We start from the raw sequence: 115,343 nt of genomic DNA, 5'->3' as shown, positions 1-115,343 counted from the left end.
CACCTTTAAAAAAGATTACTCCCCATAAACTACGCAGTACCTATGGAACCTCTCTTTATAAAGAAACCGGTGATATCTATTTAGTGGCAGATGTTTTGGGACATTCTGATGTAAATACTACAAAAAAACATTATGCGGCATTGGAAGACGAACGTCGACGCAGTGCCAGAAATAAAGTAAAACTGCGGGAAGATTAATATTCACTCTTCTGCCGCTGCACCTTCTGGTATCTTAATGCGTCCCATTACCAAATTGCTGCAAAAGCAAAGGCCGAATTTGCTGTGCAAGATAAAGCGAGCCACAAACACAAATGGGGTCAGACGGCATAGTTATCTCTGTGGCAAAATCAAGTGCTTGCTGCATCTCATCAAAATTGTGTACATTACTGCAATAAGTCCTAGCCGTCTTAGCAAGGCTTTGAGATGACAGCGCTCTTGGATTATCTGGTGTTACAGCTATAAAATGATGAGCAAGTCTGGCAATTTCTTTAACCATAACATTATAATCTTTATCAGCTAATACTCCCATTATCACCGTTATTCGTTGACTGGGTAGCTTATATAGACTATCCTTGAGTGCCTTTGCTCCTTCCGGGTTATGACAGCCGTCCAATAATACAAGAGGCGAGGTTCGAATTATCTCCTGGCGTGCAGGTATATTAGCGTTTTTTACCCCCTCGGTTATAGCCCTCTGTTGAATGGAAAAACCCATTTCTGCAAGAGTAAAGGCCGCAGTAATTGCAGTAATACAATTATAAATCTGAAATCTGCCAGTCATGGACTTTATGTATTGCTGCCCCTTATAGAGAAAGCTGTTCCCTGGGAAGGTGTCCTCCATCACATTAAGATGTTGCAGAGAAGGCACGATCAGTTTGCTGTGTTCTTCGTCACATTTATGTTTAATTATGTTCAAAGCATCGGGCTGCATCAGTGGATAGCATATCGTGATCCCCCCTTTTATAATCCCAGCTTTATGCATCGCTATCTCTTCCAGCGTATTTCCCAAAATCCCCATATGGTCCAAACTTACCGAGGTGATAATTTGCAAAAGAGCGGGAGGAATGATATTTGTGGAATCCTCTTTTCCGCCAAGGCCACATTCCAGACAAACAAAATCACAGCCGCTGCGATAAAACCATTCAAAGGCTATGGCTGTAATTACCTCAAATTGAGTAGGATACTCTCCTTCAACACAGGAATTTTCCCAGCTGGAAAAAACATATTGCCCACAACTTTCCAGCTGACTATGAGTGATAGGCAGATGATTGATCTGCATGGTTTCATTAAAATTCAATACATAAGGACTGATAAAAAGCCCTGTCTTGTAACCACTCTCTTTTAAAATATAGGATAGTATAGTACAGGTGGATCCTTTGCCGTTTGTTCCCGCAACATGTATAAATTTTAACTTTTTCTGAGGATTCCCCATGTTGTTTAACAATTTCTCAATACGCTCAAGTCCTAAATTTATACCGTATTTTGCAAGAGAATTCAGCTTGTCCATCACAGACATATTTACCATATTAGTCAAAAAAACACGCCCCCTTTCTGTTTGTGCAACAATTCAGCTATATGCTACCCTAAGGAATCACATTAATTTTAGAATAATTATGAAAGGTCTTCAAGCAATCTTTTGACGCTCATTTTGCGTATTGGGTGTATCAAATGAGGGTCGATTTCGCACAAAGGTACAAGAACAAAATCTCTTATATCCATCTCCGGATGAGGTACAATCAAATCTTCCGTATAAATGATTTTATCTCCGTACATTAGAATGTCTATATCCAAGGTACGTTCGCCCCAATGGCGCAGTCGAACTCTGCCCGCAGCTTGCTCCAGGCTTTGGCAAAACTGCAGCAGCTGATTGGGGGTATAAATAGTTCTCATCTTGATTACTGCATTCAAAAAAGAAGGTTGATCAGTTACCCCATAGGGAGGAGTTTCAATATAATTTGAAACTGCCATAAACTGACAGCTTTTATCCTGTACGATTGCCGCTTTTACAGTGTCCAGATATGCCTTTTTATCTCCTAAATTGGAACCGATTGCCAGGTAGCAGATTTCCCGTTTCCTGGTTACGCAAAGTGAAACATCAGAAAATTTTGTAGCAATAGGTGCATGCGGCTTGTGTACAGTCAAAGATATCTCCTCAACTAAAGGGTACTCATACATTAAATAAGACACCAGATTGTTAGCAAGGCTTTCAAGGAGATCATATCGATTGCTGCAGGCAAAGCTTTTTATCTTGAGTGCTACATCTCCGTAATTTACTGTTTTTTTAATCTCATCATTGCAAAAGGATGTGTCTAAGACCAATTCGCAATCAACTGCAAACATTTGGCCCAGTTGCTTTTCACTCTCCAATACTCCATGATAAGCAAAAAATTCTACACCATTCAGTGTTATTTTATCCATTTATCTTCCCTTATTATTGATTTTACCATTTTTATAGTGTCGAGATTTTGTTCAATGTCATGTACCCTTACAAAACTTGCACCCTTCATAACACCAACGGCAGTTGTGGCAAGTGTACCATAAAGTCGTTGATCGACAGGTTTTTCAAGGGTTAGTCCAATTACTGATTTGCGTGAGGTGGCTAACATGACAGGATATCCCAGACTGCACAGGCGGTCGGTGTTATTAATTACATGCAGGTTTTGGCTGTAATCCTTGGCGAAGCCCACACCTCCATCCAAAATGATTTTTTCTTTTTCTATACCTGCTTTTTCTGCCTTTTCAAGGCTGTCATTGATGTCTGATAAATATTCTTCCGAGAAATTTTTATATTGATTGCTGTGGCGGTTGTGCATCAGGCAATAGGCCAGACCGGATTTTGCAACCACTTGAGCCATCTTATCATCATATTGCAGGCCCCAAATATCATTTACCATATCAATTTTGCTGCTCAGGGCCTGGACAACCTGCCATTTATAGCTGTCCAATGAAATTGTAATGTCAAAGTTTTCCTTCAGCTTTTCAATCACAGGAGCAACCCTATTAATCTCCTGTTCTGTAGATACTGTTGTATGCCCAGGACGTGTTGACTCTCCGCCAACGTCAATAACATCTATACCCTGACAGATCATTTCCTGTGCTTTCCTCAGGGCATCATCTAAGGCATTATACTGACCTCCGTCAGAGAAGGAATCTGGTGTAACGTTTAATATTCCTACAATATATACATTGTTATGCGTGTCAAATACTTTATTGCCTATAATCAAAGGCTGACCTCCATATTTCTATCCTGTGGTTTCCAGTTGCACTGTGCCTGGGCGTTGCATAAAAAGCAATTACGGCTTTTTTTATCTGCAAACTGCAAAAGCTGTGAAAGTGTATGGGAAGTGTCTTTCACGTTGTGATTTGCGATTGCAAGGGTAATTTCATCTACTTCATGGCGGCAAAATCCCGCACCTTCCAGCAGCTCTTTTGCAATTACTGCTCCTTCCCGGGCGTGATCCGCCCCTGCGCTGTATTCTATACTCCTGCCAATGTCGTGCAGCAACGCTGCCGAATACACTAGTTCCTGAGAAAAATCATACCCTTTGGTCAAAGTTTCCAGATACATAATTCTGGCCACATCCAGAAAATGGGAAAAGCTATGTCCGCAAAAAATTCTGTTTTTCTCAGCTTGATTAATTTTAGATAACCAATTAATATATTCCGGACTATTAATAATTTTATTTATTCTTTCCATCACTTTATAAAATCCTGTATGCTTTTCTGCAGTGCAAGATCTCCTTTCAGAATACCTCTGGTTGCAACCGTTACCGTTTTAGTGCCAATTTTTTTAACCCCTCGCATGGTCATGCAGGTGTGAGTGGCTTCTACAATTACCATTACCCCTAATGGGTCAAGGCTTGTGTATATGCTGTCAGCAATCTGGTTTGTCATCTGTTCCTGTATCTGCAGGCGCCGGGCAAATACTTCAGTTACTCTGGCAAGCTTGCTTAATCCCACTACTTTGCCGTTTGGAATGTAGGCAATATGCACCTTACCAAAAAAAGGAGCAAGGTGATGCTCGCACAGGGAATGAAATTCAATATCCTTTTCCAATACCACGTCATTGTTATCTGAATGAAACATAACTGATAAAAGTTTTGTAGCGTTCATATCGTACCCCTGAGTAAGCTCCTCATACATTTTTGCCACACGCGCAGGTGTGTCTGCAAGCCCCTCCCTCATCGGATCCTCTCCTATTGCCTCCAGTAAAAGGGCGATGGCCTGTTCTGCTTTCTGTAAATTCATCATAATTTTATTCCTTTCTATTTTTACAAATAGAATAGCGCAACCAGAGAAGCCTAGCCTATATAAAAAACAGGACAGGCAATAAGCCTATCCCGCAAATATACAAACTTAAATAACAGCGGGATGCAAAATTTATACCGCAGGGCTTACCCTTTCGTTCTCCTGACAACTCCCCGTTCAGGAAACACTTTACGCATAAATTTCTACTCTGTAAAAGAAACGGTGATACCGTATCTAAACTTGCAAATAAGTATACCACTTGCTTTTTAAATTTACAATATAAATTATTTGGGATCGGAACAGCCGTGTACTGACTCTGAGGAATATCAAATGAAAATAAAACTTTCTGGTATAAAGGCAGCTATGCAAAACAGACGTTCCAAAAAAACCTTTAGGCAGGCTACTTATCCTGATTCTGAACGAAATAGGCTACGGTCAGATGCTGTCCGGAATGTATGGTATCTTCCCTTAATCTGTTCATATTCTTTAATTCCTGTACGTACTGAGCAGTAGACATACCGCTGTTCTCAACATACTGATCAGCAATGCTCCAAAGGCTGTCTCCGTTCCTGATCTCAATACTGGTATAATACTTCTCTATTAGTGGTGTCCCCACTTCACCGGCCAATGCATTCATCAGGGACTGCCCGCAAAAATGAGCTCCCAGCAGAACTGCCAGGGTTAACATGATTAACTGTTTCATAATATGCATACCTCCTCAAATATAAGAACATATGTTCATCTTGCTGGATTTATCATAACACCAAGAACATATGTTTGTCAACCCGTTTTGCATTTTTTCGAACAAAGGTTTGCATTTTTCCCGAACATATGTTACTATAGTTTTAATGAATAGGAATGAGGAGGCTGTGTTATGGCGCAAGAGAAAATTACACCCAAACAGCAGGAAATTTTAGAATATATAAAAGAGACTATTTTAAAGAAGGGATATCCGCCTGCAGTCAGAGAGATCTGTGAAGCGGTTAATCTTAAATCCACATCTTCGGTACACTCTCATTTGGAAACTCTTGAAGAAAAAGGATATATAAGAAGAGATCCCACCAAACCCCGTACGATTGAGATTATTGATGACTGCTTTAACCTTACCCGCCGGGAAGTTGTGAACGTTCCCATACTGGGAACGGTTGCTGCCGGGCAGCCTTTATATGCGGAAGAGAATATTGAAAATTATTATCCCATTCCTTCCGATCTTCTGCCTAACGCAGAGACGTTCATGTTGAAGGTCAGGGGTAATTCCATGATTAATGCAGGAATATTGGAAGGGGATCAGATTATTGTGGAACACTGTTCTACTGCTCAGAATGGGGAGATTGTTGTAGCTCTTGTAGATGATTCCGCTACAGTAAAGAGATTTTTTAAAGAAAACGGACATTATCGTCTGCAGCCTGAGAATGATTCTATGGATCCTATTATTGTAGATGATGTTCAGATTCTTGGAAAAGTGATTGGTTTGTTCCGCTTGGGCATTCATTAAAAAAGATTTAGCTTAAAGTTAACATAAAAAAATTATGTTAACTTTAAGCTAAAAAAATTATGTTAACTTTAAGCTAAAAAAACGGCTCACAATAATTGTTAAGCCGTTCATCTGCAATCTCAATATATTTTAAATCTATTTTGTATCTAAATCTTCTACTGCGATTGTTTTTCCATCTCTCCAGATTCTTTCCAGATCATAGAAAAGCCGGTTTTCTTTGTCAAAGACATGCACGATAATATCGCCATAATCCATAAGAATCCAATTGGCTGTCTGATAGCCTTCTACCTGCCTGCACACATACCCCTTTTTACCCAGTTCCTCTTCAACATTGTCTACCATCGCCTGTACCTGGTTGGAATTCGTACCGCTGGCTATAATAAAGTAATCTGCGAGAACGGAAACGTTTCGAATATCTATGATGCTGACATCCTCGCCTTTTTTATCAGATAAAGCTGCATAAGCAGTTTTTACCATATCCATGGATTGATTCATTTTGTTTCTCCCTTCTTTTCGTTGTGAACCTGTTTATAATAAGCATATGCCTGGTTAGAAACAGAATCCACAAAACTTCCTTTGCTTTCCAGATATTCAAGAGTATTCTTAAGAATCTGATAAATACATTCATCTAAATCCGTAAATGCAAGAGAACGAATATTAAGCAGATCCGGCGCTCTCTCCCGTCTTGGTTCAATATAATCTGCCGTAAATACGATTTTTTCAAGCAGGGACATATTCGGTCTTCCTGTTGTATGCCACCGCACGGCATTTAAGACCTCCTGGTCAGTCACATTATATTTATGCTCCGCCAGCCATGCCCCGTATTTGGCATGCAGCACGACTGGGGCTTTAAGTTCATCATCAGTTAATAGAATATTCTGTTTCCGGCACTTTTTTATAATCTCTTCGTTTCCGTAATGCTTTGCACAATCGTGCAGCAGACCTGCAAGCTCTGCCTGATCTAAATTACAACCGTAACGCATAGCCAATGCGGTACAGATAAAAGAAACACTTAAGGTGTGTTCATATCTTAAAGGGTTCAGTTTTTCCTTTAAATCATTTCTCATTTCCATTATAACATCTATCATGCTTTATCCTTCTGCTGATATAAGCCTTGATCGTTAATATATAACAATACCTCCTGGGGTACATATTCCGAAACAGAGAGACCTTTTGCAATTCGCTCCCGCAGCATGGCGGAAGAAATATCCATCTCTTCACAATGAAGAATACGAATATCTGCGTTGTATTTGTTATAGAGGTAGGCAATCTGCTGCTCCATGGAAGGATGCGCATCTTCATATTCCCGCCGTGCAGCTAAAAATACAGCCTGAGACAGAACCTGATCCGGTTCATACCAGTTCTCAATTTCATAAAGTGAATCAGCTCCTATGATAAAAAAGAATTGATGCTGCGGATATGCTTTACGCAGCAGTCTCAGGGTCTGAGCGGTATAGGTACTTCCGTTTCGTCTCACTTCAAAATCAGAACAGACCAGTCCTGATTTCCCGTGAATGGCAAGTTTCGTCATCGCAAGGCGGATTTCAGGATCAGTTATATTCCGGTCATTTTTGTGAGGCGGATGTCCGGATGGCATAAACCATACCTCATCCAGCTGATATTCCTGATATGCCTGCTTTCCCAGCATCAGATGACCATTGTGGATCGGATCGAATGTTCCGCCCATAATCCCTATATTACCCATAATTATCGACTCCCTGGCCTAACAATTAGGCGGCTTTATTTAGGAAGAACAATTTTTCTTTTTGTTTCGTCTTTTGCCTGCTTATAAAGGACAATTTTTCTTCCAATTACCTGAACTACTTCAGAATGGGTCCGTTCAGACAGGATCGAAGCGACGCTGGTTCCATCATCTGCACAATTTTTTAAAATGGTTATTTTGATTAATTCCCTGGCTTCTAACGCCTCTGCGATCGCATTTGTGATCTCAGGAGTCAAGCTGGATTTGCCGATCTGAAAGATCGGATCTATATTCATCGCCAGTCCCTTTAAATAGGATCTCTGCTTACTTGTCATATTATTCTCCTTGTTACTTGTAATAGTCAAATTCAAGACCATACATGCGGACCGTATCGCCTTCTTCAATGCCGGCATTTTCCAGTTCTTCCAGTATACCGTTGTCTTTTAAGAACTTCTGGAAGAAGCTGAAGCCCTTTTCTGATTCCAGATTCGTATAACCAAGCATTTTTTCAATGCGAGGCCCTTCTACTACATAGACTCCGTCTTCTGTTACTTCCACTGAATAAGGCAGCAATACTCCCGACAAACTCTTTAAGTCAAATTCCTTTTCAAAGACCAAAGGACTTAAATTAACTGTTTTAAGCAGATCATACACTGCATACAGCAGTTCCTTAACTCCCTGGCCGCTGACAGCAGAGATCGGATAAACCTTGATACCCTGGGGTTCAAATTCAGCTTTCAGTTTATCAATCGGACTCTCACCGTCTTCATAAATGGCATCAATTTTGTTAGCAGCTATAATCTGGGGACGCTTTATTAAATCCGGATTATAGGCTTCCAGCTCTTTATTAATGGCTTTGATGTCAGTAATCGGGTCACGGCCTTCCGTTGATGCGGCATCAACAACATGAACCAGTACTCTTGTCCGCTCAATATGGCGAAGAAAATCATGTCCAAGCCCTATGCCTTCAGAAGCTCCCTCAATCAGTCCGGGAATATCTGCCATGACAAATCCTTTTCCTCCATCTATATCAACAACGCCCAAGTGCGGGTTTAATGTAGTGAAGTGATAATTGGCAATTTTAGGTCTTGCATTGCTGACTCTTGATAAAAGGGTTGATTTTCCTACATTGGGAAATCCCACCAGGCCCACATCGGCGATTACTTTTAATTCCATCTGAACCCAGAGTTCCTGAGAGGGTTGTCCTGGCTGTGCGTATTTCGGAGCCTGCATGGTAGGGGTTGCAAAATTCATGTTGCCCTGTCCGCCTCTGCCGCCTTTTAAAATAACTTCACGGCGATTCTCTCCGGACATATCGGCAATGACTTTTCCGGATTCAAAATCTTTTAAAACAGTTCCTTCCGGAACCTTTATGATTAAGTCGCTGCCATCTTTTCCATGGCATCTGCGCTTCCCGCCGGGTTCTCCATCCTGCGCTGTATACTTATGAATGTGTCTGAAGTCACTTAAGGTATTAAGTCCTTCATCCACTTCAAAAATAATATTACCGCCTCTGCCGCCGTCGCCGCCGTCAGGACCGCCGCAGGGAACATAAAGTTCTCTCCGGAAGCTGACATGACCGTCGCCGCCCTTTCCGGATCTTATATATATTTTTGCTCTATCGGCAAACATTCATTCACCTGTTTCCTTTCTTATGATAAAAAAACGGAATCCCATTACTCGCTATTCAGACTAATGGGCGTATCGTAAAAAACGGCTCCATACGTCAAGGTATGAAGCCGGTCCAATTATTCGTTAATTGCTTTTGGATAAACAGAAACCTGCTTTTTGTCTCTGCCTTTTCTCTCAAATTTCACAACGCCATCCACTAAAGCGAATAATGTATCATCACCGCCGCGGCCTACGTTGATGCCTGGATGAATGTGAGTTCCACGCTGTCTGTAAAGAATATTACCAGCTAATACGAACTGACCATCAGCTCTTTTAGCACCTAATCTCTTAGACTCGGAATCTCTGCCGTTCTTTGTAGAACCAACACCCTTTTTATGAGCGAAAAATTGAAGGTTCATCTTTAACATCACTTACACCTCCTTAAATCGGATTTTAATATATGGTTCTCCATATTCTTCCTCAATATCCTGTAATCCGAATACCAGAGAATTCATAAGGAGCTGCGACCCGGAACTTATGTCAGAGGTAAACCGAAACTGAAAAGATCCTGTCTTTTCTTCCTGATTCACTTCAAAAGAATCCTCTGTGAATTGCTCCACACTGTTGGCCATATTAAAAGTCAGAGCTGAAACAGCTGAACAGACCAGTTCCTGTCCATCCTGATGATCATCAGCTAATCCTGCATGTCCTAACATATCAATTCCTGTATAACGTTGTTCTGAATCAACAAATACGGTTACTCTTATCATGATTAAGCATTGATCTTTTCGATCTTAACCTGAGTATAAGACTGTCTGTGACCATTCTTCTTATGGTATCCAGATTTTCTCTTATACTTGTAAACAATAACTTTCTTAGCTTTGCCTTCCTTCACAACTGTACCTGTTACGGTAGCACCTGCTACAGTCGGGCAACCTACTGCTAATTCACCATTGTTTACAACAAGTACCTGGTCAAATGTGACAGCTTCACCAGCGTCAACACCAAGCTTTTCAACTTTAATGATATCGCCTTCCGCTACTTTGTACTGCTTACCACCTGTTGCAATAATCGCGTACATATGGCACCTCCTATTATCATTACTCGCCAACTGCGGTGTTCTGTAATACAGAAACTTTCTAACCTCATTGTGCGGCATACTGTATAAATATAGCATTCCTTAACTGTTATGTCAATATTTTTTTCTGGAAAATAATCAGAAAAAACAGCGTTTTAAAGACTTATCCTTGTATTTTTTCATATCTCTTAGTATAATGGTCAATGTTTGATCATAAAAGGGGGTAATACCAATGAAATCTGATCCAAGAAATTCAATTTTTATCCGCTGCTGCTACGGATATGCGGTCAGCGGTATGGCTGTTTTAGTGATAGGAGCCATACTTCCATCCATTATAAAGGAGGCAGGAATCAGCTTTCTTGCAGCCGGAGGACTTTTATCAGTTATGGCTATCGGTAATCTTTCTTCCAGCTTCATTTTTCCGGTTATGGTTCCGCTTATGGGAAAAAAGAGAGCCATTATCCTGGTCACTCTTTTTGTTCCATCATCCCTGCTGGTTTTAAGCCTTTTACCTCCTCTTCCCGCTATCTACGCAGTTATGCTGCTTTATGGCTTTACAAGAGGATGCATTACAATTTTAAATAATGCGGCAGTCAATGATATTTATGGTGACACCGCAACCGGAAAGCTGAATATTCTTCACTGCTCCTTTGCAATCGGGGCATTTCTTGCTCCCCTGCTTACAGCGATGATGATGAAACTGGGATTTGGCTGGAGAGTGACGCTCTACATGATCGTTGTTCTTACTATTATATCCGCAATCTCATACGGAACCATGAATTATGATTTAATCAATGAAGCCCAGAAAGCAATTGAAAAACGGAAAAGCAGCTTAAACAGTACTGCAGCCGGAAATAAGGGATTTCTTCGTTCCTTTGCATTTTACTGCATTGCCTTCATTTTGTTTTTTTACCTTGGAGTTGAAAACTGTATTAACGGCTGGTTTGTCACTTATCTTCAGAATACAGGTGTTATGAGCGCTGAATTCGCTACCACCCTCGTTTCTCTTACCTGGCTGGTTATAATGGGAGGCCGTTTAATCTGTGCTGCCATGTCAAAGAAAATACATAGAAGTACGATTTTACTGATTAATTCTATTGGAAGTGCTGTCTGCTTTTTTATTTTAATAAAAGTAAACAGCTTACCTCTGGTAACAGCCTCTCTACTGGGACTTGGTTTTTTCCTGTCGGGAATTTATCCTACCTGTATTGCGAACGCAGGACCTTTGATCCAGGGCTCTACCTTTGGAATGTCTCTTCTCACTGCAATATCTGCCATGGGTGGTATTATCACCCCACAGATCGTAGGCGGTGTGGCTGACCGTGTGGGAATTGTTGCAGCAATCAGTATTCTGGTATTTAACGTGGTATTTGTTATTATACTTTCAGCTGTCAATTTCAAAGTCTGGCATCAGAAAAAAGCAGCCTGATTATCCGCTGTGGCAGGAAGTATAGAAATCCCCCGGAATGTTTTCTCTCGTTTTTACAGTAGAGAAACATTCCGGGGGATTTTTTATATACTTAACTTTTCTTCTCCTTCATCTGTAACGCCTGCTCGTAAAGGGGCTTTCTGATTTTTTTCCTTGTTATTTCAACGAGATTTAATTTAGTTATTTCAACCACTGTGGTTTTAACCGGATCTCTTGAAACAATTTCTTCCAGGCGCTTTACAAGAAGCTTTTTATCCTCCTCTTTTTCCATGTCAATAAAATCAATAATTATGATACCGGATAAATTCCTAAGCCTGATCTGATGTCCGATTTCTTCGGCAGCTTCCAGATTAATTTTCATGATCGTTTCCCGAAGCGCCTTTTTGCCCGAATATTTGCCGGTGTTTACATCAATTACCACCAGGGCTTCGGTAGGTTCAATGACCAGATAACCTCCGGATTTCATCCATACTTTTTTCCCAAGGGCCTCATTCATGGTTTTCTCAATCCGGTACAGATTTTTTAGCGGAAGCAGAGGATCTTCATAATAAGCCAGCAGATGCAGGTCTTCTTTCTGATGTTCATTTAAATATTCTTTTACTGCGTCATAAATATCTGGTTCATCGGTAATAACTGATTCCAGTGAAGACTGAAAACTGTCACGCAGACCGTTTAAATAGGAAGGCGTGGAACTGTATAACAGACTATAACAGGTCCTGTGGCCGGCATGAGTAAGGATGTCGGTCAGCCGTTCCTTTAACTGATATAATTCCTCTCTTAGCGATTCCACAGGCGCGCTGTAAGCGTTTGTTCTGACAATGATTCCCCAGTTTCCTTTTATTCCCTCCAGATACTCCTTCATTTGCTGTTTCCATCCGGAGTCCTGAATTTTACCTGAAAAACCGATCTGCTTCTTTCCGGAAGTGAGAACGAAATATCTGCCTGTTATATTTAAGTTCCCTGTAAGAACAGGTGCTTTTGTCTTTACCGCATCCCGCTCCACCTGAACGAGAACTTCATCCCCCTGGCGGAGCTTCCCGTCAAAAGGCCGGCCATCGGCGAAATGGACGGATGAATCCGTGAGACTTAAATACCCCATTTGTCCATTTCCAATATCTACAAATGCAGCATTAATATTTTTTACGATATTATTTACTTTGCCAATATAGATGTTTCCTAAGAAAGAATGGTTTTCTTCCGGCTCAATGTCAATCTGCAGGGTTTCCCTGCCGGACTGCAGGAGCGTAAGAACGCACCCATTCCATCTGGTTATGATCAATTTATTCAACGGATTCTCCTATGAGTCCCAGAGGGACAAGAACAGGATTTACCTCATCACCCGTATTCCCGTAGACTTCTTCTCTCTGGATACAAAATGCAAATTCAGGACTGGCTTCCCCTCTCCACTGGTCATAGGCTTCCATTACCAGTTCGGGTTTTAAATTATCCGCACTTCCTGCTGATATTTTCATAAAAATTTTATTGTCACACACGGAAAGCTGGTAGATGTAATTCTTTAAATCTACTTCTCTCTCTCCTTTTTTTGACTTTTTGATGATCAGAATATGTTCCTGATCTTTAAATGTAAGAAGGCCTTCAAAAAATCCCTTACTATCATCAGGCTCCTTCCCTTCCCGGAAGGTTACTGTGTAGTCTGCGGCAGCAACCAGAGACATGGCATTCTTCGCATTATCATTCAGACGATGGCACTCGGTAATTGTTATTCCCTCTGCCATGACGTCATTTAACTGATTCATCAGGGTACTGCAGTCTGCCATGGAGTTGACTTCAATATCCATATATTCCCCGTTGCTGGTAAGACCAACTCCAAGAGGAGCTGCAAAGGACATAACCTGATGAGGGCTGAAACCTTCGCTGTATTTAATATCTACGTCCGCTCTTCTCATGGCCTTCTGAAAATAGCGCATCACATCAAGATGACCAATAAACTTAACAGGTCCCTGTTTGGTAAATTTAATTCTGACCTTCATAGCAGACACCTCCTTTAAAACTCTTGGCACCACAGCCAATACACTGCATGCGGCAGTTGGGGGTGACTTTCTCTCCAATGGCATTCTGCCATTCTCTCTTTAAAAATTCCTTTGATACCCCTGCATTGATAAAATCCCACGGGAATATCTCATCTAAGCTTCTTTCCCTGACTGTATAGAAATCAGGATCCAGTCCGCAGGTTTCAAAGGCTTTCATCCACACATCATTTTTAAAATGCTCAGACCATGAATCATAGAGAGCCCCATTTTTGTATACTTCTTCGATCAGAGCCGAGATTTTTCTGTCGCCTCTTGCAAGAACACCTTCCAGTACTGTTAAATCTGCCTCATGATAATTATATTTTAAGCTTTTCTGATTGAGCATCGTGCGGAACTTATCTTTCACAAGATAAGCCCTCTGTAAAAATTCATCCTTTGTACACATTCTTGCCCACTGAAACGGAGTGAATGGCTTAGGTACAAAAAATGAAGAGCTGGCAATGACCTGAACCTTTCCGTTCCTCTGGTCCTTGGGAATCTCATAGTATACTTCCGCCACTTTTTCCGAAAGCTCTGCAATTCCTTCCATATCTTCTACTGTTTCCGTAGGAAGACCCAGCATGAAATAAAGTTTAACCCGGTTCCAGCCTCCCTGGAAGGCTTCGCCTGCGCCTTTTAAAATGATTTCTTCCGTCAGCCCTTTGTTGATTACATCCCGAAGTCTCTGGGATCCTGCCTCAGGTGCGAATGTCAGACTGCTCTTACGGATATCCTGGACTTTGCTCATAACATCTAAGGAAAACGCGTCAATTCTAAGAGACGGAAGGGAAACGTTGACTCCTTTTCCTTTAAATTCGTCTATAAGAAAATTAACGATGCCTTCCAGTTCACTGTAATCACTGGAGCTTAAGGAACTTAATGAGATTTCCTCATGTCCGGTATTCTTTAACAGCTTATAGGCATAATCTTTTAAATACTGAAGGCTGTGTTCCCGCATGGGCCGGTAGACATTGCCTGCCTGGCAGAAACGGCAGCCACGGATGCAGCCTCTCTGGATTTCCAGAACAACACGATCCTGGGTTGCTTTTATAAAGGGAACCACTGGTTTTTCAATGTAGGTGGCGTCATCCATATTAACAACCAGCTGTTTCGTAATGGTTGCTTTTGCATGGGAATTGTTGGGAGTCATGCTTTTGATGGTGCCATCCTCATGATAGAATACATCATAAAAAGAAGGAACATAGATTCCTTCAATCTCAGCGGCCATCTGAAGAAATTCTCTGCGGCTGCCGCCATTTTTCTTATTCTCCTTATAGCGGTCCATCAGTTCAAAATAAACGGTTTCTCCCTCGCCGATATAGAACATATCGAAAAATTCTGCAAGAGGCTCAGGATTATAAGCACAGGGACCTCCTCCGATGATGATCGGGTCGCTCTCCTGTCTCTCACAGGCATGAAGGGGAATCTGACCCAGGTCAAGGATCTGCAGAATATTCGTATAACACATTTCATATTGAAGTGTGATACCGATAAAATCAAATTCCTTTATGGGATCCTGGGATTCCAATGCAAAAAGAGGGATCTTCTTCTCTCTCATGATTTTGTCTAAATCGGTCCACGGAGAAAAAATACGTTCACAGTAGATATCCTCTCTTCTGTTAAACATATCATATAAAATCTGCATTCCAAGATGAGACATTCCAATTTCGTAAACATCCGGAAAACACATACCAAAACGGATATCTACCAGATCAGGATCCTTCCTTGCCATGTTTACTTCATTCCCAATATATCGGGCAGGCTTTTCGATACTTAAAAGTATTTCATCTGATAAAGCTAATTTTTTCATATTTATTCCTTTTTATATTGTGCCAGATGCACATTATTATAGAGTCTGTGTTATTGGAAAAGTTACTGTAAAATCATAATTATACCAACAATCATCACAAAGTTTAATTATAAAATACTTTACAGGATTAAGCAACACTATTTGCTAAAACTGCAGAATTTGGAATAAAAACTTCCTTCAGACTCCGGAAACGTCATAAAGAAGGCATTGATCTGTAAAAATGGATCAACGCCTTAGAAACACTACTCCAGATTGAGTTTTTTCTTAAATATATAATCAGTGATCCCGAAAAGGATTAACTGAGTAATAACAGCAAACAGGATCGTAAACGGAAAAAAGAAATTTGTAAAAAAGGCCATAAGGGAATTTGCTGTATCGCTGACCATGTCACCATAAAAACCGAGGGGAACCATTGCAATGACTCCAATGATCTGGGAAACGATCTGGATGATGAAATATCCGGCAATTGAACCTAATATTTTATTTTTACTGATCACCTGACCGATGGCTATGGAAGCATAATAAATCAAAGGTGCCGTAAATACGCCCAGTAATAACAAAAAAGCAATCTCAAATATAAACAGGACCAGCATGGAGCTGTTTACCGTAGTATTAAACTGGTACCAGACATAGGATAGTTTATCGGTTAAAGTTGAAAAACGTTCCTGTGTAAAAAACATACCACATATAGATACCATAATTACCAGCCAGCTGCTGATGGTCCATATACTGGCGACTGTCAGCTTTGAGAATATATGGCTCTCTGTGGAAACCGGAAGGGTATGCATTAAATAACCCTCTTCAGTTACCATACTCCTGTAAAAACGGTATATAATCAGTAAGATACTTGCACTGGCAACGACGATCAATGAGGCTACGTAGATAAAAACAATAACCGTAGGGATAAATTGCAAAATTGGAGGGTAGTTTCCTATCCAAAGGGTAAATCTGGTGATTGGTGTGAGCACAATTGCAATTAAAAACAGTGGTAAAAAATAGCGTGCAGTCGCCTTTAGTTCATGTTTCATTAATTTTCCTAACATTTGAATACCTCCCTGAAATAAGAATCAACCGATTTTCCTTCTTTCACACGGATATCATCCACGGAGGATTGAAGTATAATGCGGCCATTCTGTATGAAAATCACTTCGTCCAGTACATTTTCAATATCTGCAATCAGGTGTGTGGAAATCAGGACAGTGGAATTTTCATTGTAATTGCTGATAATGGTATCCAGAATATAATCCCTGGAAGCAGGATCTACACCTCCGATTGGCTCATCCAGTACATAAAGGTCAGCATTACGGCTCATAACAAGAATAAGCTGTACTTTTTCCTTTGTGCCTTTTGACATTGTCTTTAAATGATCATTTGGATTAATATGAAGCTTCTCCAACATATCATAGGCCCGTTTTTTATCGAAATTATCATAAAAATCTTCAAAAAAATCCAACAGATTTTTCACTTTCATCCAATTGTTTAAGTAGGTCTTATCCGGAAGATAGGATACTGTTTTCTTTGTTTCTGTACCAGGTGCTGTTCCATTGATCAAAAGCTGGCCTTTTGTTGGAACCAGCAATCCGTTGATGAGCTTGATTAATGTGGTTTTTCCGCTTCCATTGGGGCCAAGAAGACCTATAATTTTACCTCTTTCCAATGTTAAATTGATGTCAGACAGAGCAGTTACACTGCCATAACGTTTGCTTAATGCATTACATTCAAGTAATGGATTCATACTAATTACCTCCCATATATGAATTATGGTTTACCGGACTGATTCGAGGATAAACGTTTTCACCTCTTCGTCACTGAAACCAAGTTTTTTTAATTGTTCTAAAAAGTTTTCCAGTTGCTCTTTCGCTAAATCCAGCTTCATTTTTTGTATCATTGATTGATCCTCCGTAATAAAACGGCCACTGGTTCGATTTGTGACCAGCAAACCGCTGTGTTCCAGTTCAGAGAGTGCTTTCTGCATCGTATTGGGGTTAACGGAAGCTTCTGCGGCTAAATCCCTGACACTTGGCAGCTTGGAACCGGATACATACTCTCCGGATATTATCCGGAAATGAATTTGTTCAATTAATTGAATATAGATAGGGCGGTCATTCTTTAGCTCCCATGACATTTTTTATTCCTCCTCCACATCATATTGTATTACTGTACTAATGACTTAATACAATAATACAGCGGTATTATATTTTTGTCAATCATTTTTTACATAAAAATAGAGCTGCTGCTCCAGTAAATTAATTATTCACTGGAACAGCGGCCCTATTCATATAGAATCTATAAAATTAAGCCTGTTCGATATAATCGTCAACCATTTCAAAAAGCGCCTGCTCTTTCTCACTCTTTTCCTTACTGGAATCTTCACTGGATATTGACGAATTAATATAAGGACCAAAAATCTTTTTTAAACTACCTGCTTTCTGTGCCTCGTACATAGATCCACCTCCTTTCATCAGTACATAACTTAGAACATTCTCTGGTATCAGACTCCTGACCGCCTCATAATTGCCAGCCTTTATGTAATCTCTCACGCATGAGGCACTGATGGCGGTCCCTGCTGCCTGTTTTCTCTCAATCTCTATCACATCAATCCCAAAATCAGGAAGCAGCGTTTTCATGGATTCATTATAGACAGCGGTTACTTTACAGGTGGGTTCAGTCCCCACAAACCGCTTTCTGATTAAAAGTGGGGGAGCAATGAGACGCCCGAATAATTCCAAATCCAGCTCACAGTTTGCCTTCCGGGCCGCACTCTTTTCTTTCATAAAATAAGTAGGGAAGGTGGCTGCAGATACAATATAATCCGACGTCTTATGGAGAATTACCCTGGGTAAATCCAAGACACCTGCTTTTACCATCTCATACCTTAAGTCAGGAGGATAAAAGCTCCTTTTGTCAGAGAGAACAAATAAATGCAGATAATCACACTGCTTTAAGCTCTCTTCGATCAGATACCGGTGTCCCAGTGTGAAGGGATTGCAATTAGCCACAATGCAGCCGATGTCAGCTTTGGAATTCAATGCGCAAGCCGGTGTTTCTTCTGTCAGGCTTTTCTGCCAGGAAGAAAAGCCCCGTACCCTGTTTTCCATAAACAATACAGTGGAGGTTTTAATAATGGTATAAAATCCCAGATCTGAAAACATGACTTCATTAAGCGGCTTCGTATACAGGAGGATGTGAGTGCGCCCATGTTCATACTGATACTGAATAAGCTCAGACACCAGTGTTCCTGCAAGTCCCTGCCCCTGATAGTCCGGATGAATTGCAATGCATTTTAGTACATTCTGGTCCACGGAGCCGGTAGCGATAATTTCAGAATCATCATTGTAAAGGCACACACTGTGTTCAATACCTTCGTCATAGTTAAGACCTATGAATTCCAGAAAAATTTTCAGTTGTTCCAGTTCTTTGCCGTTGAATAACTTTCCTTCCTGCATTGGAATTCCTCCTTATCTTTAAATGTTTCAATCAGACTGTTTATGAAAATAGTGGCTGCCAGCAGATCAGCACATCCACCGCTGCTGTAATTTTTTACTGTAAAATAAAGATCCAGTAACTGAAGCTTCTTTTCCGCTCCAGGGACATAGGCACCTCCGTTTTTTAAAAAAGTGCGGGCGATTGTCTGAACCTCTTTTAATCCTTCCAGGCCAGTCCGGGCCAGGATATTACCATCCTCCACGCTGCACATAAGAGTCATAAGAACCTGGAGCTTAACCACATTCCACTCCTGCCCGGAGTTAATTCCCTCTCTTAAGACAGGAAGTCCGTAATTTTTTATAGATGGATATCCTTTAGCAGCTTCTCCTCTGATTCCTTTGGAGCCGTATTGAAAAAAATTGCGTTCTCCGCTGCTTTTCGGAGCGTGGCTCTTTAGCTGTTCCAGCTCGGAATGAAGTATTGTTTTGACCATTCTCTGCTCTGTTTCCAATAACGCATCTGATGTAATACAGCACAGCTTCCGGCAGCAGACTCCGGCAGCCGCACTGAAAATCCCTAATGTAAAGATTGCACCTTTATGGGTATTGACCCCGCCTGTTGCCTGATACATCGCCTGTTCCGCTTCCAGTCCGATCCGGCGGATAACAGGAAAGAGATTTTCCGGTTCCCCGTACATGAAAATCCCCTGGAGAGCCATTTGGGAAAAATAGGGTGTTATGGCTTTAATGCTGTCCCTGAATGTATGGAGATTCATATCTTTGTGTGCACCCGTGGAATAAGGATCCACAAGCCCTGGCTTTGGGGCAGTAAATACCTCTTCCAGTAAAGCCTTTGCTGCCAGCTGCCCGATTAAAATTTCAGATTTATTCACTGAATTCAAAGGGTTTCACCTGACGGACAACATCCATAATCGTTCCATCCCGGCTTTCAATGACTCCTACCACCCTGTCACCAAACGAAACCTTCTGGGGTTCACCGGCTATGGAATAAGCAATATCCCGTAATTGTTCAATTGTTTTAAACGGCAGATCCACACCCTTCATGCATGCAATAAGATCTTTTCTCTGGGGATTAATGGCAATCCCGTAATCAGTTACAACTACATCAATGCTTTCACCTGGGGTTGTTACAGTCGTTACTTCGCTGCACACAGCCGGAGTCCTGCCCTGAAGAAGAGGAACGATAACGATGCTGCATTTCGCGCCTGCTGCCGTATCAGGATGTCCGCCCTGCGCACCGGTAATCATGCCGTTTGAGTCCACCACCACATTACAGTTAAAATTAACATCTACCTCAAGGGCTGCTAAAATAACAAAATCCAGTTTATTTACAACAGCGCCTTTATTAAACGGGTTTGCATATTCTCCTGCAGAGATCCGAAAATGCTTTAAATCCTTTACCGATTCAACCGCCGCAAGATCAAAATCCTGTGTATCCAGCAGACAGTCCACCTGACCATTGACCAGCAGATCACACATGGGTTTTGTAAGTCCTCCGACACCGAAGCGCATTCGGATATTTTTCTCCTTCATAATTTTTGCAAGGGATATGGTAGATGCGATAGAAGCACCCCCAACCCCCGTCTGATAGGAGAACCCATCTTTAAAATAAGGTGCATGGGTAACAAATTGGGTACAATATTCCGCCATCATCAGCTTTCTCATATCGGTTGTTGGCTTTGCTGCTCCAGTTGCTATTTTTTTAGAATCACCGATTTCATCCACAACTACAACGTAATCCACCTTTGTCATGCTGATGTGTGCGGGGAAATTGGGAAATGGCACCAGACAGTCTGTAATCGCAACAACCTTATCTGCATAATCCGCATCCACAACTGCATAAGAAAGAACACCGCAGTCATTTTTTCCGCCGATGCCGCGGCAGTTGCCGTAATCATCACAGGTGGGGGTTCCGATAAAAGCAATATCGATTTTGGTTTCTCCGGATTCGATGGCTCTTACACGCCCCCCATGGGAACGCATGATGGCAAGGCCCTTTAATTTTCCTGCTGATATTGCTTCTCCGATTTTCCCGCGCACGCCAGAGGACTGAATCTCTGTAATTACTCCCTCCTCAATATAAGGAACGATAGGATCGTGTGCTTTTCCCAGGGAGCTGGCACAAATCGTGATGTCTTTAATCCCCATCTTATAGACTTCTTCCATAACCATGTTAATAATATAGTCACCTTCGCGGAAATGATGATGGAAGCTCAGTGTCATTCCATCCCTGATCCCGCACTTAACCAGAACCTCCCGTATATTCTCTACGAGCTTGCTTTCGGAGTTATTAATCACACATTTGGTTTCAGGACCGTTTTTTTTGTATGTATAGCCATCCCGGTAATGGTTTCCTTTAAACACTTCTTTTCCGGTTATATTTAAAATTTCTTCCGGTATATTTCTTCCAACCGCGTTTATCATTTTTATAAATCCCCCTTATAAACTCCGGATGCTTTTGCAAGTGAAATCGTGCGCTTTGCGCCATCGTAGAATGCGATGTCAATCATCTTGCCGTCAACAGTAAATACACCAATTCCCTTTTCCTTCTTATCATCGATTTCCTTTACAACCTTTTCCGCAAAAATAATATCTTTTTCAGATGGGGTGAAAATATCATGTACAATCTGGATCTGCCTTGGATTTATAATGGATTTCCCATCAAAGCCCATGAGATGAATGGTTTCTACATCCTTACGGAAGCCTTCCATGTCATCAAGGTTGGTGTAAACCGTATCAAAACACTGTACTTTTGCAGCTCTTGCCGCAATCAGCATATTCTGTCTGGCACCCATTAACTCCACTCCGGTGCCGGTAATATGTGTCTGAAGATCTTTTGTATAATCTCCTCCTGACAGGGCAACCCCTAATAATCGTTCGGAGGATTCGCATATATCCAGCGCTTTCATGATGCCCCTTGCAGACTCCAGTGCCGCCATAATCAGAACGGATCCGATGGGACGGTCAAATCTGGTTTCTGCCTGTTCAATCACTTCTTCCACCAGTCTGACATCTTCCGGGCGTTCTGTCTTTGGTATCCGGATTGCATCACAGCCGCCTGCGACTGCGGCCATAATGTCTTCTTTCCAGAAATTTGTATCCAGACCATTGATGCGGACGACGCGTTCTACTCCATGGTAATCAATTTCCCGCAGCGCATGGAATAAAGAAAAACGGGCTGCATCCTTTTGGTTTTCTGCTACAGCATCTTCCAGGTCAAGAATCATGGAATCCGGTTTATAGATATAGGGATCCTTAATCAGTCCGGGCTTCTGGCAGTTTAAGAACATCATGCTTCTTCTCAATCTCTTTTTTTCAGGATGGATCATCTAATTGCACCTCCCCATGGAAGATCTTCGTATACATCGGCAGCTCTGAAAACAGCCCCTTCCACTCTCGCTTTTATTGTACAGTCAAGTGCACCCTTATCAACGACTGAAATCTTCACATCATGAATATCTAAGTTGTTAAGCGTCTTATAAACAACCTTTTTAATCTGGTTTCCATACTGGTTGATGACAGAACTTTGTAAATGGAATTCAATGACTCCGTCTCCAGGCTCGACCGTTACCTGGGCATCACTGGATTCCAGTGTTCCAGCCATAGCCGGTTTTAAAATCTGCATGACAGTTCCTCCTGATTTATCTTTTGTTTCTGTTTTTATTAAAATTGATCAGACATCCGGCTTTCACGATTTCACGTTCATCCTTTGTCATATCTGCGATGGTAAGTGTCATTGGGGATACATTTTCTCCGTTAATTTTGTATGCCTGAATATTAGTTAAATCGCCATCCAGAATGTTTCTGATTCCTGGTACAAAAATATAATCTCCCACTTCAAAATCCGGTTCTTCCTTCATCTGGAACGGTATCATTCCCCAGTTCATTACATTGGAGCGGTATCTCTTGGTTGCATACTCTTTCGTTATATTTGCTAATCCGCCAATCACTCTCTGACAGCTGGCGGCCTGCTCTCTGGCTGAGCCGTCACCTGGTTTTACTGCATAAATCATGCTTCCGATTTCTGTCTCTTGCGGATTAACGGTTAAATCCTTAAAGGAAGAACGGATTACCTTAAATACGTGCTCCAGCTCTGGTTCAGCAGAAAATACATTCTCTCCATTGATTCTTGCTTTTTCCAGACGGGCCACTTCTTTGGTTCTCTCCACATACATGGGATCTCTTCTTGATAATGTAAATTCTGCAAGGCCAAGGGGATTGGAACGGTAAGAGGAGGTTTCCCCCGATGGAATCAGTTCGTCTGTTGTTGTCACCTCATCCATTATCTTTGAGCAGACCTTTAAGAGGATGTTGTCAGTAAGTGCGCTCATTTCCGGCCAATCCTTGATGTTCGGACCATATGCCAGTTCTTGTGTGCTTTCCCCTTTTTCATAACCGTAATATACCCGCTTGTCATAAACGGCTTTATCAAAGTGATAATCCGGAATCTGATTCCAGCAGTCGAATTCTGCTGCAGAGGTCAGAATCCCCCCGTTTGCCGCTGTGGCAGCAATGGAACGGGCATCCATTAATGCAACTGCTGACATCTGTCCGTTGCCGGGCTTTGAGCCTTCTCTGTTGGGGAAGTTTCTGGTGGTATGTCTGATGCTGAGACCATTGTTGCATGGGGTATCTCCCGCTCCGAAACAGGGACCGCAGAATGCTGTACGAATGACCGCTCCTGCTTCCATCAGTGTTTCTACCATACCTTTTCTTACCAGATCAATAAACACCGGCTGGGAGGAGGGATAAACAGCAAGAGAAAATTCTCCGTTTCCGCAGGTTTTTCCTTTTAATACATTTGCCGCTTCCACAACATTTGTGTAATTACCGCCTGCACAGCCGGCAATCACACCCTGCTGAACCATAAGCTTTCCATTCACAATTTTATCCGTTAATGAGAAGGAAGCGCGTCCGTCACTGATTCTTAAAGCTTCCTTTTCTACTTCCCTCAGGATATCAGAAAGATTATCATTCAGTTCATCTATTTCGTAGGTATTACTTGGATGGAACGGAAGTGCGATCATTGGTTTCACTGTACTTAAATCTACATATACGCAGCCGTCATAATATGCCGCATCTGCCGGACTTAGTTCTTCATATGCCTCCTCTCTTCCGTGGAGAGCAAGGAACTGTCTGGTATCTTCATCTGTTTTCCATATAGAGGTTAAGCAGGTGGTTTCTGTTGTCATTACATCAATGCCGTTTCTGAAATCCGTACTCATGGATGCAATTCCAGGTCCCACAAACTCCATAACTTTATTTTTAACATATCCTTTTTTAAATACAGCACCGATGATTGCAAGGGCAATATCCTGGGGGCCTACACCAGGCTGGGGTTTACCGGTAAGATAAATGGCCACAACTCCCGGATAGGCAACATCGTAAGTATCACATAAAAGCTGTTTTACCAGTTCTCCTCCGCCTTCTCCGATTGCCATGGTTCCAAGAGCTCCATAGCGGGTGTGGGAATCGGATCCTAATATCATGCTTTTGCAGCCGGCATGCATCTCTCTCATGTACTGGTGAATGACTGCAATATGAGGCGGTACATAGATTCCGCCGTATTTTTTTGCGGCAGAAAGTCCGAACATGTGATCATCCTCATTAATCGTACCGCCAACTGCGCACAAAGAATTGTGGCAGTTCGTCAGTACGTAGGGAATCGGGAATTTTTCCATTCCGGATGCCTTCGCTGTCTGTACAATACCCACAAATGTGATATCGTGAGATGCCATGGCGTCAAATTTCAACTTTAAATGGGACATATCACCAGAGGTGTTATGTGCTTCTAATATAGAATAGGCAATGGTACCTTTTTTGGCCTCCTCTTTATTTACTGTCTTATTCGTGACAGAAACTGTCTTTTCAATCTCTGCCTCCGGAACAATCTCCGTACCATTAATAAGATAAACTCCGCCTTCGTATAACGTTACCATGTAAAACCCTCCTGAATTATGAAAGTAATTATGCTTTTACTATATAACTGTTCCGCTATATAGGCAAATACCATGTACCTTATAACTCTTATAGGTTTTATCTATTTAAAACTTTTCTTTTCCAGGATATTGCATTATACTGTTAGTACAAGCACTTACTGTAAGAAGGAGTAACCATGACCAGCCGAGAACTTTTATATGTAAAGACAGTAGCCGATGAAAAAAGCATTTCCCAGGCGGCCAAGAAGCTATTTATTGCCCAGCCATCACTCAGTCAGTCACTTCAGAGAATTGAAGACTCTCTGGCTACCAGGCTTTTTAACAGAACTTCCGCAGGACTTACTTTAACTTATGCGGGAGAACGGTATTATCAGGTGGCGTGCAAAATTTTAAAAATTTATGATGACTTTGAAACGGAAGTCAGTGACATTAATAATTTGAAAACTGGACGGATTCAGATGGGAATCACCAATCATTTAAGCACAATTATTCTTCCGGCTGTGCTTCCCGAATTCAAAAAAAACTGTCCGCAAATTGAACTTTCCATCTGTGAAGAAATTACAGCTAATTTAGAATCCAGGCTTTTGGCAGGGGAGCTGGATTTCGCTATTCTACATGCGCCAAAGGAACTGACCAATCCCCAGCTCTATAATGAGATTCTGTCAAGGGATCCTTTTATAATCGCGCTTGAAAGCTCTCATCCCCTTGTAAAAAAAGCCATAAAAAAAGAAGGCTATCCTTATCCGGTCCTGGATTTAAAATTGCTTAAGAATGAGCCTTTTATTATGGTGCATAAGCAGCAGAGAATCCGCCAGGTAACAGATACGATTTTAAGTAAGGCCGGAATCACCCAGCCCAATATTCTCCTCACACTGAAAAATTACGAAACCGCTTTTGGGCTGGCAGGCCAGGGGCTTGGAGTAACTCTTCTTCCGGATGACTATGCAAGAATCACACAGCTGAAGAATCCCCCCACTCTGCTGTCCATTGATGAAAAATACAGTCCTAACTGGGATTTGTGTATTACCTCTTTAAACGGCGGATTTTTATCCCGGGCTGACCAGTATTTGATTTCACTGGTTAGAAAAAACTTCTGCAATGAAGTTGTATATTTATAAATCGAAACATATCATGTCCCGGATCCTTCCAGACATGATATGTTCCATCTATCGATATTTTTCCATGAATACATCTAACTGCCTCTGTTTCTCAGCGATTACCCTGTCAATTCCGGCCGATTCCAGTTCCTGATTAAAAGATTCAATTCCGTTTTTTGGCCATAGTTCACCACAGAGAAGAGTATTCTCATATTTGTCAATAATATATTGGCAGGCATCAACCTCCACCCTTACTGCAGATACGTCAAACAAAAAACCGAGAGCCGGAGAATCCTTTACTGGTTCATCCCAGAACACCACATGATCCAACAACCCATCTTCTTCCTGCCATTGTTCAATTTCAACTCCCACCGGCCAGCTCCACACCTTGGAAGTCCATTGCTCAGCAGGTGAATAATCCGGGTTATCTGCTGGTTTTACATATCCGGCACCGGCAAATTCATAATCGATGCCTTCCTGGCCGTATGCCAGTAAACGGGATATTTCCACGTCTGTATACATCAGATTCAGCACCTTCATCGCCAGTTCCGGATTTTTACTGTCACGGCTGATACACCAGATCATATTACAGCTGTCTGAGTCAGCTATCCTGGGAGCCAGCTGAACAGCAGCCATGGGATATTGTACATAACGGGCTATGTTAAAAATGGAAATCTCTGAAAGATTTAGAAAACTGCCAAAAGAATCTCCCTGAGCCAGATAACTCTGTCTGTCTTCCTTTCCCATATAGGCTTTTTCCATAAAAAGCCCCTGCTGGTTCCATTCCCGCATGTGAAGACACAGGTTATAAAAATATTCCGACTTATAAAAGTTTTCAACCACACTGCTGTCTTTCCCTTTATCCACCAGGACGCCAATGTTATTACCCAGCCGGTCCTGGATCATACGCGGGATAATTCTGCCGCCATGCGGTACAATTATATTCATATCCGGATAATGTTCCTTTACTGACAGCAGCATTTCATGAAGCTGGTCCATCGTTTTAATGGAACGCCAGTCAATCCCCAGTGCCTCAGCTATATCACGGCGAAATACAAACCCCATACATTTACTGTCAGAAGTACAGGATGGAATCCCATAGATTTCATCATTTAAATATGCGATCAGCCATTCTTTGTCACGGATATAGGAACTAAGATTGTCTTTATAAGGTTTCAGCAGATTTTCAATCCCGATTACGGCTCCCATACTGATCCACCGTTCATAAGAATCTAATTCAAAAGCTGCAAATACATCCGGCAATTGTCCTGAATGATACAACACCGACAATTCATCCTCATAGTCATTCATCTTATAGCCGATAATCTTAACATTACAACCCGCTTTCTCTCTGGTTATCCGGCTGATTTCTTCTGATATCCGCTGATTTGCCTCAGCAGATGCCGTATGAACAGAACAGACTGTGATGGTTGGATATTCTCTGGCCTCCTTTCCTTTTTGACCCCGGCAGGCCGCCAGACCTGTAAGACTTAGTAAAACAACCGCTGCCATTACTCCTGCCTTTTTCCCCATTACTCCTCCTCGGCTTCTCCCCGCCGTTTTTCCTGTGGTGTTATCCCCATAACTTTCTTATAGCTATAAGAAAAATGAGAAAAATTGGTGTATCCCACCTTAGCCGCAATCAGACTGATTGGCAGCCGTGTTGATTCAATTAACATCTGTGCTTCTTTCATTTTAGTCTTAATAATAAATTCTTTTAAGGTCATATTCGTTTCCCTTTTAAAAATCCGGGTCAGATAATCAGGATTTAAATGAATATGGTGGGCAATATCATCCCGCATAATCTGCTCTTCCATATGGTCAGTAATATAATTCACTACTTTTTCAATCAGATCCTCTGGTACCGTCTCTTCCAGATTTCCGTCAAAGCGTCTGACTACATATTCAATCAGGGCTTTCATCTGCTCCACACTTCTCATTCCGTCCAGATAAAGCTGAAATTCCTCCTGTGTAGAAAACAGTTTCTTAAAAAACCCCTCGCCATTCTGGGAGGCATAATAAACAGCCTGTAAAAAATCCTGATAAAATTCACGAAGTGTATTACGGTTCATAACTCCGCTTTCAACCAGACGATCCAGACACTTACCGGCATCCTCTGCAACAGCCCGGGCATGTCCTTCTTTCAATAACCCTGACCATCTGCGTACCTCAGGAATCCGGCTGGAAATTCCTTTATCGTTTTTTCGCGTACCAGTATAAACACCATTGGATAAAGAAACATTGTCATCACGATAGTTAACCAGGTTATGCCAGGTTTTTTCCAGATCCTGAAACGGCGATGGTGCTGCCATATAAATAGCAGTTTCACATTTGAAAAATTGCTGGTAAAAGCTGTTGATAAATTGCAGCCGGCAATCCATCGTATCTTCATCCGGCAATTCATCTCCCCATATCACCATCCCGAAACATGGATAATCTGAAACAAAAGAGATTACCTGCAGGTGATTCTGCTCAAATGTCTCAGCTGCAATGTTTTCCATTGTATCTGACAGCAGCCTTGGCTGCCATACTTCTGTACTGTTCCAGCGGATAATCTGTATCATTAATAAGTATACGGTCTGCTCCATTGCGGGAACTTTCCCCTTTTCCTGAAGCTTTAAAAACTGACTTTTGCTTACTACCCCGGTCAGATAATTTCTTATACTGTTTCGAATCAGATTTTTTTCCTGCTTTTTATATTCATCTCCCATTTGTTCCAATTCTTTTTTCTTAGCTGTTGCACATAAATCCTGAACTGCGCGCCGGACACTTTCTTCAATCACCGGATAGGAAGCCGGTTGTAAAATATAATCTGCACAGGCTAATTTCAATGCTTCCTGAGCATAAGCAAAGTCAGCATGAGCAGTCAGCACAATACAGGAGATATGCGGGTAATGCCTCTTCACCCAGCGGATCAGTTCAATTCCATTTTCTCCAGGCATTTCAATATCACAAAGTATGATTTTAATCTCTTCCTGCCCAATGATATCCTTAGCCTGATATGCACTAAGAGCAGTATAAACCTGGTTAACACCAATATTTTGCCAGTTAATTCCCCATTGCAGCCCCTCTGCTACACGGTATTGATCATCCACAATCAATAATTTCATAATTCTTCCCCTTCCGTATATGGAAAAAACAGTTCAACCAGCGCCCCTTCCCGGTTGCGGAATGCAGCTGCAAAATCGTCTCCGTAGCGCAGCCGGAAACGCTTCAGCACATTATAAATACCAACATGTTTTTTTCCTTTTCCATCAACCATTATTTCTTCTTTATCGATGCTGTTTATAACGGATTGCTCAAATCCAGGACCATTGTCCGCAACCGTTATGTGTATCAGAACCCTTTCAGCTGTAACAATCCGGCTTATTTTAAGCACCAGCTTCAGCTTTTGGCCAGAAACAAAACCATAATGAATGCTGTTTTCTATAAAGGTTAACAGACTGACTGGGGGAATTGGTATATTGGTAAGCACAGCATCATAAGTAATGGAAAATTCAATACTCTGATGCTGGTTTAACGAAAATAAGTCAGTGTAATTCTTGCACACTTCCAATTCTTTTTGCAGTGGAACACAATCTTTTGTGATTGTAAAAATATAACGCAGATAACTTGACAAATGTAAAATGGTCTGCTGGATCTCCTTGTTTTTTCCGGACTCTGCCATACCGTATATATTCTTTAAACAGTTAAGATAGAAATGAGGACGGATCTGGGATTGCAGCAATTGATATTCTGTGTTCTGCTTTTCAAGCTCTTTTTCATAAGAAGCGATTTTCAATTCTGAAATCTCATCAATCATCTGATTAAACATATCATTGACCTGACAAAATTCCTCCACTGCATACGTATCCACATGAGCAGATAAATCGCCGTTTCGGATTGCTTCAATGGTTTTGGTAAGGTGGGAAATGGGATTGACCACCAGTTCCCACAGCCAGATTGAAACAAAAGGAACTGATACAACCGCCATTACGGCACAGATAATAACAATAACATGAAACAGGTTCATCTCATTTAAAATACCATCATAAGGCCTTGCATAGATCAGTGTAATATATCCCGCCTGATCAGAAACAACCAGATATTTTTTGGAAGTCCCTGTGATCAGATAACTGTCACCAGCTATCTCAATTTCATCAGGTGAAAGCCCAAGTTCCAGATCCGGATAAATCATCGTTTCCCCATCACCAAATATTAAAGTTCCATTCATCCGGTAGTCCGAAACTGCAATGGTATTCAGACGCTCTAAATCGATTACAGCAATACAGTAAACAGTACGGTAGTTCATTCCCCGCAGAAGATAATCTCTCCCTCCGATCGAATGGAAAAACCACTTGGATAAATCAAAATCCCCCTGATTAATCAGCCTCTTAATCTCCGTTTCCAGATTTTTCTGAGCCTGGATACGCTGGGTAGCCGTAATCTCATAATAAGCATTGTATTCGCCGGTATACCAGCTATTTACCGGACTGTAAACAGCCATTGTATACAGATTCTGGTTGGCGGTCAGATTTGACTTTAAAATCTCTTGTATATTATAAGACCGGTTGTACATTTCATTGAGCATCAGCTCAATAGAAAAGCTTTGAAACTGGGCATTTCCTGATACCATCCCGGACATTACCCGCTCCGTTGCCTTCATCGTACTTTCCAGATGACTTTTAAATATCTCCAACTGGCTTCTGGAAGACTGACTGGAAGTGACCTCCACGCTGCGGGCAATATAACTGGAATAAATGACCAATATCATTGCTAATGGAATCATAATACCCAAAAATAATCCCGGAATCAGATTTTTCAGTGATACCCGGCGCCCCCTCTTCCCATTGCGCTTCTCTGGCAGCTTTCGAATGCCATAAACATTCATACACGTTCCGTCCTCACTTTGCATCAGATGTTAATTACATTACAAAAAGGGACAAACGATAAATCAATCCAGTTTGCCCTCTTTCTATAAACAGTTTCTATACCAACTTAAATCTGGTTCAGATCCGGCATGGCTTTCCGATATTGCAATACAATCTCATCCTTGGTGTTTTCCATGTATCTTAACATTTTCCGACGATAGTGATTCACGGTTTCCTGATATTGTGGTTTGTCAATTAAATTCTCCAAGGCATCCGGATCTCTCCTTAAATCATATAATTCTTCTTTTTTCCGATAATCATACATCTGGACACGGGCGGCAACGGTTTCATCGTTTTTTGCTTCGTTCACCATTGCCTGATAGGTCCGCCCCATTTTCGATTCATTCATGAACTGATAACTGCCATCTGACCAGTCATTGAATATGTAAGCATACCCGGCATCCTGAATTGCCCGCATGGGATATAAATCATGCCTGGCTGTTGAGGTTATCTGAGTATAAACATCTTCCCATCCAGACTCCTTTTGTCCCTTCAATATTCCTGCGTAAGAACGGCCATCCATATCTTCCGGAATGGGCAGTTCCAGCAGCTCCAGCATTGTTGGCATAAAATCTATTCCTGAAACGTAGTGAGCCGTATCTCGTTCCCCTGCTTTTGTTACACCAGGCGCCCTGACAATCATAGGAGTACGGTTGCTGTTTAAATAACAGTTTGTTTTAGCAAAAGGAAATGCCATCCCGTTATCACTTAAAAATACAATAATAGTATCGTCATACATCCCTGATTCCTTTAATGCTTTTAGTACCATTCCCATAGTTTCATCGCAGCGATGCACACTGGAAAAATATTCAGCTGCCTCTTTTCTGATCTCGGGAATATCAGGAAGGAAACCAGGTACGGCTGCTTCCTCCGGTGTATAATAGCGGGAAGCATAGGTATGATACCCGTATTTCTTTAATTCCTGGTCGCTGCCGGCAAAGGGGCGGTGCGGATCGTGGGAATTGGCCATAAAGAAGAACGGCGCATTTTCTGTTTTTGATTTTTCAAAAAACTCTTTTGCCTTTTGATAATAAATATAAGGTGCTCTGCCATAAAGATGTTTCGCATTAAATACATCTCCCATATAATCCCACTCAAATTTTTCAATCGGCTTACAGTGCTCTTCTTTCCCGCAAATCCCATTCATGTAGCCATATTTATGAAGATATTCCGTTAAGGTAGTCACATCTGCAGCAATGGGATCAAATCCTGGAGCACCGTTACGATGAGGATATTTCCCTGTTAAAAGACACTCTCGCGATGGCATGCAGATTGCGGCGGTTACATGAGCCCGTTCCATTAACAGCCCCTCTGCTGCCAGTCTGTCCAGATTAGGACTGATGTCCTCCACCGGGCAGCCAAAAGCACCAAGAGAATTATAATTCATATCATCCGCCACTAAAAATAAAATATTTTTTCTATTCATAAATACTAAGCTCCTATCTGACTTCCGGTAAATCTCTGGCAGTAGCCGGATTTTTACTCCAGCGTTCTCCGTCATTCATACCAGTCTCTTTTTCCCATGCCATCATCCATTTATGCATTTGCCAATGCTCCATGAAGGACCTTTCTTGCTGCTTTGGATCTGCAAACGTCAGGGCAATATTTCTTAGTTCACTGGATAATTCAGGCATCCTATGATTTAAATTGGTCTTTTCATTGGAATCTCGGGCAAGATCAAACAGCATATCTTCATTTTCATAGCCATGATAGGTAATATACTTAAATTGGTCCTTTCTTACCATGATCCCGTAGGATCTTTCATTCAAATCACCTGCCATAAACTGACTGATAATCGACCGTTTATAGTCCGGCTCTTCATCACCTGTCAATACTTTCGCAAGACTGATCCCATCAGTTTCAACGGGAAAATCTACTCCGGCCAGTTCACACATCGTTGGTCCTAAATCCATAATGCTGACGGGAGCATCCACGCTTCGTGCGGAACCAATGCCATCTCCGGCAAACAGGAACGGAATTTTCGCCGACTTTTCAAAAAATGTCTGCTTTCCATAGAAACGATTTTCTCCAACCTGATCGCCATGATCTGACAGGTAGCAGAATATGGAAGTCTGATTGGAACATTTGGAATAATCGTTAAAAGCGGCCCTTATCCTGCCGATCTGTCCATCCATATGCTCAATCATCCCGCAATAAGCCGCAATTGCCTGCCTGGCACCTTCCGCATCAAAGGAACGATCCTTTTTCTTTTTTTCCAGCAGCCGGTTCATTGGCATATCCGTTTCAAAGCTGTCAGGTACGGTTACACGTTTTAAATATTTCAAATACAATTCTTTTGGCGCCACATACGGGTAATGGGGACCATAGGTTCCAACTACAATTAATTGAGGCTTTTCATGCTCCTGAGACAAATACTCAAGAGCTGTCTCCACCACTGTCTCATCATAATGAAGCACCGGTGATTCTCCGCCCCCAATTACATCCGTACAGCAGGTATCCATAAAGCAGTCCTTAAACACTCCGCGCTCCCTGGCTAATGCCTCACCTGGCCGGTTCCATGTGACTGGTGTGATGTCTCCCACCAGACGTTTGGTAAAACCATGCCTTTGATCCTGACCAATGAAATGCATTCGTCCGATTAACACCGTCTCATACCCTGCGGCTACAAAGGGATGAAGGAATGTGGGAGTCGTATCCGCCAGGGTGTCAAAATTAGAATAGACACCTGTTCTGGAAGGCAGCTTTGCTGACAGCATTGACATTCTTGCTGGTACACACAGCGGACAGGAGGTGTAACTCTCTGTAAAATTAGTCCCGTCTTCCCTTAGTCTGTCTAAATTTGGCGTTTCAACCGGCACAGCACCCCATCCGGAAAAGATGGGGCTGTGCTGATCGCTCAAATATATTAATATATCGGGTTTTTTCATGATTTTCTCCTATTGCTCTGCCATTTTTGCTCTGATTCTTTTTGCCTCGGCTATTCTTAGTTTTTTCTTTTTCCATGCCTTGATCTCGCTTTCATTCATACGGTAGATCATCAGGATCAGGAAGAGAAAATAGATGACTAAGGTCTGTACGCTGTTGTCTAAAGCCAGTTTGGAGAGACCCAGAGTTAAAATCTTAATTGACAATACAGCCATCAAAATACCGACTACAGAATTGCTGAAGCGTGCCATAGTCATTCCAAGCATAACCGCAAACATATTACCCATAACCGTAGCGCGGGAATCCATACCTAAAACCGGTGCCAGATTACCTTTAAAAACGGTGTCGAAGATTCCGGCGATGGCGACCAGACCGCCTGCTATGGTATAACAGATTATACAATTAGAGAAAATATTAATTCCTGAGTTCATGGCAATCCTCTGATTTCCCTGAATTGCCTTGCGGTTATAACCAAATGGTGACATCAGGAATAAATATCCCATTACCAAAGTTACCAGCAGCACTACAATGGATATAAAAGTTACGTTCGATAAAACTGCCAGTTTACTGTTTCCGAATGTCTGCAGTCCTTTTGATCCAAATGCTGAGAATGAAATACATTCATAGATCAGGGCCATTCCCATACCAAGAATCATGGGAATAATTCTGGTTTTTACAAATGCCACACCAACTAAGAAACCGGCAATCACACCAAATATGATACTGATAACCAATGTCCCGATTCCTCCCATTCCCAGGCTTAGAGCAATATTACCTCCAAATATCACCGCGAGAATCATCTGGGAGCCAAGTGAAAAATCCATTCTTCCAGCTGGCAGATTGCAGCTGAGAGCCAGTGCAATACAAAACAAAGAGGCGAAGGTTCGAGCCAGATTCTTCAAATCTGCCATATTATTAATAACTCCTGCTCCAGTAACCACCCGGGAGATAATTTCCATAATCAGATATATCCCTGCCGGTACACAAAAGGAACAGATGGCATTTTTAATATTCAATCTAAGTGCGCTCTTATTCATGGCAGTCTCCTTTATTGGGTAAGCCCCAACATCTTTAAGCAATTATACAGCGTTAAATCACCTAACGTGTTGTGCATTTCCTCATTGGTAAGATTGGGGTTCGTCTTTTTAATCATCTTATCAATCATCGCAGAATTAAAAACATAAGTGGATTCATCCTGATCCAGCTGTTCAATCTCTGCTAATTGCTGCGGGCCGTCACATCCCCAGTTTAATGCCTGGAATTTCATTGCTTTGCCATCTGGTTTGAGAACGTCAGAATCGCCCAACAGACCATTCATCAAAATTGCAAAACCTTCGCCGGCAATTACCGTTGTTGACTTTACTACAGCAAAATCCAATGCCTTATTACCAGTACAGTCATCTGTATTCATTGCGGTATGTAATGATTCAGATAATTCACCAACAGATGCCACCTTAATATTTTTGTTAAATGACCGCTCAGCTTCATCAATAATCTGTGACAACTGTGTATATGTATTGCCGGCACCCATTACTACATCATATTTTCCAGTTAATAACGCTGCCGAAATACCTGTGATTACATCTTCGTTTTTCATCTCTCCCGGATACAGATAAACATCAATTCCTTTATCGTTTTCTGCCATTGTAGGTTCACCGGCAACTACCAGTTCATCAATTGGCTTTGTGAATTTTAAACCATACGCTTCCTCAACTGCTTCCATAATCGCGGTTGCGTTGAGACGATGAGCCTCATTATTTTTACAAGCCAGCAGAGTTGGAATCAGAATGCCGTGTTTTTCGCCGCCGCCAAGGAAGTTTTCAGCCGCAATTTTCATCTGGGCCGCCGTTGATGACTGCTGAGAACCAAAACCACCACAGAAATATTCTAATCCGTCAATGCTTGAGGTATTAGCTGTTCTTTGTACTGCATAATAGATACCCAGTTCCTGGCATTTATTTCCGGCCTGCTCCCAGTAAGTAGGTGCGAAACTGAGGATACCCCTGGCTCCGGAAATTTGCGCATTTTCAATAAAATTGAGTTCTGCCTCGGCTGAATCCAGTGCCTCCGAAACAATAAATTCTACATTGTATTTTGGAGCCACATAATTTTTAAGGTAATCAATCCGTTCCAGGTTTTCATTGGACATATCTGCGAAAGCAAGCCCGATTTTAAACGTTTCGTGGTCAGCAGCATGATCGTAGTTTGCAGCCTGAGTTGTGTTAGCGGCCGTACTTTCTCCCGCTGCTGTGCTGCCTGCCGCTGTAGTGGTCGGATCAGCCACAGCCTCTTCCGATGCGCTTTTGCATCCTGCCAGACCTGCAGCCATCATGGTAAATGCCATTGCTATTGCCAATACTCTTCTTTTCATTCTTCATTCCTCCTAAAATTGTTTTCTGGTTGGTAATACATCTGGTCTTTCGCTGTTTAAATACACTAACAAAAGGAATAAAATTCCCCGGATGCCCTGTACGAGTGAGTTATCCACTCCCATCATCAGAAGCCCCTTGTTTAACACTACTACCGTAATTGCTCCCAACACACCTGCATAGCATTTGGAACGGTCACCGCCAAAGATTGACATTCCCCCCAGCACGGTTGCCAGCATTACATCCATACCCATACTTCCGGCTGTAGATGTAGTAATCGTTCCTACACGGATAATCGTGTAAACGGCTGACAAGCCTACTCCGACTCCTGCAATCAGGAAACTTAAGCGGATATAAGTTGACTTTCTTAAGCCGCTCTGGGTGGCACAGTTTTCATTTCCCCCAATAAAGCGGATTGCTCTGCCAAAGGGGGTGAAATTGTAAATCACAATTGCCAGAACCAGATATAACATAAGAGTCACCATCCGGAATGCGCTCTTTTCCAATGCCGAGCATATGGCAAAAGGTACAGCTAAATCTACAGCACCTACCAGAGACTCCTGTATTGCCTTATAAATCTGCATCATAACAATTGCAGCAGTGGTTGTTTTAATATGTAAGCTGACTGACAAAGTGGAATTCCATGCCATCAGTGCCAGACAGATCAGGAGTGTTACCAGAATCATAATTACTACATTTTCTGTTGCCAGATATATTTTTCCGCCTATCGTTGCCGCCAGGGCAATAACCGCCCCGATCGAGATATCCAGATTGCCGGTGGTATAGATAAATGCAATACCGATGGTGGCTGTTGCGGTTATGAGTGCCTGATTAAAAATCCCGGTTATATTTGCTTTTGCAAAGAAGCGTCCCCCTGTGCCTAACCCAAACACAAGCAAAAGAAGAAATAAAATGGCAAAAGGAAACACTTCCAGGAAATAACGGTTTTCCTTTATTTTTGTTAATTGTTTCACTTGAATTTCCTCCCTTAAATCATGTAATTAATCAGGTCATGCTCATTTAAACCATCTTTGCGGTAAAATTCACCGCTGACTGCACCATCCCGCATAATCAGAAGCCGGTCACTCATGCCAATCAGTTCCGGTAATTCTTCACTGATCATAATAATTGCTTTTCCCTGTTTTTTCATTTCATACATCAACTGATACATGGCTGCCTTCACTCCAACATCAACACCTCTGGTAGGGCAGTCAAGAATCAATATGCTGGAATCAGCGGCAATCCACTTTCCAAATACCACTTTCTGCTTATTGCCGCCTGATAGAAAACGGACCGGCTGATTTATATTGCGGCATTTTATTGACAGATTTTCCACTTGATCTGTTACATACTTTTTCTCTTTCTTAAAATCGATCAGAGGTTTTTTCCAGATGTTCTTCCAATAGCCGGTGCTCTGAATGTTTTCTTTCACCGGTGCCATAAGTTCCAGGGACTCCGAATCCCGGTTTTTGGAAACATAGCCCATACCATGCTGAAAAGCAATAATACTGTCCTTTACAACCGTGTTAGTTTTTGTGAGAATTACTTCACCGTCAATTACCTCGTCCAGGCCATAGAGGGCTCGTCCTAAAGCATGCATGCCGCAGTCTGACAAACCGCCGATACCAAGAATCTCACCTTTATGTAACTCCAGATTAAAACACATCAGATCATTCAGGGTGGTAATATAGTTTGCTTTTAAGACGATTTCATCGCTCCAGGTATCGTTGTCATTCCGGTAATAATTACCCTGAATATCACGTCCTACCATCAGTTTTTTGATTTTACTGTCCTCAAAATCTTCTTTTTCCAGATTATCAATAATCTCACCGTCACGTAAAATTGTGAGAACGTCACAATGGGTCATCATTTCTTCCATATCATGAGAAATAATCAATACCGACTTACCCGCATCTGCCAGCCGGTGCATAATTTTATACAAGATATCTCTGCCGCGCTGGGACAGGGCTGTCGTGGTTTCATCTACGATCAATATCTCAGGGTCCAAAGACATTACCTTTGCAATCTCAATCAGTTTACGCTTTTGCATATCCAGCAGTCTGGTGGGATAGGACGCATTGATATAATCAATTCCGCAATCTGTCAATGCTTTCTCTGCAGCCTTTGTCATTACCTTTCTGTTGACAAATGGTCCCTTTAAAAAATCAGCCGCATTCCCCAGAAATATATTCTCGGCTACTGTTATATTTTCGATTGTTCCGGCTTCCTGAACAATCATACCGATTCCCGCCTTTGCCGCTTCTAGCATTGTCTTTGGTTTCCATGGCTTTCCATGGTAAAACATCTCTCCATCAGTAGCTGGCTGCATTCCTGCAATAATGGAAGAAACGGTTGATTTCCCGCTCCCATTTTCCCCTATTAACCCTCGTATTTCTCCTTTCCTGATTTGAAAATCTACATGGTTAAGGGCTATGGTTGATCCGAAGTTCTTACACATATTCCTGACTTCTAATACAACTTCACCTTTCTCTCTCATTGTTCTGACCTCTCTCCATTTGATATAAACACATTGTAATTGATTTTTAATTACACTTCTCTCAAATAAACGAACATTATTTTAGAATTTCAGATCAGAAATAAAAAAGTTATAATTCCTTATCGAAATTACAACTTTTTATTTTGCTCTTTTCGAACAATGATAGGCTTAGCCTTTTATATTATTTTGAAGTACCTCTTTTAAAGCTCCTAAATATTGTTTGCATTCCGGCAGTATGACCTGTGTTTTGGTGCTGTAGGAATCCGGCGTGCTGGCAATAGCTCCTGACGGAAGGCAAACGGTTCCGGTTTCTGCTAAAGGATCCCCGGTTTTAAGCTGCCATTCCAGTAATCGATTCTGCATTTCATTTTTCTGCTTTTGATATTCCGGACATTTAGCAAGATTATTCCGTTCCTGTGGATCACCCACTAAATCGTATAATTCTTCCATTGGAAGCTTCTGTTCAAAAATACCGGCCTGATGAAAGATTTCTTTCGGTTCGCTGTCATCAATGTGGCATGGGATCTGATATGGATATTCAGCCAGATAATGACGTATGTACTTATAACGGCTGGTCCTCACTGCCCGGACCGGTTCACAGGCAATATGATAATTAATTTCGCCGTATATTTCATTGCGGACTTCTGATGCGGTCTGGTTTAGAACAGGTAAAAAGGATACGCCCTGAAGCCATACAGGCTGCGGCAGGGACAGCAGCTCGCAAAGAGTCGGATACAAGTCAATCTGGGACAGCAAAGCATCTGAACTCTGGCATGCTCTGGTTACTCCGGGTGCTTTGATTATCATTGCAACACCGGTGCCATCATCATACAATGTGCACTTTGCCTTGGGGATTGGCAGACCATGGTCGGTAGTAAATACAATCACCGTATTCTCATATTCTCCTACGGCCTTTAATGTCTCAATAATTTTTCCGCAATATCGATCCATACGTTCCAGGGCTATTTTTAATCTGGCCATATCCTGCCTCGTTCCCGCCTGATCCGGCACTCCCTTAGGCGGCATAATATAGCTGCAGTTATATTCCCGGGGCAGATCAGGATATTCCCTATGGGTACAGCCATAACCCACGGCTAAATAAAATGGCCGGTCTGTCGTTTTTCTTGACTGAAGGTAATCAACAGCAGCTTCTGTTGCCATCTCATCCTGCATAGTCAGAAATTCTTCCTGGCGAATTCCTTTTTGATAATAGGCTTCTGAATTCAGTACCTTTTCATAGCCGAGCTCTGACTCTGACCTTGTTCTGATCTCATGCTGCACCCCTGCCAGAACAGTTTCGTACCCCTGCTGATTTAAAAATGCTGCTAAGTGTGTCTTTTTGTCTGTAATATCAAATCCTCTGTGAGCCAGACCAATTAATCCGTTATTGTGTGGATATTGTCCTGTCAGCAGTACCCCCCTGCTTGGCGAACAGGTGGGACTGGCACAATGCATGTTGCGAAGCAGCATCCCCTCTTTTGCCAGCTGGTTTAGATTGGGAGTTTCCACATCATATCCGTAGATATTTAAGTATCTGCCTATATCGTGAGTGTTTAAATATAATAGATTCAAAACCATCCTCCTTTTTCATTACCAATTATTTGTTGTATACGTAGTATTTGCATTGCTTATGTAAGTGTAACTCTAACATATTGCATATATAATTTCAACTTGAAATTATATAATATTAATTATACTTCAATGATGTAATTAAAAAGAGCGGAATATGTATGTTATACACACTCCACTCCATTTCACAAAAATATCATGATTGTCCAATTCTTTTCGCTTATACCAACACCCATTCCAAAGCTAATTTTGCAATGCTTCGCTCCACCTGTACCTGATGTTCTTTCCTGATGATCCATTTAATCTGGTAAAGCTTCTCATCAAAGACCAGCTTATCAATTTCTTTTTTCAATGCATCGATGACTCCCTGATAATATTCGAATAACTCGCCATACAAAACCAAGGTCCCTGGATTGATATTCACTAGTATCTGAGAAATGGCAAAAGCTAATTTTCTTAATGCTTCATCAATAATTATGTTCGCCTCTGGCTCTCCCTGACTGGCTGCAAAACAGATTTCCTTAACGGAACTACAGGACGGCTGGGTTTGCTGTCTATATGCTTCGATCAGCAAACTATTGGTAACGTATGCTTCCAAATGCCCTCTTTTACCACAGCTGCACAGTTTTCCATCTGGAATAACGGTCAGATGTCCAAATCTGGCAGCCATATTGCTCTGACCATCGATAATCTTACCATCATAAATAATACTGCCGCCGATCCCCTCGTCCATATACAGATAAACCATGGCGTTCTCAATTACACTATCCTGCATATATTGGGCTTTTAAGTCAGCCGCCACATTGTTTTCCAGATAGACCGGGCAGTCAAATATCTGATTTAAATGCTCCCTGACCGGAATCCATTCTTTTGTTTCCATGGCATAAAGAATACTTCCCGTCTCTTTATTAATCAGCCCTCTGGCAGCGATGCCAATGGTTAAAATCTGTTCAGGGGAAATACTGCACGTTAAAAGCAAGTGGCTAATGCCGCGTTCCAGTGTTGATAATAATTCTTCACTTCTACTGATGGCAATGGTACTCCATTGTACTTTTTCAATCATCTCTCCCAGAACATTCATCAACCCAAATGCAATTCGTTTCTTTGTTATACTTATTCCGATTACATAATATGCATCTTCTCTGATATAAAGCATAATCGGCTTTCTTCCGATCGCTTTTGGTTCGGTTCCGGATTCTTTGATAATTCCAGCTTTCAGTAATTGTTCCACAATTCTTGAAACCGTTGACGGAGATAAGGAAAGAACTGTTTCCAATTGAGTTCTGGAAATAGGCTGCTGTCTTAATATTTCGCTGAATATACGAACCCGATTCTGGGATTTTATCTGAGCCAACCCCTTTTTCTCTACTTCTAAAAACCGCACCGTTAATAACCTCCGCCATATAATAATCTGTATTTTAACATCTCCTACCATTATATTTAACTGTACTTTTTATTACAAGCTGTTTATTTCTGCTGCTGCAAATATTTACTGACTGTCCGCTGAAAGATCTTCATGCTGCTGTCCACATTTTTATTTTCCTGCAGAATTTTGGACACTTCTCCATCTGCCAGATTCATAACCTGCTGATACTGGAGGAGCTTAGGTTCTATGATCCCGTTTTCAATGACATGGCACAAAAGTGTGCTGCTTATGACCTGCTCTCCTTCGTCCATGTCCTCCTGAAGGCAATCCACCCCTTCCTGGGAAGAGGCCACCGCCCTTAGTGCAGGCACCCCCTGGGAATAACGGTAAACATCCATCTGCATTTCTCTGGTATAGGTCAGCTGTTTTAGAAACTCCCAGGCAAGGGTTTCATGCCTGGTTTTGCTGCCGATTCCGATTAACAGTGCATCTACCTTGGATATATTACCGCCTTCTTTATCTGCCGGAAATGTGATGCAGTCCCATTGGAATTTGGTGTATTTTTTAATCCGGTACGGATAGGTTTTGTAGGTGCGGTACTCTGCAAACGTAAGAGGCATAAATGCCACTTTTCCCGCATTGAAATCTTCCTGTGTCACACTCTGCCCCCGGTTGATATCATTCAGGCGTTTGATGTATTTGACCGCATTTAAAACCCGGCTGTCGGTAAAGGATATCTGTGCCTGATTATTCCCGAATAGTTTGCCTCCGCAGGTATATAAGGCATCCCGCCAGCTGTAATTATAAGTTCCGAACTGATCTAAAAGACCATCCTGGTCAGTATCCTTTGTAACTTTCTGACAGATCTCATCCATATCTTCCCAGGTCCAGTCTTCTCTTGGCATCGTTATCCCCTCTTTTGCAAGAAGAGATTTATTTACAAACATCAGAGTCGGCACCACTTCATAGGGGAGTGCATACTGATGCTCTCCGTTTCGTCCGGTGTCCAAAGCGGTTTCGAAGAAGTCATCCTTGTGAAAGCTGCTGTCAGAGGACATTAAATCATCCAGGTTCTTCATAACTCCAAGAGACGTAAATTTGTCAAAATCAGAATCCAGCACCATGAATACATCGGGTGTCTTTCCTTCCAGAAGCTTTCTGGCGCACCATTCAGAGTAATCCTCCTTTGCAATTCCGCTGTAATAGTGAATCTTCACATTTGGATGTGTTTTTTCAAAATCTTCAATGGCCCGGTCCATTATTTTAAAGCTGTTGGCACTTGCCACATCCCAGTTGCTGCCGGTAAACATACCAAATTCCAGTATAACCGGACGGCTGCTTTTGTGGCAGACAAAGCAGAAGGCACACAGCAAAAGCAAACATAACAGCCCGCTGAGAATGAATTTCTTTTTTTTCATAATGCTCCCTCTGTTTCCTCGATCCGTCCTTCCACCTTATTCCTCACATTGTTCTGTACTGCCCAGATTGCAAGCTGGGTCCTGTCTCTTAAATTCAGTTTATTTAAAATGGTGCTCAGATAATTTCGTACGGTTCCTTCCGATAAGCTTAAGGCCGCGGCGATTTCCCGGTTGCTTGCTCCTTTTTCTACCTGTGCTATGATCTTCCATTCGGTTTTCGTAAGTTCATCCATGTTTTTTTCTTTTACCGTAATGGAATAGTCTGCTTTTGCCATCTGGGAAAACAGTCTTAAAACCTTTGCTGTTATATCCGGATTAATCATAGCCCAGCCATTGTAAACGGTTGTAATCGCATTTGCCAGCTCTTCCATGGAGACTCCTTTCAGTAAATATCCACTGGCACCATATTTTAAAGCATTGTATACATATTCATCATCATCAAATGTAGTCAGTATAATGATCTTAATCTGAGGGTGGCTTTCTTTAATAAGCTTTGTGCACTGCACCCCATCCATTTTGGGCATACGCACATCCATTAGGATTACGTCCGGCTTATTTTTCCGGATGCACCGCATCACCTCCTGACCGTCTGCCGCCACATCGGTAACGGTCATGTCTTTTCTGCTGTTTAAGACAATCTGCAGGCTCTGGCGTATCAGTTCCTGATCATCGGCAATCAATACTTTAATCATAGGTTTCTCCCCTCCGGATCGGTATTCTTGCATTTACGATAAAACCATCGCTCCCGTCAAACGTCACGGCTCCGTTTAACATACGAATCCGCTCTTTCATATGTTTGGTACCGAAACCGCTTTTCATTTCTTTGCATCCAATTCCATTATCTTTAATCTGAATCAGAATATCTTCCTTTTCCATTTTCACGGTCACCCATATTTCTTTCGCCTGTCCGTGGCGTATGGCGTTGGTAATTCCTTCCTGCACCACGCGGTAAATTGCATTTTCTTCATCTTCACCGAATTTCAAATTACTTACCCTGCAGTCGAAATAAACCCTTGTATCCGATACGGCGTTGATGTCAGTTACCATCTTGTTAATGGCAAATTCCAGACTGAACCGGTCTAAGGCATCCGGCCTTAATTCACTGACGGAGCGGCGGATGTCTTTAATTCCGTCTCTGGTAACTTTGGAGATCAGTTCCAGCTGCTTTTTTGTCTGTTCCGGTGAAGTGCCGATGATCGCAATACATGCATCGATTCCGGCTGAAATCCCTGTGAGTGTATGTCCCAGTGTATCATGAATTTCCCTTGCCAGACGGTTGCGTTCTCTGGTTTCTGCCATTTTCTCCGCCATAAGAGAATACTTTTGCAGCTGTTCGTTCACATCATGCAGCTTTTCGTTTAACCCGTGTATTTCTTCGATGTTTCCCTGCTGCTCGTTTATGATATTGACACAGTAAGCGACAAATAAAATTACATTTAAGGATATAAAAATGTTATAAATACTCAGAAAATACTGCTGTTTTGTGGCGCTGTAAAAAGCAATATAATCCTGGATGGAATACAGTCTGTACGAAATGGACAACAGTTCATAATCGGCCAGAATGAAGCTTCCAATGGCAACAGCCGCCAGGATGTATCTGGATTTTCCATTTTTTACATACAGAATAACGTTGGAAAATACCAGCAGAAGAATTCCGTTGTAGTTGAAATTCAGTTCAATGATAATTGCAAAGCATACAATAAAATCTGCAACAAGACTGGTTAAAATAACCTTGCTGTTATTGGGAAACAGCCGGTCTCTGATCACCATGCTTAAGGTGAGAAACCCTAACAGCAGGGCGCAGAGCCATATTTTGGCATAAGGATACCAGACGATGGCCTGAATTTCATTTAAGAATTCTCTTGCACCGTATGTTCTGCGGATTTTTTCAATTGTACCATATATAAAAATGCTGATTCCCATAACGGATATGATATTGAGGATGAGGATTCCGGTCTGTAGAATCCTGATCCTGCTGTTCGATTTATTCTCTTCCATTTCTCACCCTACTGCCAGCCATCGATTTCGTAGTCTGCCAGATTGTCCTTTGTGATCAGGGTACTGGACAGACTGATATATGGGTCAACCGGTTCTCCGCTTAAATACCGGTAAGCGGTTTCCGCTGCGACTCTTCCTATGGATTTGGGGCTTTGGGCACTGGTTCCGGTCACGTACCCCATATCCAGTATTGCCTTGAAGTCAGGAGATCCGTCTATGCCGTAGATAAGAACTCCTTCCTCCTTTCTTGCCTGCTGAAGTGCTGCCAAAGCACCAAGCGCCGTAGGATCATTGCCTCCAAGAACCACATCAAACTTTTTATTCTGGTTTAAAAACTCCTCCATTACTTTGGAAGAAACCTCAATTTCCCCCGCTGCCGCATGCCGGTATACCACCCGGTAATTGGGATTGCCTGCAATGGCATCGGTAAACCCCTGTGCCCGGTAGGTGATCGACATCTGAATCGGATTATCCAGTATTACAATATCCGCAGACTTCTTTCGCTTCATCATATCCAGGGCGCAGAGCTGGCCTGCCTGGTAGTTGTCAGTTTCAATCACGGATATTACCAGATCCCGGTCCTTTACCACGGTATCTACATTAATAACCGCAACACCTGCCTTCTTACAGGCAATTAACGCCGGGCGGACCGCTTCCCAGTCAACCGGATTTAAGAAAAGCATACTGATTCCTTCATCAATGAGTTCCTGAATCTGTTCATTCTGCTTCTCCTGATCCTGCAAAGGATCTCTTGTCAGAAGAATGTCTCCATTGGCTTCCACCACTTCTTCGATCCCCTGTCCCAGTACATTGAAATAGGGATTATTCCGTGTCATATAAGTGGCTCCGAATATAAGAGCCTCATGAGGAGGTGCTTCGTCCTTCCTCCTGCTGCAGCCAGCTGACAAAGCTGCAATCAGTGCAATTAAGAGAATTACCCCCGACTTTCTCTTCATGTTTAAAACACCCCCGCGTTTTTTATTTATTATACCACAAAAAGCGTTTCTCTGTTAAGGAAACGCTCCCTGCCTGTGGAGATTTTTAACCTTTTTTCTTGTTTCTTAAGTAGTCCACAAATACTGCCAGAAGAATCACAATGCCTTTTACCACATACTGCCAGAATGAATTCACATTCAGAAGATTCAGACCGTTGTTTAATACGCCGATAATCAGACCTCCGATTATGGTGCCTCCGATTTTACCGGAACCGCCCGCCATGGAGGTTCCTCCAACAACTACCGCTGCAATGGCATCCATTTCTGCTCCGTCTCCTGCGGTAGGCTGGCCGGAATACATGCGGGAAGCCAGGACAACGCCTGCAAGACCTGCCATAATTCCGGAATAGGTATGTACCAGTAATTTCACTCTTGCTGTGCTGATTCCGGAAAACCTGGCAGCCTGTGAATTTCCCCCCACTGCATAGATGTGGCGTCCCAGCTTTGTCTTATTCATAATAATTGCGGTAATGATTAACACAAAAACCAGGATAATGACAGGGGTGGGGACTCCTCCGATGTAGCCGGCACCGAGAAACTGCCATTTCTTTGTGACAACTCTCACGGGAGAACCGCCGGTATAAACATATGCCAGGCCTTTTGCCACATTCATGGTGGCTAGTGTGACGATAAACGGAGGAATAGTGGTTTTGGAAATTACCACACCGTTTGCCATACCAACTGCCATACCGATGAGAATGCCAATTAAAACCGCTGCAAATATGGGAAGATTATAACGTGCCACACAGCCGGCAGCCACACAGCCGGAAAGAGCAATGATGGAACCGACGGAAAGGTCAATTCCGCCTAAAATAATTACCATGGTCATTCCGCATGCAAGGAATAAGTTTGAAGAAATCTGCCTCAGTACATTAAATATATTTTTATGTGTCAGAAATACACCGCTGGTCTTTGGAAATATGGATAAGAAAATACACAGAATCAGCAGTGCACCGATAATTCCGATGTTATCTTTTAAATATTGTTTCATATTTTTTTGAAGTCTAGTTGTCATCTGATCTCTCCCTCTTTCCTACTTGGCTGCCAGCTTCATAATCTGTTCCTGGGTAATGTTTTCGCTATGGTGGAAACAGCCGGTGGTTTTTCCGTCGCACATGACATATACCCGGTCGCTCATATTTAGAATTTCCGGCAGTTCGGAAGAAATCATGATAATTGACATTCCCTCTTTGACCAGTTCATTCATGGTTGCATAAATTTCTGATTTTGCCCCTACATCCACGCCTCTGGTAGGTTCATCAAGGATCAGGATGTCAGGAGAAGTGGCAAGCCATCTTCCGATCATAACCTTCTGCTGGTTTCCGCCGGATAAGTTACCGATCAGCTGTTCCTGGGATGGAGTCTTTGTATCCATCATTTCGATATATTTACCGGTTATTTCTTCTTCTTTTTTCTGATTGACTAAAATTCCTTTGATAAAGGATTTAAGGACTTCAATTGTGGAGTTAAAGCGGACACTCTGCACCGGATAAAGGCCTTCCTGTTTCCGGTCCTCCGGCACCAGGGCAATTTTATATTTCATGGCATCTAAGGGGGATTTGATTCTTGCCGGTTTCCCATTTACAGATATTTCCCCGGACAGACACGGCGTCAGACCGAAAATACATTTCATGGTTTCACTTCTGCCTGCTCCCACCAGCCCGGCAAAGCCGATGATCTCTCCCTGGCGCAGTTCAAAACTTGCTCCTTTTACCATCTTTCCGTCTGCTATATTTTCACATTTTAATACAACATCACCGGGGTCATTATAATCCCTGGTATAATATTTTGTCAGTTCCCGCCCCACCATCATGGAGATTAGCTGATCTCTTGATGTGTCCTTAACAACTTTTGTTCCTACGTATGTTCCATCTCTTAAAACGGTCACTCTGTCACAGATCTGCTCCAGCTCATCCATTTTGTGGGAAATATAAATAATTCCCACCCCCTTTTTGATCAGCATCCGCATGGTCTGAAAAAGGAACTCCACCTCTTTGTCCGATATGGAGGAGGTTGGTTCATCCATGACCAGAATCTTAGACCGGTAGGAAATGGCTTTGACGATCTCCACCATCTGCTGCTGGGCAATGGTTAAGTCTTTGACAAAAGCTCCCGGAGAAATGCTCATCTGATAATCATCTAAGAGCTTCCCTGCTTCCCGTTCCATTGTCTCATGGTCAATGAAACCGCCTCTTCCAGGTTCCCGTCCCAGGAAAATGTTTTCTGCCACGGTCATATGGGGGACCAGTACCAGTTCCTGATGGATGATGGAAATTCCATTGGCATGAGAAGCATTTACTCCGTCAATGACCACCTTCTGTCCTTCAATGAAAATCTCTCCCTCTTCTGCAATATAAATTCCGCCTAATACCTTGATGAGCGTGGACTTTCCAGCCCCGTTTTCGCCGAGAAGCGCGTGAACTTCTCCAGGGAACAGCTCAAAATCCACCCCCTGCAGTGCGTTGACACCCGGGAAGGATTTGTGGATATTTTTCATCTGAAGCAGAATTTTCTCACTCATATATTCACCTGCCTGTTCTTACACTGCGTTATCCATTTATGAGGCCAGTCTGGGAAAAAAGGTTCCGCCTCCCGGTGCATGCAAACACGCCTGTTCCAGGAGGCAAGGTTCCTCTTATCTTTATTTACTGCCAGCCGTCTGTGCCATAATCCTTTACGTTGTCAGATGTAATGAGAAATGTTTCAACCGGATACCGGTCAGCGACTTCTTCCCCATTTAAGTAAGAATACATGATATTGACTGCAGACTGTGCGATTTTAACCGGTGACTGGGCGCCGCTTCCTTCGATCAGGGAAGTGCCGGACGCCATTTCTGCCTTGATATCCGGAGAACCGTCTACGCCGTAGATTTTGCAGTCTTTGATTCCGGCTGCATTTGCAGCTGCCAGTGCTCCTAAAGCTGTGGGATCATTTCCGCCGAATATGGCAACTACATCACCGTGAGCCTGAAGTAAATCTTCTGCGATTCCCATGGAGACCTCTAAATTTCCTTTTGCATCCTGCTGGGCAACGATGTTGAAGTTGTGATTTTTAATGGCATCCAAAAATCCGTTGGTTCTGTCAGTTACAGAATTCATGGTAGGGGAATCCAGAACAATGATATCTCCGCCATTTGGACATTTCTTAACTAAATCTTCCCCGCATACGAATCCTGCATTGTAGTTATCAGATCCGGTATAAGAGATCAGATAGGACATGTCAGCCACTTCCGTATCAAATCCTACCGTAGGTATCTTTGCTTCTTTTAACTGGTCCAGTGCCGGAAGGATTCCTTCTGCTTCCGCAGGATTCATAAACATGGCATCGATTTTCTGGGAAACCAGATCCTCAACTTGGGTGATCTGAAGTGTTACATCATTAGCCGGATCCACAGAAACCAGTTCATCTCCCTGGGCTTCAATCATTTCCCGCATGGTCTTTTCAATAGTAACAAAGAATGGGTTTGTACCGTCCATACAGGTATACCCGAATTTATAATGCTTGCTTGGATCTTTCTTTTTTACATTTGCATCTGCCATGTTTACAGCAGAGTCGGATTTTACGGCAGCCGTTGTTTCTGTTTTCGCTTCAGCCTTCGTTTCCGCTTTTGTCTCTGCTTTTGTTTCCTCAGCGGCTTTTGTTGTCTCCGGCGCCTTTGTTTCTGGTTCCCCATTGCTGCAGCCTGCCACAGATATTCCGGCAAGCGCTGCACACATCAGAATCGCGGCGAGCTTTTTTGTGCTTTTTTTCATGATAAATCCTCCTTATACATTATATAATTGTGTTATATGCTACATAAATATCATACCATGCTGTTTATTTTAAAACATGTGCACAATGTAATGAGTTTTCAATTACATTTGTCATATTTAATATGCTGTATTTGAAGAATCAGGATTGTCCACGCCTGAATTTTCATCACTATGCACAATTACTCAGCCTCCGGGTATTCGTTGCAAAGGAGGCGGTATGGGGGCTCGTCTTCTTCGATTTTGGGGAAACGGCCAATTGGCTGATAAAAGCGGTTGTCTTCCTTATCGTCGTTGCACATGGAAACTTCACCAAGCAGTACAGGTCCGGTATGGGGCTCCACTTTAAAATCATGGTAGAGATAAGGATAGATGGTAATACTCTCTCCTGGATGCAGCGTCACAACTGCCCCTGCAGGCACTCTATAACTTCTTCCATCACTGCTTACCGTCACTTCCGAATCAGAAAAGCTCCCATCTGCTGTGGATTCATAAACACGGATCAGGACGTTGCCGCCCCCTCTGTTTATAATATCCTCCATCTTGTTCCAGTGAAAATGCATGGCAGCTGACTGCCCTTCTTTTAAGTAAAGCAGCTTTTCCGCATAGGTTTTTGTATATTTTTTTTGCTTTACATTTCCGTTTCGCAGAGTAATGAGAGAAAAACCGGTCCGGTCAAAATCTCCTAGTCCGAAATCTGTGATATCCCACCCAAGCATATTGTCACGGATTTCATCGTACTCATGTCCTTTTTCCCTCCATTCCTCAGGAGTAAAGCGGCAGAATGGAGGAAGGGAAAATCCGCAGGCCTTTACCATCTGCTCCATATCCTTTAAAGCTTTGTTGATTTCAGAACGTTTCATAGTTTTCAGCCCTCTTACTGTTCCACGCCGGAGAATACCTTAATTGTATGAAGCACGTCTTTTTTCATTGCTTCCACTCCCCACATTGTCACATCATGATAAAACACGATATCTTCTGCTTTTGTGGCTTTTTCCTTCACATACATGCCGCCTGCCTTTGCCAGGTAGGTATAGTAATTGATCTTACGGACTCCCCGTTTGATGCACTGACGGAAATCTTCGTCGCTGATTCCGGAACCTCCGTGCATGACAATGGGAAGATCCACCTTTTCCCGAATCCGGCTGATTCGCTCCAGGTCCAGATTGGGCTTTTTCAGATAAAGACCATGTACGGTACCAAAGGAACAGGCTAAGGCGTCAATTCCTGTGGCTGCAGCAAAGGTTTCCGCCTGATCCGGGTCTGTGTAGCAGCTTTCGGCTGCTTCATTTCCTTCTCCTTCTCCCACGCTTAAAAATTCCTCTCTTCCCATAGCTCCGATTTCTCCTTCAACGGAAGCGCCATATACACCTGCAAGCTCCACAGCAATTTTAGTGCCTGCCGCATTTTCCTCAAAAGGAAGGGCGGAACCATCGTACATAACTGAGGTAAATCCCATGTCTAAAGCCTGCTTTAATACTTTAAAATCATCTCCGTGATCTAAGTGGACAGCTACGGGAACAGCCGCATTTTCCGCCATCATAACCATGATGGGGCCAATAACCTTCAGAGGAATAATTGTTTCATGAACTGGAGCAAACTGAAGAATAACAGGCTGCCCGGCTTCTTCTGCGGCCCCCAGTACTGCCTGGATTCCCTCCAGAGAGGTGATATTAAAAGCACCTGCGGCAATTTTTCTGGCCTCCGCCAGTTTGAGAATTGATTTCATAGTGATCAGCATATGTAATTCCTCCTTCTGTTTATGGCAGGATCCGCTTTTGCTCTTCCCACCCATTTTTCATTTTTTCTTCTAACTTTTCAAATGGCAGCAGGCCGCTTACTGTATCATAGGCAGTTACACAGGAGGCGCCTGTTGCAGCAGCAAGCTTTACACATTCTACAGGCCTGCGCCCTTCCAGCATAGCCTTGATAAAAGCAGCGATACTGGTATCTCCCGCTCCAGTTGCAGACAGAATCCGCTCAGGGAGAAAGCTGTTCTGGAAGTAAGAAATCTCTCCCCACCCCTTTAAAAAATCCGGTCCATCTGCAAACACCTGTTTTGAAGCTGTTTTTAAGAACATCCCGGCTGCTCCGCATTTTAAAAGCACAGCCTTTGCTCCCAGCTGCAGAGCATGATTTGCAATGGTTTCCACGTCTCTCTTTAAAGAGAGAACCGAGGTAATATCATCACCGTCAGCAATCTCCTGCCATTTCTCATAGAGGGGACGGTTCAGCAAAAACCCAAGTTCTTCGATACTTGGAACAAAAAAGTCCACATAGGGAAGCACAGAGCCAAGAATCCGGTCCCAGCGGCAGTTTGCAGCTTCAGAGTCCGGGTCCACCGCCGCCAGATCCAGAGAAGTGGTAAGCCCAAGCTTTTTGATTCGGCAGAAAAGTTCTTTTAATTCCATTCCGTCATTCTGGTAAAACCGCTTCATCAGTGTAGGATAACCGAAGTGAAAATGGTCTGCTTTTTCTGTTTTTTTCAAATCCACATGCTCAAAGCCAAAAGTGTTATTACATCCGGGATTATGAAGAAATAAACGGTCGACACCTTTTGGCGCCAGGACAATTGTGTAGGAGGTGTCCTCTCCCGGCAAAACGGTGATACAGCTTTCACACCCTCTTTCCTGTATCTTTCCTTTCAGTATCCGTCCGAAATCATCATCCCCTGTGTTTGCCATTAAAAGGACATCTGCACCCAGCGCATGCAGCCCCAGCCCCGTGTTAAAAACAGCTCCGCCTCCGGATACGTTGGCTTTTCCTGTTTCCAGAAGCTTTCCGGGCTGGAAGGATTTAAGAACTTTCTTTCCGTCACTGCTATTAAAAACCGGTGTAATATCCAGGGAAATGTGTCCGGCAACAATTATTTTTCTATTTCCCTTCTCATCTGGCATATAAATTCCCCCTTTCTGCCTTCATCATAGCAACCGTGTGGGGAAAGTCAATGTTATTTATGCATATATCACTATTGGTGTTTGCTATATGACAATTGTCATGTACAAATTGCACAATGCATTTTATCCTGTTCCGGGAGCATATCTGATGACAGAATTATCTTTTTCATTTTACTGTTGACAAATGCAATCAAAGTCCTTATATTAATTGTTAATATATTAACTTCATACGAGATCACAAAGACGAAGACGTTTCCTGTTGGAAATTCCCTTCGTCTTTTTTATTTGCTCTTTCGTTTTTGAAGGTGCCGGAAGGAGGTATATGGTTGTACAGCATCGGCGTGGATATAGGAACCAGTACAACGGAGATTATTATCAGCAATATTAAAATCTCCACCAGGCTTGGGCCTTCTCTGCTGCCCACCACTGAAATTGATGAGACTGAAGTTGTCTATCGCAGTCCGGTGATCTTCACACCGTTTATTTCTAAGGATATTATCGATTTTGAGCAGATAAGGGAGCGGGTAAAAGAGGCCTTTAAAGAGAGCGGAATCGGAAAGGAAAAAATAGAAACCGGTGCAGTCATCATAACAGGAGAAACAGCGAGAAAAGATAATGCCAGACAGGTAAACATCTGGTTATCAGAATACCTGGGTGATTTTGTTGTTGCTACTGCAGGTCCCAAGCTGGAATCGGTTTTAGCCGGAAAGGGAGCCGGAATCAGCAGGGAATCAAAAAAACGGAGTAAAAAAATCATCAACCTGGATATTGGCGGGGGAACGTTAAATGCCGCGGTATTTGACAGCGGTAACTGTACGGGTTCATTTGCAATGGACATCGGCGGAAGGCTGATCAGACTGGAGGGCTCCTGCAAAGTAACCTATATTTCAGACCGGATTCATCATATTCTGGAGAAAAATCAACTTTCCATCAGGCAGGGAGAAGCTGCAGATACAGATACACTGGAACGTTTCTGCGGTTATCTGGCAGACAGCTGTCTTCAGGCACTTGGGTTACGCGAAATGAGTGAGGATACCCTCCCATTATACATCACTGATTTTACTATCCCGGAAGATATTGATTTTATATCCGTATCCGGTGGAGTGGGCGAATATGTGGGATTATTAAACGAAAGTACACACAAGGAACAATGGTTCCAATACGGGGACATCGGTCCTCTGCTGGGATTTAAATTAACCCAGGCCCTTTCCCCGTTTCAGAGCATGCTTATTATTCCGCAGGAAAAAATAAATGCAACCGTGATCGGAGCCGGAAGCCACTCTCTGTCAGTCAGCGGAAGTACGGTTGGGGTTGACGAATCCATTTTACCCATACGCAATGTTCCCATAATAAAATGCCCGGCGGCTATGGACCAGTGGGAAGATGTATTTAGAAGTACCAGACCTCTTATGGAGCTTTATGAGGAAGATGTTCTTGCAGTGAGTATTGAAGGCAGAAAAAGTCCCGGTTACGGGGAACTGAAAACTCTTGCCGGTCAGATCGCCAGCCTTTATGAGGGATTAAAAAGTCCAGTGATTGTACTCTTAAAAGAAGACTTTGCAAAAGCTCTGAGTCAGATGATCCGGATTCATACATCCTGCGGCAAACCCGTTATCTGTCTGGATCAGATACAGATTGAAAATGGTGACTACATTGATATCGGTTCCCCTGTTGGAAGCGCTGTCCCCGTCATTATTAAAACCTTAGTGTATCAATAAAACCATGAAAAATCAGGAGGATTCCATTATGGAAGAAAAAAATTTGAACAAAGCTCTTACACCTGTTAAGCTGTGGGCGATTATCGTTGGTGCAGTTGTTTCCGGTATGTATTTTGGATGGAACTATTTGTTTGAAAAAACTAATTTTACAGGAGCCTTAATTGCTGCTTTCATTGTCACTCTTTTTTATGTTTCCTTTGTATTTTGCTACTCTGAGCTGGCAACTGCCATTCCATCCGCAGCCGGGCCTACGGCGTATGCAGAAAAATCGTTCGGTAAGTTTGCAGGTTTTATTGCAGGCTTCTCCATTCTCTTAGAGTATATCTTTGCAACGCCGGGAATCGCACTTTCCATCGGCGCTTATGTTCACGGACTGTTCCCTGTTATTCCGGCGAATATTGCTGCGATTACAGCTTTCTGCATCTTTGTATTTATTAATATGCGGGGAATTGAATCAGCGGCGATTGTCAGCGTGATTGTTACTGTATTTGCGATTCTTGGGGTGGCTGTTTATTTTGTAGTTGGAATTCCTACCGTAGACGTACATGGCTTATTCTCTTCCGGTGCTTCCATGAACGGCATGCATGGCATATTCGCAGCCATTCCATTTGTGGTCTGGTTTTATCTGGCAGTGGAATCAGGCGCAATGGGGGCGGAGGAATGTAAAAATCCTCAAAAAGACATTCCAAAGGCGTTTGTTTCAGGCATCGGTGCGCTGGTTGTTATGGCTGTTGCTGTTCTTGTTGTTACTGCCGGTAACTCCGCTTCTGATTTGTCCGCTGTTGCATCAACGGATAACCCTCTTCCAGCAATTTTATCAAAAGTCTATGGAGAGAATTCATTCCTGGTTAAACTGGTCGGCTTTTTTGGATTATTCGGTCTGGCAGCAAGTCTCCATGGAATTATGATTGGATACTCCAGACAGGCATATGCCATGTCCAGAAGCGGCTATCTCCCAAAAGCGCTTTCGAACCTGGATAAAAATGGTACTCCCGTCTTTGCTCTTGTGAGCACCAGCCTGATCGGTCTGTTTTTTGTAATCACCGGAAATGTAGGAAGTCTGGTTGTATTCTCCTGCATCGGATCCTCTGTAATGGCAGTTTTATCCATTGCCTCCTGGTTTGTTCTCAGAAAAAAAGAGCCGGAACTGGCACGTCCATACCGGTTAAAGTCCCCGCTTATTCCTGCCATTGCAGCAGTTACCTGTGCAGTTGTTGTAGTTGCTCTTGTGGTTTCCCAGGCCTCACTTTTGTTCCTCGCCGCCATTGTTTATGCAGCCGCTGTTCTTTATTATCTTGTAAAAGAAAGACTTTTTGCAAATAGTTTTTCATCTGCAGAAAAGGAATTGGAAGCATAGGAGGCTGGAAACGTGAAATTAAAAACAAGATTATTCGGAAAAACCTACGAATTCCGCACAGTGAAGGAAGTCCTTGCCAAGGCAAATGAAGAGAAATCCGGTGATACGCTGGCGGGAATCGCAGCTGCAGATGCGGCAGAGCGTATTGCAGCCAAAGTGGTTCTTGCCGATTTAACCGTTTCTGATTTACGCAACCATCCGGTTGTTGATTATGAAACAGATGAAGTTACAAGAGTCATTCAGGACGGCGTGGATGAGAAAGCTTATAAAAAAATTAAATCCATAACTCTTGGAGAACTGCGGGAATTTATACTGGCCTCTCCCGCCGCTGCCATTGAAGAGATCCGGGATGGCCTCACCGCTGAGGTGATTGCAGGGGTAACAAAATTAATGAGCAATCTTGATATCATTGTGGCTTCAAAGAAGCTGATTGTTCCCGCTACCTGCAATACGACAATCGGTCTTCCGGGAACTCTTGCCTCAAGGCTGCAGCCCAATCATCCCACCGACAGCTTTGAAGGGGTAATGGCATCTGTATTTGAGGGGATTTCCTATGCAAACGGAGATGCATTGATTGGTTTAAACCCCGCCATAGACACGGTGGAACAAACGGATAAAATACTCCGGGCATTCCGTGATTTTATGGATAAATGGCAGATTCCCACCCAAAACTGCGTTCTCTCCCACGTTACCACACAGATGGAAGCTTTAAAAAAAGGCAGTCCCATGGATTTAATGTTCCAATCCATTGCCGGATCACAGATCTCCAATACCGCGTTTGGAATCAGCACAGCCTTAATGGATGAGGCGTATGAACTGATGAAGGAAAAAAGAAGCTCTAAAGGCCCGAATTTCATGTATTTTGAAACAGGCCAGGGCTCGGAACTTTCCTCGGAAGGCCATCATGATGCGGATCAGCTGGTGATGGAAGCACGGTGCTATGGATTTGCAAAGCGCTACCACCCTTACTGCGTCAATACCGTGGTGGGATTTATCGGACCGGAGTATTTATATGACGGAGCCCAGGTAATCCGGGCCGGGCTGGAAGATCATTTTATGGGAAAGCTGACCGGCATCCCCATGGGCTGCGATGTCTGCTATACCAATCATATGAAGGCCAGTCAGAATGACCTGGAAAACTTAGGCGTTCTTCTTGCCAGTGCAGGTGTCAATTATGTGATGGGAATACCGGCCGGGGATGACATTATGCTGATGTATCAGTCCTCCAGCTATCATGATGCTGCGGCGTTTCGGGAAACAAGCGGAAAACGCCCCATGGGAGAATTTGAAAAGCGTATGGAAGAACTTGGGATCATGGAAGACGGACATTTGACGGAACGGGCCGGTGATCCATCTATTTTCACACAGGAGGTGAAGTAAATGAGCCAGGACCTTGTAAGGGATATCTCTTCTCTTGATTTAACAGACCGGGTAACAGTTGACCAGCCAGTTGACCGCCAGTCCTGTATTGATTTAAAGAAGACCACGGCTGCAAGAATCTGTGTCGGCAAGGCAGGAACCAGATTGAAAACAGAAACTTATCTCCGCTTCCGTGCTGACCATGCAGTTGCCATGGATGCCGTCTGGTCGGAGGTGGATGAAAAAGTGGTGGATCAGCTGGAATTTTTAAAGGTTCAGAGTTTATGCAAAAATAAAGATGAATATATAACAAGACCGGATCTTGGAAGACGTTTTTCCGATGAAACACTAAAAACAATCAGTGAGAACTGCAGACACGATATGGATGTACAGATCATTGCCGGTGATGGGCTTAGCTCCCCTGCGATCACCAGTAATCTTCCTGATATCTATCCCATGCTTATGGATGGGTTTAAGGAAAAGGGATATACTGTGGGTGATCCCATCTTTGTTAAATTTGCCAGAGTCGCAGTCATGGACCGGATCAGTGAAGCGTTAAATGCGAAAATCACCATTATCCTCATAGGAGAAAGGCCGGGTCTTGCAACCGGAGAAAGCTTAAGTGCATATATGGCTTATGAATCAAGTACGAAGAAGCCGGAATCCCAAAGAACGGTGGTATCCAATATCCATAAGAATGGATTGCCGCCTGTAGAGGCCGGCGCACAGATCATTTCTATTATAGATGCAATGATGGAAGCAAAAACCAGCGGAATTGATTTAAAATTATAAATAATAATAAAGCAGGGCATGTATTCTTTTGAGAGAATGCATGCCCGTTTTGTAAATTACCTATTTTAAGTATTCACTGACGCCCTTCCAGGCTCGATTCTGATTAAAGTTTGTCTGATCCGGATCAAAATTTTTATATTCCTGTTTTTTTAATTCCTGCAAATGAAAACCATCCTTCAAAACAACAGAGGATAAAATCCGGGGTTTCAGAGCATGAACCGGACAGGCATAAATGCATCTTAAGCACCAGATACAACGGAAACCGAATCTGGGCATTCCCTGCTTCATTTTGATGTTGCAGGTGGGGCATTTTTGTGAACATAGCCCGCAGTGGGTGCATTTAGCAGATGGCTGAATGGAAGCGCCGAATAATCCTGCCCCCAGATGTTCTCCTTTTCCCAGCATTGCAAGAAATCGGTCCCTGGGTTTAGCCAGCAGAAAATGATGTTCTCCAGTGAGTATGTCTTCGATCATTTCTTTTGTCTTTTCCGGTAATCGGTGTAATAATTGCAGGTTAATTTCCCTTCCTGCATCCACACCGAAATTAGACGGCATTACGATCATTCGTTCATAGATCACATGATATCCCTTTTTCTTTAATATTCGCCTGCAGGCGATGGTACAGGCTGTATTGGGTGAGATATCTCCCCCTCCGGACACAGGAACGACCGCAACCATTGTCCGATTGGATTTCGGAAGGCCTTTGACCCATTTTTCGGTAATGGAGGCCAGCCGGAAGGCATATACGGGCGAAAATATTACCAGGAGATCGGGCTGTTTTAATTTCTCCGGATCATGACTTTCCAGATTGATGGTTTTGCTTTCCAGTCCCTTCTTTGTTAATTCTTGTGCGAAACACAGACAGACTTCTTTTGTACAACCAGTTCCTGAAAAATAGGCCAGAGTGATTTTTTTTGGTTTTAACAATGTAATTCCCCCTCTGCGAATCAAATTTATATGATCTCATCATACTATCTCATTGATGAAAAAGATAGTGCCTAAATAGGAAATAATATCAAAAGTATTTGAGATTAGTTGTTTTTACAACAAACAAAACAAAGAAACTATGATATGATAAACATACTTTCAGAAACCAACTTACAATTAACATAGAGAAAGGAATTATTATGTCAAATTATTTTAAAGCTTCTGATACCATCTTTCATATCACAGAAACCTATCCGGAAACCATTGAAGTTTTTATAGCCAATGGTTTTGAAAATTTAAGCAATCCCGTTATGCGCAGAACTCTTGGAAAAACCATTTCTTTAGAAACAGCATTAGCTATGAGAAAGGTAAACCAGGAACTTTTTATTAAGAAGCTGGAGGAAGTGATAGGTCAGAAGGCTCCCAGCCTCACAGACGGACTCACTCCTGCACAATCGGAAAATAAAGGGGATATCCGCATCGAGGGTGTACTGCCCTGTCCGATCCGCATTCCTCTTCTGGAAAAGTTTGAATCCTGGCTTGAGGAAAATCAAAGTTCACTTGGGTATGAGGTGGAGTATCATTTAAAATCAGCAAACCTGGGTCTTGATGATGTAAAGGACCGGGTTATTCTGGCAGACGGAGACCCTGACGGTCTGTCAGACCTTTATCTCTCTGCAGGTTTTGACTTGTTCTTTGATAAAAAAATGATTGGCGGCTATCAGGATTCAGGTGTATTCGAAGATCTTTCCGGGATGGAGCGGTTAAACCCTGATCTTGATAATGAGAATATATCACTGAAGGATCCCAAAAACCAGTACGCCATCATCGGAATTGTTCCTGCAGTCTTCATGGTTAATACAAACGTTTTAGGGGACCGCCCCTTGCCTGAGAGCTGGGCAGACTTAATGAAACCGGAATTTGAAAACAGCATCAGCCTTCCCATGAAGGATTTGGATATGTTTAATGCATTTTTACTTCACATCTACCGTTTTTATGGGGAAGAAGGAATCGAAAAGATGGGTAAGGCCCTCTTACAGAGCATGCATCCGGCTCAGATGATCAAGTCCCACAAGCTAAAAGATGGCAATAAGGTTCCAGCTATTACGGTTGCCCCCTATTTCTTTGCCAGCATGACAGATGAGAAAAGCCCCATGCGGCCGGTATGGCCAAAAGACGGAGCCATTATCAGTCCGATTTTCCTTCTGGCAAAATCAAAGAATAAGGAGAAAGTAAAACCTTTCGTTGATCTTTTATATTCAAAAGAGATTGGAGATATTCTTTCCTCAAACGGAAAATTTCCATCCACCAATCCTCTGGTGGACAATCGCTTAACACCTGACCAGAAATTTATGTGGATTGGATGGGATTTTATTCACAACAATGATATTGGAGAATTAATCAAAAAAATAGAAAAGCAGTTCTTTGCGGCTGCACAAAAGGAGTTCTTATGAATCTGATTATATTTTCAGGCCCGCCCTCTTCCGGTAAAACATCAGTAATTTTAAAAACAATTTCATCCTTTCATGCGAAAAATATAAAGGTGGGTGTGGTGAAATTTGACTGTCTTTACACCGATGACGATATCGCCTATGAAAAGGCTGGAATCCCTGTGAAAAAGGGCTTATCCGGTGCCTTATGCCCGGATCACTTCTTCGCTTCCAATATTGAAGAGGTGGTTAACTGGGGAAATGAAGAAAAGCTTGATCTGCTGATTACGGAGTCAGCAGGTCTGTGCAACCGCTGTTCCCCTTATTTAAAAGAAGTAAAAGGAGTTTGTGTAATCGATAATTTATCCGGCATCAACACCCCTAAAAAAATCGGCCCAATGTTAAAGGCTGCCGACTTAGTGGTGATTACCAAGGGAGATATTGTCTCCCAGGCAGAACGGGAGGTATTTGCATCCTGTGTCAGCTCTGTGAACCCCAGAGCCATTACCATGCATGTGAACGGACTCACCGGACAGGGTACCTACGAACTTGCAAGTCTTCTGTATGATGAAAATCAAAGCATTAAATCCGTACAGGGAATGCAGCTCCGTTTCCCAATGCCATCCGCATTATGTTCCTATTGTCTGGGTGAAACAAGAATCGGTGAAGCGTATCAGATGGGTAATGTGAAGAAAATTGATTTAGGCGGTGATAAAAAATGACAAATATCAGCATGAAAAAGCTGCTTGAGGAATATCCTTTTGCTGCTGCATATTTTGAACAGAATAAGCTTCATATCTCTGGATTTGAGGATCAGACATTTGAGGAATATTTAAATCATTTTTCAGAGGAAGAACTGGAAGACCAGGCCATTGATAAAGCCAAGCTTTTGTCGGACCTGCCTGTCTATCTGGATCAGATGCGTCAGTTTTTAGGAATGGAGAACGACCGGAAGGTGCAGTCCCTGACTATTTTACCAGGTCACGATAAATCAGGAACGGTGGAAGGTTTTAAGGAGCTCACTGTGGAGACATCCCAGATTATATCCATTGTAGGACCTACTGGTTCAGGAAAAAGCCGGCTTTTGGCAGATATCGAATGGACAGCCCAGAATGATACTCCTACCGGGCGGAGCATTCTGGTCAACGGCGAAGTACCTGATATGAAGTGGCGTTTTTCCTCAAATAATAAGCTGGTAGCCCAGCTTTCTCAGAACATGAACTTTGTTATGGACTTAACGGTACTGGACTTTTTACGGATGCATGCGGAAAGCCGTATGGTTCAGGATCCTCAGTCCGTGATAGACAGAATCATAGCCGCAGCCAATGATCTGGCGGGAGAAAAATTTGAACTCTCGACACCGGTTACAAGCTTAAGCGGCGGGCAGTCCAGAGCGCTTATGATTGCAGATACAGCTATATTAAGTTCCTCTCCCATTGTTCTTATTGATGAAATCGAAAATGCCGGAATAGACCGCAAAAAGGCGTTAAAGCTTCTTGTGACATCTGATAAAATCGTTTTAATGGCAACTCACGATCCCCTTCTTGCATTAATGGCGGACAAGCGGATTGTCATTAAAAACGGCGGTATCAACCATGTGATTTATACAACCGAAGAAGAAAAACAGCTGTTAGAAAAGTTAGAGAAAATGGATTCCCTCATCCAGACCGCACGCCAGGAGCTTCGGTCAGGAAATATTCTTTCTCCTGACCTGCTGGCTGATTAAAAATGAAATTCCATCAGTCCTCCAATAAGGTTATATACAACTTTATTGGAGGATTTTTCTTTATAGTTTAAGCCTGTATCCCGCGGATTAAACTCACCATTTCAATTGCTCCCGCTGCACAGTCAAACCCTTTGTTACCTGCTTTCGTTCCGGCCCGTTCAATTGCCTGTTCGATATTTTCTGTCGTGAGGACTCCAAACATGACCGGAATGCCGCTATTTAAGGATACCTGGGCAATCCCCTTGGATACCTCGCTGCAGACGTAATCATAATGTGTGGTGCTGCCCCGAATGACCGCACCAAGGCAGATTACTGCATCATATTTGCCGCAGCCCGCCATCTTGGAAGCGATCAGCGGAATCTCAAAGGCTCCGGGTACCCAGGCCACTTCGATGTCCTCCTCACTGATGCCGTGGCGCTTTAAACAATCCACTGCCCCGCCAAGAAGCTTTGATGTTATAAATTCATTGAAACGTGCGGCCACAATGCCGATCCGGATATTCTCTGATACCAGTGTTCCTTCAAAAACTTTCATTATGAATTCTCCTTTATGATTAATAATGTAAAATGTGTCCCATTTTGGTCTGTTTGGTTTTTAAATAAAACAGATCATGATCATTTGCCGGAATCTGTATGGGGACCCGTTCAATTATTTCCATACCAAAGCCGGACAGCCCATATACCTTATCCGGATTATTGGTGAGCAGGCGCAGGGTTTTTACTCCTAATTCCCTCAGAATCTGAGCACCGATGTAATATTCTCTGGGATCTCCTTCAAAACCTAAAGCAAGGTTGGCTTCCAGAGTATCCATGCCTTTATCCTGCAGAGCGTAAGCACGCAGTTTGTTAACCAGTCCGATTCCCCGCCCTTCCTGACGCATATAAAGAAGGATTCCCCTGCCTTCCTGTTCAATCTGGGTCATGGCGGCAGCAAGCTGCTGTCCGCAGTCGCAGCGCATGGAGCCGAACGCATCCCCGGTCAGGCATTCAGAATGAACACGGCACAAAAGATTCTCACCGTCACCGATTTCTCCTTTGACAAGAGCCACATGATGTTCTCCGTTTAGTTTGTTAACGAAGCAGAAGGCTTTAAAATCTCCATATTTTGTGGGCATATCGCAGATTGAGGTCTGATCCACCAGCTTGTCATGTTTTTTACGGTATTCCTTCAAAGCAGCTATGGTAATGAAAGGAATCTCCCATTTCTCCGCCAGCTTTATCAGTTCAGGTGTACGCATCATGGTCCCATCCTCTCCCATGATTTCGCAGCAAAGCCCGCATTCCTTAAGACCGGCCAGACGCATGAGATCCACGGTAGCTTCCGTATGTCCTCCCCGCTCCAATACTCCGTTTCGCTTTGCAAGCAGAGGGAACATATGTCCCGGGCGGCGGAAATCTCCCGCCTTTGCCGTATCATCTACGCATTTCATTGCAGTGATTGACCGCTCTGCTGCGGAGATCCCGGTGGTGGTATCCACATGATCGATGGAAACGGTAAAGGCAGTGGAATGATTGTCTGTGTTTTCAGAAATCATCTGTGGTAAGTCTAAGTGCCTGCACAGCTCCTCATTCATGGGCATGCAGATCAGTCCTTTTCCATGTGTGGCCATAAAGTTAATATTCTCAGTAGTAGCAAACTGGGCGGCGCAGATGAAATCACCTTCATTTTCCCGTCCCTCATCGTCTGTTACAAGAATGATTTTTCCCTGCTGAAGCGATATAAGCGCTTCTTCTATGGTATTGTACTCAAACATCTTACTCCTCCTAATAGCCAGATTTTATTAAGAATTCTCTTGTGATACCGCGTGGCTTCTGTTCTTCCGGGGTGGCTGATAAAAATCTTTCCACGTATTTCCCCATCAGGTCATTCTCCAGATTCACGATATCACCTGCTTTTTTGTATGACAGAATGGTGGATTTTACTGTATGGGGTATGGCAGATATGCGAAACTCTGTATTGTTAACCGAAGCTACTGTCAGGCTGATGCCATCCACTGCAATGGAACCTTTCTCCACAATATAGCGGAGTATCCTGTCCTCAGCGGCAATGGCGTACCAGATTGCATTGTCATCTCTTACAACGGACGTAATCGTTCCAATGCCATCAATATGTCCTGAGACAATGTGCCCGCCAAAGCGTCCGTCTGCCGCCATTGCACGTTCCAGATTTACAAAATCTCCGGGATGCAGCTTTCCAAGACCGGAACGGTTTAAGGTCTCATGCATCACATCCGCCCGGAAGGTATGGGAAGAAAGTCCGGCTGCCGTTAAGCATACGCCGTTTACCGCTACACTGTCCCCGATTCCAAGATCATCAAAAATTACACTGCCCTGTATCGTCAGCAAAGCGGACTGCGCTCCTTTCTTTACCTCCTTCAAAATGCCTATTTCCTCAATAATCCCCGTGAACATAAGGTTTCACCTCACTTTCAATTAGTATATCTTCTCCCAAATGTTTCACTTCTATGTTTGTGAGAAAAAAACCATCCGCCGGGTGTGGTACGCCAGGTCCTGCAACCGGTGTTTTCCCGCCCGATCCCCCAAAAAGCTTTGGCGCAATATATGTCTGCACTCTGTTTACGATTCCTGCCTTAAGTGCCGACCAGTTAAGAATACCGCCGCCCTCCAGTAATATGCTGTCAATTTTCTCTGCACCAAGCTTTGTCATGAGTTCAGACAAATCCAAATGTCCCTCCGCCTGTTCCAGTAAGAGAATACGGCAGCCAGCTTTTAAATATGGCTGCTGTGCCTGCAGATCCCTGCATGAGGTTGCTATTAACGTGGGAACCTCATTTGCGGTTGCCACGATCCGGGAAGTGAGCGGAAGCCGCAGGGCTGTATCGCAGATAATGCGAAGCGGATCACGCCCTCCTTCAATCCGGCAGGTAAGAAGGGGATCATCTGCTAGAATTGTACCAATTCCCACCATTATGGCACTGTAACGGAGCCGGTCTTTATGAACGTTTTCCCTTGCAATATCACCGGTAATCCATTTGGAGTCACCTGTATAAGCTGCTGTTTTTCCATCCATTGTCATGGCGTATTTCATGACAACGTATGGTCTTCCTGTCTGGATAAAATGGAAAAATACTTCATTGAGCCTGTCACATTCCTGTTTCAGTATTCCTTCCGTAACTTCAATTCCTTTTTCCCGCAGGAATCGGATTCCTTTACCTTTGACCAGAGGGTTAGGATCCGAACTTCCTACCACCACTCTTCGGATTCCTGCATTTAAAATAGCTTCTGTGCAGGGAGGTGTCTTCCCATAGTGACAACAGGGTTCGAGAGTCACATAAAGAGTCGCTCCCTCCGGGGATTCTTCACAGCCTGCAAGTGCATTCCTTTCTGCATGGGGACCGCCATACCGCCCGTGGTATCCTGTACCGATTACCCTGCCTTCCTTTAGAAGCACAGCACCAACCATTGGATTTGGATTTACAAAACCACACCCTTTTTTTGCAAGCTCCAGGGCCAGATGCATACATTCCATGTCGTTCATATCACACCGCCTTTAAAAGAAAAATGCCTTGAACACAAGGCTCAGGGCATATTTTTGACAATCCGTCCATTATTTATGACTGTTAACACAAAAAGCTCTGAAATGAATGATCATTCCAGAGCGTGTTAATCAGCAGATGTATCATAAATATGAAAAAACTGCATCATCTTCTTTCATCCAGACTTTACTGTCGGCTTCGGAGTTACACCGAATCATACCTTGCGGTTCGTGGGCTATACCACCGGTAGGGAATTACACCCTGCCCTGAAGATTATTGTTCAATTGGTGTTATGATACTCTCATATCAGAGGAATGTCAAGAAAAAAAATAAAATTTCTTATATCTACTGTAGGCGCATATTTTCCAGACTGTTCTGAAATTTCAAAATTTTCATTATGATTATAAAAAAATAAAAATCAGGCTTGCATTTCATACCAAATAGGTATAGTATGAAAGCACAAAGACATGTTAGCAAATACTAACCATAAGATTCCCATCTGGGGAATAAAGGAGGTTGATATATATGAGTCATACATTACTGGAAATTAAAGATCTCACTGTTTCTGTTGAGGATAAGATGATTTTAAACGGTATTAATCTTACCATGGGTCCAGGGGAGCTTCATGTCCTTATGGGACCAAACGGAACAGGAAAATCCACTCTCGTATCCGCCATTATGGGGGATCCCCGGTATCAGATTGAAAGCGGGCAGATTCTTTTAGATGGGAAAGATATAACAGAAATGAAAGCAGACGAAAGAGCCAGAGCCGGTGTCTTTCTCTCCTTCCAGGCTCCGGAGGAGATTCCGGGCGTTACCCTTGAGGACTTTCTCCGCACAGCCAAAGGATCCCTGGAAAAACGTCCTCAAAAGATATTGCAGTTTAAAAAAGAACTGAAAGAGCAGATGAAAGCTTTGGATATGGATCCCGCTTACGCGGAACGTTATTTAAATGTTGGTTTTTCCGGCGGTGAAAAAAAGAAAACGGAAATCCTACAGCTTCTTATGCTTCAGCCCAAACTGGCTCTTTTAGACGAGACAGATTCCGGTCTTGATGTAGATGCAGTCCGTACTGTAACAAAGGGAATCCGTGCCTTTAAAAACCGGAAAAACGGGCTTTTTATCATTACCCACAATGCCAGAATTTTAGAAGGCCTTGATGTGGACGTGGTACATGTACTGGAAGGAGGCAAAATCGCTTATACCGGCGGCCGGGAGCTGATTTCAAAAATCACGCAGGAGGGATTTGGCATTCTGGGAAAGGAGGCAGGAATCCATGAAAGACTTTAAACAGGAAAAAACCAGAGTCGACCAGGCCGACCGCACCATTTATGATGTGAAAGACAGGCTGGACCCGGCCTTTCTTATGGACTCCGGTATTACTCCGGAGATTGTAAACCAGATATCAATGGAAAAAAATGAACCGGAATGGATGCGTCTGTTCCGCCTTAAATCATTAAATACTTATAAAGAAATACCGCTGCCTACCTGGGGACCCTCTCTTGAAGAGCTGAATATGGATCAGATTGTCACTTATGTCCGCCCGAAATCAACCATGAAAGCGAAATGGTCCGATGTGCCTGACGATATCAAACAGACCTTTGAGCGTCTTGGAATTCCCAAAGCAGAGCAAAAATCACTGGCAGGTGTAGGGGCACAGTACGACTCCGAAGTGGTTTACCACAATGTCCGGGCAGAGGTTGCTTCCAAAGGCGTGGTCTATACGGATATAGAGAGCGCTCTTACCGGCCCATATAGTGAAATGATACGAAAGCATTTTATGAAACTGGTTCCTCCGACTGACCACAAGTTTGCGGCTCTTCACGGAGCGGTCTGGTCCGGAGGTTCTTTTGTTTATGTGCCGGCCGGAGTTACCGTTGATATACCTCTCCAGTCCTATTTCCGGCTCAATGCACCGGGTGCGGGCCAGTTTGAACATACGCTGATTATTGTGGAGGAAGGTGCCTATCTTCATTTCATAGAAGGCTGTTCTGCTCCCAGATATTACGTTGCAAACCTTCACGCAGGCTGCGTGGAACTGTATGTGGGTAAAAATGCAAGACTCCGCTATTCCACCATCGAAAACTGGTCAAAGAATATGTACAATTTAAATACAAAGCGTGCCTCAGTGGAGGAAGGAGGAACCGTAGAATGGATCTCCGGATCGTTCGGATCTCATATATCCTATCTATATCCCATGAGTATTTTAAAAGGGAAAAAGGCACGTATGGAGTTTACAGGTATCACATTTGCCGGAGAAGGCCAGAACCTGGATACCGGTGCAAAGGTCCTTCATGCCGCACCGGATACCACCTCTCACATTTCAACAAAATCCATATCCAGAGACGGTGGGAATTCTACATTCCGAAGCCTGGTAACTGTTACGGAAAAGGCACAGGGAAGCAAATCAGCCGTTTCCTGTGAATCACTGATGCTTGACAGTATTTCCCGTTCCGATACCATACCGGTTATGGATATCTCCTGTAATCAGGCAGATATCGGCCATGAGGCAAAAATCGGCAGAATCAGTGAATCCGCAATCTTCTACTTAATGAGCCGCGGTCTGGCCGAGGATGATGCACGGGCCTTAATCGTAGGCGGGTTCGCAGAACCAATTGCCAAGGAGCTGCCGTTAGAATATGCGGTGGAAATGAACAATCTCATTCATCTTGAAATGAAGGGAAGCATTGGCTGAAAGGAGGAACACAAACATGAATACACAAATCAATCGGCTCCCGGTTCCTACCTGGAACCGGACAGGGGTAAACTGGCTGGATAAAAAAGCGCTGCCTCCTGAAAGAGAATATACGCAGGGGGGTCACCTCCCTTATGATGGTGTCCTTCCTCACGGAATCAGTCTGATGAACGATCTTCCGGAAGAAATTGCTGCAATTCCAAGCGGGATGGGTGATTGGATGAATGAGTTTATCAGGAAGGGTGCAGACAAAACCTGCTACTTATCGGGAGAAGGATCCCCCAGTGAGCCTGTTATTATCACCCAGACTCTGGACCTTACCCATCCGGTTATCAGAGCTCATTATGCTATAAACGCAAAGCCAGGAAGTAATCTCACGGTAGTTCAGATTAACCGCGGAGATGCAAAAGACGGCGTTCTTTCAAGCTTAACACAGATTGATGCCCAGGAAAATTCCGTTGTCCGTCTGATTTCTGTCCAACTGCTTGGAGAAAACAGCCAGAGCTTTGATGCCGTAGGTGCACGCATTGGAAAAGGTGCCAGGGTAGAACTCATTCGGGCCGTTCTGGGAGGAAAAACAGCGGCATGCGGTTCGCTGGCTCATCTGGAGGGTCAGGGAGGCGGCTACCAACAGGATACTGCATACTTTTCTGATAAGAAGCAGATTTTTGATTTTAATGACATTGCCCGTCACGCTGGCAGAGTAACGGAAAGCGATATGCATACAGCCGGGGTTCTTGCAGGCTACAGCAGCAAGATTTTAAGAGGAACCATTGACTTTAAGGCAGGATGTGCACACTCTGTGGGACACGAAAATGAAACCGTGCTTCTGCTAAGTCCCAGCGCCAGAAACAGGACTGTTCCCTTAATCCTGTGCGGAGAAGAAGCTGTTGAGGGACAGCATGCAGCCAGCTTGGGACAGTTTGATGAAAGGCAGCTCTACTATCTGTGCTCCAGAGGGCTTAGCCTGATGGAGGCAAAGCGCATGCTGGTAGAAGCCCGCTTTATGCCTGTTCTTCATAAAATAACTCCGGATGATCTGCGCATGGAGATTCTGAATATCATTGAAAGGAGGCTCGATGAACATGAAACCAATTCGTGATCAGTTTCCTATTCTGTCTGTTCCAGAAAATGGAAAGAGACTGATATACTTAGATAACGCAGCAACTTCATTCAAACCTCTTTCCGTTTTAGAGGCAGTGGATAATTACTACCGTATGGATAATGCCAATCCCCACAGAGGCGTTTACACCCTGGGGGTCCGTTCCACGGATATTCATGAAAACGCCAGGCTCTCTGCGGCCCGCTTTGTAAATGCCGGACCGGAAGAAATTATTTTTACCCAGAATGCTACAGAAGCTCTTAATCTGATTGCTTACAGCTACGGTATGGAATTCTTAAAAGAAGGGGACGAAATTCTTATCTCCGTGGCGGAACACCACAGCAACCTGGTTCCCTGGCAGAGAGTTGCAAAACACACTGGTTCCAAGCTGGTTTATCTCTATCCGGGACCAGACGGGAGGATTACAGAGGAAGAACTGGACCAGAAAATAAGCTCAGCCACCAGACTGATCGCCATTGCTCACGTATCCAACGTACTGGGGTCGGAAGCACCGGTAAAATCCATTGTGGAACACGCCCGTCTATGCGGCGCTGCAGTGGTTCTGGACTGCGCCCAGAGTGTATCTCATATGCCGGTTGACGTCAAAGAACTGGGAGTGGATTTTGCAGCATTTTCCGGTCATAAGATGTATGCCCCCATGGGCATTGGTGTTTTATATGGAAAAAAAGAACTGCTTGAGAAAATGCCCCCGTTTTTAAGCGGAGGTGATATGATTGCAAGCGTCCATGAACAAACCGCTACCTATGCAGAAGTACCACGCCGTTTCGAGGCGGGAACGAGAAATGTAGGCGGCGAGGCAGGCCTGGCGGCAGCCATGGAATATATTACTTCCATAGGCTGGGAAGCGATCCGTGACCATGAGCGCGCACTGATGGACCAGATGCTGAATGGGCTGAATGCTCTGCCCTATGTCACTGTATACGGCAGTACAGACAGCCGTGACCGGTTTGGGGTTATCTCCTTTAATGTGGACGGGGTTCATCCCCATGATACTGCAACCATTCTGGATTCAGAAGGAATCGCAGTCCGTGCCGGTCATCACTGCGCCCAGCCATTAATGGATTATCTGGGAATTGGTTCCTGTGTCCGGGCAAGCATTGCTATATACAATACAGAGGAAGATATTTCGGTATTTTTAAACAGTTTAGAACAGGTAAGGAGGTGGATGGGTTATGGAGCTTAACGCTTTATACAATCAGATTATTGTGGAAAACAGCCGTTCCAGTCAGAACCGCCACAAGGTATCAGAGGCGACAGCCAGCCTGGAAGGAGTCAATCCCAGCTGCGGCGATGACATTGTTCTGGAACTGCGGGTGAAGGACGGAATTATTGAAGATGCCGGATTTACCGGAGAAGGCTGTGCCATTTCCCAGGCTTCCGCGTCTCTCATGATTGATCTCATTCTTGGAAAGCCGGTTGAAGAGGCTCAGAATCTGCTTAAAACCTTTCTGGGGATGATAAAAGGAGAAATATCAGATGAGGAGCAGCTGGATTCCCTTGAGGATGCGATTGCCCTGAAAGGAATTTCCCATATGCCGGGCAGAGTGAAATGTGCTGTCCTTCCCTGGCATACATTAATGGGGATCCTTGACGAACCGGAAACCACAAAATAAACAAATGATAAAAAAACGTCCGGAACTGGTTTTGGCAGTATACCATCAAAATCAGTTCCGGACGTTTTATATTTATTAAATAAAATTACTTTTCAGAAAACTTTTCAACAATTTTAAGAAGCAGTTTCACTACCTTTTCCATGGACTGAACCGGGATAAATTCAAATTTTCCATGATAATTGTAACCACCGGTGCAAAGGTTTGGACAGGGAAGCCCCTCATAGGATAATCGTGCTCCATCTGTACCGCCTCTGATCGGAGTAACCAGCGGCTCAATTCCCAGATCTTCCATCGCCGTCTTTGCAATATCGATCAGGTACATATGGGGTTCAATCTTTTCCTTCATGTTAAAATAGCTGTCTTTTAAGATCAGTTCTACTGTCCCGCTTTGATATCTCTGGTTTAAATAATCTGCCACACGGGTCATAAATTCTTTCTTTTCTTCAAACTTCTTCTTGCTGTGATCACGGATAATATAATCCAGTCTGGCTTCCTCAACGCTCCCAATCATGGAATCCAGGTGGTAGAATCCTTCGTATCCTTCCGTATACATAGGGTTCTCACATGCCGGAAGCATGTTATGAAATTCCATACCCATTAAAAGCGCATTTCTCATTCTTCCTTTGGAAGAACCGGGGTGGATGCTGGATCCGTGGATTAAAACTCTGGCAGAAGCAGCATTGAAATTTTCGTACTCCAGCTCTCCTAACCCACCGCCGTCCACAGTATAAGCAACATCAGCGGCAAATCCTTTCACATCAAAGAAATCTGCCCCTCTGCCCACTTCTTCATCCGGTGTAAATCCGATTCGGATGGTTCCATGAGGAATCTCCGGATGGGCAAGTAAGTATTCCGCCATAGTCATGATCTCAGCCACACCAGCCTTATCATCTGCTCCTAACAGGGTTGTCCCATCTGTAGTTATAATATCCTGTCCGATATATTTTAATAGATCCGGAAAATCTTCCGGGCTCATGGTAAGTCCTGTATCCGCATTCATCAGAATATCCTTACCATCGTAATTCGTTACGATCTGCGGCTTTACACCTGCACCGGAGTAGGCTGGCGAGGTATCCATGTGAGCGATAAATCCCAACACCGGGACTGCTTTGTCCATAGTAGACGGAATGGTAGCGTACACATAGCTGTGCTCGTCAATTCTTACATCTGCAGCCTTCATGGCCTGCAGTTCTTTCACCAGTTCTTCTGCAAGTATCCGCTGCTTTGAAGTACTTGGAACAGCGTCAACCTCATCCTTTGACTGGGTATCATAGGATACATATTTTAAAAAATGATTGATTACTTCTGACATTGTTAATCGCCTCTTTTTCAATATTTTCTGGTAACGGCATGTACGATTTCAGCCGGATCCAGTTCTCCTGAAGGGTCTGTATATTCAGGTAGTATTCTCCGGATCATCCGGAAAAATTACCAGAAAGGACCAATTGGATTTCCTTATTATACCATAATGCGCTTTTAATGTCTATTAAGCCTGAAAAACCATATCTGAAGATTATTATTGTGGCTTTGTACTTAATTTTTTTCCATCTTCGTTATGCCGTTTTCCAAATATCTGCTACAAAACCCTATAAAAACTTCTTCTCTATCCCCCAAGGATTCCTGATTTAAATATATAAGCGACATAGGTTTCCGTATATATAGAAACATTCTATGTCGCTAATTATAGTTTAACAATAAAATTTAATTTCTTCCAGCATGAAAAACTTTTTCCACTCAGAACAGATTAAAAAAAACTGGGCTGCTATGAATTCCATCAGTTCATTTAATTCTTTAGTTGCAATCTGACTGCCATTACTTGCTAAGATGCAGCCTCCGGCTCTTGTAATCCATATTTTTGTACTATTGGGACTTGGTGTACCTTTTGATATATGAACATGTATAGGTTCTCCGTTTTCGTTTGACCAAAAATATACTTTATAGCCACTTACAACAAATAGACTAGGCAATATGGATACCCCCATTTTGAGCGTACTTAAATAATAAATGAGCATTACTCTGAAGCAATTTTTCAAAATATTTTATCTCTTCTTGAGAATATCCCTCCTGTGATATCCATTTATAGCTAGGCATTTCACATCTGGCTGAATCAAATCCTTCTTCTGTTGGCCTCTCAAAATTCACCTCCACACACTCAATACCTTCTTTTAATATAATATGGGAGTGCACTACTTCCGTACCATCTGCCAACGTCATATAAGGATACATCATAACATTCCCTCCAAACTATTTGTTTTAAATACGGTCTATTCAACTTATTTTAGTAATATTATATCATTACTCAATACTTTTTACAAGTAATCTTCTGTTTCATCTTCATATACCGCAATCAATTCAGAATTATCTAAATATTCACCCAGCATAAATTTCACATTAGACTCCTTTAAGATAAACACATCATCCTCTTTTAAAATATTTTTTATAATAGTGATAATCCACGCATTTGCTAAATAGTGAAACTTTTGCTGCAGCTGTATTAGCATATCATTTATTTCATGCCTTAATACGCGGGTCTGTTTATTCAATTTTTCAATAATCTCATTTTCAATGTTATAATAGCAATCAAATATATATTTAAAATCCCATAATTCTGTACACTCAATTTCTGAAATGCAGTCTCTTTTATCGTAGAAATTGATTTTATAGCATGGGGAATGATCTAAAAAGCTTGTATGCAAAAACGATAAATATATCCATTTCAGAGTCCCTACCTCGCCAGAATCCTGTAATTTTATGTATTGGCTGTAAATATTATTAAGGACAATTTTCAGACCATCAGTAATTTCAGCAATATATGAATCAATTTCTTTTTCTATCTTCTGTGAATACCATAGAAAACGAGCATCTGCAATAGTCTGCAGCTCATTTATAACTTTATTTTTTAAATTTGCTTCATTAATCAATGATCAAGACTCCTTCTTTTAATAAGCCAGTCTAGATTTGGGCCATTACAGTAGCCATTGCAATTCCAATTGCTCCTACAACAGCATCTCCAAAATCTAGTAAAATAAAAAAAACAATTGCACTCCATATAGAAGCACCTTTACATTCTACAGAATTTGCCAACTTTTGAATTATACTTCGTTTTTTTCCATCTTCCCAATGAGAAGCATCTATTCTCTTTTTTATCTTCCACCAGTAGATGGAATCAGCCAGCTTTCCTATTATCAGAAATTTTACAATCCAAAGTAAAAATAATAACAGTCCGGCAGATTCTTTGGTATATATTATATTTGCTAAAATTAACATATAAATAATAAACGAAGCAAATAATGTAATTACAGAAGAAATGAACCATAATAAGAATCCTTCTATCCACATCATTCGATAAGCAAACCATGATGGACCAAAAAATGCAGCGGCTCCATTAAATTTTTTCTTTCTATCAATTTGTCTGAATCTATTTAAGTACTCTTCTTGATTTTTTTCCAGATATCCTCTTATCTCTGATATTGAATATCCGCCTATCTGGTTTTCATCATAGTCCATTTTCGTCACTCTTCACTTCTCCCCATTTTTCTTTTAAATCTGTCTCTGCCTGTTTAAGCTGTTCTTGTGACCAATTTTCATAATCTAAATCTGTTTGCACAAGATTTTTGTACGCATATATTAACATGTCTTTATACCTGCCAAATGGATCATTAAATCCTTCGTGCTGCCAAAGATAGTATGCTCTGGCATAACACTTAACCTCTTGCTCAGGTTGTTTTAAGTTTTCATACGCCCATGCTAACTCAATATAGGTTGAATATGCCAACTCTGGGTACGATGAACATTGAGCTAAAGCTTTCTCATAATCCTCAATTGCTTTATATTGATCCTGGCTTATAAAGGAGTAGAGAGCACCTCTTCTGCCATAAGCAAATAGTAAATCGTAGTGATTGCTTGCCTGCCAGTTTTCCAAAATTTCTATGCATTTATTATAACATTTCAATGCTTTATCAAAATTCTCTGAATTGTTAGAATAATAGTTTCCCATTTCAAGATAGAGATTTGCCTCTACAGATTTATACTGATAAGTATTCTGATTTAATTGTAATGCCTTTTTCATATAATTAATACCTGCGTCATTACCAACATAGTTAAAATCGGCCAGTGCAATCATATAATAATTGTAGGCCCCGATTGCCTGATTTGATCCTAATAATTTTCTTTCTCGTTTTATTAGTTTTTTTGCGGTTTTAATCACCTGCTTATAACTTAATTCACTATTCAGGTATTTCTTTTTTAACATATTGGTATCCAGAATCAGGCGTTTTACTGGATCTGAGATATCCTTTTCATAAGCTTCTTCTGCATAGAGATCAACTTCATCTCTTTTATCTTGATATAGACAGCACTCAGATAAATTTGTTAATGCACATGCTTTTTCTTCTTCCGTAACCGACAGATCTAGAGCCGCTTTTAAGTGGCGTTCTGCATCATCAAATTTTCTGAGACGCAAATAAGCAACACCTAGCGCATTTTCTGTTTTTGCATCACGCTCCATTCCCTGCAATTGTTCTATTACAGAATTCAGTACATCTCCATTTTCTTTCAACTGTGTGACCAGGCCCTTGTAGTTTTCCTGTTCCGCCTCCTCACAAAGCATTAAAATCCAGTTATTATCCACGATATACCAGGTATCATCTGCTAGCGTTAGCGTTCTTTTATGACAGCCTGTAAGCAGGATACTGATAATGAAAATAAAAGCTAAATATTTAAAACATTTTCTCATCATATCTCCTATGCATTCTTCAAATAAATATTTTATTATAAACCTAAATGCTTAGCAATTATTACTGCAAGTATAATAATTGACATAACCAAGCCGAAAATAGCTTGACCTAAATAAACATTCTCTTTACCAGAAACTATAAATTTTTCTGGTTTTTTTTTATCATATTTTATAATTGTTTCTTCTCCTATTGTAAAATTATTCGGACATTTATCACCAAAAGGAAATTCTTCCTGATATGTGATTCCAGCCACAGTATATTCATAAACTGGATAATATATATAAACCTTACTATTTCTCCCATTATGACTAACTTTATTTATGGAAACTATCTTACCTTCCGATCTTCCATCATATTGATGAGATTTTATATTAGCAATAAATGATATTAAAAATAATAAAAAAGAACACAAAAGTAAAAAATATATAATAAACACTAGGTATTCTCTCCATACTTTCTTATATGTTTTTCATAAAAAAGCCTTTATTTTGGCCTGTTTATGAAATTATTTAAAGTTTCTTTACTTTGACTAAGCAGTTTTTTGAGCGAAAACCACATCTTTTTGATATAAAATGAATTAGCATCAATTGTTTAAATAATATCCAATCATAACTATAAAAACAGAAACCATTCCTATAAATCCTCCAATTGCCTTATGTAACCAAAATTTTTCTTTATTCATCGGTACATATTTATAAGGATTATTCTTATCATATTGAAGGATTACTTTTTTACCTATAAACACATTTTTTGTTGATTCATCCGCAAAACTAAATTTTTCTTTATATGTAACACCATTAACTGTATATTGATAGATAGGATAATACCTATATTCCTTAGTAAACCTATAATGTGTATATGACTCTGTTATACCTATTATTGTGGCAACAATTTGATCTTTATATTTTTTAGTTTTAACTATCATTATTACACATTCAATAAATGTATTGGCAAATCCAATTAAGAATATGATGCAAATCAAAATAACTCCAAACATTTTTACACTACCTTACAATAATTATTGATAAATATTTCCCGGATTTACATATTTCTTTCTTATGTTTAGTTCTTATGGAAATTGTTGATTAATTACCTAAATATATTTATACTCCTTTTTATAAGTTAAATAAATAATAAACGAAACTAATTCAGAATCTATTTAAGTACTCTTCTTGATTTTCTCCAGATTTCCTCTTATCTCTGTTATAGAATACCCGCCTATTTGATTTTCATCATACTCCATGTTCATCTCTCCTCTTATTCTCCCCCATTTTTCTTTTAAATCTGCCACTGCCTGTTTAAGCTGCTTCTGAGACCAATTTATAAACCTAAATATTTACCAATTATTACTGCCAATATAATACTTGACAAAACAAATCCTAAGACTACCCTATTATGCCATACATTTTTGTCTGTAATAAAGTCTTCTGGATGTGCTTCATCATATTTTAATAATACTTTCTTTCCAACCGGAATTTCTTCTGCTGAAGCTTCACCATAAGGATACTCACATTCGTAAGTAATACCATCTACTGTATAACGAAAACTTGGATAATATGTGTAAACTCTATTAAGTTTATAATAATAAAAGTCTTCTCTAACATTGATGATTATCCCTTCAACTTTTCCTTTATAATTTTTTGATTTTATTACCATAATTAACGACACAATAAATATTGACAATGAAATAATAAATAAAAAATATAATATTTCCATAATAAGTATACTCCTTTAATTAATTACCACATGAAATCCGTATGTTCGCCTGTTTGGAACATACCATCTTCGTAAACCTTGTATTTTATTGTCGTCTTATTGTCTTCAGGTACAGTTTGTAAAAAAATAGATTTTTGTACAGGTTTACAACTTGGTGTATATTCCCCGTTTTTATTTCCTAAGATATCATAATTCCCCTTAAATTGATATTCCTCATAATATGTACTTACTGTAATTATGATTTCTCCCACAAAATTTGCATAAGATTTATAAAAAACATCTTGAAGAATGGTAAAGACGGTTGCTATATTTGAATATTGAGAAACACTTTTTCCGATTGTTTTTGCTAAACTTTCTCCTGATTTTACAATTTTGTGGTAAACAATATTGCCGATTGCCTCTATTGAATTAAAATTGTCGTATGTCAAAAACTCACCAGACTCTATAATATCAGCCAAAGATAAAACAATAGTTAAACCAACACCTAGCCACTCATATGGTCCTGATAACATGGTCATTGCGTTAGCAGCAGCTTCTCCGTACTTAGCCTGTTTCAAAGCTTCCTTAGCTGGTCTAATCGTAATCTCCACATGTGGCGCAGGCTTTCTTGCCTTTTCACATTCTTCATCTATGATATAACCGGGTTCTGCCTTTTCCAATCCTGTTGCATATAAAATAATGCCATGTATAATATTATACGCCTTTATTTTAGAAAATCGCGGTTCCCTATCGGAACTATTATTGTAATCTTTTAATATGCGATTCTCAGCAAACCTAAGCAGATCTATAATATTAGCCTCTATCCTGCTCTTACTGATACTAACCCAATTTCCATTCTGTACAACTTTTATAATACCGCCACATCTGCAGACCAAAAAGGAATCTTCAGTGACAATAGATCGTTCATAAATACTTCTTCTTAACTTACATATTTCTGAATTCAGTGTAGTAAAATTATCAAAAATATTCTGTATCTCCTGTTCCAAATCACCTCTTTTATCTTCAATTCCATGTTTTATTGCAATAGCTTCAAAACCTCGAATGCTTGTTAAAGCTGTAGAGGACTTACTTTTCAATTTGCTAATTTCTAACAAAACAGTATCTATATCGTCGATATAAGCAAGATTCGAGTCACTATCTTCATCTGCGCTATATACCGAAGTGTTGTTTGAATTTGCCCAATCGCTAACTTCTTTTAAACAATCATTTACATGTTTAATCATGTCATTCTGAGCATTTAATTCCTTGTTGAGAATTTTCTTTTTTTCTTCTTCTATTTCTCTTTTTTTCTTTTCATTTTCATCAAAATAGTTTAATAGATTTTTAAAAACCACTGGCTTTGTAACTGCCCAATTTGACGAATCTAAATTTCCTTTCTTCTCTTTGCCCATTGGTAAAGCATATGCCAGATCCAGTGCAAAACCTTGATCCTTTAAATATGTATTAGAACCTTTCTTCAATTTAGCGAGAGTCTCCCGGGTTTGTTTCATATAACTTCCCTGCAACTTCTTAATTTGTGCAATTACTTCAAGTTTATTACTCATTCTGGTTTTATCGTCGGTATTAAACCAGCTGTCTATTAATTCCAGTACACAAGGATAATTTCTAAATTGCTTTGCTGAGCCTTGCTGATTAAGTGAAGATGAAACGCAGTCTGAATAATATTCATATTTATTTAGTAATGCTTTATATTGATCGCTATCTTGAGGGAATTTTTTCATGCTTTTATATAAATTCTGCATTATATCGTTCATAGCACTAATGTAATTGTCAGCCTGACAGCACCCGAATTTATCCAGATTTATAAATGGCTCGCAGTCAATATCCCGGATAAACGGGCTGTCCTTACCAAAGACACCATTATTCTTATCGGTTGCTCTTAAAAGTCTGTAATACTCAAAACATTCTGTATCCAGCTTTTTACATTTTGCTGGAGCCTGTTTTGCACAGGAACACATCACGTATGACGAATCCAAAAGATAATTAGGCTTCTGCTTTCCACTCAAATTTTTCATAATCACTTCCCCTATCAATTATATGTATTAATATACCAGCTGAACACGCTCCAGTGTCAATTTTCTGATATCTCTTCTAAGAAGACTCTCCGCCACATCCAGGCGAATAATGACAATATCTGTATCAATACCAGCAATCTTAAATACACTGTAATCCTCGACAGAACTTGCTTTAATAATCAGCTTTTCCAGTTTATTTCTATTTCTTACAGCCTTGTACTCGTCAGGCAGACAGTCTACATTAACAAATAAAGGCGCATAGTAATTGCAGCTGCTCCCATCCAAATTATTTAAAATACACACCGTCTTAAATTGCAATGAACGCTCATAGACGGAAAATACCTTTTTTACACCATCATTAACCAGAAACAATTGTCCATCCAATACATCAATATAATCAAGCGGCCGTTCGGATCTAGCAAAACCCACATTAATATCAGGTATATTGATAGCATTCTCTAATGACATGGCTGCTCTGCGGTTAACAATATCATTTAAGTTTGTTATAACTGGTGTGTGCATGTAAGTCTTATCTTCTTTTATCCAAAAGTAATCCATGAAACCTCCTATTGATACTGAATCGTGAGTCCTGTATGGCTGATTCCATCAGAGATCATCAATGAATTATTATTCTCCCGGAAAATGATTCCTCTACCTGCAACAATGCTGGTTTCCCCTCCACTGGCAAACTCTACGGATTCTGATGCTGTTATATTTACTGCCCTGTTACTGTTAATCATAATCCCTTTTTCATCATCCAGTACAATTGATAATCCTTTATGGTTGGTAATCATTATTTTTTCAGGGGTGAAACGTATTTCTTTATTGTGTTTTGTTCTTAGGGATTTTTCCTCTGGATTTTTACGCATATCACCATCACTTTCCGTATGAACTGCATTTATTACGTATGCCTGATTTGCGTTTTCATCAGGAAAATGTATTCGGATTCTGTCTCCCTTCTCTGGCATACAATACCAGCCGGTGCCTTCTGGCGATGAATAAACGGAGGCAAATGGAAACCAAACAGTATCCTCATTATTAACTTTGCAACCATAGTTACAATTAATTCGTACAACATCATTTTTTACTTTTGAAACTTCCCCCATAAAAGACGCCCCTATTATTTTTTCATTTCCATAGGGTTTTACCTGAAAGCCTTGTTTTTCTCGTAAACAATATCTATGTACTAATTCCTGCTTATAAAGTCTGCTCTCAATTCCATGTACATATAATCTGTGACCATGGAACTCCACAGGTGTGCACAAATTAAGAATTTCACGAGATTCCACAATATATTCCCGTACATGATCCGTAATATTTACTTCATAGAATTCCACATCCAGTTCTGCATCATCTTTTGTGGGTAATCCAAAAAAGAAGCAGATATGGCTGTTCGTACAATCCGGAACCAATACCGTATTTAAGCAGCTTGCCAGTCTCTTTAAAAAGAACCAGTCTGTCTCCCCGTATTGCGCTATAATATTGCAAGATTGTTCGCTAACATGGTTCATAATAACACTGGCATTTTCATTCTCAGAAACAATGTAACGTACAATTTCTTTATATGTCTGATTCTTATTATAAAAAAACCGCACTTTTTCTTCTGTGTCTAATAAAGTTGTTTTAGAAATTGCATGTATTTCCAGTTTAGTTAAATAACCTTCTTCCGTATTGGATATTTTATCAGGTATCCCACGAAAAATTGTATGAACTACTCCATCTTCGTCTGTAATCTCAATTGTGATTTCTGTATCAGGTGTAAATTTGTTCAAAACATCCTTTTCACCAATATAACCTGATATATACGCCAGCATATGTTCATTAACCTCTTTTTTTATCTGGCAGTCTAAAATTTCTATCATAGAAAATGGTTTCACGTTGATACTAATCGCTTTCATTATGCTTCTTCCTTTCCGTGAATTGTATTTAGCAGTTCCAGCATAACCGGTTTCCATTCCAGCCATGCTTCATAAGGACAATTAAAAAGTCCTAAAAGAAATCTTTCATTTATTACTGTTATGGATAAAATATTATATACAGCTCCGTCCAGAGTATGGCTCTTAAATTCCATCCAGCCACACTGGTATTCATCGTTTTCAATATGCCCTTTACCCATAAACTTATTTGCAGGCTGGGCAGTTGTAATCATAATTTGAAATTGATTTAATGTACCATCAATCTTTTCAGCTTCAATCTCCTGCTCAAACAGGCTAAAGGTAAAGTTAACCTCACCTGCCTCATCTGTCATAATGACCTGTGGTCTGTCAACTGACGGGTACTTTTTTGATGCCAGTTCCGGGGCCATCTGTGTAAACTCTTCCGGCATCATAATTCTAAAAAAGGAAAGCAGCTCTATTTGATGAAATTTTATCAGCCTGTCGCCGACATACATTCCTGTTTCACTGTTTATATACTTACTTCTCTTTTGCTCATTTCGCATGAATGCAATTTGTTCGTCCTTATATTTCATGGTACCTCCCAATTAAAAAATTCACTAATTTCTCCCTAAAAATATCAAATCAGATACCTGATGCTCCTTACTGGGATTTTGAAATGAAGGTAATCCGCCTAATATAGCTGAAGAAACAGCTGAATCAGCAATTCCCTGGGGAATACCGGCCATAATATTCGTTGCATATTGGTATGAATTGCTGATGCCAAAGTCCTTACACTCCTGTTCCGGTTTATGCCCAAGCTTATGAGGAAGTCCGCTGATAACTGCTTTTTCGGTTGTCATCCGCATTTCATTTCCTGATAAATCAATACAATCTCCTGATTTCTTATTTTCAAAATGGTATCCCAGTGGTGTATCCATTGTTACGTTACCACCAGTCCGGATCTTAATACCGTCGTTAGCATTAATGAAAATATTCTTTTGGGAAAACAGATTAATACCAAGTTGATCCGATAATGCCATACTTATCTGACTGACTTCACTTGTTAACTCCATTTGAGCTGATTGGATATCTAATCTTTTTCCTTCTTTTGTTTGAAAAGTTTTTACAGAGGCTTCTGGATAATCAATCTTCTCATTTACACTTCCTATCACAATCCCGCTGTTTTCCTTTTCATTTGAAAAATACAATTGAACTTTTGTCCCTTTTTCCGGCATCGCATACATAATATTGCCTGATATCGGAACATATTCGAATGCAAATAATTCCTCATCAAGAGGATTCTTATTTTGATCTAAATCCAGTTTTACTTTTATTTTCTCCTTGGATGTCCATTTAACAGTTCCTCCCAGACACAGTCCGCATATTCTATGGTTATAAAAAGGTTTCATCCCTGCCACAGCCTCTGAACTAAGTTTATATTCTACTTGAATTAAACCATTTTTAAAACTGACATGTTTAGAGATAACTATTTTTTTCGAATCTTTAAACCATACCTTATCTCCCAGCATATAGTTCAGACTTCCGGAAACAGTATATATACAAAAATCTTCTGGATTACATTGAAAGAGCAATCTCTTCTTTCTATATTCCCCCCACTCCATTTGACATTTGTAGTTATTAGTGTCTTCTAACTGATATTGCTTTCCTCCGATAACCCCAACTGATATCTGGGGGTACTCGCCGGTAATCTCCGGTATAACAACGGAACCAAACTGGCTGGCAATTCGTTTACAAAATTCCCAATCGGTTTCTTCATATTGCAATAATGGAGTATTTAGTTCTAATCCGCTTCCACAAGTAAATAAAATATTACGCCCTTTTCCAGAAACAAGATCAAGCATTTGCCGATAGGTCATATGTTTATTCTGATAAAAATAACACTTTTTATTTTGATCAAACTCGTAGCTTGATGATATACATTTAAGCTTTATATAACATTCTTCTCCTTTAAATACGAGTCTTGTTTCTTGTATTATTCCTGTAAATACAGGGATATTTACCCCTTCTTCTTCACATATAAGGGACATTTTCTTCCCTATTAAATCACTGTGGCTTTCATCGGTTATATTATTCATCAATCCTTCTAATTTAAGAATGGCGTGTTCATTCATTTCTGCTGTCATCTCAAAATTCAGCACTTGATTTAATTCTACCGCTCCTGTCACAAATATCTTATCCATACTTACCCCAATCAACATTCTGCCCCCTTCTTATATATAATCCTGTTACTAAATTCTCGCCTAATTATCTGTTTTTAGATGGTATGTATCTACTAAAATTTACCATTTTTCGACATTAATTTCAACCAAAGTGCCAAAATTGTACACGTTAGCTTCCGAAATTGTACTTAGCATATAATTTTAATCTTGTAATTAGGAGTTAAACCCATTTTCTCTACTGAAATCCTCCATGAGATACATACGGTAGAAGAGATGGATTGTATGTCGAAAAAGCCAACCTTCCATCATTATGAAAGGTTGACTCTTTCGACATAGTTTCTGAATCTGTAGATCCCAGGGCATATATTCTTCCGGTCTAAGTTACGTATTGGCATTGATGCTAATACGGTACATCTGCTGCACTCCTACGGCTCTGATGACCTCAAGATGATAGACCGTCATCAGCTCCTGCCGGATCGCATATGCATTTCATATGCTTTTGAAACAGCTTTAAATGCATTTATTCTCCCATGACCGGTATATTTATCAAAACCTTTAGCGCCAATGTCATCTGCAGTAGTTCGGATTATTTCTTCGACTTCACTTGCTTTTAGTTCTGGAGCAACGGAAAGCACAAGTGCTGCAACTCCTGCAACATGTGGGGTCGCAGCAGACGTACCGTTAAAATCTTCTACGTAATTATTAGAACTATAGCCGTCCTTATTCATAATATCAGTTGTGAAAATATGAACACCCGGGGCTGCTACATCAACTTCCGGACCATAATTACTACCCCACCAATATTCGCCGTCTCTACTTGTCTTACTTTTTCTTTCACCATACTCATTACATGCTGCAACAGTTATAACATTATCTAGTCTGCCAGGAAAAGAAACACTGCCATTATCATTGCCAGCTGCAAAACAAACAACGCATCCTTTTCCGTTTCGGCCATTTCGTTTCGCATTATTTATTGCATTTGTAATTGTTTGGCTGTCTTCTCCGCCTCCCCAACTGTTACTAAGGACATCCGCTCCTCTTTCCACAGATTTAGCAATTCCATCTGCAATTTTTGCATCATCAGTAACCCATATTCTTTCGGATCCATCCATAACTCCATACGCAATTCTTATTCCCATTATTTTACATTCCGGAGCCACGCCGGCTATTCCTTTATTATTATTACTTTTTGCGGCCGCTATGCCTGCACAAGCAGTTCCATGCGCATCAGCACTTTTAGGAGTTGGATCATTACGCTTGTAACAAGCATCATACCCGGTTACCAGTTTATCTGGTACATTTAAGTCTTCATGTTTGTAATCCACACCTTCATCAATAATAGCAATAATAATATCTTTATTTCCTTTCGTTATTTTCCATGCTTCTGAAATATGGATGTCTTCACCTGCAATTCCTCCAGTTTGTCCAGTATTGTTAAGAGCCCACTGCTTATTTACATATGTATCATTACTTATTGCTGCCATAGGCTTTAGCAACCGAACAAAATTAGGTTGTGCATATATTACCTTATCATTTTCATGATAAGTATTTGCCATCTCCAATGCACTTACTGCTTTACCTTCTGTGGTTTCCACAAGATATGAATTCTCCTCCCAATTAATATTTTCGATAATTTTAACATTATTAGAATCATTAATCTTATTAATTTCTTCTCTTGTTACATCTGGTTTGAATTGGATAATAAACTGATTTGTAAGTATCATTGGTGTTTTATCTTCTGCTTCTAATACCAGAAAATCATCTTCTTCTCGCTGATTTTTGCTTGAAAATGAAGTAGTATTATAAACTGGATTCTCGCTTATTGTTTCTAAAATAATACCATTTTTCAAGTCAGTTATTTTTGAATTTAGGTTAGAAGTTAAAGATTTGTATTTACTTTCCATATAGCCATTATCTTTAAATGCTCTATATGATTCAGATTTTTTTAAGGGTATTTTTTTTCCATTGCTCCAATAATTTAATTCCATAATAATTCTCCTTCTATTATTTTTTGAATTTGCAAATTCAATAGTAAGAAAGAAATATTAATCATTTTTGTAAACTTGAAACGTTTCTTTAAGGTCTATGAAGCAGCGGTTGGTTGGGTACCCGGGAATTGCCTGCACATCGGTAGGCCGCAGATGTTCTTTTTCCGAATCGTAGAATTTTAAAGATATGAATAACTTTGAATTCATTATTGGAGATTTTATAAATGTTAAATAACTCGCAACCCTGGAATTATACTCATTGTAATCCTTTTCATATACGTTTATAATGAATATACAAAATCTGTACACACATTGTACAGCTAACTACGCTTCAATCCCTTATGATAGGAATTACGGAGGAACGATATATGAACAGCAGTAAAACTTTTGATGATGTAATACAATACCTTGAAAAAAGCATAATTGACGGTCATGAAATCGATTATAACGAGATATCCAAAATAGCCCTGAGTCCTGCAGCTTTGTTCCAGCGCATATTTATATTCGTATCAGGTATCAGTATTGCCGATTATGTAAGAAAGCGCAGGTTAACATTAGCTGGATATGATTTGAAAAACAGCGATATTACTGTTTTGGATGCAGCTATAAAGTACGGATTTCACTCCCATTCTGCCTTTTCGCGGGCATTTAAAGAGCACCATGGAATTACGCCATCCGAAGCGAAGTCTGAAACTGCGAAACTCAATAATTATCTTCCGATTAATTACCTGGAAATGAGATTTATAGGAGGGAAACGGATCATGGCAGATATGAAAAAGATTATTTACAAAGAAACAAAAGAACGCCTGATGGTAGGTCTGGGGCGTGAAACATCATTTTTTGAGGCAGGGAATGTGTGGAGAGAATTTTTTGAAGGGGATACCATTGGTAAACTGGGATCTCTCTCCGATTCAACATGTTGTGAAGATATAGATCCTAATGCTGGTATAGGAATGATGTATGACTTTAAAGATATGAATAATTTTGAATTTATTATTGGAGATTTTATGAATATTGGTACTCAGATTCCGGAAGGTCTGACTGGGAAACATGTTCCCGCTGGATTAGCTGCCCATATTCAGATTGAAGGAAGCAATGTTGCAGAAATACTTGATTCCGCATATTTATTAATCACGGAAGCAATTGAGAAAACCGGTAAACAAATTGATCACGATCATTTTTACTGGTGTGAAGTATACACAAATGAACGTTATTGTGAACCTTTAAGCCGGGGCGAAAAGGTTATTATTGATTATATACTGCCAGTCGTGGATAACAATTAAATACAGTGAAATAAAAACAGGTAAACGGTACCTTAACAGGTTAACCTATCAAGGTACCGTTTACCCTTAGGGACATCTAACGATTTGCCAGTTCCCTGGTGATATCCTCCCAGGTCACACCTTTCTGCGCCATCAGAACCATCATATGATAAAGAAAATCAGAAATCTCATATTTTACTTCCTCGGAATCAGGGTTTTTCGCAGCAATAATAATCTCTGTCGCCTCTTCCCCCAGTTTCTTCAGAATCTTATCAATTCCCTTATCAAAAAGATAATTGGTATAGGAGCCTTCCTTTGGATTTTCCCTTCGATCAAGAATCACTTCAAATACTTCCTCAAACACTTTAAGGGGATTGGAGTCCTGATACTCCTTCTTTACCAGTTCCTGATAAAAACAGCTTCTGGCACCTGTGTGACAGGCAGCACCAATCTGATTTACCTTTGCAAGAAGGGTATCATTGTCGCAATCAAGAGACAGTGATTTTACATACTGATAATGACCGGATGTCTCACCTTTTAACCAAAGGCTTTTACGACTTCTGCTGTAATAGGTCATTAGTCCGGTTTTTAATGTTTTATTAAAAGATTCCTCATTCATATATGCAAGCATGAGAACTTCCCCAGTGCGGTAATCCTGGGTAATAACAGGAATGAGGCCATCTGCGTTTAATTGAAACTCAGAGAATTGTATCGCACTTTCAAACGTATCTACTGCAATTCCCTGCATTTTCAATTCCTGCTTCAGCTCCATACAGCCGGTTTTTCCGTCAGAAATATCAATAATCCCCACAATGTTTTCTCTTTTTAAAGCATCTGACAGGAAAAACGGATCATCTCTAAGTCCTGTAACAAAAAACACCTCTTCCCGGTCAGCAACTGCATCCAGTCCTTCTTCTGTGAGCGCGGTATCTCCTAAGACCATAACAGAAGCTCCCAGCTGTGCATATTCTTCCGTATGAGACAGATAGGATATATCCGGTAAATATGCATAAATTTTATCGTCTCCAAACCGGTCGGAGGCTTCCTTCATCATATCCACATTTTCTTCCATACTCACATCGAGAAAAGCTGCTTTGGCACCGGCATATAAATATTTCTTTACATCCTCCAGACGTTTTACCCTTCCGCCTGCAAGGATAGGAATATCCGAAACTCTTCCAATCTCTTTCATCAGACCGATGGTGCGTTCATGATCTGCTTCCGTTTCTGAAATGTCATAAAGAAAAAGCTCATCTGCGCCATTGTCTCCATAAAAACACGCCAGAGAAAGAGGACGTTCCTCATAACAGACCGATAAATCATCAAGTCTCCACGCTTTCCCTTCACGTATTCCGAAACCTGCAATTAATTTTTTACATTCCATCATACTTTCCTCCCTTGATGGCCCTGCAGTTCAAAGGTCTTTACCGCTTCTGAAAGATCAATCCGCTTCTCATACAATGCTTTTCCAATAATAGCGCCCCGGATACCTGCTTCGTATAATTCTCTTAAATCTTCCATGGAAGACATGCCGCCGGATGCGATCACATCCAGACCTGTTTCGTCCGTCAGTTTTTTTGTATATGCCACATTGGGACCGGAAAGCATTCCGTCCCTGGAAATATCCGTATACACAATATGGCGGATTCCGTATTCCTTCATCTGGGAACAAAGTCCGGAGGCGGTAATTTCGCTTACTTTCTCCCAGCCTTCTACCGCCACCATTCCGTCTTTTGCATCCACGCCTAACACGATCCGGTGTGCTCCAAACCTATGAATCATATCCCTGATAAACTCCGGCTGTTTCACCGCTTTGGTCCCGATAATTACCCGGGCAACCCCTAAAGAAAGCATGGAAGCAATGGCCTCTTCACTGCGGATCCCGCCGCCGATCTCAACCGGGATTGAAACCGCATTGACGATCTTTCGTATTACTTCCTCATTAACCGAATGTCCGGCCAGTGCACCATCTAAATCAACCAGATGAAGATACGTAGCTCCCTGCTCCTGCCAGAGTGCCGCTATCTCTTCCGGTTTGTCAGAATATACGGTAATCTCTTTAAATTCACCTTGCTTTAAACGGACACATTGTCCGTTCTTTAAATCGATTGCTGGATAAAGCTGCATATGGATTCTCCTTATAATGTACCTTTTGTAGACAAAACTCCGGTAATCCGCGGATCCGGCAAAGTAGCATCGTCAAGTGCCTTGGCAAATGCCTTAAATACCCCTTCTATTATATGATGATTGTTATCCCCTGAGAGTTTTCTGATGTGAAGATTCATTTCTGCAGAATAAGATACGGCGTAGAAAAATTCCTTCACCATCTCTGTCTCAAAATCTCCTACCCGCTCTACTGATAAGGGAACATCAAACCCGAGATAAGGCCTGCCGGATAAGTCCACAGCACACAAAATTAAAGTCTCATCCATGGGCAGTATCATATTTCCGTAACGTTTGATGGATTTTTTATCACCCAGTGCTTCCTTAATTGCAGCTCCCAGTACAATTCCCGTATCTTCAATGGTATGGTGGGTATCTACTTCCAGATCTCCCTTAACCGTCAGCTCCAGATCAAAAAAACCATGACGGGCAAAGCTGTTTAACATGTGGTCAAAAAAACCGATGCCTGTATGAATATTGGCAGTTCCGTTTCCATCAATATTGAACTTCATCTGAATATCGGTTTCCCTGGTTAATCGAGATATCACTGCACTTCGTTCCATATTTTCCCCCTCTATTCCTGGATTTCATCCTCTTCAAACCGTATTTTTACCGAATTGGCATGAGCTGTCAGCTGCTCTGCCTGCGCGAAGAAGTCAATCTCCTTGTAAACATCTGCCAGTGCCTCTTTGGAATAGTAAATAATACTTGATTTTTTGATAAAGTCGTCTACACTGAGGGCGGAAAAGAATCTTGCGGTGCCATTGGTAGGAAGAACATGATTGGGTCCTGCAAAATAATCTCCCAAAGGCTCAGAGCTGTATTCCCCGATGAAAATGGCGCCTGCATTCTGAATCCTTGTCATGTCTTCAAAGGGATTCTTAGTAACAATTTCAAGATGTTCCGGCGCAATCTCATTGACGGCAGAGACCGCATCCTTCATATTATCCGCCACAAGAATACAGCCATAATTATCCAGAGATTTATTTATGATCTCAGATCTGGATAGTTTGGAAGCCTGTAATCTGGCTTCTTTTGATACCTTTTCGGCCAGCTCCATGCTGGTTGTTACAAGAATTGCAGAAGCAAGCTCATCATGCTCCGCCTGAGACAACAGATCTGCAGCCACGAATTTTGGATTTGCACTTTCATCTGCAAGCACTAAAATCTCACTGGGGCCTGCAATGCTGTCAATGCTTGCATGACCGTAAACCGCTTTTTTGGCCAGTGCTACAAATATATTGCCGGGACCTACGATTTTATTAACCCTTGGAATGGACTCAGTACCAAAAGCCAGAGCAGCAATCGCCTGTGCTCCTCCCACCTTATACACCTCTGTTGCCCCTGCAAGATGAGCAGCTGTCAGTGTAACCGGATTTACCTTTCCGTCTTTACCAGGAGGCGTTACCATAACGATCCGTCCCACTCCTGCCACCATGGCAGGTATAATATTCATCAGAACAGAAGAAGGATAAGCTGCTTTTCCTCCCGGTACATATACACCTGCGCTCTCAAGAGCCGTTATCTTCTGACCGAGAATGGTTCCGTCCGGCTTGCTGTCAAACCAGCTGTACTGTCTCTGCTTTTCGTGGAACAGCCGGATATTATTCATGGATTTTTCCATAACTTCCAAAAGCTTTGGATCCACGGACTTCACTGCTTCTTCGATTTCCTCTTTCGTTACGCGGATATTGGTCTCGTTCACTCCTGCTTTGTCAAATTCCCTGGTATAGGCAAAGACTGCCTTGTCTCCCTCTTCCTTTACCCGGTCCACAATCTCCTGTACGGTTTTGGCATACGTATCGTATTGATTGGGATCTCTCTTTAACAATCCGGAAAGAATATTCTGTTTGGATGTTTCATCTAATTTTACAATCTTCATTGGTTTTCCTCCTGCAGCAAAAGTCTCAAATCCCGAATCAGCTTTGTGATCCTGTCATTTTCCCGCTTCATGCTCACCTGGTTAACCACCATACGGGCAGAGAGAGGGCAAATCTCTTCCAGTACTGTAAGCCCGTTCTCCTTTAAGGTTGTTCCCGTCTCCACGATGTCAACGATGACCTCAGACAGACCAACGATGGGAGCCAGCTCAATGGAACCGTTAAGCTTAATGATTTCCACAGTCTGATGTTTTTTATTGTAAAAATAATCCTTGGCAATGGCCGGATATTTGGTTGCTACACGGATCCGCTCATGGTGCTTTAAAAGTTCACCGGCTGACTGGGGTCCGCAGACGCACATACGGCAGTTACCGATTCCCAGGTTCATGACCTCATAAAGCTTCCTTCCCTCTTCTAAAATCGTATCTTTCCCAACGATACCGATATCTGCGGCACCGTATTCCACATAAGTGGGAACATCACTGGCCTTTGCCAGGAAAAACCGGATTTTAAGCTCTTCATTGGTAAAGATCAGCTTTCGGGAGTCCTTATCTTTCATCTCTTCGCAGGTGATTCCGATCCGTTCGAACATTTCAAGTGACTGCATGGCCAGACGCCCTTTTGCCAGGGCAAATGTCAGATATCTCATACGTACCCCCATTATTTTAAGTATTCTGAAAGCGGAACCACATCCATACGCTTTAAATCAAGGTTTATTACAGTTACCGATATTCCTTCCTGATCCAGATACAATAAATTCTTTAAGTCGCGCCGCATGGCATATTCTTTATAAGCCTCCAGGGACCGTTCCGGTTTCTTACACTGCAGCTGAACCGGTACCTTTAAATTACGAAAATGTCCGGCCAGAGAAATGGCATTCTCTCTTGATTCCTGTTCATAAAGAATCATGGTGTTGGTCATGGAAACTTCTGTCTCAATCTTTTGCCTGCTTAAAGCCAGCAAAAGCTCATCCACAGAGATACCAAATCCTACCGCCGGGGAATCCTTGCCAAACTGCTTTAAAAGGCTGTCATACCGGCCTCCGTTTACAATATAATCCCCGGTACCATAGGTATAGGCTTTAAAAATAATTCCGGTATAATACTGATACTGGCTGAGCATTCCAAGGTCATATGATACATAGTCAGAAAGTCCGTAGTGTTCCAGAATCCGGTTCACCTCTTCCAGACGGCTGATGGCCCTTAAAGCCCGCTTATTGGCAGTCAGTTCCCTGGCAGCCTGTATCTGCTCCAAAGACCCAAAAAGCTCGGGAAGCTTTAAAAATACCTGTTTTAGCTCCTGGGAAATGGGCTGGGCCATGACTAACTCTTCCACACCAAAGTAATTCTTATTTTCAATCAGCTCCCGAAGAGTTTCCTCCATTTCCTCATCCATACCGGCCTCTTCCAAAAGCCCTTTGAAGAAATCAACTTCTCCCAGTTCGACCTGAAATTCGGTCAGCCCGGTGGATTTAAGTGCCCAAATCACCATGGCGAGAATCTCTCCGTCTGCATCCGATGAATCATCACCAATCAGCTCAACCCCTGTCTGGCTGGCTTCTTTCAGCCTTCCCTGGTAGCTGGAATTATTGATAAAGGTTCGTTCCACATAGCAAAGCCGGATGGGCATATCCTCATCCAGAAAATATTTGGCCGCGCATCTGGCGATTGCCGGTGTCTCATCCGGCCGCAGCACCAGAGTGTGATTATCCCGGTCAAAAAACTTGAACATCTCCTTTGCTTTTACACTTCCTCTGGATTCGTTAAAGATATCAAAAAATTCAAAGGTAGGAGTTTCTATATCCTGATAACCGCATAAGTGAAATTCTTTCAGCATTTTTTCCTGAATGACTGCTTTTCTCGTACACTCTATTCCATAAATATCCCGGACACCATCCGGTGTATGTAACAGTTTATTAGCCATAACAACCTCCAACCGTTCAAGAAAATATTTTTCATAGAAAACTATTTTTCATCACTTTATTGTAGTAAAGTGATAATTTAATAACGTGTAGTTTATTATAGGCGAGAAATATATTCTTGTCAATCTCTTCTGTCCAAATCTTTTTGAATCAGTTCCAGATAGTGAATCAGGATATCCCTGCAGCCTGATATTTTCCAGGTTTTGTCCAGTTCTTCGTAGGTAAAGCTCTTTCTTCCCCCTGCTTCCATTCTTTGAAAATAACACTTAATCTGGTCAAAGGGCAGATAATAAACTTCATTTTTGTGGGTATAGGACACGATGAAAAACGCGATTCCACCCTGTTTTTCAAATTCTTCCATGAAAGCGACCTGATGAGAGTGAATATTCTGCAGCGGAAACGTATCAGACGCACATTCCTTTGCATCAAAGCAAACAGGAATTCCCTGAACGGCACCGATATAATCCACCGTACTTTTCTGATCAAAATAGGCCAGGGTAATATGCCTGCTCTCCTTATCAATGGATATAGGCGTAATGGGTGTGGGGATTTTCTGAATCAGAGCCAGTCCCTTTTCCCGATAACTGTCGTTGCTCCGGTTAATCAGCTCTTCTAACGTTGAACCTCTTAATCCTCTTGTTTTCCAGGTTCCCATCGTATCCTACCTCCATTCCCTGCATATGGCAGCGTAAATGGGAGGCAGAGGAGCCGTAAATTCCTTACCCGAGAGATAAGAAAGGGGTTCCGGAAGCTGTGGCAATACCAGCTGATAGGAATGAAGAAGCTGTGACTGGACTTTGTAAAGCCTCTTCGCCTCTTCATTTACCTTTTTATCTCCATATTTATAATCCCCCACGATTGGATGCCCGATAGAAGATAAATGAGCCCGGATCTGATGTGTGCGCCCAGTGATCAGTGTTACCCTTAACAGCGTATAGCCGCCGTAATAATCTAACGGCATATATTCCGTAGAGATCGGCACACTGTCTTTAAATTCACTGGTACGGACAGTGACCTGATTCGTCTTCTCATCCTTTGCCAGGAACCCGGTAATCATCTGTTTTTCAGCCACATGGCCTTTCACCACACACTGGTAATACTTATGAATGGACCTGTCCTTAAAAACCTCCGACATCACCTGAAGGCCGGCCAGAGATTTTCCTCCGACTACAAGACCGCTGGTATTACGGTCTAAGCGGTTGCAGACAGAAGGGCGGAAACTTTTTAACTGCTCCGTGGATAATTCACCTTCTGAAAGCAGATAATCAATTAAATATTCCACAAGAGATTCGTCGGAATCCTTTGCTTTTTGAGACAGCATTCCCGCAGGCTTATTAATGAGAATGATGTTTTCATCTTCATATATGATATTTAAATGAACCTTACTCACTCTGGGAACCTTAACCTGGGAAAATTTTTCAATGGTCTCATCGGAAAGAAACAGTTTGATTTCATCTCCCTGGGAGAGCTTTTCAGAGCCGTCGCATTTTTTCCCATTTAAAGTGATGTTCTTTTTCCGCATCATTTTATAAAGAAAGCTTTTCCCTGCAAGATTTAAATATTTGGACAGCAGCTTATCAAGCCGCTGCCCTGCTTCATTCGTCGATACAATCACAGACTGCATAATGGTTCCCTCTTTTACTGAATTTTACATGGACAGACTCTTTAACAGGGAAACAGCCTGGTCAGATCTGTCATTATCTTCTTTTTTTTCTTTCGGTTTCAGACTGCTTAAGCGCTTGAAAAAGGAATTTTCATCAAAAATCACCTTTACATTATAATCCAGCTTATGCTGGCTCAGCATCTGTTTTATATATTGTTCTGCTTTGTCAGAATCCGATTTGCCGGCTGTGCAGTAGGCATAGATTTCATCCGGCTTAACCAGAATCACATCCATCGGCAGGAGCTGTTCCTTTGAAGAAATGATAAGGTCATACAAAAGGACTCCTTTTTCTTCATAAGCGGAGGCCTTTTTCTCAAGCATCGAAGATATAGACCGGTACTTGAAAGAGGCAAGCAGAGGTGCTGCAATATTCGCTGCAGGCAGAACGGAAAGGATCGCCATTACAGTTAACGTGTTCTTTAAAGCAGTGCTGTCGGCAAATTTCCTGAATATTAACTGAATGACGATGAGAGCTGCTCCGATCAATACCTTTAACAGTTCTTTCTTTTTATGGTAATCCCGGTAGCCCGGCTGCCCTTTGCTGTATCGTTTCACTTTCGTAACCCTCTTTCATTATCTTCTGTTGTCCACCACCCGCAAAACTCCTTTCATGAAACGGAGTATTATGGAATGGGGAATAGTCTTGCATAAAAGCTGGAAAACCTTCATCGTGGTTCCATAAACAGAAACCGGCCTCCCCATCATGCTGTCACGAAGTGCCAGGCGCACTACTTTTTTTGGATCAGCCATGACTATTTTTTTATAAAACGGAATTTTCCCGGTTGTCTCGGCGATATCAAAGAATTCTGTTCTGACAGGTCCGGGACATACGGCTGTCACAAGGATGCCTTTGGATTTTAATTCCTCATTTAAGGCTCTGCTATAGCTTAAAACAAAGGCTTTCGTAGCAGCGTAGATGGCAAAACCAGGCTGGGGCAGAAAAGCTGCAGCAGACGCAAATTGTATGATCCTGCTGTTTTCAGACATATAAGGAAGCACCATATGGGTCACTGCACAAAGCGCTCTGCAGTTTAAATCCACCATACCAAGTTCATCATTTAAATTGACGGAACTCACCGCCCCGATCTTTCCATAACCGGCAGCATTGATCAGCCATTTTACTTCTGGTTTCTCTTCAAATAAAACATCCTGCAGGCTCATCAATCTGCTGTCATCCGTTAAATCTATGGCAAATGTTCTTACCCTTACCGGAACAATAGACGATAATTCTTCCATCCGCTCCTGTCTTCTGGCAATTGCCCAGATTTCACCGATGCCGCCAAAGCGGTCGGCAATCTGCATGATAAACTCTCTTCCCAAACCGGAAGACGCTCCTGTTACGATAGCTACCTTCATCATGATCCCTTCTTTCAATCAGACATTGTTATTGTTTCTTTGTTGATTTTTTATGAACATTCCGGATGGTCTTTTTTCTGCGTTCCCGCTGACCGCCCGATACTGCTTCCGTCTTATTCCCTTTTCCATAATCTTTTCCTGTTTTTCGCTCGGTAAAACCAGGTTTAAAACCGGATTTGGGACGAATGAGGCATTTTTTATCAAAACCGATCAAATCGGTTCTTCCCGCTTTGGTAAGTGCTTCTTCCACAAGGTCATAATTTTTCGGATTCCGGTATTGAATCAATGCCCTCTGCATGGCTTTCTCATGAGGATTGGTAGGAACATAAACCGGTTCCATAGTCCTGGGATCATAGCCTGTGTAATACATGCAGGTGGAAATGGTAGACGGCGTAGGATAAAAATCCTGGACCTGCTCCGGCATATATCCAAGATCCCTTAAATACTCCGCAAGCTCAATGGCTTCTTTCAGTCCTGAGCCCGGGTGGGAGGACATTAAATAAGGAACCAGATACTGTTTTAAACCCAGCCGTCCGTTCATATCATTATATTCCTTTGCGAACCTGCGGTAAACATCATTTTTTGGTTTTCCCATTCTGGTAAGAACATTGTCCGCCACATGCTCCGGTGCCACCTTTAACTGCCCGCTGACATGGTATTCGCAAAGCTCTTTTAAGAATTTTTTGCCCGGATCTGCAAGCACGTAATCAAAACGGATACCAGAACGGATAAACACTTTTTTCACTTTCGGTAAATTTCTTAACTTTCTCAAAAGCTCAATGTAGTCGGAATGATCTGCCCTTAAATTCTTACAGGGCTCCGGAAACAGACACTGCTTATTGGGACAGGCACCTTTCCCGATCTGTTTTTCACAGGCCGGATAGCGGAAATCCGCTGTGGGACCTCCTACATCATGGATATAACCCTTAAAATCAGGCTCATTGGTCAGCCATTTCGCCTCTTCTATCAGAGATTCATGACTCCGGGCCTGTATAATCCTTCCCTGATGGAACGTAAGGGCACAGAAACTGCACGCACCGAAACAACCCCGGTTGCTGATGAGACTGAACTTAATTTCCCGGATCGCCGGTACTCCCCCCAGTTCTTCATAGGACGGATGATAATTTCTCATGTAAGGCAGGGAATAAACCTCGTCCATTTCCTCAGTCGACAGAGGTTTTGCCGGTGGATTCTGCACCACATATAAATTGTCCCTGTATGGTTCAACAAGACGCTTTCCGATATAAGGATCGGTATTGCCATACTGGATATAGTAGCTCTTTGCATATTCCAGCTTGTCTTTTTTCATGCTGTCATAAGACGGCAGAACAAGAGCATCATATACGGATTCCAGACTGTCTGTCTTATAAACAGTGCCCTCTACAAAGGTAATATCCCGAATATCGATTCCGCTGTTTAAGGCATCTGCTATTTCCACAATGGATTTCTCTCCCATTCCATAGGAGATTAAATCCGCCTGAGAATCAATTAAAATGGAGTGTTTCAGACGGTCTGACCAGTAATCGTAATGTGCCAGACGTCTTAGGCTGGCTTCTATTCCTCCAATGATAACAGGAGCTTTTTTATAAACAGAACGAATAAGATTGCAGTAAACCGTAGTTGCGTAGTCCGGACGCTTTCCCATCACACCGCCCGGAGTATAGGAGTCCTGCTGTCGCTTCTTCCTGGAAACGGAATAATGATTCACCATGGAATCCATATTCCCGGCGGAGACCAAAAATCCAAGCCTTGGTTCACCAAGAACAGAAATACTTGATGGATCCTTCCAGTCAGGCTGTGCTATAATTCCTACCTTATATCCATGCGCCTCTAAAAGGCGGCTGATTATGGCATGACCGAAGGATGGATGGTCTACATAGGCATCTCCTGTTACATAGACAAAGTCACATTGTTTCCATCCCCGGATATTCATGTCCGCCCTGGTGATCGGTAGATAGTCGTGCATCATGATTTAACTCCATTTCTTTCTAAAAGCTGATAATAGTCGTAGATAAAATAATCGGCCAGTTCCCTTTTTTCGGCTTCCAATGCCCTGGAAAATTCGTCGTCAATGGCACAGACTGTCATTCCGGCTCTTTTCCCTGCCAGAATCCCTGCCGGAACATCCTCAAATACCAGACAATGTGACGGTGATACTTCAAGTTCCTTTGCTACCTTCAGATAAATATCCGGAGCAGGCTTTCCCGCCGCAACTTCACAGGAAGTAGCCACTATCTTAAAATACTTCCCGATTTTTAAGGAATCAATCACTGCCTCCACCAGCTCTCTGCCGTTGCTGGTAGCAATTCCCATATGCAGGCCCTGTGACGCAAGATATGCCAGAAATTCTCCGGCTCCCGGTTTTAAGGGAACTTCATACTTATATTTATCCAGTGACATCTCCGTCCATATTCCCTTAATTACGTCCAGAGATTCCTTCAGTTTAAACCGCTCTTTAAAATAAAAGGCAGTTTCCGAAAAGCTCATTCCTTCAATTTCTCTTTCTAAATCTTCCGGGCATGCAATTCCTCTGCTTCCTAAAAACTCTATATCAATGGATTTCCACATCCACATGGAATCTACCAGGGTCCCATCCAGATCAAAAATCACTGCTTTTTTCTCATTGAACATCTTTTGTTTTTTCTTCCTTTCCATGACGCTTTAGCAAGTCTGTCTCTTCTGCCGTAAGCGGGCGGTACTCACCCGGCTGTAAATTTTCATCCAGCTTTAAGCTTCCCATCGAAAGCCTCTTTAAGTATACCACACTGCACCCCAGCGCTTCAAACATTCGTTTTACCTGATGGAATTTTCCTTCCCGGATGGTGAGGAGAATAGAGGAAGGATTCCCGTATTCCAGAATCTCAAGGCTGGCTGGCATGGTTAAGGTCCCGTCTTCTAACACCACTCCCTCTTCCATGCGTTTCTTTGCATCTGCAGGGAGCTCTCCTTCTATTTTTGCAAAATACACCTTATCCACGTGCTTTTTGGGAGACAGGAGCTGATGGGCCAGATCTCCGTCATTGGTAATAAGAAGCAGACCCTCTGTATCAATATCCAGTCTTCCTACCGGAAATAAATCGCTCCGTTTTCGATCCTCAATCAAATCTATGACTGTCTGATACCTGTTATCTTCAGTAGCCGATACAACCCCCTGGGGCTTACAAAGCATATAATATTCAAATTCAGCATAAGAGATATTTCTTCCGTCAACAGCAATGGTATTCTGGTCCGGAATGATTTTCCGTTCCGATTTTTTCTCAGGGATTCCATCAACGGTAATCCTTCCTTTTCTTGCCATCTCTTTGATCTGACTTCTGGTTCCCTCTCCCATTTCAGCTAAATATTTATCTAATCGGATCTCTTTCATCACTGCCACCGCCATCCCGGATAGTATTTATTTTTTAGCGTATCCCCATTCCCTTTTGCAAATCCCAGTGGGAATCCGTCTACGCAGATTAAGCACCAGCCTTTTGTTCTTCCTTCCGATTCTGTTAAAAATACAGTCTCTCCTTTTAAATACCGGATCACTCGTTCGTCTTCCTTTTTAAAGGAGATGGTCTGCTTAAATTCTTCCATTTTTAAAGACTGTGCCAGTGCCTGAGAAGGTTCAAAACGATCCTTTTTCATCTCACCAAGGCAGAGACCTGTCCGAAGATAACGAAGTTTCCCTCCATTTTCCGGAAAATATTCCGGTAGATAATAGACACAGTCATTCTTTATCTCAATTCGGGAGCTGATGAGAGGTTTTGATATCAGGGAAAGGAACTGGGAAAGCTCGTCAGGAAGTGCTTTTTCTTTTTTGCTTCCTGTCTTTGATATCTGTGCCGGAACCTGTCCGCCCTTTTTCTTAAGAAGTGCCATAAAATGGCCTTCTCCCTTAATATTATGGGGAAACAGACGCAGGCAGCCTGACAGGCCGATCCCGTCTGAGGCTCCCTCAAAAAGCGGCAGTTTCGCCAATTCCATATCCTCATGATTTTCCAGAATCATACGGATAATATCTTCATTTTCACAGACAGAGAAGGTACAGGTGGAATACATCATAAGACCGCCGGGAGCCAGCATATCAACCGCATGTCCGACGATTTCCTTCTGGATCGCTGCATAATATTCCGGTCCATGCTCTTCATAGCTTTTCACCATATCTGCGTCTTTACGGAACATTCCTTCTCCGGAGCAGGGCGCATCCACAAGAATCTTATCAAAAAAGCTGTAAAATACCGTTTTTAATTTCTGCGGTTCCTCGCTGGTGACACAGATATTTTCTATTCCCCACAGCTCCAGGTTTTTCAGCAAAGCCCGCGCCCTGGAATTGCTGATATCATTGGAGACTAAAAGACCCTTTCCCTTCAGTTTTGCACCAAGTTCCGTGCTTTTGCCTCCTGGAGCCGCACAAAGATCCAGAACCTTATCTCCCGGCACGACCGGAAGCATATGAGCCGGTGTCATGGCACTGGGCTCCTGTAGATAGTAAAGTCCGGCGTAATAATACGGATCTTTCGCAGGACGTTCCTCTCCCTCATAATAAAATCCGTTGTTTACCCAGGCAACCGGATGAAGCTTTAATGATGTGATCTTAATAAACTCTTCGGGGGAAATCTTTAATGTATTGACACGCAATCCATAAAGGCGTTCTTCATCAAAGCTATTTACATAGGCCTCAAATTCTTCTTCTCCCAGCAAGTCCTTCATTCTGCTTAAAAATTCTTCCGAAATCTTGATTTCTTTCACTTTTTTACTCCCATTTCATCTCTATGTAAGCAATCTTAATATACTAATACGAATATTTCAACCGGTATTTCTCCAGATATTTTAATACCCAGTAGGGGTTTACACTCATCTCTTCGTTGTGGTCCGTACGGATATAGATTCCAAGGTGAAGGTGCACGTCGAAATTCCCTGTAGTTCCTTCCACCTTACTGTATCCGGTATCTCCCATGAATCCCAGCAGCTCTCCCGCATTCACCTTATCCCCTTTTTTCCACTCTTTGCTGTAACCATAGAGATGGGCATAATATAAATATGCCCCTCCCGGAGCCCGTATTCCCAGCCGCCAGCCGCCTTTTTCCAGCCAGCCCACCTTTTCCACCACTCCGTCACTGATACTGATAATGGGATAGGTGCCCCTGGGCTTCGTATTTCCCATCACATCACAGCCTTCATGCCCCCGTTCTCCGCCATAGGAGCGGCTTTCCATCCAGCCATTTTGGAATTTTACATCAGGAAAGTCGGGATTGGAATTTTCAGGAACCGGAAAATATTTTAAATCACCCAGTATGATCTCATAGGCCTTCTTTAATTTCCGGTATTCTGCAGGCTTCACCTTTAAAATTCTGCCGGTATGAACAGTTAAATCCTTCACTTTTGTTAAATCATACTGGTGCTCCACCATCAGGGAAGTGAGGGTGTCATAGTCGATGTCATTTAAGTCAGCCACTATCTTCCCAAGCTCCATACTTCTGAAATCATCACTCTCCCATGTGTAGGCATTCAGCTGATAGAACGTCGGATTATTATAAAGATAATCAATCATGGTCACATGAAATACGGAAAGGATCAGGATTAAAAAAACAATCACCATCATATCAATCTTGCCTTCTCAATATAATTGTATAAAACAATCTATTCAGGTGCGTATGAAAAAATCCTTTTTCCGCCTTCTTTCTGTAGCCGCGCTTTTTCTGCTGCTCCTTTTTCATGATACCGCATTTGAAGGAGCCAGAAGCGGACTGATTCTCTGGGGCAGCGTGGTAGTACCCACACTTCTCCCGTTTATGATCTGTTCCAATGTAATTGTTTCCCTAAATGCCATTCATATACTGATTCTTCCGGTCAGGCAGCTTCTGCACCGTTTCTTTTGCCTGTCGGATGCAGGGTGTTACACCTTTATCTCCGGTTTGCTCTGCGGTTATCCCATGGGTGCCAAAACCTGCAGCGAATTTATGGATGAGAACCGGATCACACAAAAAGAAGGAAAATACTTATTAGCTGTCTGCAATCACCCCAGTCCGATGTTTCTTTTAGGATATGCGGCCTCTGGTCTGCCAAAGACCGTACCGGTGTGGATTCTTCTGCTCTGCATCTATGTCCCGGTTATACCGGTAGCCCTTGCAGCCCGTTTCTTTTATCAGGTGGAGCGTCCGTTTCGCTCCATGCCGATTTCAAAAGAATCGGTAAAATCCTTTGATGAAAGTCTCATGGATTCCTGTGAGGTAATGGTGAAGATCGGCGGATACATTATGCTTTTTTCCATCCTGGCATTTTATATTACGGAACTTTCTTTCCTGTGTCCGGAAAATAAGGCGGTCATTCTTGGATTTGTGGAAATCACCACAGGAATCCAGGCTGTTTCCCATGTATTTTCCGGCACTTTGGGAGGTTTATGGATCAGCGCTGTTACCGCCTTCGGGGGGTTATCCGGGGTCTTTCAGACAAAGAGTGTCATAAAAAATGCCGGATTATCCATCCGGCACTATGTAGCATGGAAAGCAATACATACTCTCCTGACAATCCTACTGTTTATTCTCCTGACCCGTTTTGCGGTCCTTCTGCCGTCTGCATAACAGCTCCTGTCAGTTCCTGACGGTTTGAGGAAACAATATCATAACTTGACTGCATGGAAGTCATAAAAGCGTCAAAACGCCCCTGTGCGCCCTCCATAGAGTGACTGATTATGGTCTGCAGACTCTTTAACATATCGTCTGTATACTGAACAGAGCTTTGACGGATGCCGTTCGCATCGGTAACAGCCTGTTCAACAATCTGCTGTGCCTGTACCTGTGCCTGTTCAATAATCTCATTGGCCTGGGCGTACGCTTTCTGCATAATCTCGTGTTCATTCACCAGTTCATTGGTCTGGGCATTAGCCTGGGCCAGAATGGAATCGGCCTGCTGACGTGCTTCGCCCATGATGGCATCCCTGTTGCTGATAATCTTCTGGTACTGCTTGATCTCATCCGGAATCCGAAGGCGCAGTTCCACCAGCAGCTCTTCCAGTTCATCTCTGTTTACCACAATTTTGCTGTTAGAAAGGGGCTGGTACTTACAACTGTCAATATATTCTTCGATTTCACCGATTAACTGTTCAATTCTGCTCATCATAATACGGACACTCCTTGCTTTATTTCGTTCTATCTTCTATTTTCTTTCTTACACGTTCCGCAATATCTTCTGGCACAAACGCGCTTATCTCACCGCCATAAGAGGCAATCTCCTTCACAATGCTGGAACTTAAATAAGAATACTTTAAATTCGTTGTCAGAAACACCGTATCCACCTCTGGTGCAATCACCCGGTTTGTCTGTGCAATCTGTAATTCGTATTCAAAATCCGTTACAGCGCGAAGCCCGCGGATTACCGCATCCGCCTGATTGGCTCGTACAAAATCGATCATCAGCCCGCCGAATGATTTCACTTCTACATTATCAAAATCATTCGTCAGGCTCTTTAACATATTAACACGTTCTTCTACAGAAAACAACGGAGTTTTTGAATTATTATTTAAAACCCCGATAATTAAATGGTCACACATTCTTGCCGAGCGCTCAATGATATCAAGATGACCAAAAGTCACCGGATCAAAGCTTCCCGGATAAACTGCTTTTCTCATATTGTTTCTTCCTTTTGTTTATTCTTTTCCTGTTCTTTCAACGAACACATGCTTATTTGTTTTGTAAATTTTCTCTTTCAAAATCTCATATCCCATAGACTTAAGATAATCAAAATCCGTATCCAGGGAAGCTTCGATAATGATGGTAGTCTCTTCTCCGATCAGGGATGAATCTCTGAAATATTCCAGGACCCTTTTTTCCCATTCCATGCGGTAAGGGGGATCCATAAATACAACATCAAACTCATAATCTTTCCCTTCCAGCCGCTTTAGTGCAGTCAGAACATCGCAGTTCATCACTACCGCATCAGGTTCCAGCCGGGTGGTCTTTAAATTCTCCCGGATGCATTCTGCAGCTTTTGGATTTTGTTCCACCATAACTGCCAGCTTTGCGCCTCTGCTTAAAGCCTCTATTCCGATCGCACCGCTTCCGGAGAATAAATCCAGAAAGCAGCAGTCCATAATACTGTCATGAATCATATTAAAAAGTGTTTCTTTTATTCTGTCTGTAGTCGGTCTCGTATCCAGACCGTCTGTTGTCTTTAATATAAGCCTTCTGGCTTTTCCGGCAATTACTCTCATATACAGCTTCCTCACATTATTTTTCCAGACTATTATAGTATGATTATGGAAATTATACAACTAAAAAAAGAAAGGAGCTGCAGCTCCTTCGTAATCAAATTGATGATTACCGGCTGCAGCTCCTTTTGAATTGTTACAGATTATTTTCCTGCAATCTGTCTTTCATAGGCTTCAATCATTTTCTTAACCATATATCCGCCTACGGAACCATTCTGTGCGGAAGTTAAGTTTCCGTTATAACCACTTGTTAACGGTACTCCTAATTCGTTTGCTACTTCCATTTTGAAACGATCCATTGCTTCTTTTGCCTCTGGTACATTTGTAGTGTTAGATTTTCCTGACATAATTAAATGCCTCCTTTTCATCTATTCACCATGTCAAAACTTTTTTTCATGGTGTGTTTTGTGCTACACTCCTATTATGGCTTTAATAGGGTGAAATACACTAGAAGGTTTTTCGTAAAATGTTATTTTCAGGAAAATTTGAACTACTTCAAATTTCTTATGATGCAGCAATGGAAATCAGTCTTTACTGAGTATCTTTTCGATATTTGTTTTGACCAGCTGAAAAGCCACCTCATTCATGCCGCTGTTTATAATTACGTCGGCCAAAGGCTTTGTTGGTTCTACATAAAGATAATGCATAGGCTTTACCGTGGTTAAATACTGCTCCACAACCCCTTCAATATCCCTTCCCCGTTCTTTCACGTCGCGGATTACACGGCGTAAAATTCTCTCATCTGCATCGGCCTCAACAAAAATCTTAATATCAAACATATTTCTTAAACGTTCATCTGCAAATACTAAAATTCCTTCCACTAAAATAACCTTTTTGGGCACTACTTTAACGAACTTGTCAGAACGGTTGTGTCTGGAATAATCATAAATCGGACACTCCACCGTTTTCCCGCTTCGCAGTGCAGCCAGCTGTTCCAGTAGAAGTTCTGTCTCAAATGCTTCCGGATGATCGTAATTCATCTTTTTTCTTTCTTCAAAAGGAACCCCATCCTGTCGTTTATAATAATTATCATGGTAAAGAACTGCTATATTATCACAAAACGCTTCTTTCAGCCGGTTGGTAAATGTTGACTTTCCTGAACCGGTACCTCCGGCAATTCCTATTATAACACAATTCATCTTCCGCAATCCTCCACTTATCTGGTCCTGTTCACACAAAATTCATTCTATCAGAAAGACCGGATGAATTCAATGGTTTTCCTGCCTGTATCTGCTTTTATCCTTTTATCTCATTATAGTAATTTGCCAGAGTGACAGTCACATAGGGATATACATAAATATAAGCCAGACAGCAGGTGATCATTGCAAGTAAATGCCACAGGATGAAGGAGAGGCTTAAAACAAAAAATTCCCATAATCGTCCGTCCATCATATCTTTACTCTCTTCTATACACTGAAAAATACCTTTATCCGGATTTTCTACCATAATAAAAATTGCCTGGGAATACCGTAACGCAGCAATAATACCAGGAATAATCAGCAGAATGGACCAAAGTGTTATAAACAAGCCCATCATAAAGGAAAGCCCCAATGCCTTCAGCAAATAAGAGGTACTGGAAAATAAGTCTCCATAAGACATGGATTCATCACGTTTTGCCACTTTTAAACAGTAAGACAGATAACCAAAATCCAGCAGTGTGCTTATAATAAAATATATCACAAAGAAAATAATACTAAATATAATATATGGCTGCCACTGGTCAAGACCTGCCTGACTGTTTTCAAGAATTTTCTGCCATTTATCCAGAAAAAGCTGGATTACTGATAAAACCGTAAGGATCACTCCCATTATGACAGTAACCAGGTACGGGTTTATGAGTGCCTGCTTCATGGCACTTTTAGCATCTGCTTTTAAAGCTACTCTATTCATACCGTTACCTCCTTTTCGATACTTTTATTTAAATTTTTACAGATTCAGCCTGTCGTAACTTTTCTCCAGATATTCACTGAGCTTTCTGCCCAGTTCTGCATTCTCCTCTTTTTCCAGATCAGGATCTTCCGAAAAAATATGTTTTACTTCCTCTGATACTGTTTTTAACAGATTTGCATCAGTAAAAATATCCCCCAGTTTAAATTCCATCTCTCCGCTTTGCCGGATGCCGAATATATCACCGGGTCCTCTCAATTTTAAATCTTCCGAAGCAATGAAAAAGCCGTCATTGGACCGGTTTAAAATATCCAGACGTTCCTTTGTGCCATCCTGATCCGAGCCATTTACTAAAATACAGTAGGACTGATATTTGCCGCGCCCCACCCTTCCTCTCAGCTGATGAAGCTGGGCCAGCCCGAAGCGTTCCGCATTTTCAATCATCATAACCGTAGCGTTGGGCACATTAACTCCTACTTCAACTACGGTAGTAGAAACAAGAACTGAAATTTCGCCGGCAGCAAACCGTTCCATGATGCTGTTTTTTTCTTTTGCTTTCATCTTGCCATGAAGATATTCAATACTGATACCGGGAAGAGATTTTTTTAATGCAGCAGTGTAGTCCACCACATTCTCCGCTTCTATCATCTCACTTGCTTCAACCATGGGACAGATCACATAAGCCTGGCGTCCGGCTGCAACTTCTTTTTTTATAAAATCGTAAGCTTTTTTCCGGTACCCGGTATCCACCACACAGTTTTTTATAGGGAGACGATTGGCAGGAAGTTCATCAATCACGGAAATGTCCAGATCGCCGTAAATAATAATGGCAAGAGTTCTTGGTATGGGGGTGGCGCTCATAACCATTACATGGGGTTCTTCTCCCTTTTTCCCAAGCAGTTCTCTCTGCCCCACGCCGAACCGGTGCTGCTCATCTGTGATAACCAGAGCAAGATTATCATAGATGACCTTATCCTGAATAAGTGCATGGGTTCCTATTATGATATCGGCTTCATGGGCCGCTATTTTCTCATAGGCAATTCTTTTTTCCTTCGCAGTCATGGAACCGGTAACGAGAATGGGCACCTTATTAATCTGGAATTTTAAGAACAGCTCAGTCATGGACTCATAATGCTGCCTGGCAAGAACCTCCGTGGGAACCATCAAAGCACCCTGACAGCCGTTATAAGCCGCCTGCAGTAATGCCAGTATGGCTATAATGGTTTTTCCCGATCCAACATCTCCCTGTACCAGGCGGTTCATAACCAGACCTCCCGTTATGTCTGCATACACCTCATCAAGAACCTTCTGCTGGGCACCTGTCAGGGAATAAGGCAGTCTGGCCTGAAATGCTTTTACCTCCTCTGATAACCGGAACGTAAAGGGACTGGTTCTGTTCTCTCTTCCGTCTTTTAAACGCCTGACAGCCATTAAAAATAGAAAAAACTCATCAAAAACCAGTCTTTTTCTGGCAAATAAAAGTTCTTTCCTGTCTGATGGAAAATGAATATGTTCAATTGCAAAATTGTATTCTGCCAGTTCATGCTTCATTCGCAGCTTTGCAGGCAGATAATCCCTGCTCATAAGGCGGACACTGAGCGCCTGCTTCTGAGCCCTGACAATGGTTTTATTGCTCAGGCCCTTCGTCTGGCCGTAAACAGGCTGCATGGAATGAATGATCTCTTCATAAGCCTCCGCTGTATACACTTCCGGCTGCTCCATGATAAGCCGGCCGCTTTTCTTAATGACTTTTCCGCGAAAGACAGCCCGCATCCCAGCCTTTAAGGTAGAATGCAGATAGGGCATATTATACCAGATCAGCTGGAGTGTGCCGGATCCATCTCTTAAAATAGCTGTGACAACCTGTATACGGCTGTAACGTTTCACATCTGGTGTCCTTTCAAGCATTCCGCACACTGTCATGACTGTATCCGGTCTGATTTCAGCGATAGGTGATGGTTCCTCATACGTATCATATGCCCGTGGATAATATTCCAGAAGATCTTCTATGGTATTCACTCCGATCTTTTGAAACAGTTTTCCGGTTTTTTCTCCAATTCCTTTCAGTGTTTCAATGGGTTTCTGGTTCATTCTCTCATGCGCCTCCTTTCATTTTGATTCTCAGAATATCAAAAACCGGGCAGACTTAAGTCACGTCTGCCCGGAATCATACAGTCCTGACTCCTTCTTATTCCACGGAAATCAGATAATAATAAATCGGCTGACTGCCGGAATGAAGTTCCACTTCACAATTTGAAAATTGTTCTTCTGCTTTTTCCTTCAGGGCAGCGGCATCTTTCCCGCTCACATCCCTGCCATAATAAATTGTAATGAGTTCTGATTCTTCCTCTACCATGGCTTCCAGCGATTTAAGCGCAGTAGCTTCAATCTCTTCTCCAACAGCAAGAATTCCATGGTCTCCCAGAGCCATGATATCGCCCTCTTTGATTTCTATATCATCAATAGTAGTGTTGCGGACTGCATAAGTAATCTGTCCGGTCTTTACACGGGCCATTTCTTCCGTCATGTTTGCTTCATTCTCCTCAGGAGATAAATCAGGTGCAAAATTAATGATTGCAGTGATTCCCTGAGGAATGGTCCTGGAAGGAATCACGATAACCTTCTTATCCTCTACCAGACTCTTCGCCTGCTCAGCAGCCAGAATAATGTTCTTGTTGTTGGGCAGGATGTAGATTGTGTCTGCATTCACCCGGTCGATGGCATTTAACATATCCTCAGTACTGGGATTCATGGTCTGACCACCCTGGATTAAATAATCCGCTCCGATACCGCGAAAGATTTCATCAAGGCCTTCCCCTGCAGAAACGGAGATAAAGCCGTATGGTTTTCTTGGTTCAGGCTTCTTTTCCCCGGCCTTCTGCTGTGCTGCCAGTTTTTCTGATTCCTTAATCAGCCTTTCGTGATGCTCTTCCCTCATGTTGTCAATCTTCATGCGGGATAAGGAACCAAGAGAAAGAGCCTTTTGAATGGCAAGCCCCGGATCATTCGTATGAACGTGAACTTTTACAATATCATCATCGGACACAACTACCAGGGAATCTCCTATGGATTCTAAATATCCTTTGAATTCCTGCTCTGTTTTTTCATTATATGGCTTTTCTAAATTAACAATAAATTCTGTACAATATCCGAATTTAATATCTGCTTCTTTCAGGGCAATTCCTTCAGAGCTTTTAACCGGCTCCACACGTCCTGCGGTTTCCACAGTAAGATCAACTTCCTTACCTGTAAGGAAATTAAAAGCCCCCTTGACCACCTGCATCAGTCCCTGACCGCCGGAATCCACGACACCCGCCTGCTTTAATACCGGAAGCATCTCCGGAGTCTGGCTTAATACGTAATCTCCCTGTTCAATGACCTGATTGCAGAATTCAATGATATCCTCTGTTTCAGTCACCAGCTCAGCAGCTCTTTCTGCCATACCTCTCGCAACTGTCAGAATGGTGCCCTCTTTGGGTTTCATAACGGCCTTATAGGCTGTCTCTGTGGCTCTTACAAAGGAATTAGCCAAAATAGTAACTGTCACCTGGTCAGCGGCTGCGATCTCTTTTGTAAATCCTCGGAACAACTGGGATAAGATTACACCGGAGTTTCCTCTTGCGCCTCTTAAAGAACCGGAAGAAATTGCCTTTGACAGAGATTCCATGGTTGGATTCTCAATGGCAGCCACCTCTTTTGCAGCTGACATAATGGTCATAGTCATGTTTGTCCCGGTATCTCCATCCGGAACCGGAAAAACATTCAATTCATTAATCCAGTCCTTTTTGGCTTCCAGTTCTTTTGCACCTGCTAAAAATGCTTTCTGCAGCATCTTTGCGTCTATATACTTCATACCCACAGGTAGTTTCCTCCTTAATCAATCACTCTTACGCCTTCGACAAAGATGTTAATCTTATCTACCGTCATACCGGTGAATTCTTCTACTTTGTATTTTACATTTTCAATCAGATTATCAGCTACTGCAGAAATACTGATTCCATATGCTACGATTACATGAAAATCAATGGTGATATGGTTGTCCTGAATCATCACATTAATTCCATGTGTCAGTCCTTCCCGTTTTAAAAGCTTAACGAGTCCGTCCTTCATGCTGACAGCCGCCATACCGACAATACCGAAGCACTCCACTGCGGTGGTTCCGGCGTACATAGCGATAACATCAGGGCTCACCTGGATTTCGCCCAGTTTATTATTGATATAACCCTTCATAGTCTCTACCTCCGTTCTTTCTGTCTGTTATGATTATACATTATTTTTCCAAAAAAAGAAACAAATTTTTAATTTTCACTTGCAAATCGCTGTAATTTCTGTTATCATACACTTGTTGTGGATTTTTCAACCATTAAAAAATCCAAGTTACTTTTAAGGAGGTGCAATCATGGCTAAATGTGCAATTTGTGAAAAGGCTGCTCACTTTGGCAACGCAGTGAGCCATTCCCATAGAAGATCCAATAAGATGTGGAAAGCAAATGTAAAGTCCGTTAAAGTTAAAGTAACAGGCGGCGCTAAGAAGATGTACGTATGTACTTCCTGTTTAAGATCCGGATTAGTTGAAAGAGCTTAATCGTAGGAAACTCCTGGCTGGTAACAGTCAGGAGTATTTTTTTTATAACTATGAGACCCGGTTAATTCAATCGGGTCTCAATTATAGCAACAGTATTTGCTGTCAGCAGCAAAACAGATTATATCCCAGTACCAGACATCCAATTATAAACAGAATTGTAACGATCGTCGCCGGGATAAACAGTAGGATTGCCATACCTGCTCCAAAACAGAACAGCATAAGTCCGCATACTCTTCTCATAATATCCCTCAATCCATTCAGGCTATATATAATATCCTATGCGGCTTATCCCTTTCTTATTCTTCGGCTTTTTCTTTCTCTGCAGCCGCAGCCATCTCCTCTGCCATTTTTATCGCTTCCGGTGATACCTCTTTATTCCCAGATGTGAATTTGTTGACGAAATCCGGAACCATATCAAGAATCTTTGTCACTGCATCCTGCTGCTTGATATTCACCAGTTTTGTCACACCGTTTTGAATAATCAGTATGGCACTTGGGCTCATCTTCGCATGCATTCCTCCGGCACCCTTCTCTTTCGCATTTTCCGAAAAGGATCCGGCAGCCATTCCGCAGGTTACATCCACCAAAGGCAGAATAATGGTATCATCCACCTTTACCGCATCTCCTACAACTGTTTTTGTCGCTACAAAGGCATCCATACCTTTAAACAATGCCTCTACTGTAGACGTAAAATAATTATCTGCCATTGAACGTAATTCCTCCTTTATCGAAGCCATCTCTTTAACAGAGTTCTGAAGTTTTTATCAAGAAGCATCCGTAAACCAATCATCAGGACCGTTAAAAGACGAATTCGTCCCCGAAATGTGCCTTCTGCGGTAAATACGGACCGGTCAAAAACCGGATACAGATTCCAGTACTTATGAAAGAACGGATACAGCAGGCTGGCCGCCATAAGTGCCTGACCGGTCATTCCGGGATCTTCAAATCCAAATGTTACGTTACCATGCCCCTTTACAGGGAAAATATGCCGAACCAGACGTTTTCCCTGTCTGTAAAGCAGCTTTGCGGTCTTCTGATTTTCGCTGTTGGAAAGAAAAGCCTGAATTTCATCCTTCTTTTCTTTCATGTTTCTCAGTGTATCACAAATTCGATTGTATAAATACTTAATTTTTTCCAGTATATGGATTAATTTCTTCTTTATCTTACGAAACAATGCCTGCAGCCAGGACTCTTTTTCTACTTGTTCTGTTTCTTTTATATCTTTCAGAACAGGCTGACGGGACTCTGACTCTCCCTGGACCGTTTTTTTGACATCCCGCCCTAACTGTCTCGCTTCCTTTACGGTTTCCGGCTCCTGTATTTCCATGGCCTGAACCATAATTTCCTCAGCTTCTTTCAGTTCATCATCCATCTTTTTCGGTCTCATGATGGGAATTCCAAACAGACGGACTGCAATCAGAACTTCTTCCTCATACCGGACCGTAACAGAAAGGATATGTAGCAGCCAGGAAATTTTCATATTTCCCTTCACCTTATTAAAATAAGATCCTTCCCCGCGGTAACGGACCGGTACGAACAGTACCAGCACAACTGCCAGAAGAATGAGCCCTAAGAGAATCAGGATCAGCAGTCCTGACAGTTTTAAAATAAATAAAATTATATGAAGCATGAACACCTCACATCTTACCGGCTTCTATTTAAAAAATCAGACAGATTAAACCCTTCTGTTTTCCGGTATAAGTCATGGATCACACGTCCGGCTACTTCCAGAGCTTCCCAGTAATCAGCGGCAATGCCGACTATGAAGAACTCTTTTTCCTTATAAAATGGGGATATTATTTCAGCAGCCGGATAGATATCAAGTATATTATTCCCATTTGAAGCGGGTGTAATCACATAAATATCCAAACCGGGTTTCCCCTTCCTGATTCCCTGAATGATCCGGTAACGTTTCTTTTTTGCTTTATCTCCGACGTATAAACGGTTATACCAGCTTATTTTCATAATCCATCAGCTCTTCCAATAATTCCATGCATGTTTCTTTTTCCGCCTGATCCAGGCAGCTGCCAAGACTGCCCTTCATATATTCCTGGATTTCGTCTATCGAATTAAAGTAAACAGGCAGATCCGATAAAATCTTAGCCATTACTGCACGAACCACCGGCTTTGGTGCATCTGCAAAAAGCGCGTCCAGTTCATGGATATAAGCTTCTGCTTCCTGATCCAGAAAGGCCTTATCTACAACTGCGTTTCCATCACCGGGCAGACTACCTTTCTCTTTCCCCGGAATCATCAGTTCTGCAAAGCTGCTTCCAGACAACAGCCTGTCCACATTCATAGAACGGATATAGTCCGGATCATCAGGTGACTGTTCCTCTTCCTTAAGAACTTCTACTTTTAAATACCGTTCATAATAAACTTCCTGCCTACCCTCCAGCTGGGTCAGCTGATCAAGAAATTCCTCTTCTGTAACGGAAAAATCTTCCTGATTAAATTTAGTCAGAATTCTGCTTAATACAGAACGGTAAAAAGCTTCCTCACTGACATCAATCACAGCGTCCGGCCGGGCATACATAAGTACACACAAATCGTTTATCAGATCCTGAATCATCACATAATAACCGGACTCATCCGTAAGTACCTGGCTTGCATAGGTCAATTTTGCCGCAGCCTCTTCATAACCTTCAAATGTCATGTTTCGGTAATCCGTATGCTTAAACTGCTGTAAAATTTCATAAATTTCCTTGTGACCATCTTCCATCCCATCAGGAAGAGAAACCATGGACTCCGTCCGGAGGGTATACATCATATCACGGAGATTCTCCCTTGGAGAACCGATATAAACGGAAAGTCCCTCCATAAGAAGGCTGTAAAACTTTTGTTTTGTCAGACGTACTGGAAGCTGGCCGATTACCTGTTTGATTCGTCCGTTCATAACAGCCGAATCACTGGTACCTGTTATGAATTCCAGCAGCTTTTTTAAAAATTCGTCTTCTCCGGCACTTGTTATACCGGAAGGAGTAAATTTGCGCTCCAATCGGTTTAAAATATACTCATAAATCTGAAAACAGTCTGCAAAGGATGTCAGCACCTCCACTTCATGAGTGATATCTTTTCTCAATGCCAGCAGATCCTTTTCTGCTTCGCTGCCGGAGATATAATCACCCATAAGGCTGTTTAACCGTCTTAAGTAATCAGCCTTATCCTGGGACCCGGGTGCTTCTTCTGCAACGGTCTCCAATAATGTATAGTAATTTAAGACAAGCCTCACATAAGAATACTGATAAGCCGCAGTCATCTGCTTTTTCATTAAACGGGTTTCCACGCGTTATCTCCTCTCGGGGTTTATTAATGGTAATTGGACAGGATGGATCTCCTTAAGAAATCAAGGGCCTTCACTACAGACTGTTCCCTGATTTTCTCACGGTTCCCTTTAAAGTGGTATTCCTCCACTTTTACTTTGTCCTTCATATAACAGGCTATATAGACTAGTCCGACAGGCTTTTCACCTTCTGCATCCGGCCCGGCAATCCCGGTTACTGCAATGCATGCATCTACGTCTGTTGCAAACACACCTCCGGTTGCCATCTCTTTGGCTGTCTGTTCACTGACTGCCCCATATTTTTTTAAAGTACCTTTGCTAACATCTAAATATTTTCTTTTCGCCTTGTTGGAATAAGTAATAAATCCCTCCCGGAATACCTCTGAAGCACCTGGAACATTAACCAGTCTTCCAGCGATCAGGCCGCCTGTACAGGATTCTGCCGTTGTGACAGTCAGCTCATACTTCTTTAAAAGCCGTACAACTGCCATCTCAAGAGTTTCTTCTTCCTTGGTTGTATATACAGCATTTTCAAACCGGTTTTTAATCTCTTTGACAACGGGTTTAAGCAGATTTTTTGCGGCTTCCTCATTGTCTGCTTTGGCTGTTACTCTTAAATGAACCTCTGCTGTTTTTGCATAAGTGGCAATGGTAGGATTGGTCTGGGTGTTGATTAAATCAATCAGCTTATCTTCCACCTGGCTTTCGCCGTAACCGCAGATTTTAATCATCTGAGAACGGATTACTTCCGGCTGACGGTTTTGTAAATATGGGAATACCTGTTCTGTAAATAACGGCTTTAACTCGTTAGGCGGTCCCGGAAGAAGAATGGCAGTCTTACCGTTCTTCTCCATAATAAGTCCGGGAGCAGTTCCATTGCTGTTGTCAAGTACGGTTGATCCCTGAGGTACCATGGCCTGCTTCCAGTTGTTATCCGGTATTTCTTTATATATACTGTTTTTAAAATATGTTTCAATCCGTTCCCTGGTATGCGCATCCTCTGCCAGCTCAAATCCCATCACTTCTGCGCATACTTCCTTAGTCAGATCATCTTCTGTCGGTCCAAGACCTCCGGTAAGAATTACCACATCAGAACGGTTCAGCGCTGTTTCAATTGCCGCAGAAAGCCGCTCCCTGTTATCGCCAACCGTTACCTGGTGATACATGGAAAGCCCTAAAAGGGCACATTTTTCCGCGAGATACTGGGTGTTTGTATTAACAATGTTTCCAAGAAGAATTTCTGTTCCGACTGAAATCAGTTCAACTACCATGTTTACATACTCCCTTCCATAAGAACGCCATAATTTTTTGCTATATAATCAACAAGTGATACCACTGTGAGTATTGCCGCAATCCAGATAAAGGCATTGGTAACGATCGATAGCGCAGGTATGTTTAAAATCAGCAGAACTGACATCACCATCTGGGAAGCTGTTTTAAACTTCGCCCAATAGCTTGCCGCTATCACAACTCCGTTATCGGAAGCTACCAGGCGGAATCCGCTGATTATAAACTCACGGCTGATAATTACAATAACGATCCAGGCCGGAAGCTGTCCAAGTGCAGTGAAGCAGATCAAACCTGCGCATACCAGAAGTTTATCCGCAAGAGGATCCATAAATTTCCCAAAATTAGTTACCAGATTATACTTTCTTGCAATCTTGCCATCCAGCAAATCCGTAAAGCTAGCAACAATAAATACAGCCGCAGCTATATAGCGGTAAGTCACATTGTTACCGCCGTCTAGCAGTAAAAAAAGAACAAAAAACGGCATCATGATAACCCTTAAAACAGTCAGTTTATTCGGTAAATTCATCTTCCAACTCTCCTATTAAATCATACTCCATCGCTCCGGTAACACGGATCTTTGC

General features: G+C 42.0%; 119 protein-coding genes and 2 riboswitches (2 of these 121 cut by a window edge). Of the genes, 19 read left to right on the top strand and 100 right to left on the bottom strand.

Going from position 1 to position 115,343, the window contains the following annotated elements; all coding sequences use genetic code 11:
- Positions 1-197 carry the final stretch of a tyrosine-type recombinase/integrase gene (locus V7D18_RS26620; protein WP_426158985.1) on the top strand. It extends 859 nt beyond the left edge of the window, so 197 of the gene's 1,056 nt are visible here — the last part of the coding sequence; the start codon falls outside the window, past its left edge; the stop codon is at positions 195-197.
- A 34-nt stretch (positions 198-231) separates the two neighbouring features.
- Here the strand turns inward: V7D18_RS26620 and V7D18_RS26615 are convergent, their stop codons facing one another.
- From V7D18_RS26615 to yneA, 6 genes are all read right to left on the bottom strand, one after another.
- Positions 232-1,521, bottom strand: a complete 1,290-nt coding sequence (locus V7D18_RS26615) for a bifunctional folylpolyglutamate synthase/dihydrofolate synthase (RefSeq protein ID WP_426159253.1) — start codon at positions 1,519-1,521, stop codon at positions 232-234.
- An 86-nt stretch (positions 1,522-1,607) separates the two neighbouring features.
- Complete coding sequence (gene folK, locus V7D18_RS26610) at positions 1,608-2,414, bottom strand: 2-amino-4-hydroxy-6-hydroxymethyldihydropteridine diphosphokinase (protein WP_426158983.1); 807 nt, start codon at positions 2,412-2,414, stop codon at positions 1,608-1,610.
- On the bottom strand, positions 2,402-3,220 hold the full coding sequence (folP, locus tag V7D18_RS26605; RefSeq protein ID WP_426158981.1) for a dihydropteroate synthase: 819 nt from the start codon (positions 3,218-3,220) through the stop codon (positions 2,402-2,404). The genes folK and folP overlap by 13 nt, the downstream gene beginning before the upstream one ends.
- Positions 3,217-3,693 (bottom strand): HD domain-containing protein, encoded by a 477-nt coding sequence (locus tag V7D18_RS26600; protein ID WP_426158979.1) that lies wholly within the window; start codon positions 3,691-3,693, stop codon positions 3,217-3,219. The genes folP and V7D18_RS26600 overlap by 4 nt, the downstream gene beginning before the upstream one ends.
- Positions 3,693-4,247 carry a GTP cyclohydrolase I FolE gene (gene folE / locus V7D18_RS26595; RefSeq protein ID WP_426158978.1) on the bottom strand — a complete coding sequence of 185 codons (555 nt, stop codon included), beginning with the start codon at positions 4,245-4,247 and terminating at the stop codon, positions 3,693-3,695. Before folE ends, V7D18_RS26600 begins: the two co-directional genes overlap by 1 nt.
- A 111-nt stretch (positions 4,248-4,358) precedes the next feature.
- Positions 4,359-4,457, bottom strand: a riboswitch (THF riboswitch).
- Positions 4,458-4,644: 187 nt separating this feature from the next.
- Positions 4,645-4,947: a cell division suppressor protein YneA gene (yneA, locus tag V7D18_RS26590; protein WP_426158976.1), complete on the bottom strand. Its 303-nt coding sequence runs from the start codon at positions 4,945-4,947 to the stop codon at positions 4,645-4,647.
- Between the two features lie 171 nt (positions 4,948-5,118).
- Here yneA and lexA point away from each other — a divergent pair, with 171 nt between their 5' ends.
- The gene (gene lexA, locus V7D18_RS26585; RefSeq protein ID WP_426158975.1) at positions 5,119-5,739 is read left to right on the top strand and encodes a transcriptional repressor LexA; all 621 of its coding nucleotides are present in this window, start codon (positions 5,119-5,121) and stop codon (positions 5,737-5,739) included.
- 135 nt (positions 5,740-5,874) lie between these two features.
- Here lexA and rsfS read toward each other — a convergent pair whose 3' ends face one another.
- The 8 genes from rsfS to rplU all read right to left on the bottom strand — a co-directional run bounded on the left by rsfS (position 5,875) and on the right by rplU (position 10,133).
- Positions 5,875-6,234, bottom strand: coding sequence for a ribosome silencing factor (gene rsfS / locus V7D18_RS26580; protein WP_426158974.1), 360 nt, complete (start codon positions 6,232-6,234; stop codon positions 5,875-5,877).
- The gene (yqeK, locus tag V7D18_RS26575; RefSeq protein ID WP_426158972.1) at positions 6,231-6,827 is read right to left on the bottom strand and encodes a bis(5'-nucleosyl)-tetraphosphatase (symmetrical) YqeK; all 597 of its coding nucleotides are present in this window, start codon (positions 6,825-6,827) and stop codon (positions 6,231-6,233) included. Before yqeK ends, rsfS begins: the two co-directional genes overlap by 4 nt.
- Positions 6,824-7,444 carry a nicotinate-nucleotide adenylyltransferase gene (nadD, locus tag V7D18_RS26570; protein WP_426158971.1) on the bottom strand — a complete coding sequence of 207 codons (621 nt, stop codon included), beginning with the start codon at positions 7,442-7,444 and terminating at the stop codon, positions 6,824-6,826. Before nadD ends, yqeK begins: the two co-directional genes overlap by 4 nt.
- Positions 7,445-7,479: 35 nt before the next feature.
- Positions 7,480-7,776, bottom strand: coding sequence for a ribosome assembly RNA-binding protein YhbY (gene yhbY / locus V7D18_RS26565; RefSeq protein WP_117417183.1), 297 nt, complete (start codon positions 7,774-7,776; stop codon positions 7,480-7,482).
- A 13-nt stretch (positions 7,777-7,789) separates the two neighbouring features.
- Positions 7,790-9,073 carry a GTPase ObgE gene (gene obgE, locus V7D18_RS26560; protein ID WP_426158968.1) on the bottom strand — a complete coding sequence of 428 codons (1,284 nt, stop codon included), beginning with the start codon at positions 9,071-9,073 and terminating at the stop codon, positions 7,790-7,792.
- Positions 9,074-9,189: 116 nt separating this feature from the next.
- Entirely contained in the window at positions 9,190-9,480 is a 291-nt protein-coding gene (gene rpmA, locus V7D18_RS26555) for a 50S ribosomal protein L27 (protein WP_104436269.1), read from the bottom strand.
- Positions 9,481-9,483: 3 nt separating this feature from the next.
- Entirely contained in the window at positions 9,484-9,822 is a 339-nt protein-coding gene (locus V7D18_RS26550; protein ID WP_104436268.1) for a ribosomal-processing cysteine protease Prp, read from the bottom strand.
- 2 nt (positions 9,823-9,824) lie between these two features.
- Positions 9,825-10,133: a 50S ribosomal protein L21 gene (gene rplU, locus V7D18_RS26545; RefSeq protein WP_025233053.1), complete on the bottom strand. Its 309-nt coding sequence runs from the start codon at positions 10,131-10,133 to the stop codon at positions 9,825-9,827.
- A gap of 229 nt (positions 10,134-10,362) precedes the next feature.
- Here rplU and V7D18_RS26540 point away from each other — a divergent pair, with 229 nt between their 5' ends.
- Positions 10,363-11,559 (top strand): MFS transporter, encoded by a 1,197-nt coding sequence (locus V7D18_RS26540; protein ID WP_426158966.1) that lies wholly within the window; start codon positions 10,363-10,365, stop codon positions 11,557-11,559.
- Positions 11,560-11,650: 91 nt separating this feature from the next.
- Here the strand turns inward: V7D18_RS26540 and V7D18_RS26535 are convergent, their stop codons facing one another.
- From V7D18_RS26535 to V7D18_RS26480, 12 genes are all read right to left on the bottom strand, one after another.
- Positions 11,651-12,847 (bottom strand): ribonuclease E/G, encoded by a 1,197-nt coding sequence (locus V7D18_RS26535; protein ID WP_426158964.1) that lies wholly within the window; start codon positions 12,845-12,847, stop codon positions 11,651-11,653.
- Positions 12,840-13,550 (bottom strand): TIGR03936 family radical SAM-associated protein, encoded by a 711-nt coding sequence (locus V7D18_RS26530; RefSeq protein WP_426158962.1) that lies wholly within the window; start codon positions 13,548-13,550, stop codon positions 12,840-12,842. The genes V7D18_RS26535 and V7D18_RS26530 overlap by 8 nt, the downstream gene beginning before the upstream one ends.
- Complete coding sequence (locus V7D18_RS26525; protein ID WP_426158960.1) at positions 13,534-15,399, bottom strand: TIGR03960 family B12-binding radical SAM protein; 1,866 nt, start codon at positions 15,397-15,399, stop codon at positions 13,534-13,536. The genes V7D18_RS26530 and V7D18_RS26525 overlap by 17 nt, the downstream gene beginning before the upstream one ends.
- 242 nt (positions 15,400-15,641) lie before the next feature.
- Complete coding sequence (locus V7D18_RS26520; protein WP_426158958.1) at positions 15,642-16,442, bottom strand: hypothetical protein; 801 nt, start codon at positions 16,440-16,442, stop codon at positions 15,642-15,644.
- Positions 16,436-17,134, bottom strand: coding sequence for an ABC transporter ATP-binding protein (locus tag V7D18_RS26515; protein WP_426158956.1), 699 nt, complete (start codon positions 17,132-17,134; stop codon positions 16,436-16,438). Before V7D18_RS26515 ends, V7D18_RS26520 begins: the two co-directional genes overlap by 7 nt.
- 30 nt (positions 17,135-17,164) lie before the next feature.
- On the bottom strand, positions 17,165-17,524 hold the full coding sequence (locus V7D18_RS26510; RefSeq protein ID WP_426158954.1) for a GntR family transcriptional regulator: 360 nt from the start codon (positions 17,522-17,524) through the stop codon (positions 17,165-17,167).
- A gap of 169 nt (positions 17,525-17,693) precedes the next feature.
- Positions 17,694-18,845 (bottom strand): [citrate (pro-3S)-lyase] ligase, encoded by a 1,152-nt coding sequence (citC, locus tag V7D18_RS26505; RefSeq protein WP_426158953.1) that lies wholly within the window; start codon positions 18,843-18,845, stop codon positions 17,694-17,696.
- The gene (citG, locus tag V7D18_RS26500; RefSeq protein WP_426159250.1) at positions 18,800-19,717 is read right to left on the bottom strand and encodes a triphosphoribosyl-dephospho-CoA synthase CitG; all 918 of its coding nucleotides are present in this window, start codon (positions 19,715-19,717) and stop codon (positions 18,800-18,802) included. The genes citC and citG overlap by 46 nt, the downstream gene beginning before the upstream one ends.
- Complete coding sequence (gene citF, locus V7D18_RS26495) at positions 19,710-21,269, bottom strand: citrate lyase subunit alpha (RefSeq protein WP_426158951.1); 1,560 nt, start codon at positions 21,267-21,269, stop codon at positions 19,710-19,712. Before citF ends, citG begins: the two co-directional genes overlap by 8 nt.
- A gap of 2 nt (positions 21,270-21,271) precedes the next feature.
- A complete protein-coding gene (locus tag V7D18_RS26490; protein WP_426158949.1) occupies positions 21,272-22,174 on the bottom strand; it encodes an aldolase/citrate lyase family protein in 903 nt (300 codons plus the stop codon).
- Positions 22,171-22,470 carry a citrate lyase acyl carrier protein gene (citD, locus tag V7D18_RS26485; protein ID WP_426158948.1) on the bottom strand — a complete coding sequence of 100 codons (300 nt, stop codon included), beginning with the start codon at positions 22,468-22,470 and terminating at the stop codon, positions 22,171-22,173. The genes V7D18_RS26490 and citD overlap by 4 nt, the downstream gene beginning before the upstream one ends.
- A gap of 16 nt (positions 22,471-22,486) precedes the next feature.
- Positions 22,487-24,784, bottom strand: coding sequence for a hydratase (locus V7D18_RS26480; RefSeq protein ID WP_426158947.1), 2,298 nt, complete (start codon positions 24,782-24,784; stop codon positions 22,487-22,489).
- A 176-nt stretch (positions 24,785-24,960) separates the two neighbouring features.
- On the opposite strand from V7D18_RS26480, the gene V7D18_RS26475 reads away from it, so the two are divergent.
- Positions 24,961-25,902 carry a LysR family transcriptional regulator gene (locus tag V7D18_RS26475; RefSeq protein WP_426158945.1) on the top strand — a complete coding sequence of 314 codons (942 nt, stop codon included), beginning with the start codon at positions 24,961-24,963 and terminating at the stop codon, positions 25,900-25,902.
- 48 nt (positions 25,903-25,950) lie between these two features.
- Here the strand turns inward: V7D18_RS26475 and V7D18_RS26470 are convergent, their stop codons facing one another.
- The 21 genes from V7D18_RS26470 to V7D18_RS26370 all read right to left on the bottom strand — a co-directional run bounded on the left by V7D18_RS26470 (position 25,951) and on the right by V7D18_RS26370 (position 52,535).
- Positions 25,951-27,414, bottom strand: a complete 1,464-nt coding sequence (locus V7D18_RS26470; RefSeq protein ID WP_426158944.1) for an ABC transporter substrate-binding protein — start codon at positions 27,412-27,414, stop codon at positions 25,951-25,953.
- Positions 27,414-28,991, bottom strand: a complete 1,578-nt coding sequence (locus tag V7D18_RS26465) for a response regulator transcription factor (protein ID WP_426158942.1) — start codon at positions 28,989-28,991, stop codon at positions 27,414-27,416. Before V7D18_RS26465 ends, V7D18_RS26470 begins: the two co-directional genes overlap by 1 nt.
- Positions 28,988-30,751 carry a sensor histidine kinase gene (locus tag V7D18_RS26460; protein WP_426158941.1) on the bottom strand — a complete coding sequence of 588 codons (1,764 nt, stop codon included), beginning with the start codon at positions 30,749-30,751 and terminating at the stop codon, positions 28,988-28,990. Before V7D18_RS26460 ends, V7D18_RS26465 begins: the two co-directional genes overlap by 4 nt.
- Positions 30,752-30,858: 107 nt before the next feature.
- Positions 30,859-32,217, bottom strand: coding sequence for a sulfatase family protein (locus tag V7D18_RS26455; RefSeq protein WP_426158939.1), 1,359 nt, complete (start codon positions 32,215-32,217; stop codon positions 30,859-30,861).
- Positions 32,218-32,230: 13 nt separating this feature from the next.
- Positions 32,231-33,679 (bottom strand): sulfatase-like hydrolase/transferase, encoded by a 1,449-nt coding sequence (locus V7D18_RS26450; protein ID WP_426158937.1) that lies wholly within the window; start codon positions 33,677-33,679, stop codon positions 32,231-32,233.
- Between the two features lie 9 nt (positions 33,680-33,688).
- Positions 33,689-34,714 carry an ABC transporter permease gene (locus V7D18_RS26445; RefSeq protein ID WP_426158935.1) on the bottom strand — a complete coding sequence of 342 codons (1,026 nt, stop codon included), beginning with the start codon at positions 34,712-34,714 and terminating at the stop codon, positions 33,689-33,691.
- 11 nt (positions 34,715-34,725) lie between these two features.
- Positions 34,726-36,048: a hypothetical protein gene (locus V7D18_RS26440; RefSeq protein ID WP_426158933.1), complete on the bottom strand. Its 1,323-nt coding sequence runs from the start codon at positions 36,046-36,048 to the stop codon at positions 34,726-34,728.
- A gap of 12 nt (positions 36,049-36,060) precedes the next feature.
- Positions 36,061-37,020 (bottom strand): ABC transporter permease, encoded by a 960-nt coding sequence (locus tag V7D18_RS26435; RefSeq protein ID WP_426158931.1) that lies wholly within the window; start codon positions 37,018-37,020, stop codon positions 36,061-36,063.
- 14 nt (positions 37,021-37,034) lie between these two features.
- Positions 37,035-38,543 (bottom strand): sugar ABC transporter ATP-binding protein, encoded by a 1,509-nt coding sequence (locus V7D18_RS26430; RefSeq protein ID WP_426158929.1) that lies wholly within the window; start codon positions 38,541-38,543, stop codon positions 37,035-37,037.
- A gap of 168 nt (positions 38,544-38,711) precedes the next feature.
- The gene (locus tag V7D18_RS26425) at positions 38,712-40,115 is read right to left on the bottom strand and encodes a sulfatase family protein (protein WP_426158927.1); all 1,404 of its coding nucleotides are present in this window, start codon (positions 40,113-40,115) and stop codon (positions 38,712-38,714) included.
- Positions 40,116-40,332: 217 nt separating this feature from the next.
- Positions 40,333-41,496, bottom strand: a complete 1,164-nt coding sequence (locus V7D18_RS26420) for an ROK family protein (RefSeq protein WP_426158925.1) — start codon at positions 41,494-41,496, stop codon at positions 40,333-40,335.
- A gap of 83 nt (positions 41,497-41,579) precedes the next feature.
- Complete coding sequence (locus tag V7D18_RS26415; protein WP_426158923.1) at positions 41,580-42,896, bottom strand: ABC transporter substrate-binding protein; 1,317 nt, start codon at positions 42,894-42,896, stop codon at positions 41,580-41,582.
- Entirely contained in the window at positions 42,893-43,588 is a 696-nt protein-coding gene (locus V7D18_RS26410) for a response regulator transcription factor (RefSeq protein ID WP_426158921.1), read from the bottom strand. Before V7D18_RS26410 ends, V7D18_RS26415 begins: the two co-directional genes overlap by 4 nt.
- Entirely contained in the window at positions 43,581-44,894 is a 1,314-nt protein-coding gene (locus V7D18_RS26405) for a sensor histidine kinase (protein WP_426158919.1), read from the bottom strand. The genes V7D18_RS26410 and V7D18_RS26405 overlap by 8 nt, the downstream gene beginning before the upstream one ends.
- Before the next feature lie 8 nt (positions 44,895-44,902).
- On the bottom strand, positions 44,903-45,850 hold the full coding sequence (locus tag V7D18_RS26400; protein ID WP_426158917.1) for a sugar ABC transporter substrate-binding protein: 948 nt from the start codon (positions 45,848-45,850) through the stop codon (positions 44,903-44,905).
- 85 nt (positions 45,851-45,935) lie between these two features.
- Complete coding sequence (locus tag V7D18_RS26395) at positions 45,936-46,904, bottom strand: ABC transporter permease (protein WP_426158915.1); 969 nt, start codon at positions 46,902-46,904, stop codon at positions 45,936-45,938.
- Positions 46,905-46,922: 18 nt separating this feature from the next.
- The gene (locus tag V7D18_RS26390) at positions 46,923-48,410 is read right to left on the bottom strand and encodes a sugar ABC transporter ATP-binding protein (protein WP_426158913.1); all 1,488 of its coding nucleotides are present in this window, start codon (positions 48,408-48,410) and stop codon (positions 46,923-46,925) included.
- A gap of 124 nt (positions 48,411-48,534) precedes the next feature.
- Positions 48,535-49,641, bottom strand: coding sequence for a sugar ABC transporter substrate-binding protein (locus V7D18_RS26385; protein WP_426158911.1), 1,107 nt, complete (start codon positions 49,639-49,641; stop codon positions 48,535-48,537).
- A 179-nt stretch (positions 49,642-49,820) separates the two neighbouring features.
- Positions 49,821-50,501, bottom strand: coding sequence for a D-lyxose/D-mannose family sugar isomerase (locus V7D18_RS26380; RefSeq protein ID WP_426158909.1), 681 nt, complete (start codon positions 50,499-50,501; stop codon positions 49,821-49,823).
- A gap of 14 nt (positions 50,502-50,515) precedes the next feature.
- The gene (locus V7D18_RS26375) at positions 50,516-51,379 is read right to left on the bottom strand and encodes a class II fructose-bisphosphate aldolase (protein WP_426158908.1); all 864 of its coding nucleotides are present in this window, start codon (positions 51,377-51,379) and stop codon (positions 50,516-50,518) included.
- A 19-nt stretch (positions 51,380-51,398) separates the two neighbouring features.
- On the bottom strand, positions 51,399-52,535 hold the full coding sequence (locus tag V7D18_RS26370; RefSeq protein ID WP_426158907.1) for a carbohydrate kinase family protein: 1,137 nt from the start codon (positions 52,533-52,535) through the stop codon (positions 51,399-51,401).
- Positions 52,536-52,861: 326 nt separating this feature from the next.
- Here V7D18_RS26370 and V7D18_RS26365 point away from each other — a divergent pair, with 326 nt between their 5' ends.
- Genes V7D18_RS26365 through eutC form a run of 4 tightly spaced genes read left to right on the top strand, consistent with a single transcriptional unit; the run spans position 52,862 to position 57,761 of the window.
- Complete coding sequence (locus V7D18_RS26365; RefSeq protein ID WP_426158905.1) at positions 52,862-54,253, top strand: ethanolamine ammonia-lyase reactivating factor EutA; 1,392 nt, start codon at positions 52,862-52,864, stop codon at positions 54,251-54,253.
- Between the two features lie 28 nt (positions 54,254-54,281).
- Complete coding sequence (eat, locus tag V7D18_RS26360; RefSeq protein WP_426158904.1) at positions 54,282-55,610, top strand: ethanolamine permease; 1,329 nt, start codon at positions 54,282-54,284, stop codon at positions 55,608-55,610.
- 12 nt (positions 55,611-55,622) lie between these two features.
- Complete coding sequence (locus V7D18_RS26355; protein WP_426158902.1) at positions 55,623-56,990, top strand: ethanolamine ammonia-lyase subunit EutB; 1,368 nt, start codon at positions 55,623-55,625, stop codon at positions 56,988-56,990.
- Positions 56,991-57,761 (top strand): ethanolamine ammonia-lyase subunit EutC, encoded by a 771-nt coding sequence (gene eutC, locus V7D18_RS26350; RefSeq protein WP_426158901.1) that lies wholly within the window; start codon positions 56,991-56,993, stop codon positions 57,759-57,761.
- A 60-nt stretch (positions 57,762-57,821) separates the two neighbouring features.
- Here the strand turns inward: eutC and V7D18_RS26345 are convergent, their stop codons facing one another.
- Positions 57,822-58,688, bottom strand: a complete 867-nt coding sequence (locus V7D18_RS26345) for an EFR1 family ferrodoxin (RefSeq protein WP_426158900.1) — start codon at positions 58,686-58,688, stop codon at positions 57,822-57,824.
- 200 nt (positions 58,689-58,888) lie between these two features.
- Here V7D18_RS26345 and V7D18_RS26340 point away from each other — a divergent pair, with 200 nt between their 5' ends.
- Genes V7D18_RS26340 through V7D18_RS26330 form a run of 3 tightly spaced genes read left to right on the top strand, consistent with a single transcriptional unit; the run spans position 58,889 to position 61,844 of the window.
- Positions 58,889-60,142 (top strand): ABC transporter substrate-binding protein, encoded by a 1,254-nt coding sequence (locus V7D18_RS26340; RefSeq protein WP_426158898.1) that lies wholly within the window; start codon positions 58,889-58,891, stop codon positions 60,140-60,142.
- Positions 60,139-60,840: a GTP-binding protein gene (locus V7D18_RS26335; protein WP_117417138.1), complete on the top strand. Its 702-nt coding sequence runs from the start codon at positions 60,139-60,141 to the stop codon at positions 60,838-60,840. The genes V7D18_RS26340 and V7D18_RS26335 overlap by 4 nt, the downstream gene beginning before the upstream one ends.
- Entirely contained in the window at positions 60,837-61,844 is a 1,008-nt protein-coding gene (locus V7D18_RS26330; protein WP_426158896.1) for an ATP-binding cassette domain-containing protein, read from the top strand. The genes V7D18_RS26335 and V7D18_RS26330 overlap by 4 nt, the downstream gene beginning before the upstream one ends.
- Positions 61,845-61,911: 67 nt before the next feature.
- Here the strand turns inward: V7D18_RS26330 and ribH are convergent, their stop codons facing one another.
- From ribH to ribD, 4 genes are read right to left on the bottom strand one after another with little or no spacing between them, the layout of a single operon-like run.
- A complete protein-coding gene (gene ribH / locus V7D18_RS26325) occupies positions 61,912-62,379 on the bottom strand; it encodes a 6,7-dimethyl-8-ribityllumazine synthase (protein WP_426158894.1) in 468 nt (155 codons plus the stop codon).
- A 19-nt stretch (positions 62,380-62,398) separates the two neighbouring features.
- Positions 62,399-63,598, bottom strand: a complete 1,200-nt coding sequence (locus V7D18_RS26320) for a bifunctional 3,4-dihydroxy-2-butanone-4-phosphate synthase/GTP cyclohydrolase II (RefSeq protein WP_426158892.1) — start codon at positions 63,596-63,598, stop codon at positions 62,399-62,401.
- Between the two features lie 10 nt (positions 63,599-63,608).
- Positions 63,609-64,256: a riboflavin synthase gene (gene ribE, locus V7D18_RS26315; protein WP_426158890.1), complete on the bottom strand. Its 648-nt coding sequence runs from the start codon at positions 64,254-64,256 to the stop codon at positions 63,609-63,611.
- Positions 64,237-65,343 (bottom strand): bifunctional diaminohydroxyphosphoribosylaminopyrimidine deaminase/5-amino-6-(5-phosphoribosylamino)uracil reductase RibD, encoded by a 1,107-nt coding sequence (ribD, locus tag V7D18_RS26310; RefSeq protein WP_426158889.1) that lies wholly within the window; start codon positions 65,341-65,343, stop codon positions 64,237-64,239. Before ribD ends, ribE begins: the two co-directional genes overlap by 20 nt.
- A gap of 161 nt (positions 65,344-65,504) precedes the next feature.
- Positions 65,505-65,619, bottom strand: a riboswitch (FMN riboswitch).
- Between the two features lie 247 nt (positions 65,620-65,866).
- On the opposite strand from ribD, the gene sufC reads away from it, so the two are divergent.
- From sufC to sufU, 5 genes are read left to right on the top strand one after another with little or no spacing between them, the layout of a single operon-like run.
- Complete coding sequence (gene sufC / locus V7D18_RS26305) at positions 65,867-66,631, top strand: Fe-S cluster assembly ATPase SufC (protein WP_426158887.1); 765 nt, start codon at positions 65,867-65,869, stop codon at positions 66,629-66,631.
- Entirely contained in the window at positions 66,618-68,036 is a 1,419-nt protein-coding gene (gene sufB / locus V7D18_RS26300; RefSeq protein WP_426158886.1) for a Fe-S cluster assembly protein SufB, read from the top strand. The genes sufC and sufB overlap by 14 nt, the downstream gene beginning before the upstream one ends.
- Before the next feature lie 16 nt (positions 68,037-68,052).
- Entirely contained in the window at positions 68,053-69,138 is a 1,086-nt protein-coding gene (locus tag V7D18_RS26295; RefSeq protein ID WP_426158885.1) for a SufB/SufD family protein, read from the top strand.
- The gene (locus V7D18_RS26290; protein WP_426158883.1) at positions 69,116-70,342 is read left to right on the top strand and encodes a cysteine desulfurase; all 1,227 of its coding nucleotides are present in this window, start codon (positions 69,116-69,118) and stop codon (positions 70,340-70,342) included. Before V7D18_RS26295 ends, V7D18_RS26290 begins: the two co-directional genes overlap by 23 nt.
- The gene (gene sufU / locus V7D18_RS26285) at positions 70,332-70,772 is read left to right on the top strand and encodes a Fe-S cluster assembly sulfur transfer protein SufU (RefSeq protein WP_426158881.1); all 441 of its coding nucleotides are present in this window, start codon (positions 70,332-70,334) and stop codon (positions 70,770-70,772) included. Before V7D18_RS26290 ends, sufU begins: the two co-directional genes overlap by 11 nt.
- Positions 70,773-70,857: 85 nt before the next feature.
- On the opposite strand, the gene pepT is transcribed toward sufU, so the two are convergent.
- The 16 genes from pepT to V7D18_RS26205 form a co-directional block, all read right to left on the bottom strand.
- On the bottom strand, positions 70,858-72,084 hold the full coding sequence (pepT, locus tag V7D18_RS26280; protein ID WP_426158879.1) for a peptidase T: 1,227 nt from the start codon (positions 72,082-72,084) through the stop codon (positions 70,858-70,860).
- 376 nt (positions 72,085-72,460) lie between these two features.
- Positions 72,461-72,739 carry a DUF4160 domain-containing protein gene (locus V7D18_RS26275; protein ID WP_426158877.1) on the bottom strand — a complete coding sequence of 93 codons (279 nt, stop codon included), beginning with the start codon at positions 72,737-72,739 and terminating at the stop codon, positions 72,461-72,463.
- Complete coding sequence (locus tag V7D18_RS26270) at positions 72,732-73,001, bottom strand: hypothetical protein (protein ID WP_426158875.1); 270 nt, start codon at positions 72,999-73,001, stop codon at positions 72,732-72,734. Before V7D18_RS26270 ends, V7D18_RS26275 begins: the two co-directional genes overlap by 8 nt.
- An 80-nt stretch (positions 73,002-73,081) precedes the next feature.
- Complete coding sequence (locus tag V7D18_RS26265) at positions 73,082-73,693, bottom strand: hypothetical protein (protein WP_426158874.1); 612 nt, start codon at positions 73,691-73,693, stop codon at positions 73,082-73,084.
- Between the two features lie 31 nt (positions 73,694-73,724).
- Positions 73,725-74,279: a DUF2628 domain-containing protein gene (locus tag V7D18_RS26260; RefSeq protein WP_426158872.1), complete on the bottom strand. Its 555-nt coding sequence runs from the start codon at positions 74,277-74,279 to the stop codon at positions 73,725-73,727.
- Positions 74,269-75,510, bottom strand: a complete 1,242-nt coding sequence (locus V7D18_RS26255) for a hypothetical protein (protein WP_426158870.1) — start codon at positions 75,508-75,510, stop codon at positions 74,269-74,271. The genes V7D18_RS26260 and V7D18_RS26255 overlap by 11 nt, the downstream gene beginning before the upstream one ends.
- Positions 75,511-75,542: 32 nt before the next feature.
- Positions 75,543-75,944: a DUF3592 domain-containing protein gene (locus V7D18_RS26250; RefSeq protein ID WP_426158868.1), complete on the bottom strand. Its 402-nt coding sequence runs from the start codon at positions 75,942-75,944 to the stop codon at positions 75,543-75,545.
- Positions 75,945-76,091: 147 nt separating this feature from the next.
- The gene (locus tag V7D18_RS26245; protein ID WP_426158866.1) at positions 76,092-76,505 is read right to left on the bottom strand and encodes a DUF3592 domain-containing protein; all 414 of its coding nucleotides are present in this window, start codon (positions 76,503-76,505) and stop codon (positions 76,092-76,094) included.
- A gap of 162 nt (positions 76,506-76,667) precedes the next feature.
- The gene (locus tag V7D18_RS26240; protein WP_426158865.1) at positions 76,668-76,799 is read right to left on the bottom strand and encodes a hypothetical protein; all 132 of its coding nucleotides are present in this window, start codon (positions 76,797-76,799) and stop codon (positions 76,668-76,670) included.
- Between the two features lie 29 nt (positions 76,800-76,828).
- Positions 76,829-77,224, bottom strand: coding sequence for a DUF3592 domain-containing protein (locus tag V7D18_RS26235; RefSeq protein ID WP_426158863.1), 396 nt, complete (start codon positions 77,222-77,224; stop codon positions 76,829-76,831).
- A 23-nt stretch (positions 77,225-77,247) separates the two neighbouring features.
- The gene (locus tag V7D18_RS26230; RefSeq protein ID WP_426158862.1) at positions 77,248-79,239 is read right to left on the bottom strand and encodes a hypothetical protein; all 1,992 of its coding nucleotides are present in this window, start codon (positions 79,237-79,239) and stop codon (positions 77,248-77,250) included.
- A 27-nt stretch (positions 79,240-79,266) separates the two neighbouring features.
- Complete coding sequence (locus V7D18_RS26225; protein ID WP_426158860.1) at positions 79,267-79,797, bottom strand: hypothetical protein; 531 nt, start codon at positions 79,795-79,797, stop codon at positions 79,267-79,269.
- Positions 79,798-79,805: 8 nt separating this feature from the next.
- Positions 79,806-81,137 carry a phage baseplate assembly protein V gene (locus tag V7D18_RS26220; RefSeq protein ID WP_426158858.1) on the bottom strand — a complete coding sequence of 444 codons (1,332 nt, stop codon included), beginning with the start codon at positions 81,135-81,137 and terminating at the stop codon, positions 79,806-79,808.
- On the bottom strand, positions 81,137-81,709 hold the full coding sequence (locus tag V7D18_RS26215; RefSeq protein WP_426158857.1) for a hypothetical protein: 573 nt from the start codon (positions 81,707-81,709) through the stop codon (positions 81,137-81,139). Before V7D18_RS26215 ends, V7D18_RS26220 begins: the two co-directional genes overlap by 1 nt.
- A 24-nt stretch (positions 81,710-81,733) precedes the next feature.
- Positions 81,734-83,335, bottom strand: coding sequence for a hypothetical protein (locus V7D18_RS26210; RefSeq protein WP_426158856.1), 1,602 nt, complete (start codon positions 83,333-83,335; stop codon positions 81,734-81,736).
- Positions 83,336-83,757: 422 nt separating this feature from the next.
- On the bottom strand, positions 83,758-85,284 hold the full coding sequence (locus V7D18_RS26205; protein ID WP_426158855.1) for a S8 family peptidase: 1,527 nt from the start codon (positions 85,282-85,284) through the stop codon (positions 83,758-83,760).
- Positions 85,285-85,652: 368 nt separating this feature from the next.
- Here V7D18_RS26205 and V7D18_RS26200 point away from each other — a divergent pair, with 368 nt between their 5' ends.
- Complete coding sequence (locus tag V7D18_RS26200; protein WP_426158854.1) at positions 85,653-86,567, top strand: helix-turn-helix domain-containing protein; 915 nt, start codon at positions 85,653-85,655, stop codon at positions 86,565-86,567.
- Between the two features lie 76 nt (positions 86,568-86,643).
- On the opposite strand, the gene hisIE is transcribed toward V7D18_RS26200, so the two are convergent.
- The 15 genes from hisIE to V7D18_RS26125 all read right to left on the bottom strand — a co-directional run bounded on the left by hisIE (position 86,644) and on the right by V7D18_RS26125 (position 101,113).
- Positions 86,644-87,933, bottom strand: coding sequence for a bifunctional phosphoribosyl-AMP cyclohydrolase/phosphoribosyl-ATP diphosphatase HisIE (gene hisIE / locus V7D18_RS26195; protein ID WP_426158852.1), 1,290 nt, complete (start codon positions 87,931-87,933; stop codon positions 86,644-86,646).
- The gene (hisA, locus tag V7D18_RS26190; protein ID WP_426158850.1) at positions 87,930-88,673 is read right to left on the bottom strand and encodes a 1-(5-phosphoribosyl)-5-[(5-phosphoribosylamino)methylideneamino]imidazole-4-carboxamide isomerase; all 744 of its coding nucleotides are present in this window, start codon (positions 88,671-88,673) and stop codon (positions 87,930-87,932) included. The genes hisIE and hisA overlap by 4 nt, the downstream gene beginning before the upstream one ends.
- Positions 88,674-88,684: 11 nt before the next feature.
- Positions 88,685-89,272: an imidazoleglycerol-phosphate dehydratase HisB gene (gene hisB / locus V7D18_RS26185; protein WP_426158849.1), complete on the bottom strand. Its 588-nt coding sequence runs from the start codon at positions 89,270-89,272 to the stop codon at positions 88,685-88,687.
- A gap of 11 nt (positions 89,273-89,283) precedes the next feature.
- Positions 89,284-90,591: a histidinol dehydrogenase gene (hisD, locus tag V7D18_RS26180; RefSeq protein ID WP_426158847.1), complete on the bottom strand. Its 1,308-nt coding sequence runs from the start codon at positions 90,589-90,591 to the stop codon at positions 89,284-89,286.
- Positions 90,588-91,238, bottom strand: coding sequence for an ATP phosphoribosyltransferase (gene hisG / locus V7D18_RS26175; RefSeq protein ID WP_426158846.1), 651 nt, complete (start codon positions 91,236-91,238; stop codon positions 90,588-90,590). The genes hisD and hisG overlap by 4 nt, the downstream gene beginning before the upstream one ends.
- Before the next feature lie 11 nt (positions 91,239-91,249).
- The gene (gene hisZ, locus V7D18_RS26170; protein WP_426158844.1) at positions 91,250-92,512 is read right to left on the bottom strand and encodes an ATP phosphoribosyltransferase regulatory subunit; all 1,263 of its coding nucleotides are present in this window, start codon (positions 92,510-92,512) and stop codon (positions 91,250-91,252) included.
- A 119-nt stretch (positions 92,513-92,631) separates the two neighbouring features.
- Positions 92,632-93,165, bottom strand: coding sequence for a Holliday junction resolvase RecU (locus V7D18_RS26165; RefSeq protein WP_426158842.1), 534 nt, complete (start codon positions 93,163-93,165; stop codon positions 92,632-92,634).
- Positions 93,166-93,171: 6 nt separating this feature from the next.
- Positions 93,172-94,134: an RluA family pseudouridine synthase gene (locus V7D18_RS26160; RefSeq protein WP_426158841.1), complete on the bottom strand. Its 963-nt coding sequence runs from the start codon at positions 94,132-94,134 to the stop codon at positions 93,172-93,174.
- Between the two features lie 24 nt (positions 94,135-94,158).
- The gene (locus V7D18_RS26155; RefSeq protein ID WP_426158839.1) at positions 94,159-94,728 is read right to left on the bottom strand and encodes an O-linked GlcNAc transferase-like protein; all 570 of its coding nucleotides are present in this window, start codon (positions 94,726-94,728) and stop codon (positions 94,159-94,161) included.
- Positions 94,729-94,746: 18 nt separating this feature from the next.
- Complete coding sequence (locus V7D18_RS26150) at positions 94,747-95,529, bottom strand: SDR family NAD(P)-dependent oxidoreductase (RefSeq protein ID WP_426159249.1); 783 nt, start codon at positions 95,527-95,529, stop codon at positions 94,747-94,749.
- Positions 95,530-95,557: 28 nt separating this feature from the next.
- Complete coding sequence (locus V7D18_RS26145) at positions 95,558-97,498, bottom strand: YgiQ family radical SAM protein (RefSeq protein WP_426158838.1); 1,941 nt, start codon at positions 97,496-97,498, stop codon at positions 95,558-95,560.
- On the bottom strand, positions 97,495-98,160 hold the full coding sequence (locus tag V7D18_RS26140) for an HAD family hydrolase (protein WP_426158836.1): 666 nt from the start codon (positions 98,158-98,160) through the stop codon (positions 97,495-97,497). The genes V7D18_RS26145 and V7D18_RS26140 overlap by 4 nt, the downstream gene beginning before the upstream one ends.
- Positions 98,150-98,896 carry a pseudouridine synthase gene (locus tag V7D18_RS26135; RefSeq protein ID WP_426158834.1) on the bottom strand — a complete coding sequence of 249 codons (747 nt, stop codon included), beginning with the start codon at positions 98,894-98,896 and terminating at the stop codon, positions 98,150-98,152. Before V7D18_RS26135 ends, V7D18_RS26140 begins: the two co-directional genes overlap by 11 nt.
- A complete protein-coding gene (locus tag V7D18_RS26130; protein ID WP_426158832.1) occupies positions 98,896-100,260 on the bottom strand; it encodes an RsmB/NOP family class I SAM-dependent RNA methyltransferase in 1,365 nt (454 codons plus the stop codon). The genes V7D18_RS26135 and V7D18_RS26130 overlap by 1 nt, the downstream gene beginning before the upstream one ends.
- Positions 100,261-100,303: 43 nt before the next feature.
- A complete protein-coding gene (locus V7D18_RS26125; RefSeq protein WP_426158830.1) occupies positions 100,304-101,113 on the bottom strand; it encodes a M23 family metallopeptidase in 810 nt (269 codons plus the stop codon).
- 52 nt (positions 101,114-101,165) lie between these two features.
- On the opposite strand from V7D18_RS26125, the gene V7D18_RS26120 reads away from it, so the two are divergent.
- On the top strand, positions 101,166-102,092 hold the full coding sequence (locus V7D18_RS26120) for a nucleoside recognition protein (RefSeq protein WP_426158828.1): 927 nt from the start codon (positions 101,166-101,168) through the stop codon (positions 102,090-102,092).
- Here the strand turns inward: V7D18_RS26120 and V7D18_RS26115 are convergent.
- The 9 genes from V7D18_RS26115 to V7D18_RS26075 form a co-directional block, all read right to left on the bottom strand.
- A complete protein-coding gene (locus tag V7D18_RS26115; RefSeq protein WP_426158827.1) occupies positions 102,049-102,630 on the bottom strand; it encodes an HrpE/YscL family type III secretion apparatus protein in 582 nt (193 codons plus the stop codon). The genes V7D18_RS26120 and V7D18_RS26115 overlap by 44 nt on opposite strands.
- Before the next feature lie 19 nt (positions 102,631-102,649).
- The gene (coaD, locus tag V7D18_RS26110) at positions 102,650-103,138 is read right to left on the bottom strand and encodes a pantetheine-phosphate adenylyltransferase (RefSeq protein ID WP_426158825.1); all 489 of its coding nucleotides are present in this window, start codon (positions 103,136-103,138) and stop codon (positions 102,650-102,652) included.
- Positions 103,139-103,156: 18 nt separating this feature from the next.
- Positions 103,157-103,720: a 16S rRNA (guanine(966)-N(2))-methyltransferase RsmD gene (rsmD, locus tag V7D18_RS26105; RefSeq protein ID WP_426158823.1), complete on the bottom strand. Its 564-nt coding sequence runs from the start codon at positions 103,718-103,720 to the stop codon at positions 103,157-103,159.
- Between the two features lie 140 nt (positions 103,721-103,860).
- Positions 103,861-104,064: a small, acid-soluble spore protein, alpha/beta type gene (locus V7D18_RS26100; protein WP_426158822.1), complete on the bottom strand. Its 204-nt coding sequence runs from the start codon at positions 104,062-104,064 to the stop codon at positions 103,861-103,863.
- 177 nt (positions 104,065-104,241) lie between these two features.
- A complete protein-coding gene (gene udk / locus V7D18_RS26095; RefSeq protein WP_426158820.1) occupies positions 104,242-104,856 on the bottom strand; it encodes a uridine kinase in 615 nt (204 codons plus the stop codon).
- Between the two features lie 97 nt (positions 104,857-104,953).
- Entirely contained in the window at positions 104,954-105,607 is a 654-nt protein-coding gene (locus V7D18_RS26090; RefSeq protein WP_426158819.1) for a DUF975 family protein, read from the bottom strand.
- 36 nt (positions 105,608-105,643) lie between these two features.
- Entirely contained in the window at positions 105,644-107,695 is a 2,052-nt protein-coding gene (gene recG, locus V7D18_RS26085) for an ATP-dependent DNA helicase RecG (protein ID WP_426158817.1), read from the bottom strand.
- Between the two features lie 97 nt (positions 107,696-107,792).
- Positions 107,793-109,463 carry a DAK2 domain-containing protein gene (locus V7D18_RS26080; protein ID WP_426158815.1) on the bottom strand — a complete coding sequence of 557 codons (1,671 nt, stop codon included), beginning with the start codon at positions 109,461-109,463 and terminating at the stop codon, positions 107,793-107,795.
- 14 nt (positions 109,464-109,477) lie between these two features.
- Entirely contained in the window at positions 109,478-109,834 is a 357-nt protein-coding gene (locus V7D18_RS26075; protein WP_104436177.1) for an Asp23/Gls24 family envelope stress response protein, read from the bottom strand.
- Between the two features lie 169 nt (positions 109,835-110,003).
- Here V7D18_RS26075 and rpmB point away from each other — a divergent pair, with 169 nt between their 5' ends.
- Positions 110,004-110,189, top strand: a complete 186-nt coding sequence (gene rpmB / locus V7D18_RS26070) for a 50S ribosomal protein L28 (protein ID WP_097004294.1) — start codon at positions 110,004-110,006, stop codon at positions 110,187-110,189.
- A 102-nt stretch (positions 110,190-110,291) separates the two neighbouring features.
- Here the strand turns inward: rpmB and V7D18_RS26065 are convergent, their stop codons facing one another.
- The 8 genes in view from V7D18_RS26065 to rimO are tightly spaced (at most 56 nt apart) and all read right to left on the bottom strand, a layout consistent with a single transcriptional unit that may run on beyond the window.
- Positions 110,292-110,429 (bottom strand): hypothetical protein, encoded by a 138-nt coding sequence (locus tag V7D18_RS26065; protein ID WP_013272624.1) that lies wholly within the window; start codon positions 110,427-110,429, stop codon positions 110,292-110,294.
- Between the two features lie 56 nt (positions 110,430-110,485).
- Entirely contained in the window at positions 110,486-110,896 is a 411-nt protein-coding gene (locus tag V7D18_RS26060; RefSeq protein ID WP_314461083.1) for a GerW family sporulation protein, read from the bottom strand.
- Between the two features lie 17 nt (positions 110,897-110,913).
- Positions 110,914-111,819, bottom strand: a complete 906-nt coding sequence (locus V7D18_RS26055; protein WP_426158813.1) for a DUF2953 domain-containing protein — start codon at positions 111,817-111,819, stop codon at positions 110,914-110,916.
- Between the two features lie 14 nt (positions 111,820-111,833).
- The gene (locus V7D18_RS26050) at positions 111,834-112,154 is read right to left on the bottom strand and encodes a hypothetical protein (RefSeq protein WP_426158811.1); all 321 of its coding nucleotides are present in this window, start codon (positions 112,152-112,154) and stop codon (positions 111,834-111,836) included.
- Positions 112,135-113,475, bottom strand: a complete 1,341-nt coding sequence (locus V7D18_RS26045; RefSeq protein WP_426158809.1) for a hypothetical protein — start codon at positions 113,473-113,475, stop codon at positions 112,135-112,137. Before V7D18_RS26045 ends, V7D18_RS26050 begins: the two co-directional genes overlap by 20 nt.
- 23 nt (positions 113,476-113,498) lie before the next feature.
- The gene (locus tag V7D18_RS26040; RefSeq protein WP_426158807.1) at positions 113,499-114,743 is read right to left on the bottom strand and encodes a competence/damage-inducible protein A; all 1,245 of its coding nucleotides are present in this window, start codon (positions 114,741-114,743) and stop codon (positions 113,499-113,501) included.
- A 2-nt stretch (positions 114,744-114,745) separates the two neighbouring features.
- On the bottom strand, positions 114,746-115,288 hold the full coding sequence (gene pgsA, locus V7D18_RS26035) for a CDP-diacylglycerol--glycerol-3-phosphate 3-phosphatidyltransferase (RefSeq protein ID WP_349667826.1): 543 nt from the start codon (positions 115,286-115,288) through the stop codon (positions 114,746-114,748).
- Positions 115,272-115,343 carry the final stretch of a 30S ribosomal protein S12 methylthiotransferase RimO gene (gene rimO / locus V7D18_RS26030; protein WP_426158804.1) on the bottom strand. It continues 1,269 nt past the right edge of the window, so 72 of the gene's 1,341 nt are visible here — the last part of the coding sequence; its start codon lies beyond the right edge, outside the window; the stop codon is at positions 115,272-115,274. The genes pgsA and rimO overlap by 17 nt, the downstream gene beginning before the upstream one ends.

This window comes from Lacrimispora sp. 38-1 (assembly GCF_049890855.1).
GTDB lineage: Bacteria > Bacillota > Clostridia > Lachnospirales > Lachnospiraceae > Lacrimispora.
Note: the sequence above shows the minus strand (reverse complement) of the source record. Positions and strands in the feature narration are given on the sequence as shown.

Bases quoted from the DNA above. Each gene is read 5' to 3' on its own strand.
- V7D18_RS26615 (WP_426159253.1), bottom strand. From the start codon at position 1,521: ATGGTAAATATGTCTGTGATGGACAAGCTGAATTCTCTTGCAAAATAC.
- V7D18_RS26125 (WP_426158830.1), bottom strand. From the start codon at position 101,113: ATGATGGTGATTGTTTTTTTAATCCTGATCCTTTCCGTATTTCATGTG.
- eutC (WP_426158901.1), top strand. From the start codon at position 56,991: ATGAGCCAGGACCTTGTAAGGGATATCTCTTCTCTTGATTTAACAGAC.
- V7D18_RS26295 (WP_426158885.1), top strand. From the start codon at position 68,053: ATGAATACACAAATCAATCGGCTCCCGGTTCCTACCTGGAACCGGACA.
- sufB (WP_426158886.1), top strand. From the start codon at position 66,618: ATGAAAGACTTTAAACAGGAAAAAACCAGAGTCGACCAGGCCGACCGC.
- V7D18_RS26375 (WP_426158908.1), bottom strand. From the start codon at position 51,379: ATGCTGATCACTATGAAATCAATTCTCAAACTGGCGGAGGCCAGAAAA.
- V7D18_RS26370 (WP_426158907.1), bottom strand. From the start codon at position 52,535: ATGCCAGATGAGAAGGGAAATAGAAAAATAATTGTTGCCGGACACATT.
- V7D18_RS26415 (WP_426158923.1), bottom strand. From the start codon at position 42,896: ATGAAAAAAAAGAAATTCATTCTCAGCGGGCTGTTATGTTTGCTTTTG.
- V7D18_RS26480 (WP_426158947.1), bottom strand. From the start codon at position 24,784: ATGGTAACGTTATACGAAGGCGGAGTTTATCTTATTAATGGTACGGAG.
- V7D18_RS26335 (WP_117417138.1), top strand. From the start codon at position 60,139: ATGAATCTGATTATATTTTCAGGCCCGCCCTCTTCCGGTAAAACATCA.
- coaD (WP_426158825.1), bottom strand. From the start codon at position 103,138: ATGAGAAAAGCAGTTTATCCGGGAAGCTTTGATCCGGTGACTTTTGGT.
- sufU (WP_426158881.1), top strand. From the start codon at position 70,332: ATGGAGCTTAACGCTTTATACAATCAGATTATTGTGGAAAACAGCCGT.
- V7D18_RS26135 (WP_426158834.1), bottom strand. From the start codon at position 98,896: ATGAAAGAGATCCGATTAGATAAATATTTAGCTGAAATGGGAGAGGGA.
- V7D18_RS26465 (WP_426158942.1), bottom strand. From the start codon at position 28,991: ATGAAATTATTGATTGTGGATGATCAATACCGTGTAGCAGAGGGGCTG.
- V7D18_RS26260 (WP_426158872.1), bottom strand. From the start codon at position 74,279: ATGGACTATGATGAAAACCAGATAGGCGGATATTCAATATCAGAGATA.
- citF (WP_426158951.1), bottom strand. From the start codon at position 21,269: ATGATAAACGCGGTTGGAAGAAATATACCGGAAGAAATTTTAAATATA.
- V7D18_RS26200 (WP_426158854.1), top strand. From the start codon at position 85,653: ATGAACAGCAGTAAAACTTTTGATGATGTAATACAATACCTTGAAAAA.
- hisD (WP_426158847.1), bottom strand. From the start codon at position 90,591: ATGAAGATTGTAAAATTAGATGAAACATCCAAACAGAATATTCTTTCC.
- rpmA (WP_104436269.1), bottom strand. From the start codon at position 9,480: ATGTTAAAGATGAACCTTCAATTTTTCGCTCATAAAAAGGGTGTTGGT.
- V7D18_RS26490 (WP_426158949.1), bottom strand. From the start codon at position 22,174: ATGATCCATCCTGAAAAAAAGAGATTGAGAAGAAGCATGATGTTCTTA.
- recG (WP_426158817.1), bottom strand. From the start codon at position 107,695: ATGAACCAGAAACCCATTGAAACACTGAAAGGAATTGGAGAAAAAACC.
- V7D18_RS26075 (WP_104436177.1), bottom strand. From the start codon at position 109,834: ATGAAGGGTTATATCAATAATAAACTGGGCGAAATCCAGGTGAGCCCT.
- V7D18_RS26510 (WP_426158954.1), bottom strand. From the start codon at position 17,524: ATGTCATGGGAGCTAAAGAATGACCGCCCTATCTATATTCAATTAATT.
- ribE (WP_426158890.1), bottom strand. From the start codon at position 64,256: ATGTTCACGGGGATTATTGAGGAAATAGGCATTTTGAAGGAGGTAAAG.
- citC (WP_426158953.1), bottom strand. From the start codon at position 18,845: ATGCAGGAAGGAAAGTTATTCAACGGCAAAGAACTGGAACAACTGAAA.
- V7D18_RS26090 (WP_426158819.1), bottom strand. From the start codon at position 105,607: ATGAATAGAGTAGCTTTAAAAGCAGATGCTAAAAGTGCCATGAAGCAG.
- V7D18_RS26525 (WP_426158960.1), bottom strand. From the start codon at position 15,399: ATGAAAAAATTAGCTTTATCAGATGAAATACTTTTAAGTATCGAAAAG.
- V7D18_RS26150 (WP_426159249.1), bottom strand. From the start codon at position 95,529: ATGAAGGTAGCTATCGTAACAGGAGCGTCTTCCGGTTTGGGAAGAGAG.
- V7D18_RS26255 (WP_426158870.1), bottom strand. From the start codon at position 75,510: ATGATGAGAAAATGTTTTAAATATTTAGCTTTTATTTTCATTATCAGT.
- V7D18_RS26245 (WP_426158866.1), bottom strand. From the start codon at position 76,505: ATGTTTGGAGTTATTTTGATTTGCATCATATTCTTAATTGGATTTGCC.
- V7D18_RS26445 (WP_426158935.1), bottom strand. From the start codon at position 34,714: ATGAATAAGAGCGCACTTAGATTGAATATTAAAAATGCCATCTGTTCC.
- hisZ (WP_426158844.1), bottom strand. From the start codon at position 92,512: ATGGCTAATAAACTGTTACATACACCGGATGGTGTCCGGGATATTTAT.
- pepT (WP_426158879.1), bottom strand. From the start codon at position 72,084: ATGTCAGAAGTAATCAATCATTTTTTAAAATATGTATCCTATGATACC.
- V7D18_RS26390 (WP_426158913.1), bottom strand. From the start codon at position 48,410: ATGAGTGAGAAAATTCTGCTTCAGATGAAAAATATCCACAAATCCTTC.
- hisB (WP_426158849.1), bottom strand. From the start codon at position 89,272: ATGGAACGAAGTGCAGTGATATCTCGATTAACCAGGGAAACCGATATT.
- V7D18_RS26055 (WP_426158813.1), bottom strand. From the start codon at position 111,819: ATGCTTCATATAATTTTATTTATTTTAAAACTGTCAGGACTGCTGATC.
- V7D18_RS26230 (WP_426158862.1), bottom strand. From the start codon at position 79,239: ATGAAAAATTTGAGTGGAAAGCAGAAGCCTAATTATCTTTTGGATTCG.
- V7D18_RS26410 (WP_426158921.1), bottom strand. From the start codon at position 43,588: ATGATTAAAGTATTGATTGCCGATGATCAGGAACTGATACGCCAGAGC.
- obgE (WP_426158968.1), bottom strand. From the start codon at position 9,073: ATGTTTGCCGATAGAGCAAAAATATATATAAGATCCGGAAAGGGCGGC.
- V7D18_RS26395 (WP_426158915.1), bottom strand. From the start codon at position 46,904: ATGACAACTAGACTTCAAAAAAATATGAAACAATATTTAAAAGATAAC.
- nadD (WP_426158971.1), bottom strand. From the start codon at position 7,444: ATGGGTAATATAGGGATTATGGGCGGAACATTCGATCCGATCCACAAT.
- rpmB (WP_097004294.1), top strand. From the start codon at position 110,004: ATGGCTAAATGTGCAATTTGTGAAAAGGCTGCTCACTTTGGCAACGCA.
- V7D18_RS26120 (WP_426158828.1), top strand. From the start codon at position 101,166: ATGAAAAAATCCTTTTTCCGCCTTCTTTCTGTAGCCGCGCTTTTTCTG.
- V7D18_RS26165 (WP_426158842.1), bottom strand. From the start codon at position 93,165: ATGGGAACCTGGAAAACAAGAGGATTAAGAGGTTCAACGTTAGAAGAG.
- ribH (WP_426158894.1), bottom strand. From the start codon at position 62,379: ATGAAAGTTTTTGAAGGAACACTGGTATCAGAGAATATCCGGATCGGC.
- V7D18_RS26460 (WP_426158941.1), bottom strand. From the start codon at position 30,751: ATGAATGTTTATGGCATTCGAAAGCTGCCAGAGAAGCGCAATGGGAAG.
- V7D18_RS26440 (WP_426158933.1), bottom strand. From the start codon at position 36,048: ATGAAAAGAAGAGTATTGGCAATAGCAATGGCATTTACCATGATGGCT.
- V7D18_RS26340 (WP_426158898.1), top strand. From the start codon at position 58,889: ATGTCAAATTATTTTAAAGCTTCTGATACCATCTTTCATATCACAGAA.
- V7D18_RS26330 (WP_426158896.1), top strand. From the start codon at position 60,837: ATGACAAATATCAGCATGAAAAAGCTGCTTGAGGAATATCCTTTTGCT.
- V7D18_RS26100 (WP_426158822.1), bottom strand. From the start codon at position 104,064: ATGTCAGGAAAATCTAACACTACAAATGTACCAGAGGCAAAAGAAGCA.
- V7D18_RS26290 (WP_426158883.1), top strand. From the start codon at position 69,116: ATGAACATGAAACCAATTCGTGATCAGTTTCCTATTCTGTCTGTTCCA.
- sufC (WP_426158887.1), top strand. From the start codon at position 65,867: ATGAGTCATACATTACTGGAAATTAAAGATCTCACTGTTTCTGTTGAG.
- V7D18_RS26115 (WP_426158827.1), bottom strand. From the start codon at position 102,630: ATGATGAGCAGAATTGAACAGTTAATCGGTGAAATCGAAGAATATATT.
- V7D18_RS26405 (WP_426158919.1), bottom strand. From the start codon at position 44,894: ATGGAAGAGAATAAATCGAACAGCAGGATCAGGATTCTACAGACCGGA.
- ribD (WP_426158889.1), bottom strand. From the start codon at position 65,343: ATGAACGACATGGAATGTATGCATCTGGCCCTGGAGCTTGCAAAAAAA.
- citD (WP_426158948.1), bottom strand. From the start codon at position 22,470: ATGCAGATTTTAAAACCGGCTATGGCTGGAACACTGGAATCCAGTGAT.
- V7D18_RS26220 (WP_426158858.1), bottom strand. From the start codon at position 81,137: ATGAAAGCGATTAGTATCAACGTGAAACCATTTTCTATGATAGAAATT.
- V7D18_RS26385 (WP_426158911.1), bottom strand. From the start codon at position 49,641: ATGAAAAAAAGCACAAAAAAGCTCGCCGCGATTCTGATGTGTGCAGCG.
- V7D18_RS26455 (WP_426158939.1), bottom strand. From the start codon at position 32,217: ATGAATAGAAAAAATATTTTATTTTTAGTGGCGGATGATATGAATTAT.
- folE (WP_426158978.1), bottom strand. From the start codon at position 4,247: ATGATGAATTTACAGAAAGCAGAACAGGCCATCGCCCTTTTACTGGAG.
- hisG (WP_426158846.1), bottom strand. From the start codon at position 91,238: ATGAGATATCTGACATTTGCCCTGGCAAAAGGGCGTCTGGCCATGCAG.
- rsfS (WP_426158974.1), bottom strand. From the start codon at position 6,234: ATGAATCAATCCATGGATATGGTAAAAACTGCTTATGCAGCTTTATCT.
- V7D18_RS26515 (WP_426158956.1), bottom strand. From the start codon at position 17,134: ATGAATCCATTACTTGAATGTAATGCATTAAGCAAACGTTATGGCAGT.
- V7D18_RS26040 (WP_426158807.1), bottom strand. From the start codon at position 114,743: ATGGTAGTTGAACTGATTTCAGTCGGAACAGAAATTCTTCTTGGAAAC.
- V7D18_RS26540 (WP_426158966.1), top strand. From the start codon at position 10,363: ATGAAATCTGATCCAAGAAATTCAATTTTTATCCGCTGCTGCTACGGA.
- hisA (WP_426158850.1), bottom strand. From the start codon at position 88,673: ATGCAGCTTTATCCAGCAATCGATTTAAAGAACGGACAATGTGTCCGT.
- V7D18_RS26225 (WP_426158860.1), bottom strand. From the start codon at position 79,797: ATGGATTACTTTTGGATAAAAGAAGATAAGACTTACATGCACACACCA.
- rsmD (WP_426158823.1), bottom strand. From the start codon at position 103,720: ATGAGAGTAATTGCCGGAAAAGCCAGAAGGCTTATATTAAAGACAACA.
- hisIE (WP_426158852.1), bottom strand. From the start codon at position 87,933: ATGATGGAATGTAAAAAATTAATTGCAGGTTTCGGAATACGTGAAGGG.
- V7D18_RS26160 (WP_426158841.1), bottom strand. From the start codon at position 94,134: ATGCAGTCTGTGATTGTATCGACGAATGAAGCAGGGCAGCGGCTTGAT.
- V7D18_RS26600 (WP_426158979.1), bottom strand. From the start codon at position 3,693: ATGGAAAGAATAAATAAAATTATTAATAGTCCGGAATATATTAATTGG.
- V7D18_RS26530 (WP_426158962.1), bottom strand. From the start codon at position 13,550: ATGAAGGTCAGAATTAAATTTACCAAACAGGGACCTGTTAAGTTTATT.
- V7D18_RS26210 (WP_426158856.1), bottom strand. From the start codon at position 83,335: ATGTTGATTGGGGTAAGTATGGATAAGATATTTGTGACAGGAGCGGTA.
- V7D18_RS26550 (WP_104436268.1), bottom strand. From the start codon at position 9,822: ATGATAAGAGTAACCGTATTTGTTGATTCAGAACAACGTTATACAGGA.
- V7D18_RS26320 (WP_426158892.1), bottom strand. From the start codon at position 63,598: ATGTTTGAGTACAATACCATAGAAGAAGCGCTTATATCGCTTCAGCAG.
- udk (WP_426158820.1), bottom strand. From the start codon at position 104,856: ATGAATTGTGTTATAATAGGAATTGCCGGAGGTACCGGTTCAGGAAAG.
- yneA (WP_426158976.1), bottom strand. From the start codon at position 4,947: ATGAAACAGTTAATCATGTTAACCCTGGCAGTTCTGCTGGGAGCTCAT.
- V7D18_RS26430 (WP_426158929.1), bottom strand. From the start codon at position 38,543: ATGAGAGAGAAAGGTGAAGTTGTATTAGAAGTCAGGAATATGTGTAAG.
- V7D18_RS26140 (WP_426158836.1), bottom strand. From the start codon at position 98,160: ATGTTCAATGAGAAAAAAGCAGTGATTTTTGATCTGGATGGGACCCTG.
- lexA (WP_426158975.1), top strand. From the start codon at position 5,119: ATGGCGCAAGAGAAAATTACACCCAAACAGCAGGAAATTTTAGAATAT.
- V7D18_RS26205 (WP_426158855.1), bottom strand. From the start codon at position 85,284: ATGGAATTAAATTATTGGAGCAATGGAAAAAAAATACCCTTAAAAAAA.
- V7D18_RS26145 (WP_426158838.1), bottom strand. From the start codon at position 97,498: ATGATGCACGACTATCTACCGATCACCAGGGCGGACATGAATATCCGG.
- V7D18_RS26065 (WP_013272624.1), bottom strand. From the start codon at position 110,429: ATGAGAAGAGTATGCGGACTTATGCTGTTCTGTTTTGGAGCAGGTATG.
- V7D18_RS26400 (WP_426158917.1), bottom strand. From the start codon at position 45,850: ATGAAGAGAAAGTCGGGGGTAATTCTCTTAATTGCACTGATTGCAGCT.
- V7D18_RS26235 (WP_426158863.1), bottom strand. From the start codon at position 77,224: ATGGAAATATTATATTTTTTATTTATTATTTCATTGTCAATATTTATT.
- folK (WP_426158983.1), bottom strand. From the start codon at position 2,414: ATGGATAAAATAACACTGAATGGTGTAGAATTTTTTGCTTATCATGGA.
- V7D18_RS26520 (WP_426158958.1), bottom strand. From the start codon at position 16,442: ATGTTAGGAAAATTAATGAAACATGAACTAAAGGCGACTGCACGCTAT.
- pgsA (WP_349667826.1), bottom strand. From the start codon at position 115,288: ATGAATTTACCGAATAAACTGACTGTTTTAAGGGTTATCATGATGCCG.
- V7D18_RS26060 (WP_314461083.1), bottom strand. From the start codon at position 110,896: ATGGCAGATAATTATTTTACGTCTACAGTAGAGGCATTGTTTAAAGGT.
- V7D18_RS26475 (WP_426158945.1), top strand. From the start codon at position 24,961: ATGACCAGCCGAGAACTTTTATATGTAAAGACAGTAGCCGATGAAAAA.
- V7D18_RS26380 (WP_426158909.1), bottom strand. From the start codon at position 50,501: ATGAAACGTTCTGAAATCAACAAAGCTTTAAAGGATATGGAGCAGATG.
- eat (WP_426158904.1), top strand. From the start codon at position 54,282: ATGGAAGAAAAAAATTTGAACAAAGCTCTTACACCTGTTAAGCTGTGG.
- V7D18_RS26470 (WP_426158944.1), bottom strand. From the start codon at position 27,414: ATGGGGAAAAAGGCAGGAGTAATGGCAGCGGTTGTTTTACTAAGTCTT.
- V7D18_RS26215 (WP_426158857.1), bottom strand. From the start codon at position 81,709: ATGAAATATAAGGACGAACAAATTGCATTCATGCGAAATGAGCAAAAG.
- yhbY (WP_117417183.1), bottom strand. From the start codon at position 7,776: ATGACAAGTAAGCAGAGATCCTATTTAAAGGGACTGGCGATGAATATA.
- V7D18_RS26050 (WP_426158811.1), bottom strand. From the start codon at position 112,154: ATGAAAATAAGCTGGTATAACCGTTTATACGTCGGAGATAAAGCAAAA.
- rplU (WP_025233053.1), bottom strand. From the start codon at position 10,133: ATGTACGCGATTATTGCAACAGGTGGTAAGCAGTACAAAGTAGCGGAA.
- yqeK (WP_426158972.1), bottom strand. From the start codon at position 6,827: ATGATAGATGTTATAATGGAAATGAGAAATGATTTAAAGGAAAAACTG.
- V7D18_RS26270 (WP_426158875.1), bottom strand. From the start codon at position 73,001: ATGATGTATCCTTATATGACGTTGGCAGATGGTACGGAAGTAGTGCAC.
- V7D18_RS26450 (WP_426158937.1), bottom strand. From the start codon at position 33,679: ATGAAAAAACCCGATATATTAATATATTTGAGCGATCAGCACAGCCCC.